Source organism: Faecalicatena faecalis (assembly GCF_012524165.2).
In the GTDB taxonomy this organism is placed as follows: domain Bacteria; phylum Bacillota; class Clostridia; order Lachnospirales; family Lachnospiraceae; genus Faecalicatena_A; species Faecalicatena_A faecalis.
Window position 1 is genome coordinate 1 of record NZ_JABACJ020000014.1, and the last position, 115,343, is coordinate 115,343.

Here is a 115,343-nt window from a genome sequence, read left to right on the forward strand (position 1 = left end):
CAGGGAGGGTCTCTGGAACCCTTTCTTTTTATACTTCATTGACAGTATAATGGTCATTTCAGAGACAATCAAGTGTAGCATAAGATTGCTAATTTATTCGGGCAATAACACTAAGGGTGAAAAACAGCCAGAGCTATTATTTGAAAAACAAGAAAAACCAACAAAAAGTTTTCACTGGGGTATCGTTTATAAAAATGATAATAAAGTAATTGGTGAAATGTGGGTTTATCTTATTGAAAATAATAGGATGGCAAAAGTTGCCTTTCGCCTTTCCCCGGCTTATCAAGGAAATGATTTAATGGCAGAAGCATTGACAGGTGTTGTTCAATTCTGTTTTAAAAACACAGAATTACAACGGTTGTGGAGTGATGTGCATATACTAAATCATGCGTCTTACAAAACCATGGAAAAAGCCGGATTCATGAGAGAGGGACATATTAGACAGGGTAAGATGGTGAATACCTACTGCGATTATTATTTATATGGATTACTGAAAAGTGATATAATGTCTATGCAATAATGTAATAGACTATTGAACACCTTTTTAAGCCGACAGTTTATGTACATCTGTTGGCTTATTTTACTGTAATATTAAATTGGTATATTGTTCGTTTTACCGTCTATTACCATATGGGGAGGTTTATAATGAAATATTTAACAGTAGAAGAATTTGCAGAGAAATGGCATTTATCAGAAAGGCGTATTCAAAAGTTATGTATTGAAAATAGAATAGAGGGCGTTATACGATTTGGTCATTCGTGGGCTATTCCAGAAGATGCAAAAAAACCAGAGGATAAAAGATTTCATTTGAAACTCTTAAAACCCTAAATCTATCAAGAAGTGGCTAAGAACTATCTGCCTTAATGAATTTAGGATTATCATCTATTAAAGTGAAAGGAGGGTTAATATGTATAGGTCAGAAATTCAAGAATTAGAAATGTCTTTAGCCAAAAGAGAAAATTTGCCACTCATAAGAAAGTATGCGCAAGAATTTTACAAAACCCATAGTCTGGAAGACTGCTGGCAGTTTGCCTGTGAATCATGGAAATCCACATATTTTCAGATTCAAGAAATATCCGTATTTCTCTGTGGATATATAGCTCATCAAAGTGCTGCTGCGGTTCTTTTTTTAAAAGACACTGTTTCTCAACATCCAGATTGGAGGGTTCAAGAGGTATTAGCTATGGCATTTGATGCTTATTGCAAGTCAATTGGATATGAAAATTCATTACAGATTATAAATGAATGGATATCCAGTGATAACCATAATAATCGTCGAGCTGTAACAGAGGGATTACGAGTATGGACAAGTAGACCGTTTTTTTCGGAACATCCACAGATTGCGATTTCAATTTTATCAAGTCTGAAAGAGGACAATAGTTTGTATGTTAGGAAATCGGTAGGAAATGCCCTACGAGATATAAGCAAAAAACATAGAGAACTGATTGAACAAGAACTATTTTCTTGGGATTTATCGAATAAAAAAATTCAGCAAGTATATAAATTAGCACATAAATATTTAGATAAACTAGGAGGATGAAAACCTGGGAAACTTTGAGTATGCCATCAATAACGCCCTCATATCTTGTTTCCATACAATAGAGAATAAAAACGATAGGCTGTAAAGGAAATAGATGGTATAATGTTGTAGAAAGAACAAATTAGAATTTTCCGAGATGGAAACATGAATTGGGGGGAGAACTTATAAATATGGTAACCAGAATAGACGAATTTATAAAGAAATTTATGATCACATTGATGGAAGAGGATAATCTGGATGGAAGTGCATTTCAGGAATTATTGAATAATATCAGGGAGAGTTTTCAGTTAGATGTTGTGTATACGCTAGAGAAGATTTCTCTTGAAAGAGAGTTTGTATTTCGATTTATGAGTGTTAGTAAACCAGAATATAATACAGTAGGGCAGGTGATTCAGCTTCCTCCGGACGCATATGAAGATGCGATCCATATGTACGATAATCAGCGTATATGTGGTTATAATGTGCAGGATTCGGAACAGTATGCCATTTCAAATAATGTACTCCATTATGGATATGTCCGATGTAATAATCAGATATATGATGGTTCCATTGGTTTTCAGCAATTCGAAAAGCACATATGGTCTGAAGAGGAAAAAGAGGCGTTAATCAAGCTGGGGCGAGTGTATGGGCTTATTTTCAATAAAGAATTGACAAATGAACTCAATGATAATTTGTTTGAATCTTTGCGTGCGGAAGAGGTGATGAAGTATAGAGCAGAACACGATGCTTTGACTGGCATTCTAAATAGAAGAGGCTTTGATAATGTGACGTATCTTCTTGAAAATGAGCAGTTTCCACTGGCCTTTGCTCTTGTGGATGTGGATTCTTTCAAATCCGTTAATGATACCTATGGACATGAAATCGGAGATAAAATACTATCGAAAACGTCAAAGATTCTTAACAGTTCATTCCGTTCATCGGATATTGTGGCCAGAATCGGAGGAGACGAGTTTGCCATAATATTGAATAATTTAACATATGATAAGAAAGACTTCATAACAAGAAAAATCAAACAGATAAACGATAGATTGAAAAATCCGATTGATAAGCTGCCGCCTGTATCATTATCAGTAGGAGTCGATTTTTCTACACGTGGATATTCAAAGGAACTGTTTCATCATGCGGATTGTGCGTTGTATGAAACAAAAAGAAACGGAAAAAGTGGCTGCAGTTTTTATGAACCACAAATGGATAAACACACTAAATAATGCTATGGTATTCGGGAGTGTCCTACCACCTCATTTCAGCTTTCCAAAGCCATCTGATTACTTCTTATTTAATAGACAAATTTTTTCATAATGTACAAGCATTTTTGCATACTTTGTAAATATAGTGTAGTGAGGTGGTTTCATGGCAAATGAAGCAAAGGTAGTTTGCAAGAATGTTTTTAAGAATAGTGATACGGCGGCTTTGCAAAAAATATTTACTCTGAAATGGATAGAATTGATAAACCAATTTGAAAAAAGTAAGGGGCAGCCTACTCCTGCCAGATGATAGACGAACTATCCTGCAAAATGTTATAATAACATCAGCAGTGATAGTTTGTTTTGTCTTCTCTGAAAAGGAGAACAAAACATGATGAATAAGTCAAGGGTTGCTATATATTGCCGCTTATCAGAAGAAGATAGAAACAAACAATCAGAAACAGACGACAGTAACAGTATTCAAAATCAAAAGTCTATGCTGCTTCAATATACTTTAGAACAAGGGTGGGAAGTCTACAATATTTACAGTGATGATGATTACACTGGTTCTGACCGACGACGACCAGAGTTCAACAAGTTATTGAATGACGCAAAAGACCGTAAATTTGATATTGTCTTATGTAAGACTCAATCCAGATTTACCAGAGAGCTTGAATTGGTGGAAAAATATATCCACGGCCTATTTCCCATCTGGGGTATTCGATTCATTAGTATTGTTGATAATGCAGATACCGCAAATAAAGGGAATAAGAAATCAAGGCAGATTAACGGTCTGGTGAACGAATGGTACTTAGAGGATATGTCGGAGAATATCAAGAGCGTGCTGACAGACCGAAGAAAAAACGGTCACCACATTGGGGCATTTGCTCTCTACGGTTACAAAAAAGACCCAGATATAAAGGGGCACTTGATTATTGATGAAGAAGCTGCACAGGTTGTCAGAGAAGTTTTTACATTGTTTTCACAAGGCTATGGCAAAACTGCCATTGCCCGTATGCTGAATGACCGGGGGATTCCCAATCCAACGGAATACAAGCGGCTTCATGGTTTACGCTGGCGAACACCCAAAGGAAAGAACAGTACCCTATGGAAATATTATGCTATTTCCGATATGCTGGTAAATGAAATTTATATTGGCAATATGGTACAGGGAAAATATGGGAGCGTGTCTTACAAGACAAAACAAAATAAACCACGTCCTAAAAGTGAGTGGTACATTGTTGAGGGTACGCACGAACCGATCATTGACCGTGAATTATGGGATAAGGTGCAAGCGCTGATCGCCCAAAAGGCAAAACCATTTACAGTTGGTACAATCGGATTATTCGCAAAAAAAGCCCGCTGTATGAACTGCGGTTATGTAATGCGTTCTAATAAACAGTCTGATGGCAGACGATATTTAGGATGTTCCAGCCGCCACGTTTCTAAAGACGCTTGTATTGGTTCTTTTATCTCTGTACTTAAGTTGGAACAGGCGGTGATTACAGAAATCAATAAGCTGTCTGCCGAATATCTGGATAAGGATGAACTGGAACAAAGCGTAACCTTTAGCAGTAATGCAAGAGGAAATCAGAAGGCTCTGAAAGAGGAAATTGCTGCATATCAAAGTAAGATTGCAGAATATACCAAAGGTATCCGTGAGTTGTATTTAGATAAGGTTAAGGGTATCTTGTCAGAACAGGACTATTTGGATTTATCCAAAGACTTCTCTATTCAAAAAGAAAGGCTTGAAAAACTGGTGATTGATAAGCAAAAACAGCTTGGCGTTATTGAAAGAAAGATACAAGCTGGCGATAACAGACGTCAGTTAATCGAGCAATACACCAATCTTGAACACTTAAATAGGGAAATCGTTGAAAAGCTGATTGACTATATATTAGTTGGAAAAAAAGACCCTGTTACAAAAGAAGTGCCTATTGAAATACACTGGAATTTCTAGGTTCTTGATAGTCTGGTATATTGGACACCAGATTATCAAGAACATCTTTTAAATACTCATTGTTGTTCTTACACAGTTGCACCATCTGCCGCCATATCTTCATGAAGATCTGTGATCGGATCTCCCTTGGACTGAATGTAGGCTGCGGTCCATGGAGTTCCGCTTGCGGCCTGCGGCCAGAGAGCCAGTGTATGGTCTACATAATACGTTCCGAAAACGGATTTCTCGATTTCTTCCGGCGTCAGGTTTTTCGTAAGCTGATAGACGATGGTACAAACCATTTCCATGTGAGCAAGCTCTTCAGTTCCGATATCTGTCAGGATTCCAGTAACCTCTTTATAAGGCATGGTATATCTCTGGGAAAGATATCTCATGGAAGCTGCGAGTTCCCCATCAGGACCGCCGAACTGTGAGATGATGATCTGTGCGATCTTCGGATTGGTCTGCGTGATTTTTATTGGATGCTGCAATCTTTTTTCATAACACCACATATATTAACATCCTCCTTCCTGCCACGGCCATGGCTCATCGGTCCAATTCCATACATCAGAGCAGGAATAGACAGCAGTATCAACGGTAAGCGGGCCAAAGTTCGCAGCATATTCTTTTAATGCTTCATTTCTCATGCGGCTGAATTCGCGGAAATAAGCAAGGGCTTCTTCATCGCATGGATGGGTGTCAAGGAAAAGTTTGACATCATCTACTGCGAAGCTGACCATATTAATTTTATTCAGCAGATCTTTTTTACAAGGACGTTCACTCATCGATTGCAGCCTCCTTTTCCATAAAATGGTTTGGAAAGGTCTTCAAAAATTGTACCACACTGCAGGGCCTTGCATGGTTCGAATAAATTCTGCCATCTCTGCCACGGAACATAAGCCATAGCCAGTGCGAAGTCTTCCAATGGGTCGAAGTGGCAGCCACAGTTTTTATGTCTGGGCGTTTCACATTCGCAGGGCCGTTCTTCCATGCCTCTGCGGACCTCCATAGATTTTCGATTTTCCATACCTCTGCGCTCCTCCATAGAACTGCGTACTCTTGGATTGCAGTCGTTATTACAAGGTTCTGGTGTGTGACATCCAGATTCCTGACCGCATCTTCCACAGTCATTAACCGGCTTAGGTGCCGGCCGACGGCTGTCAGCCATACGGTTATTACCGGAAGGCATGTTGCGGCAGCTATTATTGTTATTAGCAGGCATGCTGCGGCATGCATTGTTGTCAGCGGCATTACGGCGGTTGTTATTGTTATCAGCTGGGTTACAACAGCCGTCATTCATATTGCCGGGCATATTGCGTCGACCGTTATTGGAATTCATCTGTCTGCCATAACGCATATTGTTTTGATAATTCGCCATTTGCGATATCTCCTTCCATTGACATTTACATTAATATAGTATGGGAGAAAAATAAAAAGGTTCCACTTTACATTTTGGCAAAAGTTATATATAATAGGAGAGGCAAAGGCGGGGTGTGGCTCAGTTTGGTTAGAGCGCACGGCTGGGGGCCGTGAGGTCGCAGGTTCGAATCCTGTCACCCCGATGCAGAGAGGCAGTGCATATGAAGCACTGCTTTTCTTTTGTAAAAGGGTATATCTTATTGGATTGCGAACGGCCAATGAGCACATTTATTGTACATCATAAGCCCAATGAGCATAAATTTGCTTTTTTCTAAAAAAGTTGTTTTTGCATGTAAAAAAAGCTATAATTAAGGGCAAGTTATGTATGACACACCTTTTTACATGTGACTGCCAATGGGGGGAACACTGTAATTTATAAAAGGCGATTGTTAAAGGAGATATCATTTTATGTGTGGATTTGCAGGATTTGTAGGCGAAGTTGAAGATAGAGAACAGGTTTTGGTTAATATGATGAACACGATCGTTCACCGTGGACCGGACAGTGAGGGAAGATATGTAGATGAAGATGCAGCACTGGGATTCAGGCGTTTAAGTATCATTGATCTTTCTTCTGTCGGAGACCAGCCGCTATATAATGAAGATAGAAGCATGGTCCTTGTATTCAATGGAGAGATTTACAATTATCAGGACCTTAGAAAAGAATTAGTTGAGGCAGGACATACATTTGTTTCTAACACAGACTCTGAGACGCTGATTCATGGATTTGAGGAGTGGGGAGAAGGACTGGTAGACCGTCTTCGCGGAATGTATGCCTTTGCGATCTGGGACACAAAAAGGAAAAGACTGTTTGCTGCGAGAGATATCTTTGGAATCAAGCCCTTATATTATGCGCAGATGAACGGAACACTGATGTTTGGTTCAGAGATCAAGTCTTTTATGGAGCATCCGAAATTTGACAAGGTGTTCAATGAGGCTGCCCTGGGAAATTACCTCTCCTTCCAGTTTGTTCCGACCAATGAGACCTTTTTTAAGGGTGTATTCTGTCTGCAGCCGGGACACTATTTTACCTATGAAAATGGAGAGATGAATATATCCAGGTATTTCGAACCACATTTTACCGGAGACAGCAAGAAATCATTTGAAGAAGTGGTGGATGACGTGGAACGCGTGATGAAGGAGTCCGTGGAAAAGCATAAGATCAGTGATGTGGAAGTCGCATCCTATCTGTCAAGCGGTGTGGATTCCAGTTATTTGACTTATTTAGGTCAGGTCGATCACACCTTTACGGTCGGATTTGATGAAGGAAAATATAGTGAGATTCAGGATGCAAAGGAATTTGCTGCGAGTATCAATATGCAGAATGACGCAAAGGTCATCACACCGGAGGAATATTGGGACAAATTGTCAGATATCCAGTATTATATGGATGAGCCAGTTGCAGACCCAGCGGCAATCGCACTTTATTTCCTGAGTGAAGAGGCATCTAAGAAGGTGAAGGTCGTTTTATCAGGAGAAGGTTCGGACGAGTTGTTCGGTGGATACAACATCTATTGTGAACCCCTGGAGCATACAGGCTTCAACAAGATTCCAATGCCTCTGCGCAGAGTGATGGGCAAATTTGCAGAATACTGCCTGCCGCGCGGCATGAAGGGGCGCGGCTTCCTGATGCGCCATGGGAAGACGCTGGAGGAGCGTTACTTTGCAAATGCGACCAATATTTTTACAGAACGTGAGGCTGATAAGATTTTGAAAAAGGGCTGCAAGCCGGGCATACAAAAAGTGACCCGTCCGTTATATGAACGGGTAAAGGGCAAAGATTCTGTCACGAAGATGCAGTATGTCGATCTGCATCTCTGGCTTGTGCATGATATCCTGATGAAGGGCGACAAGATGGGAATGGCGAACTCACTGGAAGTGCGTGTCCCATTTTTGGATAAAAAGGTACTGGAGCTGGCTGAGACGCTTCCATTAGATTATAAAGTCCGTGCACCGAAGACAAAGGTTGCCCTGCGCGGTGCAGCAGAAAAGGTAATCAGAAGTAAGACAGCAGAGAAGAAGAAGCTGGGATTCCCGATACCGATTCGTGTCTGGTTGAAAGAAGAGAAGTATTATCAGATCGTAAAAGAGATGTTTCAGTCAGAAGCAGCAAAGAAGTTTTTCAATACAGAACTGCTCGTGAAGATGCTGGATGATCATAAGAATGGGAAGAATACGAATGAGAAGACAGATAACAGCAGGAAAATATGGACTGTGTACATTTTCCTTGTGTGGTATGATCGGTTCTTTGAGCATGGGAAGCCTGTCCATCCAGCGATGAATGTAAGATAACATCCAGAGGGACATTTACAAAAGGGACAGGAAATAGAACAAAAGCCGCTAAGCGGCCTGGATTTAAGAGCAAGCAGATTACGCATGTCTGCTTAATAGACAGGGGAGATACTATGAGAAGCAGAACAGTGAGGCCGATCCACAGCAAGAGGCAGGAACGGACTGTTTCATCAGATGGAAAGGTGAGGCCGATCAATAGCGCCAGGGGCAATGTCAAAAGCAGTGTCAGACCAAGGCGCAGTACACCGGCTGTGAAGAGCAGAAGCAGGAATATGGACCATACACGGCCCATGAGGGGGATTCCGCCTGCTCCGCAGCCAACAACAGGCAGCAGTCGAAAGAGACGTTCCAAGGCAGGGACGGCATATTTCGACTATGATCTGCTGCTTGTGATTATATTTCTGACATGTTTCGGATTAGTGATGCTGTATAGTACAAGTGCATACAGCGCACAGGCCGATTTTCAGAACGATATGTATTATTTTACAAAGCAGGCGATCATCAGTGTTTTGAGCTTTGGAATCATGTTCATAGTTTCGAAGATTGATTATCATGTTTATGGAGCATTCGCATTTGAATGTTACATATTCGCAATGGTCATGATGGCGTTGGTAAAGACCCCTCTAGGCATTGAAATTTATGGGGCAAGACGCTGGATACAGCTTCCGGGAAATATGACGCTCCAGCCGTCAGAGATTACGAAGATCGCTGTGATTTTATTTATCTCATATGAGATATGCAGAATGGGAAAGCAGATCAATACAAGGGAAGGCATGGTGCGGATCATGGCGTTCGGGCTTGTTGCAGCCGGCGGCGTTATGTTCTTGACGGAGAACCTCAGTACCGCGATCATTGTATTCGCCATAACCTGTATTCTGTTTTTTGTAGCACATCCCAAGACAAAACCATTCCTGGCAATTGCAGGAGCAGCTGCGGTAATCGCAGTCGTGGGTGTCTCAATTATGGCAGCGACGATTACAACGAGTGAGAACTTCCGACTTCGAAGAATCATTACCTGGCTGGACCCGGAGAACCATGCAGATAAGGGCGGTTTTCAGGTTATGCAGGGACTGTACGCAATCGGTTCGGGCGGTTTCTGGGGCAAGGGCCTTGGAAACAGTACCCAGAAACTGGGCGTCATCCCGGAGGTACAGAACGACATGATCCTGACGATCGTCTGTGAAGAACTCGGAGTATTTGGAGCAATCGTGATACTGGTCCTGTTCGGGCTTTTATTATACCGCCTGATGTTCATCGCAAGGAACGCGCCGGATATGTATGGTTCGCTGATTGCGACCGGGATCTTTGCGCATATTGCACTTCAGGTCATCCTAAATATCGCCGTAGTAACGAATCTGATTCCGACGACAGGTATCACATTGCCGTTCATCAGTTATGGAGGAACTTCGATTCTATTTTTGATGACGGAGATGGGAATTGCATTAGGAATATCCAGGAAAATTAAAATAGAAGAAAACTCTTTTCATACGAATTAAAGTGTGTTATATTAGTATGTAGTATTTAAAACTACATATAATAGATGCGGAATGCACTAAGTGTAGTGTAGGAGGATATAGTATGAGTTATAAAGTAATTGTGGACAGCTGTGGAGAATTAACGGAGGAGATGAAGGCAAGCGGACTATTTGAGACTGCATCGCTGAGTATGGAGGTCGACGGTGTACGCATTGTCGATGATGAGACATTTGATCAGGCTGATTTCCTGAAACGTGTTGCGGCAAGTGCAGAGTGCCCGAAGTCATCCTGTCCGTCCCCGGAAGAATATATGGAGAGTTATCATTGTGATGCAGAGCATGTATATGCTGTGACATTATCTGCTGAGTTGAGCGGATCTTACAACAGCGCGGAATTAGGACGTAAGCTTTACGAAGAGGAATATGGAAAGAGGGATATTTATGTTTTCAATTCCTGTTCTGCATCCATCGGTGAGACATTGATCGGACTGAAGATTCAGGAATGTGAAGAAGCAGGTATGAGTTTTCAGGAAGTAGTCGATACTGTGGAAAAATATATTGAATCCCAGCACACTTACTTTGTACTTGAGACTTTAGACACCTTGAAAAAGAACGGAAGATTGACAGGAATCAAAGCACTTGTCGCAAGTGCTTTGAATATCAAGCCAGTCATGGGCGCTAAGCCGGAAGGGATTATCTGTCAACTAGGACAGGCGCGTGGTATGAAGAAGGCATTAATGAAGATGACGGACCATATCATCGATGATTTGGAGAATTCCGAGGAGAAGATTCTGGCGATTTCTCACTGCAACTGCAAAGAGAGGGCTCTTGAAGTCCAGAAGACACTTCTTTCCAAAGCCAAATTCAAGGCCAGCTTCATCATAGATACGGCAGGAATCAGTACCATGTATGCCAATGATGGCGGAATAATAGTTGTGGTATAGAAAACTTTGTGATAAAATGTTCAGTAGAACATCAGAGCACGAAGGAGTTTGAAAAATGAGCCAGGAAAAAGTAGAACGCTATAAACAAGAGAAAGCCAATAGAAAAAAGATCATCAAAAAGCAGCGCATCATGAGTGTTGTACGTAAAACGGTCCTCACCTTAGCAGCGCTTGCATTAGTAGGCTGGCTGGGATTTTCCGCATATAAGACACATGAGTCAAAACAGGAAAGACCAGTAGCAGAGGTCAATTATGATGCAGTAAATAATTACCTGAACAGTTTATCCCAGTAGAACCAGGTAAAGTTCACCTGACAGTGTACAGAAGCCGTATTGGGAGCAGATATGTGAATTTAGATTTGCAATAATAGAAAAGAAAAGAGACAGGGGCAAAGCCGTGATTTCAAATCAAGACTTTGCCCCTGCTTTTTTCAAGCTTTCAAAGAAGAAAACAAGTCCTTTTTGGGTCCGGTTCCCATATCCATATCTAAATCCATAAGAAAAACAAGAGAAAAAAAGAAAAAATCCTAAATTGTCCCCCACTTGCCTCCACAGATTAAAAAAATCCCCCACTCACCCCCACCGCCACCCCTAGGTTATAAAAATTCCCCACCCATCTCCACAATATTTCCAAGTTACAAAAACCTCCCCACTCACCCCCGCCAATTTCCCCCACCGGGGGAAGCGGCGGAACCCGTTGGATGAACCTAGCCGCGGGAAGCGGGGACAGGGGGATTTGGGGGCATCTTGCGCGGTTAGTGGGACTTAGGGGGAAAAGGTGGAAAATCGGGATAAAAAATGTGATACCGAATCACATTTTTTCCTTGACCCTGGGTGCAAAATCATCAGATTTTGGGCACAGTGTCAAGGTTGTCCCGATTTTCCACCTTTTCCCCCTTAGTCCCACTTTCCAACGCAAACCAGCCCCCAAATCCCCCTGTCCCCGCTTCCTGCGGCGCCCCTTCCCACATCCCTCCCACTTCTCCCGCCAGAAATTTTTTTGAAAAAACACTTGAAAATGGGGAAAGGGTGGTTTACAATGGAGGCAAGTGGTAGGAAGTGGTAGATAGTGGCACAAAGTGGGGTGAAAAGTGGAGAACCTCACTAGGAGAAGGGGTTCCGGATGTTATTAGGGGAGTTTAATCACACAATCGATGAAAAAGGCCGACTTATTATCCCAGCCAAGTTACGAGACGATTTGGGAGATAGTTTCGTAATCTGTAATGGCTTGGAGGGCTGTCTCTTTGTGTACTCTATGGACGAATGGAACAAATTCGTTGCTGAACTGGAGACCTTACCACGTATGAATAAAGATGCCAGAATATTCAAGCGTTATTTCTTCGGAAGTGCTTCAGAAGGCAGCTTTGACAAGCAGGGGAGAGTATTGGTACCACCTTCTCTGAGAAAAGCGGCGAATCTGGAAAAAGATGTTGTCCTAGTGGGAGTTCAGGACCGCGTTGAAATCTGGGATAAAGCACTTTGGGAAGAGAGAAGCATGGTCAGCGAAGAGGATCTGGATGCAATTGCCGAACGTATGGAGGCAATTGGAATCAGAATCTAAAAGTGATGGAAGCTTCAATAAGCAGATGGAGGATTTTATGGCATTCAAGCACACATCAGTTTTACTTGAGGAAACTGTAGACGGTCTGGCAGTCAAGCCAGATGGGATTTACGTTGATGCTACACTCGGAGGAGGCGGACATGCCTACGAAGTGTGTAAGCGCTTAAACAGCAAGGGGAGTTTTATAGGAATAGACCAGGACGCTGCCGCAATTGAAGCGGCCAGTGCCCGATTACTCGACTTCGGGGAGAGAGTTACAATAATCAGGAGCAATTATTGTGATATGAAGCCGAGGCTCCATGAGATAGGCATTGACAAGGTCGATGGGATCGTACTTGATCTGGGCGTATCATCTTACCAGTTGGATACGGCAGAACGAGGTTTTTCCTATCGCGCAGATGCCCCGTTGGACATGAGGATGGATCAGAGACAGAAGATGACTGCCAGGGACATTGTCAATGACTATAGTGAAGCGGACCTTTTTCGTGTGATCCGTGATTACGGGGAAGACCGTTTTGCGAAGAATATCGCAAAGCACATCGTAATGGAACGCGAAAAAGGCCCGATTGAAACAACAGGCCAGTTGAACGAAGTGATTTCAAGGGCCATCCCGATGAAGATTCAGAAGACATCGGGGCATCCATCCAAGAGGACATTCCAGGCAATCCGCATCGAACTGAACCATGAGTTAGATGTTCTGAGGGACACCCTGGATACTATGATCGATTTACTGAATCCCGGAGGAAGACTTTGCATTATCACATTCCATTCATTGGAGGACCGGATCGTGAAGAGTTCTTTCAGAAAGAATGAAGATCCATGTATCTGTCCGAAGAATTTTCCGGTATGTGTATGCGGGAACGTTTCGAAGGGAAAAGTAATCACAAAGAAGCCAATCCTTCCAAGCGCGGAAGAGTTGGAACATAACAGCCGTTCGAAGAGCGCAAAGCTTAGAATTTTTGAACGTGCATAAGCAAAAAAGGAGTATACAAGATAAATGATCCGTCGGGAAGGGGAGAGCCCGGCGGAACTAAGTTTTAAGAAAGGGGCAGACGAATGGCTGCAAGAAGACAAGCTTTTGGAAACAGACAATCATACAATAGAAGCAGCTATAGACAGGCATATGTTTATGGGAATACCGTACCAAAGCCGGAAGTTCTGCCAAAGAGAAAATCAGCCGCACAGCCGGAGCGTCCAGTCAGGACAAGCCGACAGGTGCGCAGAAACAGAAAACGTGCAATGAATATGAGTCCTGCATATACGGTGTTTTTAGCCATTGCAGCGGCTTGTGCAGTTTTGATCTGTGTTGCATATCTGAAGCTTCAGTCGGATATGGTGAGCAGGTCAGAAAGTATTTCTGCATTGCAGGAAGAGCTCGCAGATTTAACAGAACAGAATGATACCGCATATAATGCAGCAGAGGATTCTGTGAATCTGGAAGAGATCCGCGACAAGGCGATGAACGAGATGGGAATGGTCTATGCTTCCCAGGGGAACGTGGTGGAGTATGAAAGCCCTACCAGTGACTATGTGAAGCAGTATAATGATATTCCGTCCGATGGAGTTCTGGCCAAATCAAAGGATGCATCTGAGTAAGGACAACGAATATGGCAAAGCGTAAAAAGAAGAACAGATTTGAATTTTTAACTAAAAAATTTCCGAAAAGGATGCAAAAAAAGCTGGTAATGCTATTCATGGCAATTATACTGGCTTTTGTTGTTCTTGTAGGAAGAATCACATATATCAATGCCTCCAAGGGGGAACGCTATACGAAGATCGTGCTTGACCAGCAGGAATATGACAACAGGGTCATTCCTTATAAGCGTGGAGATATTGTGGACCGCAATGGGACAAAGATCGCGATCAGTCAGAGAGTCTATAATGTGATTCTGGATGTGGTCGTTCTGACCTCCGACAAGGATTATATCGATCCGACCATCGAGGTATTGTCCGATGTCTTTGGAATCAAGGAATCGGATGTGAGGGAACGAATCAAGGAGAATCCAAAGAGCAGGTATGAGATTTTGGCAAAAGGGGTATCGTATGAGAAAGCACAAAAGTTCCAGAAGATAGAAAAGAATACCCAAAAGTATCCGAATGTCAAAGGAATCTGGCTGGAGGATGATTATCAAAGGACATATCCTTATAATGAACTGGCCAGTGATGTGATTGGATTTACGGTTTCTGGAAATGAAGGCTCCATTGGAATCGAAAGTGCATATAACAGTATTCTGAACGGAACAGACGGTCGGGAATATGGATATTTTGACGATGCCTCCAATGCGGAGCGTACTGTGAAGCCCCCAAAAAACGGAAATACGGTAGTCACGACCATCGATGTGACATTGCAGAGCATCGTAGAGAAATGCATCAAGGAGTTTAATGATGAGCATGCGGGCGAGGCCAGAGAAGGAGAGCCGGGAAGTAAGAATACAGCAGTCATGATCATGAACCCGAATACGGGTGAGATTCTTGCAGAGGCTTCTTATCCCAATTTCAATCTGAATAAGCCCAGGGATCTGTCAGCTATTTATCCAAAGGAAAAATTAAAAGAGATGACAGACGACGAAAAACTGGAAGCTCTGAATGAGCTGTGGAGGAATTTCTGCGTCAGTGACGCATTTGAACCAGGGTCAACGGCAAAGCCGTTTACTGTGGCGACAGGTCTGGAGACCGGAGCCTTAAAAGGGAATGAGACTTATGTCTGCGGCGGTTATCTGCATGTTGGTGATTATGATATTTCATGCCATTTGAAGTCAGGGCATGGACCCGAGAACATCGAACAGGCGGTTGCGAATTCCTGTAATGTGGCGCTGATGCACATGGTAGAGGCCATAGGTGCGAAAGATTTTAGCCGTTATCAGCATATTTTCGGATTTGGGGAATATACCGGAATTGACCTGCCGGGCGAGGCGTCAACAGCGTCCCTGCTTTATACAGAAGAGCAGTTGAATCCGGCTGAGCTTGCGACGAGCTCCTTTGGTCAGGGCTTCAATGTGACGATGACACAGATGACGGCTGCGTTTTCTTCCTTAATTAACGGAGGAAATTATTATGAGCCGCATGTGGTGAAGCAGATACAGGATGAGAGCGGCAAAGTGGTTGAGACAAAGGATCCGGTCCTCCTTAAGAAAACAATTTCTGCGGAGACATCAACCAAGGTGAAGGAATACATGAAGGCCGTAATGACAAGCGGAACGGGACAGAGTGCCAACGTGGAAGGCTATGATATCGGAGGAAAGACTGGTACAGCAGAAAAGCTTCCCCGTGGAAATGAAAAGTATGTTCTTTCCTTCATCGGTTATGCTCCACAGGAAAATCCAGAGGTGGTAGTTTATGTTGTGATTGACGAGGCAAATGTAGAGGACCAGGGAACCAGCTCCTATGTACTCGATCTTTCTAAGAAGATTATGTCTCAGGCATTCCCATATCTGAATATCACAACGATGGAAGGCTATACGGGAACGACCCAGGGTGCGGTGCCGACTGACCAGCTACAACAGCAGAGCGGCAATGAGGAGAATGGAACAAGCATAGATGATAATTATGATAAACCGGATGGAGCCTATATTGATGAAAATTATAACCCAGACCTTTCGGATTGGGCATCCGAAGATCCGGTAGAGTAGCGTGGATCTGTAAAAATGGAATAACCTTACAAAAGATGTAATATGTTATAAAAACATCTTTTGTAAGGTTTTTTATTTTATGAAGAACAAGACATATAATAAAAGGAAGATACTTGTTGTTTTTTTATGTGCCGCGGCTGTGCTTCTGACGTTGATAGGCAGACTGGTTTATCTGATGATCTTTGATGCGGAGTATTATCAGAAGAAAGCAGAATCCCTGCATGAAAGGGAGCGGGCCATCAAAGCCGCAAGGGGAGAAATCGTGGACAGAAATGGGACAGTGCTGGCTACGAATAAGACGGTCTGCACGATCTCGGTGATCCATAATCAGATCAAGGATCCAGAGCTGGTCATCCAGACACTTACAAAAGAATTGGAGCTGGATGAGGCTATTGTTAGGAAACGGGTGGAGAAGGTTTCCTCCATGGAAAAAGTAAAGACAAATGTCGAAAAGGAAGTGGGAGACCGGATTCGTAATTATAATCTGGCAGGCGTCAAGGTGGACGAGGACTTCAAACGTTATTATCCATATAACGAAATTGCTTCAAAGGTCCTGGGATTTACCGGGGGTGATAATCAAGGAATCATAGGCCTGGAGGTAAAATACGAGGAATACCTCAAAGGAATCAATGGTACGATCCTGACAGTGACGGATGCCAGAGGAATCGAATTAGAGGGCATTGCGGAGGACAGAATCGAGCCTGTGGCAGGAAATACGCTCCAGGTAAGCTTGGACTATAATATCCAGTCCTTCTGCGAGCAGGCAGCATTGAAAGTAATGGAAGAAAAGCAGGCGGACAGTGTCTCGATTTTGCTAATGAATCCCCAGAACGGTGAAATACTGGCAATGGTCAATGTACCGGAATTTAATTTGAACGAACCGTATATACTGAATACAGGAGTAGATTCGGACACGTTGACGGATGAGGAATTGCAGAATCAATTGAATCAGATGTGGAGGAACGGCTGTATCAATGATACGTATGAACCGGGGTCTGTATTTAAGATCATTACGGCCTCCGCCTGCTTGGAGGAAGGCGTCGTTAAGCTGACTGATACTTTTTCCTGTCCGGGTTACCGGGTGGTGGAGGATCGGAAGATCAGGTGTCATAAGGTGGGAGGACACGGTGCAGAGACATTTGTACAAGGAATCCAGAACTCCTGCAACCCGGTATTTATAGACATTGGGCTCAGACTTGGACCGGACCGCTTTTACGAGTATTTTAAGCAGTTTGGATTAATGAGCCTGACTAATGTGGACCTACCCGGAGAGGCCGGGACAATCATGCATAAGAAAGAAGATATTGGAACGGTAGAACTGGCGACCATGTCTTTTGGACAGTCCTTTCAGGTGACGCCGATTCAGATGGCGACGACGGTCAGCTCCCTGATCAATGGAGGAAGGAGAGTGACTCCTCATCTTGGAGTAGGAGTTCTGGATAAAGATGGGAACCAGATTGAGACCTTTCGATATAAGGAGAAGGATGGAATTGTTTCAGAGGATACTTCTGCCACAATGCGGATGCTTTTGGAGAGCGTGGTATCCCAGGGCTCCGGTAAAAACGCTTATATCGAAGGCTATACGATTGGTGGAAAGACAGCGACCTCCCAGACACTTCCACGAAGTGCGAACAGATATATTTCTTCCTTCTTAGGGTTTGCCCCAGCGGAAAATCCACAGATACTGGGGATGGTGCTGATTCACGATCCGCAGGGCGTTTATTATGGAGGAACCATTGCGGCACCTGTTCTTAAGAGTATATATGATAATGTACTTCCCTATCTGGGGATTGAAAAAACGGGGACAGTTTCTGAGAAGAACGAAGAGGGGCAGGAAGAGACGACCGAGTAAAGGGCAGGATTTTTTGTACTGCCCAGTGGAAATGAAGGGATGTATACCAGGTCGCTATCTGGGCAAAACAGGAGAGTTTTGGTTGAAAAACACAGGCTAATGCGGTATACTGAATGAGGTATTCTGCTCGACTGTGCCTTTAAGGCCGCAGAAATGATAAGAATAAGTAAATTTTGCTTAACAAAAGAGATGAAGAGGTGGATGTATGAGTTATCATGTAGTGATTCCGGTATTGATTTCATTTGCGCTTAGTTTGTTGATGGGACCAGTTGTAATACCGTTTCTTAGAAGACTGAAGATGGGACAGACGGAGAGGGAAGACGGCGTACAGTCCCACTTGAAGAAGGCAGGGACCCCGACCATGGGAGGCGTGATCATTCTCGGCAGTGTGGTGATCACTTCCTTATTTTACGTCAAAGACTACCCGAATATTATTCCGGTCTTATTTTTAACAATCGGCTTTGGCCTGATTGGATTTTTGGATGATTATTTAAAAGTAGTCATGAAACGTTCTGATGGACTTTATCCGAAACAGAAGATGGCACTTCAGATTGTCGTCACAGCGATTTTTGCTTACTACATTATTAAGGTGGCAAAGATTCCGATGACCCTTCTGATTCCATTTTCTGGAGGGAAGTACTGGGATATTGGCTGGGTTGCGATTCCGCTTCTGTTTGTTGCAGTAATCGGAACAGTCAATGGCACGAATTTTACAGACGGTCTGGACGGACTGGCATCCAGCGTGACGGTTCTGGTGGCGACCTTCTTTACTGTAGTTGCGATTGGAACGAAGAGCGGTGTAGAGCCGATCACCTGTGCGGTAGTTGGAGCACTGCTTGGTTTCCTTCTATTTAATGTATATCCTGCAAGTGTATTCATGGGAGACACAGGTTCCCTTGCCTTAGGAGGATTCGTAATCGGAACGGCATATATGATGCAGATGCCGTTATATGTAATTATTGTTGGATTGATCTATTTGGTGGAGGTTGCTTCTGTTATGATTCAGGTCACCTATTTCAAGAAAACAGGAGGAAAGCGCTTCTTCAAGATGGCACCGATCCATCATCATTTTGAATTGTGCGGATGGTCTGAGACAAGAGTTGTTGCGGTGTTCTCTATTATAACAGCGATTCTCTGTCTGATTGCACTTATGGGGGTATAGGTTATGGAATTGTTAAATAAAAAAGTTCTTGTATTTGGTTCTGGCATCAGTGGCGTGGCAGCAAGCAGACTGCTGCTGGAAAAAGGAGCAGGAGTGATTCTTTATGATGGGAATACATCCTTAGATGCAGAGAAGATTCGCGGGGAGATTCTCTTGGGAGCACCTTGCGGGGCCGATATGCAGGTGGTATTAGGAGAGCTTCCTGATACGATCCTGGATTCTCTAAGCCTGACCGTGATGAGCCCGGGCGTACCGACAGACCTTCCGGTCGTAGATCGGATGAGAGAAAAGGGAATCCCGATCTGGGGAGAAATTGAACTGGCATACGTATACGGCAAAGGGGATGTCCTGGCAATCACAGGTACGAATGGTAAGACGACCACCACGGCGCTGCTTGGAGAGATCATGAAGAATTATAGGGAAAGCACCTTTGTAGTAGGAAATATTGGGAATCCCTATACCAGCATAGCACTAAAGACAAGAGAGGATTCTGTGATTGTAGCAGAGATGAGCAGTTTCCAGTTGGAGAGCATACATACATTCCGCCCGAGGGTGAGCGCGATGCTGAATATCACGCCGGATCATCTGAACCGTCACCATACAATGGAGGCTTATATCGGGGCAAAGCAGAATATTGCAAAGAATCAGACGGCAGAAGATACCTGTGTCCTGAACTTTGAGGATGAAGTGACCAGGAAATTTGGAGAAAATCTAAGCGCACAGGTTCTATATTTCAGCAGTCAGCGTAAACTAGAGAAAGGTATCTATCTGGAGGATGGCAGGATCATGCTTTCTCTGGAGGGAGAACCAGTTGAAATCTGTCGTATCGATGAACTAAAGCTTTTGGGAACCCACAATCATGAAAATGTGATGGCAGCGGCAGCGATGGCAGCAGCCTATGGTGTTCCGATGGAGATTATCCGCAGGACTGTCATGGAGTTCCAGGGAGTGGAGCATCGCATCGAATTTGTGGCAGAGAAAAATGGTGTCGCTTATTACAACGATTCAAAAGGAACGAATTCAGATGCCGCAATCAAAGGAATCCAGGCGATGAACCGTCCGACCTTACTGATTGGCGGCGGGTACGACAAAGATTCTTCCTATGAAGAGTGGATTGAAGCATTTGAAGGTAAGGTGAAGAAGCTGGTGCTTTTGGGAGCTACCAGAGAGAAGATAGATGAGACGGCCAGAAGACTAGGTTTCACAGACACGGTCCTGGTGGATACATTTGAAGAAGCCGTGGATGTCTGCGTCAAAAATGCAGTGCCGGGCGATGCAGTGCTTTTGTCACCTGCATGTGCAAGCTGGGGCATGTTTAAAAATTATGAAGAACGTGGAGATAAATTCAAAGAACTTGTAAATCAGTTATAAGGAGTGAATTTATATTGGAACGTCCTGAGAAAAAGAAGCGGTATGATTACACACTGCTGATTGTGGTATTACTGCTGGTAATCATCGGCCTGGTCCTTTTGTACAGTACCAGCGCCTATAACGGACGGGTGAAATTTCACGATTCTTTCTATTACCTGAGAAGACAGGGATTTGCAACTGCACTGGGAATTGCGGGGATGTTGATCGTGGCACAGATCGATTACCACAAATGGGTGCCGCTCGCGGCACTCGGTTATCTGACAGCCATCCTGTTATCGGTAGCGGTCATATTTATAGGAGATGAGTACAACGGGTCCAAAAGATGGCTTTCTTTGGGCCCGATTTCTTTTCAACCGTCAGAATTCGCAAAGGTGGCGATCATCCTGTTCTTGGCCTGTCTGGTGACAAAAAATGTGAAGCAGATGGGAAAATTCAGGACTCTGGTGAAAGTCATGATTCCGGTGCTGCCGATTGTGGCACTGGTAGGGGCAAGCAATTTGAGCACAGCGATCATCATCTTAGGTATCGCAGTTGTTCTGATCTTTGTGGCAAGCCCAAAGTATGCCCAGTTCATATGGATGGGGGCGGCAGGAGTCGGTTTTATGGGAATCTTCCTGGCCCTGGAGAGCTATCGATTGGAACGACTTGCGATCTGGCGCAACCCAGAGAAGTTTGAGAAGGGCTATCAGACCCTTCAAGGCTTATATGCGATTGGATCCGGGGGCCTGTTCGGCAGGGGGCTTGGTGAAAGTGTGCAGAAGCTTGGATTTCTTCCAGAAGCACAGAATGACATGATATTTTCCATTATCTGTGAGGAATTGGGACTGGTGGGGGCGAGCCTGATTATTTTGCTTTTCCTGATCCTGATCTGGCGTTTCTTTGTGATTGCCACCCATGCGAAGGATCTTCTGGGAGCTCTGATCGCGGCGGGGGCAATGGCACATATGATGATCCAGGTGATTCTGAATATTGCAGTGGTGACCAACTCGATCCCTAATACGGGGATTACGCTTCCCTTTATCAGTTACGGGGGAACCTCAGTATTATTCCTGCTTTTGGAAATGGGGCTTGTATTGAGTGTTTCGAATCTGATAGAATAAGGAAGGGGAAGATAAATGATGTAAGGAGGACTTTGGATGAGACGCAGTAAAAAGACTGGAAAGCAGAGTCAGAGGCAGCATAAAAGTCAGAGCAGGAATCAGCGCAGGCGTGAAAAGTATGAAGAGTTCGACGATGAAGCATATATAAATGAAGTATTATATAAGGAAGGTTATCGTCCGCCCGAGAGAAAAAAGAAAAAGAGACAGGGAGTATTTCTGGGGCTTCTCACATTTGTTCTGGGAATCGTGATTCTGGTATTCGCCTTTCTGCTTTTATTCCATGTACAAAAGATAGAAGTAAAAGGCAATAAATACTGTACTGATAATGCGGTGATCAACTGGTATCGGGAAGAAAAGTATGCGATGAATTCCGCATATGCGTGGTGGAAGTTCAATCATACAGATGTAGAGCAGCTTCCAGTAGTGGAATCCTCAAAGGTGACTTTAAAGGCGCCGTGGTCTATCAGGATAACGGTGAAGGAAAAAGAGATTACTGGTTACATAGATTACAAGGATCAGTATCTATACTTTGACAAGGATGGAACGGCACTTTTAAAAACCTCAGAGAAACTAGACGGTGCCGCCTACATCGAGGGCATGAATATAGATGAATCTAAGGTGAAGCTGGGGAAGGTCCTTCCGGTATCTGATAAGAAGTTTTTTAAACGAATCGTAGAGATTTCACAGCTCCTTGTGAAATACAAGCTGAATCCAGACCGCGTTACCAGTTCTGGAAGTGAATTGAACCTCTATTTCGGGAAGGTAGAAGTGCTGCTGGGCAAATCTAATTATGAAGAGCGCCTGGCACAGGTATCACCAATCCTTGAGAAGCTGAAAGAAAAATACCCGGATAAAGAAGGAACACTGCATCTGGAGAACTTCGAGGTATCGGACAAGGCAATCCGGTTCGTACCAAAGTCGGCAGAAGATAAGGAGAAGGAAAAGGCAGAGGGAAAGAATGACAAAGATACTTCCCGGGACAGCGAGGGGCAGGAGAATCAAAGCGGTGATCCAGACGGCGGGACGGAAGCATCTGATGGCTCGGACGGCAGTACACAAGATGCGGATGATACAAACGATGCGCAGACCGGAGATAGCCAGGACAGTGGATGGCAGGACGAGCAGAGCGGTATATCAGACAGCGGCAGTCAGGATGACCAGGAGTGGTAAATTGATCAATATAAAATGCGTATGAATTGAATAAAAAAAACAGAAAATAAATAAAAATCTATTGATTATTTACCGAAAAGACTATATTATATACTTATTGAATTATATCGTTCAATCTCAAGGGATGTATAAAATAATATTAATAGGACGACGAAGGAGGAAATACTCTTGTTAGAAATTAAAACCAACGAATCAGAAGCAGCTGCAAGAATTATAGTTATCGGAGTCGGCGGCGGCGGTAATAACGCAGTGAACCGCATGATCGATGAGCAGATTGCAGGTGTAGAATTTATAGCAATCAATACAGATAAACAGGCACTCCAGTTATGTAAAGCACCAACCTTGATGCAGATTGGTGAGAAGCTTACAAAGGGACTTGGTGCCGGAGCACAGCCGGAAGTAGGGGAGAAGGCTGCAGAAGAAAGTTCAGAGGAGATTTCAGCCGCATTAAAGGGTGCCGACATGGTATTCGTTACCTGTGGTATGGGCGGTGGAACCGGAACAGGAGCAACTCCTGTCGTGGCTCGTATTGCCAAAGAACAGGGAGCACTGACTGTAGGCGTTGTCACAAAGCCTTTCCGCTTTGAGTCAAGAACCCGTATGTCCAATGCTCTTGCAGGAATCGATAAATTAAAAGAGAACGTAGATACATTGATTGTCATCCCGAATGACAAGCTTTTGGAGGTCGTTGACAGAAGGACAACCATGCCGGAGGCTTTAAAGAAAGCGGATGAAGTATTACAGCAGGGTATCCAGGGTATCACTGACCTGATCAACGTACCATCTTTGATCAACCTGGACTTCGCAGATATCCAGACCGTTATGAAGGACAAGGGTATCGCCCACATCGGTATCGGTGCAGGACGCGGAGACGACAAGGCATTAGAGGCAGTAAAACAGGCTGTTGCCAGCCCGCTGCTTGAGACTACTATTCAGGGAGCATCCCATGTTATCATCAACATTTCTGGTGATATCACCCTTATGGATGCATCCGATGCAGCAGAATACGTACAGGAACTTGCCGGAGAGAACGCAAACATCATCTTTGGTGCTATGTACGATGACTCCAGATCAGATGAGGCGACAATCACCGTTATCGCTACCGGCTTACATAACGTAGGCGGAAGTTCTTCCAAGTTAAAAGCAAGACTGGAAGGACAGCAGAAGGTAGGCTCTATCCTCCCATCAGGAGATATGGTAAGCGGAAGGACTCAGATCGATCCTGAACAGCGCAGAGCTGCAGCAAGACCAGCAGGAGTTACAAGCAGACCGGCAGGAGGCACAATGCCGACACTCGATCAGCCAAGAACACCTTCAAGCAAAGTAAAAGAACAGTCCATAAAGATCCCGGACTTCTTCAAGAAGTAAGAGTGGAAATGAAAGTTTAAGGGCGAGTTGGGGCGCTGCGGAGGATTCAGCCGGAGTTTACGCTCGGCGGCCGTGTATGTCTTTTCAAAGACTGCCCCGTTTGCCTACGATCCATAAAAGAAAAAGAACGAAAAACAGAGGCACTAGCATATTTGCAGAGAAATCTTGATGATTTCTCCGCAAGTATGCTACAGAATTCCGTCGTTGAACGACGAATTCTGACCTCTGTTTTTCGTTCTTTTTCTTTAACGGATTGTACGGCTCACTCAAAAGTCTTTGAAAAGACATACACGGCCGCCGGTCGTAAACTCCGGCTGAATCCTCCGCAGCTACGCGCAACATACCGGGATGAAATTTATTTCCCGGGCGGCTTACTGGCGGGGAAAGCGTACGAAACTGACAGGGTGGATAGCTGATCATCCAGGAGTTTCCATCCGTCTTCCTCGTCCAAATTCCCCAGAGTGAGCTTTCCGGCCAATTGGAAGGACGCAGCCAGTCTGCAAGACCGCGGAAACCATGGGGAGGGGGCTGCCGTTTCTACAGGCATCTAAGCGAGTTTAGCAGCACTTAATAAGAAACCGCCGGATTTTGCCGATGGAATTTGATTTTCCAAAATCAAATTCCAGGAATGGCTGAGCCGCGTTTGCATCAGGCAAACGGGGTGAATCCATTCCGTGCGGCAAAATTCGGCGGTTTGTTATTTAGTGCTGTTTAATGAACGGTAAGCCTGAAGAAACGGCAGTCCCCTCCCCATGGTTTTCGTGGCCTTGCAGTCTGGCGGACCCCACCCCACCCGCCGCAACCCTCACTCTCATTTTGTCGAAAGAATCTCTGGGTTTCTGTCAGTTTCTGACAAATTTTCAACGGTATTTTATTTATAATGAATCTTGCTTGAGTGCCAAATCGATTTAGTACCAACGAGAAAGAGGGTGGAGCATGTACTATGAATTATACATAGACGTGTTGTTTCTTGTGAATTTTATGATGGATTCCTTATTGCTTCTATCCGTCGATCAAGTGCTGAAATGTCCTACCACACATGGACGCATTTTTCTGGGGGGAGCAGTTGGCTCGGGACTTACGTGTGTTGTCATTGCCATGCCGGTTCCGGGAGTTATAAAACTCATTCTATTCCACACAACAGTCAATACAATCATGATCAAAACAGGATTAAGGGTCAAAGGAAAAAGAGAATTTGGAAAAGCATTTGGTTTATTGTATATCGCATCCTTTCTTTTTGGAGGAATCCTGCAGGCATTGCATCCTTATGTGCGTGTGGGAAGTCTGTATTTTGCGGCAGCCGTTGGATGTTATTATTTCATCCGGGGAATCTGGAAATTCCTCGTTCGGCTCAAGTCATTGCAGGAAAAAATATGCGAGATCACGCTTTATACCAGTGCTGGTGAACGAAAAATAAAAGCGTTAATTGACACTGGGAACGCTCTTGAAGACAATGTGTCAAAAGAGCCGGTTAGTGTTGTAGATAAAGCTCTGGCAAGGTCCATTTTGACAGATGAAGATATGAAGAACGGCTTTCATTACATCCCGTACCGTACTGTTGGAAAAGAGAGCATCATGCCTGTTTTCCGCATCCGAAAAATGTGCATCCATTTGAAAGAAGAGAAGTGGATAGAAAAGCCAGTCATCGGAGTTTGCGAAGAGCACGTTTCAGAACAAGAAGAATATCAGATGATTTTAAATCCTGACCTATTAGGAGGCATATAAAATGGTAGTAAAAGTAGCAGTACCCCAACAGTTCAAACTAAAAGTAATACCAGACATCAGAAGTATTTTCTTTTCCAACCATAAGGAAATACATTATATCGGAGGCTCCGAGGTGCTGCCGGCCCCATTGGAGACAGAGCGGGAGACAGAGGTGATACAACATCTCGGTTCTGAATACGATGAGGAGGCGAAGAAGCTTCTGATTGAACATAATCTAAGATTAGTTGTATACATAGCTAAAAAATTTGACAATACAGGAGTCGGAGTCGAGGATTTGATTTCTATAGGCACGATTGGCTTGATCAAAGCAATCAATACCTTCAATCCGACCAAAAAAATCAAACTTGCTACCTACGCATCCCGCTGTATAGAAAATGAAATTCTTATGTACCTGCGAAGGAACAGCAAGACCAAGATGGAAGTATCTATCGACGAGCCGCTCAATGTAGATTGGGATGGAAACGAGCTCCTCCTGTCTGATATTCTCGGCACAGAAGAGGACACGATATACAAAGATCTGGAAACCGAGGCAGAGCGTAAAGTCCTTATAAAAGCCATTAATAAACTATCCGCACGGGAAAAATTAATCGTAAAAATGCGATTCGGCCTAGACAATCCCGAAGGCGAAGAAAAAACTCAAAAAGAAGTAGCAGATCTGCTGGGAATCTCCCAGTCCTATATCTCCAGACTGGAGAAAAAAATCATGCAGCGTCTAAAACGCGAGATAGTGCGGTATGATTAAAATGAGTGGGAGAGTTGGAGTTGAAGGGGGACGCCTCTGGGAAAGCGGATAGGATGCGCTGCAGGGCGTTTAGGAGAATGGGATAAGCGGCTTCAATAAAAGATCAGGTGAAATGAGGACCAATTTTCGGACTACCAGTCCGAAAATTGAGTGGACCTACAGGCAAAAGTCATCAAGACTTTTGCCGAATGTCCACGGTGTCCGCTATTTCACCTGATCTTTTATTTAGCCGCTTACCCTTTCTCCGCCAGCCCGCAGCGCATCCTATCCGCTTTCCCAGAGGCTGTTTCCATCAAGTCGGCAGAATCATTTTACAGGAGAAGACCGTGGCCGGAAAGAGAAGGGGGATTTTTGCGGGAAGGAAATATCTTCCTTTTCAAGTATTTCCACTGCAAAATACACTTCTCTGCTAGATATTTTTCCTTAAATGTTTTTTCATTTAAGTGCAATTTTTGCCCTTATGATGCGTTCCTCGCAAGGCTGTGAACCGCGAAGCCAGTTCACATCCGCAGCTCTGCCAGAACTTCCCACCGGAAATGTCAGCTTCTGACCTGATGAACGTAGCCGTAGGGGAGGGGGATGCTGTCTTTGGATGCGTGGTTTGCGTCCTACTGCCCCTTCATCAAAATGAGCGGTGAAATGTGGACTTCCTCCAGGACCACAAGTCCTGGGGGAAAGCCGGCCCGCAGAACGAACTCATCAGAGTTCGTTCGAGTGCCGGCGGTGTCCACCATTTCGCAGCTCATTTTGATTAGGGGCAGTTACCCGCAAATAATAGCATCCAAAGACAGCATCCCCCTCCCCTACGGCGGCCCCCTTTTATCACGCCCCCCTCACATCTTACATTTCCCAAAGTTCCTCTGTTAGTTTAGGAGGAAAGATGATACAATGAAAAGAAAAGGGTTGGTGAAGCTTATGAAACTGACGTTTATTGGAGCAGCCCATGAAGTAACGGGAAGTTGTCATCTGCTGCAGGCAGCGGGAAAGAATATCCTGATTGACTGTGGAATGGAGCAGGGACCTGACCTGTACGAGAATCCGGGGCTTCCGATCCCGGAGAAGGATATCGATTATGTGTTTTTGACCCATGCACATATCGATCATTCTGGATTACTTCCGTTGTTGGCGAAGAAAGGATTCAAGGGGGGAATCTTTACGACCTACGCGACAGCGGACCTTTGTAATATTATGCTGCGTGATAGTGCGCATATTCAGGAGTTTGAGGCGGAGTGGCGCAACAGAAAGGGACGTCGTGCCGGGCAGCCGGTATTCGAGCCCATCTATATCATGCAGGACGCCCTGGATGCGATTGAACTTCTTGTTCCATGCCAATATGCGGAGCGTATTAAAATTTGTGAAGGGGTCGAGATTCGCTTTACCGATGTAGGCCACCTCCTCGGCTCGGCCAGTATTGAGGTCTGGGTCACAGAGGATGGCATTTCGAAGAAGATTGTATTTTCCGGTGACGTGGGGAATACGAATCAGCCAATCATAAAAGACCCAAGTTATACGGAGTCGGCCGATTATGTGGTAATAGAGTCCACCTACGGCAATCGGGTCCACTCGACGGAGAAGATTGATTATCTGAAAGATTTTACAAAAGTACTAAAGGAGACATTTGACAGAAAGGGAAATGTTGTCATTCCATCCTTTGCAGTGGGCAGGACACAGGAGATGTTGTACTTTATCCGGGAGATCAAGGAAAAGAACCTGTTAAAAGAATACCCGGATTTTGAGGTCTATCTGGATAGTCCTCTCGCAATCGAGGCCACCAAGGTCTTTTCCAAAAATATGAGGGAATGCTTTGATGAGGATGCACTTGCTTTGGTGAACCAGGGCATTAACCCCCTTGTGTTCCCGGGATTAAAGACCTCCACCACCAGTGAGGATTCCAAGATGATCAACCTGATCGAAAAGCCGAAGGTCATTATTTCGGCATCAGGTATGTGTGATGCAGGACGGATTCGCCATCATTTAAAGCATAACCTGTGGCGGCCGGAATGTACGATTCTGTTTGTCGGATATCAGGCCAATGGAACTCTCGGCCGCCGGCTTTTGGAAGGGGAAAAGAATGTGAAGCTCTTTGGGGAGCCAATCGAGGTCCATGCGAGGATCGAGAGCCTTCACGGCGTCAGCGGACACGCGGATATGAATGGCCTTTTGGATTGGATGAGCGGGTTCAAGACACCTCTTGAGCATGTATTTGTTGTTCACGGTGAAGATCAGGTGACCGAAGAATTTGCAAAGACGATTGAAGAAAAATTTAGCTGTCCGGCCTGGGCACCTTATCCGAATGGCGAGGTAGACCTGGCGAAAAATGAGATTCTAAGTGAAGGCGTGCGGATTCCTGTAAAGGGTAAGAAACCTGCTCAGAAGAAAGCAGACGCAGCATTTGAAAGACTGCTTGCAGCCGGCAGGAGACTTTTGGATGTCATCTACAGGAATGAAGGGATTGCCAATAAGGATAAAGCGAAATTTGAAAACCAGATCAATAATCTGGCAGACAAGTGGGACAGTTGGGATTAAGGTTTACAATGTTCCTGCGTATATGGTAAAACTGGATATGTTAAACTAATATAGAAATCTTCTTTCTCCACATACTAAGTGTGCACAGTTGTGTATGCATTTATGTGAAGAAAGGAGATTTTTTTATGCAGGAGACACATTTGGCAATTGCATCAATCCCGATCCAACAGTGGGGTGCATTATACGATGAGAAAGAAGCATTGTGCACTGGTACAATCTTCCAGGAGTTAAATAAGCCCTTTTTTGCAGCAGAAATTGAAAAAAAGAGTCTGAACAAGGCAAAACCAAAATCAGAAGAACAGAGAAAAAGAGAAGAGATGCTCAGTAAGATTATGGAGGTAAGCTTTGTACTGGATGACCTGACTTTGTATTTAGATACGCACTGCCAGGATAGTCAGGCAATGGATCTGTATCAGAAAAAATCGCAGGAGCGAAAGGATTTGAAACAACAGTTTGCAGCAGCATTTTACCCGCTGACACGGGACTGCATCATGGATTGTAAAAAGGACAAGGCTTTTTGCTGGCAGGAAGGCCCAATGCCCTGGGAAGGAGCGTGTGTATAAATGTGGACTTATGAAAAGAGATTACAGTTTCCAGTAAAAATTACAAAGACCTGTCCGAAGACAGCACAGATGATCATCAGTCAGTATGGAGGACCGGATGGCGAATTGTCTGCATCCATGCGGTATCTGTCCCAGCGTTATACCATGCCTGTAAAACAGGTCGGTGGACTTTTGACTGATATCGGTACTGAAGAACTGGCGCATATGGAAATTATCTGTGCCATGGTCTATCAGTTGACAAAACATCTGACGATCGAGGAGGCTAAGGAAGCAGGGTTCGATGCGTATTATGTCGACCATACAACAGCTTTATGGCCTCAGGCAGCCTCAGCACTGCCTTTTACGTCCATCGAATTTCAGTCCAAGGGTGATGCCATCACAGACCTTACAGAAGATCTCGCGGCAGAGCAGAAAGCACGTACCGTGTATGATAACCTGTTAAGGATGATTCCTGATGCAGAAGTAAGAGAACCGCTGAAATTCCTCCGCGCTAGAGAAATCGTGCATTTCCAGAGATTTGGGGAGGCATTGGAGAAGACAAAGGAAAAACTGGATTCCAAGAATTTCTATTATTTCAACCCTGAATTTGATAAAGGGATGATGAAGACAGAGCTTTAAGGACTTCAGAACGTAGAAAATGAAAGATGGTGTCATGTCTGAATTATCTTAGACATGGCATCATTTTTATGTAAAAAGTAGATTCCATTTTTAGCCGGGGCGATTTGTCCTTGTCAAGGACTAAAACTTTTTTAAATTTTCCTCCCTTGAGAATAACTGACAGATGAATTGAGAATCATTTTATTAGATTAAAAATTTCGTCCAGGAGGATTCTGAATATGGCTCTGAATAAAGTAGAATTATGTGGTGTGAATACAGCAAAGCTTCCGCTCTTAAAAGAGGAGGAGAAGGAGGCATTGTTTGTAAGGATTAAACAGGGAGATGAGGAAGCACGTGAGCAGTATATCAAGGGAAATTTAAGACTGGTCTTAAGTGTGATCAAGCGGTTTTCAAGCAGCAATGAGAATGCAGATGATCTGTTTCAAATCGGTTGTGTGGGACTGATGAAGGCAGTGGACCACTTTGATCCTGAACGGGCAGTCAAATTTTCCACATATGCAGTGCCAATGATCATTGGTGAAATCAGACGGTATTTACGGGACAATAATTCTATCCGTGTCAGCCGATCCCTGAGGGATACGGCGTATAAGGCCATTTACGCCAAAGAAGGTTACATGAAAAAACATCTGAAAGAGCCTACCGTCCAGGAAATTGCGGAAGAAATCGGAATCTCCAAAGAAGACATCGTCTTTGCTCTGGATGCGATCCAGATGCCCATGAGCCTTCATGAGCCAGTATACAGCGATGGCGGTGACACCCTTTACGTGATGGATCAGGTCAGCGATAAAAAGAATAAAGAGGAGAACTGGGTAGAAGAGCTTTCACTGGAAGCCGCCATGGAACGCCTGAATGAGAGGGAACGCTATATTATCACACTTCGCTTCTTTGAAGGAAAGACCCAGATGGAGGTCGCTGAGGAAATCAAAATCTCCCAGGCCCAGGTAAGCCGTCTGGAAAAAAATGCCTTAAAAGTCATGAAACAATACCTCCTTGGATAAAACAAAAATTCCTCCGATCGTGGCCTTATCGACCGCCTGAATGCACTCTATTTGATTCATCATAAGTTCACTCATAAATTTTCTTTTTTATGGTTGAAATTTCCATGACTTCATACTATGATATTCCTAGTACATGGCAGACGTAATCATCAGGAGATTCTGCCATGCACCAGGGCTGATTGGAAGGGACGATAGAAGGAAAGTTTTCCGATGTCCTCCGGCGGCTGAGAAATGAACCTGCCTGGCAGGTGTGTAGAGAATGGAGAGGAATCATGTATAAAGCCTGCATTTTTGATTTAGACGGAACATTAACAGATACGTTGGATTCTTTGACCTTTTCTGTGAACGAGACCATGAAAGAGATGGGCCTTCTTGAAATTACGAGAGAGCAGTGCCGCATGTTCGTGGGGAATGGGTCTAAGGTATTGCTTGAAAAGGCTTTACAGGCATCTGGAAAGGATGCAGCAGGACGTCTTGAGGAGGCACTTCTGAGATATGAACGCATATTCCGCACAGGATGCACATATCATGTAGTACCATATGACGGGATTACAGAGCTGCTCGCAGAACTTAAGGCCGCGGGGATCAAGACCGCTGTGCTTTCGAATAAGCCGGACAGCAATGCGCGCAGTGTGGTAGAAGAAATCTTCGGGACGGATATGTTTGCCTGGGTACAGGGACAGAAAGAGGACGTACCGAGAAAGCCGGACCCTGCAGCAGCAATTGAGATTGCAAAGAGGTTAGATGCATTGCCGTCAGAGACCATATATATTGGAGATTCCGAGGTGGATATCGCCACAGGGACGGCCGCAAAGATGAAGACCATCGGGGTCTCCTGGGGCTTCCGAACGAAGGAAGCACTAAAGGAGGCAGGAGCCGGTCTGATCATAGATTCTCCGAAGGAGATCATGGAATTTATCAAGAATAGGGAGGTGGAAAGTCATGAATGAATACGATGAGGAGTGTCTACTTACGTTTTTGCAGAAACAGTCCCAGCTTTTCGATGAACCAGTGGCTGAGACAATCGAGGAGGCAGAAGCCTTCCTGGAAGACTGCATGGCGGTCGTTGTAGATTCCATTGGGGAAGTCAGAGAGTATTTTGAAGAGAATGGAATCGATGTAGATGCAATGTCTGAAGAAGAACTGGAGGATGCTTCAGAAGTTTTTGCATTGCCGAATGGTCAGTATCTGATCGTGGAAGGATAAACACACATACAAAAGCCGCAGCATCATTTCACTGCGGCTTTTTCTATGGCTTCTTTTATAGCGTCCAGGATGATCTGGGAGGTATATGGGGTATCATCGGATAGGCTGATATCCTCAAGAGACTGTTTGTCGTATACCTGGTCAGCAATGTCCTCGATCGCGGGTTGAATGAGCGGGAACATGGTAGTCATCGCTTCATCCAGGTTGGAGAACCGGATGGAATTAATGTGGGACTCATCCACGGACACCTCAACCTCCAGGTTTGTGTTGTTCAGAGTCAGTGTAGATGTATAAACTCCCGGAGTGTACTGCTTTTTCGTATCTGCACTTTTATCTTTTCCTCCGGGACGGAACATGACTACTAAAAGAATGATAAGCAGTATGCCCAGTGCCGCGAAAACAGCGGTATAAATGATTTCTTTCATATGCAGAACGATGATTTTTGTTTTGGAACCCATGAAAAAGACCTCCCATGTTCGTCATTTTTGCTTTTGGATAATGAAACAGATGTTGATCTGCCCATTTCTCTTTTTATAAGTGTATGACGGGAACCTGAAAAATATTCGCGGCTTTTACGTGACAAACTAAGGTCTATCCTGTAAAATGGATTGAGATGTGGATATGCCTTCTTGGAATAGAGCGTTCAAGAAGTATGAAATGTAGAGGTGAAGGGAATGTATATTATTGCAGGATTAGGAAATCCGGATAAACAATATGAAGGTACAAGGCACAATGTTGGTTTTGAAGTCATTGATGCCATTGCGGACCAATATAATATATCAGTGGACACAAGAAAGCACCGTGCACTGATTGGTAAAGGAGTCATAGGCGGCCAGAAGGTCATTCTGGCGAAGCCGATGACTTATATGAATTTAAGCGGTGAGAGTATCATCAGCCTGGTGGATTATTACAAGGTCGACATCGAGCAGGAGCTGATTATCATTTATGATGACGTCAGCCTGGGAGTCGGACAGCTTCGTATCCGTGCAAAGGGAAGCGCCGGAGGACATAACGGGATCAAGAGTATTATCGCACATCTGGGCAGTCAGGTCTTCCCACGTATTAAGGTGGGGGTCGGTGAGAAGCCGCCAAGGTATGACCTGGCAGATTATGTTCTCGGACATTTTACAAAGGCGGAGCATGAGCTGATGGAGGAGGGATACCGCAATGCGGTACATGCCGTAGAGATGATGACCGCAGGCGAGATCCAGGCGGCCATGAATGAATATAATCGGAAAAAGAAGGAAGAGTAGTGAATATGCAGGCTTTTTTAGCGCCGCTTGCCGAGCTGGCGGAGTATAAGGAGATATTCGGCAGACGTTTGAAGGAGAAAGGAATATTGCAGATCGCAGGCTGTGTCAATTCCCAGAAGACACACCTGATGTATGCACTCGGCGATGGTTGTTATTATAAGATCATCGCCTTTTCCAGTGATGAAAAGGCAAAAAAAGCATATGAGGAGTACCGTTTTCTGGACAAAGAGGTCTATCTTTATCCGGCAAAGGACCTGCTGTTTTATCATGCAGATATCAAAGGAAAATATCTGGTAAAGCAGCGCATGGAGGTCGTCCGTGCAATCATTGAGGCCGGGGAGGATACAGGAATCACGGTCATTACGACGGTCGATGCATTTTTGGATGGGATGCCCAAACTCGAGGAGATCCAGGAAAAGAGAGTCCATATATCAGCAGACGGTGCGGTGGATTTTACAAAGCTTCAGGAAAAGCTTTCTGCCATGGGATATGAAAGAGAAGTGGAAGTGGATGCCCCGGGACAGTTCGCCGTGCGCGGAGGGATTCTGGATGTGTTTCCGCTGACAGAGGAACAGCCTGTCCGTATCGAATTGTGGGGGGATGAGGTGGACTCTATCCGTACCTTCGATGTGGAGAATCAGCGCTCCATCGAGAACCTGGAAGAGGTGACGATCTATCCGGCGGCAGAGCTGCAGGAAAAGAGCGGGGAGTGCGTTTCTTTCCTGGATTATTTTCCGGCGGATAAAAGCCTTCTTTTCCTGGATGAGCCGATACGACTGATCGAACGGCTTGATGAGGTGGAGGAGGAATTCTTAAGCAGCCAGAAAAACAGAGAAGAGGCCGGCTTTGAAGATGGGGAAGATGAATTGGAGGTCTTTTCAATAAAGACATTGATTGAAAAGATGAATCAGTACCATGGAATCGGTCTGACGACTCTGGAGTCGAAGTGCGGGCATTTTCACGTGAGGGAGACGTACAGTCTTCAGACAAAGGGCGTCAATCCTTACAATAATAGCTTTGAAATGCTCACAAGGGATCTAAAGAGACTCAAGCGCAATGGCTATCGCGTCATCCTGCTCTCCGGCTCCCGGACGCGTGCGAGGCGTCTGGCAGAGGATTTAAGAGATTATGATCTGAGCAGCTTTTACAGTGAGGACATGGACCGGGAAGTGCAGCCGGGGGAAATCATGGTTGCCTACGGTCATGTGGAAGAGGGCTATGAATATCCGATGCTGAAATTCATGGTCATCTCGGAGACGGATATTTTCGGGAAGCAGAAAAAGAAGAAACGCCGCAAGGTCTATGAGGGACAGAAAATCCAAAATTTCTCCGAATTGAAGGTCGGGGATTATGTGGTCCATGAGAATCACGGTCTTGGTATTTATCAGGGAATCGAGAAGATCGAAGTCGATAAAGTCACAAAGGACTACATGAAGATTTCTTATGCGGGCGGCGGGACACTCTACATTCTGGCAACACAGTTGGATCTGATTCAGAAGTATGCGGGCGCAGATGCGAAGAAGCCGAAGCTGAATAAGCTCGGGACCAGCCAGTGGGCCAAGACGAAGAGTCAGGTGCGCGGGGCGGTCCGCGAGGTGGCAAAGGATCTTGTGGAGCTGTATGCGACCAGGCAGCAGGCGGAAGGGTATGTCTACGAACCAGATACGGTGTGGCAGAAGGAGTTTGAGGAGATGTTCCCATTCGAGGAGACTGAGGATCAGCTCCAGGCAATCGCGGACACGAAGCGTGACATGGAGAGTAAGAAGATCATGGATCGTCTGATCTGCGGGGATGTTGGTTATGGAAAGACGGAGATCGCGATCCGGGCTGCATTTAAGGCCGTGCAGGAAGGAAAGCAGGTGGTCTACCTCGTACCCACGACTATTTTGGCACAGCAGCATTATAATACGTTCATGCAGCGGATGAAGGATTTCCCTGTGCGTGTCGATCTGCTCTGCCGTTTCCGTTCCTCCACACAGCAGAAAAAGACAGTGGAGGACCTGAAAAAAGGATTGGTGGATATCGTGGTCGGGACGCACAGAGTCCTGTCCAAGGATGTCCAGTTCAAAGATCTGGGACTTCTGATCATCGATGAGGAGCAGCGTTTCGGCGTGACCCATAAAGAGAAGATTAAAAAGCTGAAGGAAAATATCGATGTCCTGACGCTGACGGCGACCCCGATTCCAAGGACTCTGCATATGAGCCTGATCGGTATCCGCGATATGAGCGTGCTGGAGGAAGCTCCCATGGACCGTATGCCGATTCAGACTTATGTCATGGAATATAATGATGAGATGGTGCGGGAAGCGATTGAGCGGGAGCTTTCCAGAGATGGACAGGTGTATTATGTCTATAACCGGGTCAGCGATATTGCGGATGTGGCCGGAAGGATACAGAAACTGGTGCCGGATGCCGTGGTCTCCTTTGCCCATGGACAGATGAACGAGCGGGAACTGGAAAATATCATGTATGATTTCATCAATGGGGATATTGACGTCCTGGTGTCAACGACGATCATCGAGACCGGGCTGGATATTTCCAATGTAAATACTATGATTATCCATGATGCTGACCGGCTCGGGCTGTCACAGCTTTACCAGCTTCGGGGAAGAGTCGGACGTTCCAACCGTATGGCATATGCATTTCTCTTATACAGAAGGGATAAGATGTTAAAAGAGGTGGCGGAGAAACGGCTGGCGGCAATCCGCGAATTTACCGATTTAGGCTCCGGCTTCAAGATTGCCATGCGGGATCTGGAAATCCGTGGCGCGGGCAACCTTTTGGGCGCGGAACAGCACGGACACATGGAGGCCGTGGGATATGATCTGTACTGTAAGATGCTCAATGAGGCTGTCAAGCAGTTAAAGGGTGAGATCGAGGAAGAGCTGTATGCAACTACGATTGACCTGAATATCGATGCCTACATCCCAGAATCCTATATTCCGAACGAATATCAGAAGCTGGATGTTTATAAGAGGATTGCCAGTATTGAAAATGAAGAAGAGATGGATGACATGATCGAGGAGCTGATCGACCGTTTCGGAGACATTCCAAGAAAGGTGCAGCAGTTATTGAATATTGCAGGCTTAAAGGCGCTTGCCCATTCTGCATATGTAACAGCGGTAGAGCAGAAGGGAGACGCATATCAGTTCACCATGTATGAGAAGGCAAAAGTACAGCCGCAGAAGATACCGGGACTTTTGAAAGCCTACAATGGCAGTCTTATATTCAAGGCGGATACGCCGCCATATTTCCTTTATCAAAAGAAGGGACGCAGTGGAAAGTCAAAGGATGAGGATGTTCTGGAATTAGTGAAAAAGGTGTTAAATGATATAAAAGGCTTGTTAGAATAGCAAAAAAAGGCTATAATAATGAAGTTAAAATGTACGTAGGAGGATGTTATGGGACAGTTCAGAAAAAAAATGATCATCGTGGCAGCGGCAGGCGCCCTTGCAGTTTCATCCCTGGCGGGCTGCAGCCGTTCAATGGATAATGATGCAGTCGTTGCAGAGGTCGGTAAGGATAAGATCACACTGGGAGTTGCGAATTTTTATGCCAGAATGCAGCAGGCACAGTACGAGACCTACTATGCAGGCATGATGGGAATGACCGGCGAGGATATGTGGAAGCAGGAGATCGAGGATGGGAAGACCTATGAGGACAGCACGAAGGAGAGCATATTAGAAGCTCTCGAGAACCTCTATCTTTTGGAACAGCATGCCACAGATTATAAAGTAGAACTGACTGATGATGATAAAAAGGCGATCAACAAGGCCGCCAATTCTTTTGTGGAGAACAACACATTAGAGGATAAGGAAGCCGTGTCCGGTTACGAGAAGAATGTTAAGAAGTTCCTGGAGCTTGTCACCATCCAGAGCAAGATGGACCAGCCGATGAAGGAAGGGGTCGACGAGAACGTTTCCGACGAAGAGGCTGCACAAAAGAGTATGCAGTATGTATTTTTCTCATATAATAAGACCGATGAAGAGGGGAATTCCACTGCACTGTCAGATGATGAAAAGGCAGCCTTAAAAGAGACGGCACAGGCGTTAGATGACAGCCTTAAGGCAAGCGAGACCAAGGACATCGAGGCCGCTGCAAAAGAAGCAGGTCAGGAGGTCCAGACGGCGACATTTGATTCCGAATCCACCTCACCAAATGCGGATCTGGTAAAAGCTGCAGATGCATTGGAGAATGAAGGGGATGTCACCGATCTTGTAGAGACAGATTCTGGAATTTATGTAGCAAAGGTCACAAGCTTCTTAGACCGGGAAGCTACTGATGCAAAGAAGGAATCCATTGTTCAGCAGAGAAAGCAGGAGCAGTATGATTCCCTTCTGAAAAAATGGAGAAAAGATACCGAAATCAAAGAGCATAAAAAAGTCTGGAAGAAAATAGATTTCAACAAACAGGGCGTGACCATAAAGCAGAGTGAGCCAGCCGGAGACAAATAAAGATTCGGGGCAACTGTAACGGCCCAGGTACTTTAAGTCAGTGCATTTGATTTCGTGCTTGCAATTCCTCCCTTTTGGTGATAGAATACATTCAGTCCGTGAGGGAGTAGTTGGCGTAATGGATACGTGGTAAGTCAACATACTGACTGAAAAGTCTGGCTTATCTTAATTAATGAGACTCATGTACAGTTTATTTGCTGTACATGCGTCTTTTTTTGTACCCTCTATTTGGAAGATATTTCATATAGAGCAGGTATGCATATTGCAGTAAATAGGCCCAGACGTATTGGTATTGTTTTAGATATAAAATCAGATTACTAAAGAGAAAAAGATGGCACAGGAGGAAATAAAAATGGGATTTATAGAATTGTTTTTACTGGCAGTGGGATTGTCGATGGATGCCTTTGCGGTATCCGTCTGTAAGGGCCTGGCGATGCGCAGGATTACGATCCAAAAAGCATCTATCGTAGGGTTGTGGTTCGGTGGGTTTCAGGCATTGATGCCGCTGGTGGGATATTTTCTGGGCGTCCAGTTCCAGGACAAGATTACGGCGATCGACCACTGGATCGCATTTATCCTGCTTGGAATCATCGGGATCAACATGGTCCGAGAGGCTCTATCGGGCGACTGTGAGAATACCAGCGATTCGCTGGATGTAAAGACCATGTTCGTCCTCGCTGTTGCAACCAGTATCGATGCCCTTGCAGTGGGAATCACATTCGCCTTTCTTCAGGTGGAGATCATCCCGGCGGTCTCATTTATCGGAGTGACTACATTCATTCTTTCCGCAGCAGGAGTGAAGATCGGCAATGTCTTTGGGACGAAGTATAAGGCAAAGGCAGAACTGGCTGGAGGGGTGATCCTGATTTTATTAGGAATCAAGATCTTATTGGAGCACTTGGGGATTTTCTAAAGCTTAAATGCCCCCAGTTCTTCCCGGGCTACATACAAAGTCCGGTCTTCCCGGGTACGCAGGGTCCATTTGACCAAGGTCAATTTCCTGTTCTGGAGCTCCATACAGGTAATGCATCTTGGATGCACACAGCTTCCCGTATTAAAATACGGAGAGTCCGTGCTTCCGATCATAGGCCGGTGCGTGTGTCCTGTCACAAGGAATTTCTGTTCCTGCACCGCCCATTCTGTCAGGCGTGATTCTGTCTTTTTCTTTCTTGTATAATTTTTGGCTGTGCTGGTCGGGTCAGAAAAGCCGATTGCTTCAAGTGGTTTCCATACATACCGTACAAGGAACTTTGCAACGGGAGCCAGCGTACTGTTCAAAAAATCGGCCTGATGTCCGTGAGTCAGATATAAATCATTTCCCAATTCCATATCTTTCAAAATTAATCCCTGTAGATAACAATACTTGGGAAACAGGGGAGTCTCTGCTTCCTGGCCGCTCAGATGGTAGGTGGAGCAGTGCTTCTGACAGTAAGAACAGTGCTGCTTGCTGTGGTCATGGTTGCCATAAAGCAGATACAGGCGGTTTTTTTCCTGAAATTTGGTCATCAGCCAGAAGACATCGCTGTGAATGTCAATGATCTGGGAGAGCGAACGGTTTTCCCACAATTCATCTCCATCACCCAATTCTACATAGGAAAACTCCTTTTCGTAATAATAATTCAAGGCAGCAAAATACAAATTTTGGTTTTTAAGAAAGTTATCGTTATGGTTGCCGCACCCGCGGTGGCAGTCACTGATGAGCACAAAGCGGGAACTGCTGTAAAAGGGAACCTGGGGAGCCTCTCCGAAGGCTCTGGTGATTCGTTCATACCAGCTCATAGTTTGCACCTCCCATGCTTTTGAAACTTCCGTAGAACAAGGGTCTTTCGAAAAATGAACGGGTGTATTTCATGCAGGTAGAGCAGACGGTCCACCGTGGTGAAAAAAGGACTCGTCGTCCATAAGAATAGTTCGCATAAAGTACTGTTTCGAAGAAGCATATACTTTTTTTGCAGAGGATCAGAAGGTGTGAGCAGTGCTGCTTTGGGCCGGGTAAAATAGAATTGGACGGCAGAAGAGGAGACGAGTATTTCACTGCTCTTATAACCAAGTCCGTGGAGGGCGCGGGTGAAGGCACGGCACATATCAGGTTCCGGGAAGGTCAGAGTCACCTCCAGAATCAAATCTTCCGGCGGTGCGGCAATTCCCATGACAAAACCGGCGTTCCACCAGTGTTTTTGTGAAAGAGTAAAAAAAGGACAATCCGGGCCAATCAGCCGTAGTTTGGATGGAATCATTTCCTTAGAGGAGACGGCCGTGAAAATGGTCTGGGGACGCAGTGCAGGGGGAACGATCGAGTCCGCGTGGTAAAATCCGGCCTCTGCTCCGGTATTGATTCCATACTGTCCTTTACGGAATTCAATCAGCCATGTTTTTCCCTGATAATTAAAATAGACTGGTTCACAGTCTAATACCATATGCAGGGACAAAGCCGATAAGTCGTAGAACTCCCCATACCCGAATTCCTTCTGCCAGGTGTCAACAGGAGCTGTGAAAATATCCTGGACGAATTGATAGGTGAATCCATATGGCTTTGCCAGTTCATTCAGCAAGTCACATTTTTTACGATAGGAGAGTTGACTGATCCTTTGGACTGCCTGCTTTTTTCTGTGGTAATTCAGTAAATATAAGACAAATATTAATACAATAGGGATAGGAATGAAGTAGTACATGCTCAAGATCCTGCAGCTGTTCTTACTATATTATATGCGTGGATGAAAAAAATGGGTCTTGAAAAATAAAAGGAATCCCATTATAATATCGAAGTTATGTTTTTGAGCATGAGACCGTGCTGTGAGCATGGTGAAAATAAGGGGACAGATGTAAGTGAAAAAGGAGAGAGGATAAAAATTATGGGATATGATTATGGTAAGATATGGGTCGCAGGAGCATCAGGCCGTGTTGGGACGATGATACACAACATGTTGGATATGCGCGACGTGGAGCTTTTCGAGACAGATATCGAAGAATTGGACATCACAAATGCAAATGAGGTGAATCTGTTCGGGCTGCGCAACCGTCCCAATACGATCATCAATTGTGCAGGTCTGACGGATGTGAGGGCCTGCGAGGAAAATATGGAGTTAGCCTACAAGGTCAATGCCCTGGGGGCCAGAAACTTAAGTGCAGTCGCACGAAAGATTGATGCAAGAATCATTCAGATTTCAACGGATGATATTTTCTGGGACAAAAAGGAGAATCGCTTCCATGAGTTTGATACTCCTAATCCAAGGACCGTATATGGAAAATCTAAATTGGCAGGGGAGAATTTTGTGAAGGAGCTTGCGCCAAAGCATCTGATCATCCGCAGCTCCTGGGTCTATGGAAAAGAAGGAGATAACTTTGTAAACTCCATTATTAAGAAAGCAAAGAGCGGTCAGAAAATCGAGGCGGCAGTCGATGATTATGCTTGCCCGACCAGTGCAAAGGAGCTCTCCAGGGTCATTCTGCGCCTGATTCAGGCAGAGCAGGAGGGCATCTATCATGCAGTCTGTGAAGGATATTGCAGCCGTTATATGCTGGCCCAGGAAATCGTAAGGCTGATAGGCAGGGAAGATGCGGAGCTGGTTCCGGTGAAAATGGGAGAGGTGCATCCATCTCTGGATGGACCGGAGTATACCATCTTGGATAATATGATGCTTCGGATGTGCGAGATACAGGCACCGGTATCTTGGCAGGAGGCATTGGCTGAATATATTGCGGATTGTTTCCCGGAAAATAGTGACATCAACAGGAATGAAAGAAAAGGAAGGGGAATGTAGATGAAAGAAAAGAAGAGGATAAAACCAGGACTTACGACATTGATTTTTATCAGCCTCCTGCTTGGGGCATTGACAGGAGTCATCCTGCATTATTGGGTCCCACAGGGATATGTGAGAGATACCGTGATCATCAATGGAATTTTCTATGTAGTTGGAAATGGATTTTTAAGAGCGATGCAGATGCTGGTCGTACCCCTCGTATTCTGTTCATTGATCTGCGGGAGCATGGCGATCGGAGATACGAAGACATTGGGCAAGGTCGGGGTAAAGACCATTGGATTTTATCTGTTTACCACTGCGGCAGCGATTACTCTGGCACTAGGGATCGGTAATCTGATCAATCCGGGAGTGGGATTGGATATCAGCAGCATCGAGACTGCTAAGACAGCGGCAGCAGAGCCGACAAGCTTTGCAGATACCATTCTGGATATTATCCCGAAGAATCCGATACAAGGATTGGCTGAGAGTAATATGCTGCAGATTATTTTCTTTGCAATTTTTATCGGAATCCTCTTGGCAAAGAGAGGGGAGAGGGCTGCTGCTGTCTCTCAGTTCTTTGCGGAATTTAATGATCTGATGATGGATATGACGATGGCAGTCATGAAAGCGGCGCCTTTTGGTGTGTTCTGTCTGATTGCGAAGACCTTCGCAGGGATTGGATTCGATGCATTTCTGCCGATGCTCAAATATATGGCAGCCGTCTTTTTGGCATTATTCCTTCAGGGATTTGGAGTATATCAGATTCTTTTAAAACTGTTTACGGGATTGAATCCGGTCAAGTTCATCAAGAAATTCCTGCCAGTCATGGGATTTGCATTTTCCACGGCGACCTCCAACGCTACGATTCCGCTCTCGATTGAGACTCTGGATAAGAAAATGGGAGTGTCCAGGAAAATCTCTTCCTTTACGATTCCACTGGGGGCGACTGTCAATATGGACGGAACTTCCATCATGCAGGGAGTTGCGGTCGTATTCGTATCTCAGGCCTTTGGGATTCATCTGACCCCGGCAGATTATATTACGGTGATCGCTACCGCGACTCTGGCGTCCATCGGGACAGCCGGCGTGCCAAGTGTAGGTCTGATCACTTTGTCCATGGTGTTCAACTCCGTTGGGCTTCCTGTGGAGGGAATCGCTCTGATCATGGGAATCGATAGAATTCTGGATATGACAAGGACTGCGGTCAATATCACAGGAGATGCGGTGTGTACCACGATTGTGGCACATCAGAATCAATCCCTCAACCGGGAGATATTTAACCGGATGGATTAAAAGAAAAACAGTACAAAAAAAGAAGCAGGGTACAAACTGAAAAGGTGTGCTCCTAAGGAAGTGCCTGTCAGGATGGTCCTGCTTCTTTTTATATTTTATTAAAAAGGATTAAATATACTCTAGTTTCTCGAAGTACTGCATCAGGATATTCGCGCAGTTCTCCACGCCCAGCTCTGTGGTATCTAATATCATGTGGTAATCGTTCACATCTCCCCAGGTCTTCCCGGTATGTTCATAATAATATTCAGAGCGCTCTTTATCCGTGCGTTCCACCTTCTCCTTTGCGTCCTCATAGGAAAGGTCTTCCAGCCCCATGATGCGGTGGATACGGTCTTCCTTATCTGCACAGACGAAGATATTCAGGACATTCAGCTTGTCCTTCAAAATATCGGATGCACAGCGGCCGAGGATGATGCATGGCTGGCTCGCAAGCTCACGAATGGCTTCCGCCTCGGTTTCATACAGGTGGTCGTCGATCTGCTGCTCGATGTATGCCTTATCGTATACGGGAATCTCAAGCCTTTCGGAAAGTTCCTTTGCAATCACGCTTGCGCCTGTACCAAAACGGCGACTCATTGTAATCACTAATTTCATATGAATTCCTCCTTCGTGTGTGCCTTAAGTTTAATAGTAGTAAATCGTGTGTTTTTTATTATAGCACCGATGGAAGGAAAAGTGTATGAAATATTTCAGAAATCAATACTTTGATAAGTTTTAAAATTAAATGCGACAAGAGGTATTAAAGCCTCTGCCGCATTTATTTTTTTACGGTAGATTGAAGTAAAAAGCATAGTGCGGTAGAGCTTAAAAAACTCTATCGCACTATTTTTTTATCCAAAAATCAGAAAGGAGCGGGAGAAATGGCACGCAAGTACAAGAGATTGAGCTATGAGGACAGAAAGACCATAGAGGAAATGTGCCGGAATGGAAAGAAAGCTGACGAGATAGCAGCAGCTATGGACGTGCATAGAGCCACGATTTACCACGAGTTGCAAAGGGGTGGCGCTGGCGGTGGCAATAGGCAGCAGTACAGCGCAGATATGGCACAGAGGGCGATTTAATCAGAGAGAACGAAAGAAAGGTAGAAAATATGGAAGGATACATAAAAGCAAGAGATTACAAAATACTGATTTATGACAAAGAGGACAGAGAAAGCTATAACGCAGCAATAAAGGCACTGACAGAGGCGAAAAAAATGAGCGGGTGGGACAGAGTGCAGGGCGTAACTATTCTGAAAGATTGCAGAATACCAGACCTTTACCACGGGGACGACTTAGCAATAATCATGGAAAGAGATAACGGAAAAGGCGAATACAGCATAAAAATTATGAGTTAATGGCGGCAGCCGCCGCCAGCAAGCGCCCTTAATTCAGTGGGAGAATACCGCAGCCGGATATAGCGGGGGCGCTGGTTCAATTCCAGCAGGGCGTTTTAGGTAGCAGTTTGGCGAGCTGCACCAGAGGGCAGCAGGCGAATAGCTGCATCTGGATACCGTGAAAAAATAGCAGCGGGTATACCAGCTATAAAGTATGCAGTCGTTCAACAGGTTTTAAGCAGCTTTTTAATGTGAAAAGCGCCCACACGGTAAATTACGCCAGAATAGGGAGCGGTAGCAATGAAAATGCCGAGAGCGCCGCCGAAAGAAAGAGAGGCATAGGGAATGGAGAACATAGCACGTATACAGATAGTAGAGCCGCAGCCGGAGAGACGAACTGCGGTAGCAGCAGCGTATAGAAGAGGGTACGCAGATGCGCTGGAAGATATGCGACAGAGGCAGAGGGAGAAAAAACGCCGCCGACAGTATTTTATCATGCAGAAATTGAACGGCGTAGCATTACTGGCATTTACAGCGTTGGCAATCTACATATTAGAGGAAGACGCTACAATAGCAGTTTTTACAGTGCCGTTAGGATTGTATATGATTTTCAGCCGAGAGATGTGCATAGTGAATAGGTATTACTGGGAGACAAAAGAAAGGAATAAAAGAAATGATAAAAATTTTAGAGCTGTTCGGGGGGATAGGTAGCCCACGTTGCGCCCTGCGCAATATAGGCATACCAGTAAAAGCTATTGATTACGTGGAGATAGACGAAAAGGCGGTACGTTCTTACAACGCTATGTTTTCTGACGAATTGGAATATAAGACACAGAGCGTAGTAGGGTGGAACTTAAAACCAGATATTTTAATACATGGTAGCCCGTGCCAAGATTTCAGCATAGCAGGACATCAAGGAAAAGCGACGGCAGAGGCAGGGCGTATAAACCGTGGAAAGGGAGCAGATAAGGGCAGCGGGACACGTTCAAGCCTTATGTGGGAAACGATACATATTATCGAGCAAATGGGGGAATGGAAACCAAAATACGTTATCTGGGAAAATGTAAAAAATGTATTAAGCCGTTATATGCGTGTAAATTTTAATCGGTATTTATCGGAAATGGAGCGATTGGGATACAGCAATAATTTTGAAGTGCTGGACGCAAGAGAGTTTGGACTACCACAAGCACGGGAAAGAGTTTTTACAGTATCAGTGCTGGGAAATGAAAAATTTTCTTTTGACGATTTAATTAAAACACCTATGAGGAATATAAACGATTTTCTGTTATCAGATGCGCCACAAGTGTACGACGTGACACAGCCAAGCGTTTTAGAGGCAATAGGGAAAAAAGGAATACGGCGGGCGACGGTAATAGAGGACTACGCATTTACAATTACAGCAAGGCAAGACAGAACACCAGCGCAAGTAATAGATATGGGGAATGGGCGCTATAGGTATCTGACAGAGTTAGAGTGCTGGCGGTTGCAGGGTTATACAGATGCAGATTTTAACGCAGCGGCAGCAGTGCATAAGCGGGTAGGGCGCTATACAATGCCTCTTTATAAGCAGGCTGGCAATAGCATACCTGTACCGATATTTGAAAGTCTGTTTAGAAAAATGATACTGCATGAAACGGCAGGAAGTGAGGCAGGAAGTGGCTATTTATAGAGAAGTAAGTACAGAGGTTTTTTGCGATATATGCGGCGAAAGGGTTATAGGCTGGCATAGCACAAGAAATGGAGTAAGTAAAGTTTGGGCGGCATATTTTGCGAGGCAAGAGGGTTGCACAACAGGAAAAAAGATTGTTTGCAAACAGTGCCGGATAAAGCAACGTATGGAGAAATGCAGCTTACAAAAGAAATGCGGAACTGCCGGAAAAGATGGGAGCGGCGCTTGTTTAGGCTTTAGCAGTGAGTGGGACGACGAGCCTATAGAGCAATGCAAACGCTGCATTGCGTGTGCCTCTTTTGACTGGGACGAAGAAAAGCAGAGACTAAGCATAGACGGAAGAAAGAGAGGGAAAGCATGAGGAAGAAACATAGACGAGAAAATAGAGTGCTTAAGTTGCTGATATGGATAGCTGCGGCAGTAGCCGGAGTAACAGCTACTGCATTATTTGTACTGCTTACCAGCCAAGAACCACAGCAGGGGCATAAGAACGACGATAACAGGCAGCAGGCAGAGCCTCTGGTAATTGAAGTGCCGGAGCAGGCGACAGAGGGCAGCATAAGAGTATTTGATTATGACGGCTGCTGTATTTACGCATATTACGGAAAAATCGAGATAAGGAACGACGGCAGGGACGGTAAAGAGATTGATATAGTTTGTGCTGGATACTTAGAGGGATATGAAGAACACAAAGAGCCGGACGAAACCGGGGAAAGAGAGGCAGAGAATGAGTAACGTATACATACGCAGCCAGAACAGAGAAAAGCTGTATGCTTTCGGCATTTGCTTTAATTGCTTGCAGTACGAAGAAAAACATGACTGCAAAAGAGGGAAAGAGGCAGCAGTACACCACACTATTTGCATTTCTGACGGTTGCTTAGAGGAAATTGCAGAGTATGAGAGCAAAGAGCGCTGCATAGAGGTGCTGGACGAGATAGAAAAAGTATGTAGCAGCTATTTGTACGCAGAGGGCAGTAGGGGACTTATAAGAGGTAGCACGCCTATGCAGCCTATGGCAACGGTTATACCAAGAGTATACCAGATGCCGGAAAAGTAAAGGGTTGCACATGGACGAATATAGAGAGGCAGTAAAAGAGTTTTACCGAGTATACAGACCGCTACAGAAAAAGCATAACTTGCGTATGCACAGCAGATTTAGCATATATGACGACGGGTTTATAGAAATCTGGGAGTATACCGGGGAGCAGCGGGGGAAATGCGTATGCAAGGTAAAAGAAGAAAAAGACGTAGAGTGCTATAAAAGAGCGACAGAGGCACTGCAAAGCTATGGAAGAGAAAGAGAGGGCGTAAGGCATGAGCAAAGGGCAGGATAAAAAGGAAATTATGCCGAACTTTTTAAAAGACCTTAACACGGAAATTTTAGAGCAGCTGACAGCGGGCAGCAGTGAAAAGAACGTAGTAGGACTGGCAGGAGACGTAAAGGAGCTGAAAGCGGTAGAGGATATATGCGGGCTGCGGTTTAAGGGCTATCTGGGGTTGATTGAAGTAGAAAGACCGAGCGGGATAACGGACACGCTGGTAGTAGCGTTTGCGTGGAATACGCCGCATAAATCGACGCAGGGCGTAGAGTTTGACGTATTGCGAGAGTATCCGGCAGGCAGCAGGCTTTTACTCTATGGGAAGATGCAGACACTTAAAGAATTTTCGACAGGGCGGCAGCTGGTTTTTGTACTGGCTGATTTTGTGGCATTAAGTCCAAAGGCAGAACAACAGAACGACATAGTATTAGTGGGCGAGATTGTATATAAGCCTACATACAGAGAGACACCGAGAGGAAAGCGCATTTCTGACATTTTTGTAAAAGTAAAAAATCAGCTTACGAAGTGCAGCAGCCTTATACCGTGCATCTGCTGGAATGAGACAGCGGACGAGGTAGCAAACTGGCTGCCGGGGGATACAGTAAAGCTGCTGGGGAGATTGCAGAGTAGGGAATACGAAAAACTGATAGAGGAAATTTACGCAGACGGCGTGGTAGCGGAGAGAGTGACAGAGACACGTACAGCCTACGAGGTATCAGTACACACAATAAAAAAGGAAGAGGTAAAAAATGAGTGTTGAGAATATCGGGAAAGGTTATGTAAAAATCTGCGTGAGTGAGGAAGAGTTAGAGGATAGCATAGCAGGGCTTAGCCAGCTAAAGCCTATTCTGCAAGCGCAGGTAATAAAAGGAAACGGGAAAGACAGACAGCAGGGGCTTTTTGATGCGGCAGAGCTGGGGAAACATTTTGACACAGCTATAGACGCAATGACAATGCTTTTAGCTGGCTTTAAAGAAGAAAGTGAGGTACAGAATGAAGAGTAAAACAATTTTAGGAGCAGACGGCACAACGAAAATGCGAGAAATTACAGTAGGGATACATGGAAAAGGCGGCGAGGCAGGCATAAAGGCAGTGCAGCGGCTTGCAGGCATGGTAAGTAGTTTAAAGCAGTGCCAAACGCCGCAGGAAGTATACGACAGATATTTACAGATTACGGGATACTGTAAATGCTGCATTGATTGCGACTTTATGGACGAAAAGGGAGCAGACGAGCTTATGTGCTTAGCTGCGTATCTGGCAGGAAATGAGCAGGCGAGGGCAGAGGCACAGCAGAAAGTGGGTAAAAAGGTATGATGAAAGTATATGTATGCAGCCCGTATAGGGCAGGAGACAGCGCAGAACTGGACAGAAACATAGAATATGCGCAGGCACTTACAAGGCAGGCGCTTAAGGCGGGTTTAGCACCGATTACACCACATTTATATATGACACAGTGCTTAGACGAGAGAAAGCCGCAGGAACGGGCGCAAGGACTGACAGCAGGCTTAGCGTTGCTGAAAGGCTGCGATTTTGTGATTGTAGGCGGCAAGTATGGTATCAGCGAGGGTATGTGCAGGGAGATAGAAACGGCAGACAGGCTGGGTATTGCCGTAGTGAACGCAGAGAGGCTGGAAGAGGTAAGAAAACAGATAGACAAGCTGCGGGAGCAGGCGGCAAATGATTACGCCAAAATGAACAGCTGCAAATTTTGCAAAGGAAGCCGCTTACATAGCTGCACTGGGTACAGCTGCAAAGAGCCGTACCAAAGAGCCTACGATTACGCAATGAGCGAATTAGCCGCAGGCTGCAAGGTGGTAAAAATTGAATAAAAAGGAAAAGCCCCTACGGTACGGGAATACCATAGGGGCTAAGCTATACAGCTTTTAAACCTACAAATATTATAAGCGAAGTATGGCAGAAAAGCAAGGAAAAACCACGGGCAGCAAGCCCGTTTTACCACTTGATAAAAGTATTAACTATCCGACAGATATAGAGAAAAAGGGGTAAGGGTATGCCATACGTTGAGAGGATAACCAGAGCAGGAAAAACGATAGAGGTAGAAAGATATTTTACCAGCAGATATAAAAAGCCGGGGATAAAGAGAGGGGATAAAGTTAAGCCAACAAAGGAGCAGCAGGCAAAGGTAAACACCAGACAAGCGGAAAGAAAATTAAGAATACTGATGAACGCTAATTTTGGTTATGGGGATTACCATTTAGAGCTTGACTATATCCGAAAGAAAGGGCAGCCGGATAGAACAAAAGAGCAGATGCGCAAAGACATAGATGTATTTTTAAGGGAGTGCCGGAAAGAGTACAAAAAGGCAGGGTTAGAGCTTAAGTACATACACGTTATGGAGATAGGGGAGAGAGGCGCAAGGCATCATCATTTAGTGATAAATAAAATTGACACAGAGATTTTGCAGCGCTGCTGGTATAAGGCATACGAGGGGCATAACCGCATAAAGGTTTTTCCTCTGGACGACAGCGGCAACTATGCAAAACTGGCAAGCTATTTTATCAAGTACACAGATAAGCACAGAAAAGACGAGGACGGGGCATTGCAGGGTAAGCGTTGGAATTGCAGCAAGAACCTTGTAAGACCAGAGCCGGAAATAAGGGTAATTACAGATAGACAATGGTTTAAGGCAGAGCCGAGGGAGATAAAAGGCTATTACGTGGACAAGGACAGCGTAAGCAAAGGCGTACACAGCCCGGATTATTACGGGTATGGGTATTTCAGATATACGTTAGTCAAATTAGAGGAGAGGGGGGGATAAGATGCAGATAATAAAAGGATTGCTGATTGCGGCAGCACTTATAGTAATGGTTTTTCTACTGCTTGTAGCATTGCTGCTGCTTGCGTTTGGGATAGCAGCAGACGTAATGAGGCGGCAGGACGAGTGGACAGACAACGGGAGCAGAAAGGAGAAAACGGAAAATGATAGAGAGGCTTAAATACTGGCTATTCCAGAGAGGGAAAGACTGCTACCATTGCTGCCTACGGTGCGAATATTTTGATATTTGCCGTTGGGACGTGATGACGGGAAAGACAGCGGAGCAGGAGCAGACAGTAGAACTGCTGGCAGTAGAGGCGGCAAGAAAGAACGGAAACACGGGGCTGCTGTATCGAATTTACAAATATGTGGAGTTTAAGAAAGGGGAAAGGCGAAAGCATGAAAAATTTTAGGCTTGACGACGAAAGCGGGCATCAAGAGGCACTGTTTAGCTGGGCTGGGTACAACATGGAGCGTATGCCGGAACTGGAATATATGCACCACGTACCAAACGGCGGCAAGCGTGACAGAGCGACAGCGGTAGCACTTAAGAGGCAGGGGGTAAAGGCGGGAGTGCCGGATATTGTTTTACCAGCTGCAAGGGCGGGGTATCACGGGCTTTACATTGAGCTTAAAGCTGGAAAGAATACCACGACGGAAAATCAGCGCCGCTGGTTAGAATATCTGCGGCAGCAGGGATATTATACAGCGGTATGTTATGGCTGGCAGAAAGCGGCAGAGCTGATAGAACGCTATTTATTACATACAGAGGAACTGACACAGGAGCAGAAAACTATTACATTGCGCTAAGAGGCGGGCGCAGGAAGTGAGGGCAAGAATGAAAACAATAAGCATTTTGAACTTAAAGGGCGGCGTAGCAAAGACCTTTACAGCGGTAAATATGGCATACGAGCTGTACCGCAGAGGGTTTAAGGTGCTGCTGATTGATAACGACAAGCAGGGAAATGCAAGCAGGGCGTATGGAAGATATGACACAGAGAGCGTAGCGCCGATAACAAAGCTGCTTAGTGGAGAATGGCAGAGAGCAGGGGAAATTATACAACATACAGAGTATGAGGGAATAGACATTATAGCCGCTAATCTGTCACTTTTCGGGGCTGCATGGAATTTGACGAGGGAAGAGAATGAAAACCAAATAGAGAGATATAAAAGGCTGACAGAGAGAACGGCAGGGGTAAGCAATTACTACGATTACTGCATAATAGATAACCCGCCAGACATAGGGCTTAACGTGGTAAATGCGCTGGCAATCACGGACGAGGTTATAGTACCCGTGAAGATTGACGAGGACGCATTAGAGGGGCTGGACATTGTGGCAGAGCAGATAGAGGACGCAAAAGTGTTTAATGAGCGGTTGCATCTAGGCGGCGTGCTGGTAACGTCCTACCAGAATACGGACGGAGAGGCAGCGGGCGTAGAATGGCTGGCACAGAATGGAAAGTATAAAATACTGGGCGTTATTAGATATTCCAAGAAAGTAGCGGAAAGCTCATTTATGCGAAAGCCGATTTATGAATATAGCCCGTGCTGCGGAGCGGCGCAGGGATACAAGAAATTTATCACAGAGTATACGGGGAAAGCGAGGTAAAGAAAATGGCAAAGGCAAAGTTTGGCTTAAATGATATTTTAAACGCAAAGAGCAGAGCTGCGGCAGCAGGCAGGGTAGAAGATTACGAAGAGATTTATTTAAGCCCTTATGAGGTTAAGGCTGCGCCGGAGAACACGCACCAGAGTTTAGAGAACATAGAAGAATTGGCAGACAGCTTTTTGCACGTAGGACAGGAGCAGCCTACGGTACTTGCAAGAGTAAACGGCGAGTTTCGGATAGTGGACGGGCATAGAAGAAACGCTGCAAATATTATGAATTTGGAGCGGGGGCATAAGGAGTATGAGAGAGTAAAGTACCGTTACAAGGATATGACAGAGGCAATGTATGAGCTGTCATTACTGGCAGGGAACGGATACACGCAGCCTCTTACAGCTTACGAAAAGACCAGATTAGTAGAGCGAACAAAATCGGCGCTTATCCGGGCAAAAGAAGAGGACGGATTAGAGATTAAAGGCAAGATGCGGGACTTAGTGGCAGCTATGCTGAATGAGAGCAGCACAAACATAGCAAGAATGGAGAGCATCAACAAAAACGCCACGCCGGAGATTAAAGAACAGCTGAAAAATGGGAACATGGGTATTACGGCTGCTTATGAGGCATCAAAGCTGCCAGAGGACGAACAGAGGGAAATTGCGGAGCAGGCAGCAGACGGCAACGTGAGGGCAAAAGAGATAGCGGCAAAGGTAGCAGAGAAGAAAGCGGGGGACGACTACGAGACACCGCACCCAGAAAGTATTACATCATTGTGTTATTCATGCCAGCGCTATAAGGATTGCAACGTAAAGACCGGGACTTGTGAGAAGTGCGACCAGTATATAAACAAGGCAGAGGCAGAAAAGACAGACGAGCAGAGGTATAACGAAGAGCAGGACAGAATAGACCGAGAGACAAAAAAGAAATTGCAGGAGAAAGCGGACACAGAAAAAATGGAGCATCTGCCAAGCGACACAAAAGCAAAGAAGTATATTAGAGTTTCAAAGCAGACGTTTAAAGGCGTATGCGCAGGGGTGCTACCGTATCTGCTTTTAAAGTATGAGAAGTACAGTGCCGGGGAGATTGCAGTTATACAAGAATTTGAAGAGGGCAGAGCCACTGGAAACACGAAAGAGATTTATATATCCTGCGTGGACACAGAGGAAACGCACACAGCTATTGCAGAGGGGTACTGCGTTCTGGGAATTTGTGAAAAGGAGATAGCAGTAGAAAAAGGCTGGCTTAGCGAAGTGTCCGAAACGGACACCGAGGGGCAAATTTCGAGACAAATGAGCATTGACGATTATAAAACAGAGTGAGGGTAAAGCATGAAATACAGACAGTGGAAAAAGAATTATAAAAAACGGTACGGGGTAAACCCGCCAGCAAGTAATTACTGGAAGAATGGAGCGCCGAAAAGATGTAAAAACCCAGATTGCAAAAACTGCCCGTTTCCACCATGCAAGAAAGGAGCAAAAGATAATGAGTAATATTTTACTTGCAATTATTGTATTGCTGCTGGTAAGCATCTGGCAGCAGCTTAAAGAGATTAACGAAAGGGGAAAAGGGCATGAATAACGTATCACTTTCTGGAAGATTGACGAAAAACCCAGAGCTTAGATATGGCGGGCAGGAAAACAGCACCGCTATTGCACGCTTTACACTGGCAGTAGACGACGGACGGGAAACAGATTTTATAAATATCAAATGCTTTGGGCGCACTGCGGAATGGGTAGACAAATGGCTAAGCAAAGGAAATAAGGCAGAGGTAACAGGAAAGATTAAAACGGGCAGTTACGATAGCCAGAGAACGGGACAGAAAGTATATTACACAGAGGTAGTGGCAAATAACGTAGGCTTTGGGGAAACAAAGGCAGAGGCAGAGGCGAGAGCGGCAGCAGGGCAGCAGACAGATTATAACGACGGCTTTATGAATATTCCAGACGGCGTAGACGACGAGCTGCCGTTTAATTAAAAGTGAAAGGCAGGCAATTTAGATGCAGGAAAAAGAGGTAGAAATAAAAGGGCTGGCTACAGAGATTAAGCCAGAGAATGAAGAAACAGCAGGAGCGCCGGAGGGGGAGCAGTGGGTAGCATTGCCTACGGCTGATTTTGAGCAAATGATACAGAAAGCAGCACGGGCAGCAGTAGCGGAATACAAAAAGCAGGAAGAGAAAGACAGAAAGCAGAATAAGTATCATAACACCTTTATGCTGATGAAATGTTATCGGGACGCAGCTTTTCACATTGAGAACGCAATAAGCGACGGGGAGCAGCTGGAACTTGCAGGAATGACAGACGAGCAGCAGCGTACATACTTAGAGAGCATCAGACGCAGCCGCTTTAAAACTCTGATTATGACGGCACATATCGACAAGGCGGTAGAAGAGATAGAACGCAGGAGAAAGGCGGCAGATAGAGAGGTAGAGTATAAGGCGTTTGAAATGTACTTTATGCAGGGCATGGACTATGCAAAGATTGCAGAGGAACTGGACACGGGAAACAGCACACCAAGACGCTGGATAACAGCTATCATAAACGAGTTGTCGGTATTATTGTGGGGAATGGACGAGGACAAGATAAGATAGCAGGGAAAAGGAAGTATGACAAAAGAATGAAAAAAACATGAAATTTACATGGAAAAACAAAAGAGATATAATGGTAGCATGGAAAGAGTAGGCGAGAGCTTAACCGCAGAGGCGGCAGCAGTAACCTACTCTTTTTTGTTTTCATTCTTTAGCCTCCACCCAGCGCATGAAACTTAGGGCGCTGGGATACTAAAAGAAAGAGAGGGGACAGCGTGAAAGAATGGGCTAAGAGTTTTTATTTATCAGCAGCGTGGGAGAATACAAGAGCTGCTTACTTAATGTCACAAGACTTTATTTGTGAGAGATGCGGAGAGCCTGCAAAGATAGTACATCATAAGCGCTGGCTTAACCGTGACAATATCAATGACACAGACATAACGCTTAACTGGGATAACTTAGAGGCGTTATGCCAAGACTGCCACAACAAGGAGCATCATAAAAGCGCGCCGAGGCTGCGTTATAGATTTGATGCAGACGGCGGTATAATCCCCCCTATGCAGAAAAGAAATTAAAGGGGGACAGATACCGAGGGGGATACCCTAAAATTACCCTACGGGCGTGCGCACGGGTGGTGTAGGGGGTGTGGTGCGGCGCAGGAATGGAAAGCGGGGTAAAGGAATGGCAACAAAGAAAGAGAAAACCAAAGAACAGAGGATAAAGACCGAAAAGACCAGACTTAAGGGAATTTTCAAGGACTTAGACGAAAACAAAAGAAAATTAGTAACGCCGCTGATAGAAAAGGCTGCATTTATGAGCATTGAGCTGGACGACTTGCAGGCGAAACTTGAAAAAGACGGCTGGACGAGTGAGTACCAGAACGGGCAGAACCAGTGGGGAACAAAGAAAAGCCCAGAGGCAGAAACCTACATAGCGCTTAGTAAGAACTATGCAGCAGTGATTAAGCAGCTTACGGAATTAGTACCAGCTGCGAAACGAAAGACAAGCAGGCTGGCGGCTTTGCGGGAAGAGTAAGCAATATTGCCGCCTTATCGAAATTATATCTATGAGTACCACGCAAAGATTACAAGCGGCGAAATCATAGCGGGAAAATGGATAAAGAAAATATACGAAATCATTATAAACGGGCTGCAAAAGCAGGAGTATTTTTTTAATGCAAAGGCTGCGAATAAGGCTATACGGTTCATAGAGAACTTTTGCCACCACAGCAAGGGGCGTAATGATTTAATCAAGTTGGAGCTATGGCAGAAAGCCATAGTTTCTGTTATTTTTGGCATACAGGACGCAGAAAAAATACGTATTTTCCGTGAAATTTTTATTGTAATTGGCAGAAAAAATGGAAAAAGTTTATTTGCATCTGCGATTATTGCATACATGGCGTACTTAGAGCCGGAGTACGGACAAGAAATATACTGCTTAGCTCCAAAATTAGACCAAGCAGCGCTGGTGTATGACGGATTTTATCAAATGGTACAGGCAGAGGACGAGTTAGCGGAGCTGGCAAAGAAACGGCGCAGCGATATTTATATTGCGGAGAGCAACACGGTAATAAAACCGATTGCTTTTAATGCCAAGAAGTCAGACGGATTTAACCCGCAGCTTGTGGTATGTGATGAAATGGCAGCATGGAGCGGGGACGCTGGACTAAAGCAGTATGAGGTTATGAAATCCGCTTTAGGCGCACGTACTCAACCTATGATATTGAGCATAAGCACTGCCGGATATATCAACGACAGTATTTATGATGAACTAATGAAACGTAGCACAAGTTTCTTGAAAGGAAACAGCAAAGAGCGCAGGCTATTACCATTCCTTTACATGATTGATGATGTGGAGAAGTGGAACGACATAGACGAACTGAAAAAGGCTAACCCTAACATGGGTGTATCCGTAAAAGAAAGTTTCTTTATGGACGAGATAGCCGTAGCAGAGGGCAGCTTAAGTAAAAAAGCAGAGTTCCTTACAAAGTATTGCAATATCAAGCAGAACAGCTCTATTGCATGGCTGGAATATCAGACAGTAGAGAACGCCGGAGTAGAAAAGACCTTAGAGGACTTTAGGGACTGCTACGCAGTGGGCGGTATTGACTTAAGCCAGACAACGGACTTAACGGCAGCCAGTGTGGTTATTCAGAAAGACGGCACACTGTATGCGTTTACGCAGTTCTTTATGCCACGGGGCAGGCTGGAATACTTACAGGCTACGGACGGCGTGCCGTATGACATATTTGTTAAAAAGGGGCTGATAACCTTAAGCGGCGAGAATTATGTAGACTACCACGACGTTTACGGCTGGTTTACTATGCTACTGGAAGATTACGGAATACGACCTTTAAAAATCGGCTACGACAGATACAGCGCCCAGTACCTTATTACCGATATGGCAAATTATGGTTTTCACATGGACGACGTTTACCAAGGCGAAAACCTTACACCAGTTATACGGGAGTTTGAGGGCATCATAAAAGACGGCGATTTTAAGATTGCCGACAACAATTTACTAAAGACACATTTCTTAAATGTTGCGCTTAAGCACAACATGGAAACAAGAAAATTCAGACCTATAAAAATCGAGCAGCGGGCGCATATCGACGGCTTTGTATCTGTCATAGATGCAATGACCGTGCGGCAGAAATACTGGGAAGAGTGCGGCGAGCTGCTTAAAAATGCCGCATAGAAAGGAGTGTAAACGGCATGAAATTTTTAGACTATCTTTTTCATGGCAAAGAATTAAAAGCCATAGGTAATTATTTCAAAATGCTGAACGGATACAGCCCGACGTTTACCAGCTTTAGCGGCGGCGTGTATGAAATGGATTTAACCAGAACGGCTATAAATAATTTTGCCACACATTGCAGCAAGCTAAAGCCGGAGATAGAGGGCAGCGCCCTTAAGTCGCTGGAAAAGACATTGCAGCATAAACCCAACTACTTCATGGATACAACAAAATTTATAAAGCGTCTGGCAACGTATGTAGCGGTGGAACACACCGCTTTTATTATACCTATCGAGGATGAATACGGGCGCTTGTGTGGCTGGTATCCGCTGCGGGCTGAACGCTGCGAGGTGGTAGAGAGTGAGGGGCAGTTATATTTACGGTATCTGTTTGCAAATGGCAGCTATGGAGCTATTGAGTTTGAGCGTGTAGGCATTATGACAGACTTTGAATATAAAGACGACCTTTTCGGAGAGGACAACAGCACGCTTGCACCAACTATGCAGCTGATACATACGCAGAATGAGGGAATTATAAACGCTGTAAAAAATTCTGCAAATATCCGTTTTCTGGCAAAGGTGGCAAATATGCTGAAACCAGAGGATATAAAGAAAGAGCGGAAACGCTTTACAGAGGATAACTTAAGCGCCGACAACGATAGCGGCATGATTATTTATGATAACAAGTTTAGTGAGCTGAAACAGGTAGAAAGCAAACCATATACACCAAACGCATTGCAGATGCAGCACATACAGGAAAATGTATGTACGCATTTTGGTACAAATATGGATATTCTGCAAAATAAATTTGATGAAAATACGTGGAACGCTTACTACGAGGGGAAAATAGAACCGTTTGCAATACAGCTATCGCTTGTTATGACAAATATGAGCTTTACAGAGAGAGAAAGAGCCTGCGGCAATGCTATTTTCTTTTCTGCAAACCGCCTACAATACGCCAGCAACGCCACAAAGTTAAGCGTAAGTACACAGCTTTTCGACCGTGCGCTACTGAACAGAAACGGCGTAATGGATATATGGAACATGGCACACGTTGAGGACGGGGAAAAGTATTATATCCGAAAGGAATATACAGAGGTAAGCGAGCTGCACAAAGGAAGTGAGCAGTCAGTTATCATACAGCAAGTACCGCAGCAGACAGAACCAGCAGCAGGAGAAGAGCCGCAGAACGGACAGGAAGAGAAAGAGGGTGTAAATAATGCCAGTTAAGAAAGAGCGGGAATATAGAACGCTGGTAGCGCCTCTGGCTGCGCAGAGTTCCGGCGAAAAGCGTTTACAGTCGGAGTGCTACGTAGAGGGCTACGCTACTACATTTAATGCGCCATACCTTTTATATGAGTTTGAGGACGGCACAAAGATTTACGAAAGAATAGACGCACACGCATTAGACAGCGCAGACATGAGCGACGTTATCATGCAGTACGACCATGAAGGCAGAGTATTTGCCAGACAGTCAAATAATACGCTGATTTTAGAGCCGGACGTAAAGGGGCTTTTTGTGGCAGCAGACTTAAGCCGGACAGACTTAGCCCGTGGGCTGTATCAGGACATAAGCGCAGGAATGATTACTAAAATGTCATGGGCGTTTACAGTGGCAGAGGAAAGTTACGACAGAGAAACACATACAAGAACAATTTTGAAAATCAAAAAGGTTTATGATGTATCAGCCGTGAGCATTCCGGCAAATAACGATACTGAAATAAGCGCCCGTGCTTTTGCGAGTAGGAGTTACGAGCGAGAGCGGCAGGAGTTGCTTAAGAGGCGGGCAGCAATACTAAAGATTAAGGCGAGCTTATAAAAACCAAAAACAAAAAAGGAGAACACAGACTATGAGATTAAAGGAAATTGAGGCAAGATTAGCCGAAATCAAAGAAGAGCTTAACACCAGAGCGGCAGAGCTTACAGACGAGGAAATTACAAAACTGGAAACAGAGGTAACAGACTTGCAGGAAGAGCGCACCGCTTTACTGGCAGCGGCAGAGAAACGCAAAAAGCTGCTTGAAAGAATTGCAGCAGGAGAGCCGACAGGTGGAGCGGGAGCAGATACCACGCTGCTTAGAAATTTCAAGGGAGCAGGCGGCGCAGGAGCAGGAGAACCAGAGGACAAATACGACACTATGGCATACAGAAAAGCGTTTATGAATTATGTATGCAGAGGCGTTGCTATTCCGGCAGAGTACAGAGCAGCTGAAACCACCACCACAGCAGACAGTGGCGCTGTAATTCCGACAACTATTATGAATGAAATCATTCAGAAACTGGAAAGCTACGGCAGCATTTATGCAAAGGTGCGCAAGATTAACGTACAGGGCGGCGTTTCCATTCCGATTGCAGACTTAAAGCCTACTGCGCACTGGATTACAGAGGAAAAGAGCAGCGACGACCAGAAAGCATCTGCTAAAAATTCCGTAACATTCAATTATTACGGTTTGGAGTGCAAAATTTCCCAGAGCATTTTAGCGAATGTAGTAACGCTGAAAATGTTTACTGATTTGTTTGTACCTATGGCAACAGAGGCAATGGTAAAGGCTATTGAAATTGCTATTTTCAACGGTACAGGCGAGGGGCAGCCGCTGGGCGTTCTGAAAGACAGCAGGGTAACAGCTGTAATTACTCTGACACCGGAAGAGTACGCAAGCTGGAACGGCTGGCACAAGGTAAAAGGAAAAATGAAAAAGGCGTACAGAAACGGCAGTTTTGTTATGAACCAGTCCACTTTTGATACTGGCATTGACGGTATGGAAGATAAGAACGGGCAGCCTATCGGACGCACAAACTACGGCGTAAACGGAGAGGAAACATACCGTTTCATGGGTAAGAACGTAGAAACAGTAGAGGACGACGTTTTACCGAGCTGGGACGACGCAAACGAGGGCGACGTAATCGCAGTATTTATGAATTTCTCCGATTACGTTATCAATACCAACATGGAAATGCAGGTAGTGAAGTGGACAGACCACGACAACAACAAGATTAAGAATAAGTGCTTAATGGTTGTGGACGGCAAAGTAGCTGACGCTGCGGGCATTATCTTAGTTAAAAAGGGCGTAACAGCAGTGTAAGAAAGCGAGGCAGGCAATGAAAGGACATTTAGACGTAAAGCAGTTGGAAAGCTATAATAAAGCAGATTTGCAGGAACTGGCAAAGCAGCTGGGCGTAGATGCAGAGGGAACAAAGAAAGAAATTGCTGCACGCTGCGCAGCCGTCGAGGTAGACATACCAGACGACAGCGAGCTTACGGAAGAGGATAAAAAAGTAGCAGCCGAGGCAGCGGCAGAGGCGGCAGCCAAAGCCGAAGAGGAAAAGGCAGCGGCAGAGGCGGCAGCCAAAGCCGAAGAGGAAAAGGCAGCGGCAGAGGCGGCAGCCAAAGCCGAAGAGGAAAAGGCAGCGGCAGAGGCAGTAGCCAAAGCCGAGGAAGAAAAGAAAGCAGCAGGGCTGGTAAAAGTGAAAGCAAAGCGCCGTTTTCTTGACAAGGAATTAAACCAGATTAAGGATACGGGGGATATTTACACAGTAAGCAGAGAGCGTGCAGCAGTTCTGGAAGAGGCAGGCGTAGCAGTAGTAATGACAGAGTAAGAAAGAGGGTGCAGGCTATGGCAGCAGATACCACAACATTAACCGAGAAGATGCGGGCGGCGCTGCGTATAAGCAGCACCAGTGAGAAAATCACAGAGGAAATAAACGACTGTATAGCCGCCTGCAAAATGGATTTGCAGGACGTAGGCGTAAAGAAACTGGATGAAACAGACGCACTGATTATTAGGGCAATTACCTTATACTGCAAGGCAGAGTTTGGCTATTCTGATAAATCAGAGCAGTTTTGGAAGTCTTACGAGTGCTTGAAAACTCATTTAAGCCTATCCAGTGAATACACAGGCGGCGAAACGCCGGACAGTACAGACGACGAGGTAAACGAGGAAGATATCAAGAACTTATTCGGATAGGAGAAACAGACAGAATGGCGATTAAAAGAGTAACTTATAATACGCTGTCTTATCTGGTAGCGGAAATTAAAGACCGCTACGCAGAGAAAAGCGCCATAGGAGCGCTGGGGGGGCTTGATAAGGTAGCGGTAGAAAATCTGGCAGACGATTTGAAAAAACTTATAAACGGCAAGGCAAATGCAGCCACCACGCTTGCGGGTTACGGCATCACAGACGGAATGACAGCAACGGAGATAGCAAGCGCTATTTCCACGGCGATTGCTGGAACAGACCACTTAAGCCGTGTAATGGTAGACAGTACGGCAGATATTAACGTAGCGGCAGACGGTGCAGAAAAGAAAATCTACATGGTAAAGAATACCGACGGAGAGGCAGGAAACCTTTACAGTGAGTACATGGTAATTGACGGAAAGCTGGAAAAGGTAGGCGACTGGAAAGTAGACTTAAGCAGCTATGCCAAGACCACAGAAGTAACGGCAGCCATTGCAAATGCGCTGACAGCATACGCCAAGACCGCAGACGTTACTAAGGCAATCAATGCAGCAGTAGCGGGACTTATCCAGCTGGACGACTTAAGCGTAGCGTCTACGGGGGCAGGCAATGTAGTAACGGGGCTTGCGTATGACAACAAGACAGGAAAATTTACAGTAACCAAAGGACTTACTGCACTTACAGAGGCAGACTTTACAGAGATTACGCAGCAGGAAGTAAAAGCCATGTTTGCGTAAGTGAGGTGCTGGTATGAGGTGGTTTAGCCTTGCCAGCTTAAAGGCGCTGGTATCAGAGATAACAGCCAGAGAAAACAGCAATATGCAGGCTGTAAATGATACGTTTTCAGAAGTCTACGACAATATGGAAACGCTGGACGGGCGCATAGATGCTTTAGAGCATAAAACCGACGCTGCATATCTGGGTAACTGTTATTGCGGTAGCGTCTATTTGGGCTATGTGTCCGAAACGGACACCTAAAGGAGTGGTAAAAAATGGACTGGATAGACGAGATAACGCTAATAAGCGAGGTAAGCGGAGAAAACAGGGTAAATAAAAACGGCTTTGCAGTAAAGCCGGAAGAAAGCGCCCGCACTGTATTCTGTAATAAAAAATCAGTAGGGTACAGCGAATATTTTAAGAGCCAGCAGACAGGAAAGCTGGTAGAGGCAAAGTACGAGGTACATAAGGCAGATTATGGCGGCGAGGACGTAGTAGAAGTAAACGGGCGGCGCTATTTTGTGCTTAAGACCTACGACACAGGGACAGACACCATAGAGCTTACGCTTACAGATTTACGCCACAGAAACGAGGTGTAAGCATGGGAGAATTTAATACAGTTGGGCTGGAAGATATTATAGACGCTTTCGGCAGGAGAGAAACCGCCACGGTTGAGGCAGTACCGAAAATGCTTAAGGCTGGCGCAGATGTGCTGATAGAGGCACAGAAAGCAGAGGCACAGGCAATGGGACTGAACGAAACGGGCGGTTTTATCAATTCCATAAAAGCCACGGACGTAAAGGGCGACGATACGGAGAAATACGTAGAGATATACCCGCAGGGACGGGCAGGGCATGGAAACGACAGGAAAGGCGATAAAAGCAAAGTGCGCTATGCAACAATCGGCTTTGTGGCAGAATACGGGACAAGCAGCCAACAGGCACGCCCGTATATGACAACTGCAAACGCCAAGGCGCACGAAAAGGTAGTAGAGGCGCAGCGCAGTATATGGGAGAGTGAAACGGGCAAATGAGCATACAGGAGATTTTAGAAAGTGCAGGGCTACCAGCCCAGAGGGGCGTATACACTGGACGGGATAAGCCGGACGCATACTATACATTTTTGCGGCTGCTGGGTACGCCTGCGGTAAATGCAGACGACGAAGAGAAAGAACGCAGGGAAATGTATAGAGTTACGCTTTTCCATAAGGGCGATTTTGAGGCGCAGCTTGATAAGACAAAAGAGGTATTGAAAGCAGCAGGCGTTTATATCAACAGCATAGATGCAGAAAGCTACGAAACAGAAACGGGGTACTGGTTAGTGCCTATCACAGTCGAGATTTTGAAAGAGGAGTGATTAAACAATGACACTGGGACTGAAAGATTTATATTATGCCGTATGCACAGAGGCAGACGGCGTAGAAAGTTACGGAACGCCTAAGAAAATGGCAGAGGCTATGACCGCCGATTTATCCGTAAAGACCGCAGACGGCAGTTTATATGCAGACGATACGTTAAGCGAGAGCGTCACGGAGTTTGCAAGCGGCACGCTTAAGTTGGGAATTAAAGACCTTACGCCGGAAGTGCTGGCAGAGCTGCTGGGGCAGGAAGTGGACGAGAACAGCGTAGTATGGGCTGGAAAAGAGGACGAGCCGCCGTATGTTGCTGTAGGGTTCAGAGCAAAGAAAACGGGCGGCAAATACCGCTACGTATGGCTGCTTAAGGCAAAATTCAAAGTGCCGTCTGAAAAGTACGAAACTAAGGGCGAGAGCATTAAGTTTAATACGCCGGATATTGAGGCAGATTTTACAGCCAGAAAGAAAGATAACCGCTGGAAAGCAGACTTTGTGGGAACAGAGGACAGCAAGGCGGCTAAGACATGGTTTACAGCCGTACCCGAACCGGGAGCGGCAATGCAGACAATATAAGAGAAAGGAGAGAGGCGCAGCGCAGGCTGCGCCTTAATTTATAGCATGAGCGCAATTAAAGACGGACGCATGCCCGTAGAACTGAACGGCAAAACCTATTATTTACTGTTTTCCCTTAATGCACTGGACGAGATGCAGGACAGATTTGGGGGATATGACAAGCTGGACAAGGCTTTTGACCAGAGTAACCCGACTATGATTAAAGATTTACGCTGGTTGCTTACCCTCATTATCAACGAGGGCATGGAAGAGGGAGAAACACCGCTTACAGAGCAGCAGGTAGGTAAGTTAATTCATATCGGCAATCTGCCGCAAATTAAAGACGCTATTTTCTCTGCTTTTGTATATTCCACAAACGGCGGGGAAGAGAAAGAGGCAGCAGACGGAGAGGCAGACACAACAGCAGAGGGAAACAGAGTAGCCGTGCAGGACGAATAGACACCGCACGGCTGCTTTATATAGCAATGGCTATGCTGCATTACACGGAAAGCGAGGCGTGGAAAAAGACACCTTACCAGATTATTAAGCTATTCGGCTATCACAAGGAGTATAACCCGCACATTTTCGGACAGGAAAGCAGCAGCGCACCAGCACAGGCAGCAGAGGGTATGGACGACATAGACATAGCGTTAGGGGGCTTGTAAATCATGGCTGATAAAACAGACAATATTAAAACCAAACTTAGTTTTGACGGCGAGGCACAGTATAAAGCAGCCTGCAAAGAGATTAACAGCACCCTTAAGCTGCTTAACTCTGAAATGAAACTTGTAACGGCAGAGTATAAGAGCAATGCGAGCAGTGCAGAGGCGCTGAAAGCCAAGCAGGAAGTATTACGCAAAACTTACGACGAACAAAAGAAAAAGGTAGAGGAAACGGAAAAAGCCCTTGCAAAGTGCAAAGAGGCTACAGGAGAGAACAGCGAGGCGAGTAAAAAGCTGGAAACGCAGCTTAATTACCAGAAAACAGCCCTTGCGAATACAGAAACAGAGTTAGGAAAGACCACTACAGAGCTGGACAAGGCAGAAAAAGCCGCAGACGGAATGGGAAACGAGGTAGAGGACAGCGGAAAACAGGCGAAAGAGGCAACAAGCAAATTCAGCGGCTTTACAGAGGTTGTAAAAAAGGTTGCGACAGCAACGGCAGCAGCGGTGGCGGCAATCGGCACGGCAGCCGTAGCAGCAGGCAAGGCACTTTACGATATGGCGAGTGATACGGCATCTGCGGGCGACCAGATAGACAAGGAAAGCCAGAAAATGCAGATAAGCGCAAGCCTATACCAGCAGTTAAGCTATGCTTGCGAAAGGAGCGGCAGCAGCGTAAGCGACTTAACCAAAGGCGTTAAGAATATTACTACAGAGCTGGGGAAAACAGCAGAGGGAGCGAAAGGTGCAGGGGCGAGTTTTGAGGCTATCGGTGTATCGCTGAAAAATACAGACGGAAGTATAAAAAGCACGGAGCAGGTGCTTTTAGAGAGCATAGACGCACTGGCGGGCATGGAAGATGAAACACAGCGAAATGCAGCCGCACAGGATATTTTTGGAAAAAGTGCAGCCGAGCTTTTACCGTTGCTTAATTCTGGCGCAGACGGAATTAAGCAGCTTATGGACGAAACAGAAGAATACGGCATGATAATGTCGGACGAGGCAGTAGCAGCAAGCGCAGCGTTTGAGGACAGCTTAAGCCGCTTGCAATGGACGTTTAGCGGCGTAAAGAACAGTATCACTGGCGAAATGCTGCCGTCTATCACAATGATTATGGACGGGCTAAGCGACCTTATGGCGGGACAGGACGACGCAGGCGAGAAGATAAAGCAGGGCGTTACTGGAATAATCAGCAATATTTCACAAATGATACCGCAGATATTGGAAGTGATAACGAATATAGCGGGGGCAGTGCTGGAAAGCGCACCCTCTATTATGCAGGCACTGGCGCAGGGCATTATAACGGCGCTGCCTACGTTATTGCCGACCATAACAAACGTAGTAACCAGCATTGCAACTATGCTGATACAGTTACTGCCGCAGATTTTAGAGGCGGGTATGCAGATACTCATAAGCCTTGCGCAAGGTATCGCACAGGCGCTGCCTACATTGCTGCCGACAATCGTAACGGTGGTTACGAATATTGTAACCATGCTGATAGAAAATATACCGCTGCTGATTACAGCAGCCTTACAGCTTATTACAGGGCTGGCACAGGGGCTGGTAGCAGCGTTGCCCGTACTGATTGAGGCACTGCCGGAAATCATAACGGCTATCATAAATGCGCTGATTGAGGGCATACCGCTTATTATCGAAAGTGCGGGCGATATTATAGTTGCGCTGATTGACGGCATCATAGATGCAATACCGCTTTTAATCGCAGCCATGCCGCAGATTATCGTAGCCATTGTAACAGGACTAATTACAGGGCTGCCTAAGATTTTGACGGCAGCAGGCAAGCTGGTAACGACAATCATAAACAAGATAAAAGAGCTGCCTACTCTGATACTGCAGGCAATCGCTGCGGGCGTTGAGAAAATAGCAGAGTGGGGCGCAAATATGCAGGAAAAAGGCGACACGGTTATAACAGATTTTGTAACGAAAGTTATAGATATTGTTAAGGAGCTGCCGCAGAAAATCTGGAACAGTATAGTAAGCGCAGTTACCAGAGTGGCTACATGGGGTGCAAATATGCAGATCAAAGCCAAAGAAGTAATGAACACCATGCTTACGAACATTGTAACGATTGTGAAAGAAACGCCTGCTAAAATCTGGAACAGCATAGTAGGAGCAGTTACCAGAGTGGCTACGTGGGGCGCAAATATGCTTACGAAAGCCAAAGAGGTAATGAACACAATGGTAACAGGCATTGTTACTATCGTGAAAGAAGTACCGCAGAAAATCTGGAACAGCATAGTAGGAGCAGTTACCAGAGTGGCTACGTGGGGCGCAAATATGCTTACGAAAGCCAAAGAGGTAATGAACACAATGGTAACAGGCATTGTTACTATCGTGAAAGAAGTACCGCAGAAAATCTGGAACAGCATAGTAGGAGCAGTTACCAAAGTGGCTACGTGGGGTACAAATATGCTTACGAAAGCCAAAGAGGTAATGAACACAATGGTAACAGGCATTGTTACTATCGTAAAGGAAATACCAGAGAAGATATACAACAGCATTTCTGGCGCAATTTCCAAAGTGGCTACATGGGGTACAGAAGTAAAGAACAAAGCCGTAGAGGGCATGAAAAATGTAATTACTGGCATAACCGACGTATTTAAGGATATTGGTAGTACGTTCGCTGGGTTCGGTAAGAACATGGTAGAGGGCATCTGGAACGGCATACATGGAGCTACGCAGTGGATAAAGGACAAAATAAGCGGCTGGGTAGGTAATGTTACCGACTTCCTTAAGGGATTATTTGGAATTAACAGCCCGTCTAAGCTGATGCGTGACGAAATCGGCGTATATCTGGCGCAGGGTATCGGCGTTGGCTTTTCTGATGAAATCGGCGGCGTTAAGAAAATGATTGAGGACAGCGTACCGCAGGAGTTCGACGTAGGCGCAAAGGTAAATGTAGGCAAAGAGTTTACATACGATTATGACGACAAAAAGCCAAAGCCGAGAGGTGGCGGCAGTGCAGCAGGCGGCGTAGTCGTCAATCAGTATATTTATGCGAATACTACGGACTACGCAAAGCAGCAGAAAGAGGCAGCCCGACAGTTCAGAATGATAGCAAGGACGGTGTAACACATGGAAAATGAAAAACTGACTTACATAAATTCAAGGGGCGAGCGGTTAGAGCTGGGAGTAGACAGCGTATACCATTGCAACATAAGTAAAGACGTAGAGGGTATTTCCGGCGTTACGAGCGTCATTTACAGCACAAACAGTATGGGACAGCACGGCGACACTTACGTAGGGCAGCGTATCGAGGCAAGGGACATAGACGTAGTGGGGCATATCAACACACGGGACAAGGCGCAGGCATTGGAACTGCGCCGCCGTATGCTTAAGATATTCAACCCAGAGCTTAGCGCTACGCTGGTGTATGAGTATGGCGGCTTTAAGCGTGTGATTGATTGCAGGGCGTATGGAGAGCCTAAGATACTAAAGAAAGAGGTACTTTATGAGTTTGATTTACAAATAGAGTGCCTTAACCCGTTCTGGCGGGAAGAGGAAGAAACAAAAGAGGATATAGCAAGCTGGGTGGCTGCGTGGCATTTTCCTTGCGTTATCGAAAAGGACAGCACAAAGAGCATGATATACGGATACCGGGCAGAAAGCGTAATAGTGGACTGCTACAACGAGGGCGACGTATCAACAGGAATGAGGATAAGGTTTACAGCACTGGGGACAGTTTCAAACCCGATACTGCTTAATGTGGATACCGAGGAATTTATACAGATTAACGCCACCATGAAAACGGGCGACGTGATAGAGATTAACACGAAGTACGGCAGCAAGGGCGCTAAGCTGATAAGGGACGGCGTAGAAACCGACTATTTCCGCTACATTGATGTAGACAGTACATTTATGCAGCTTGCCATAGGCGACAATATGTTTAGGTATGATGCAGCCAGCGGGGTAAATTCTCTGGAAGTATCCATATTCTACAGCAAGGAATTTTTAGGAGTGTGACGGTATGGAGCTTAGAGTATTCGATAAGACGGTGCAGCCGCTGGGAGCTATAGACGAGCTGGCAAGCCTACTATGGCATACAAAGTATTTTGACGTAGGAACTTTTAGCCTGCTTGCGCCGATTACGGACAATAACAGCCGTTTGCTGGTAGAGGGCAATTTAATAACCAAGCACGACGGGAAAAAGGAAGTAAAGACCGCTGACGGCGGCGTATGGCGCAGGGCAGCGCAGATAACCTACGTACACATTACCAAAGACGAGAACGGCTTAGAGCAGTTAGAGGCACAGGGCTATATGCTTAGCTGGTGGCTTAATAAGCGCTGCATTTATCCGCAGATTGTGGCAACAGGTACAAACCAGTACCTTATAAACCTTATGGTAAAAAACAACTGCGGCAGCGCAGCAGGAACAAAGCGACGTTTTCCATTGTTTACATTTCTGGCGCAGGAAACCATAGACGGCGTGGCGGTTGAATATGCAAACGAGGTATACGCACAACTGGGGCAGGAAGTAAAGGCAAGGGCGCAGGCTGGAAAGCTGGGCTATGACATTCTGCTTAACGAAAGAGAGGGACTGTTTGGCTTTTATCTGTATAAGGGCAATGACCTTACAGCCACAAATACCGAGGGTAACACGCCCTGCATATTTTCAAGAGATTTTGATAATGTCAATGAGCAGGAATATACAGCCAGTATAGAGAACTGCGGCAACTTTATTTATGTGCAGGGAGCAGCTGACGACGACGGCAGCCAGCCAGTAACCACAGTGGACGGCGAGGGCGCAACGGGGCTGGATTTGGTAGAGGTATTCTGCGACGCTACGGACATTGCCAGAAAGTACCAGCAAGGGGAAACAGAGGTAACAATACCGCTGAATACCTATATTGCAATGCTGAAAACGAGAGGCAGCGCAGAGCTGGAAAACTACGGCAAGAACATAAATTTTGTAAGTACCATAAATACAAATTCAAACTTGAAATTTAAGGCTGATTTTGATTTAGGCGACCGTATTACTTGCAAAGAAACCAAGTGGGGCATACAGATAGATGCACGTATTACAGAAGTAACAGAAACATACCAGAAAGGCGAGGAAACCATAGAGGCGACTTTTGGCGACAGCCTGCCGACGCTGGTAGACCAGATTAGGAAAGTGAGGTAGCAGAAATGGCAAACAGCTTACCGTTTAATGCCGTGGCAGTAGACGGAGAGTACGACAGGGTATATAAAGCCGAGGATTGGGCGTGGTACTTTGCTACTTTCATTGCAAACGGCATTTTTCCAAAGCCGAGCGACGGGCTACAGGTGGTAGCTTACAGCGGCATGGAAATAAGAGTAAATGCAGGCTATGCCTTTATAAACGGCTACGCCTTTAGAAATCCTGCAACGCTTAGCGTAACACTGGATACGGCAGAGGGAGCGCTTAACAGGGTGGACAGGGTAGTAGTTCGCTGGGATTTGCCGCAAAGAGATATGTATATTGCGGTGCTGAAAGGCACACCGTCTGCAAAGCCGACAGCAACGGCAGTAACCCGCACTACGGAAATATGGGAGCTTGCACTTGCAGATATTTACGTAGGCAAGGGCGTAACAAGGATACAGACGCAGAATATCACAGACCAGCGGTTTAATAGCGCAGTCTGTGGCATTGTGACGGGAACGGTGGAAGAGATAGACGCAAGCGTGCTTACAAAGCAGTTTACGGACTTTTTCAACACCTACAGCGCAGCCGTGCTGGACGAGTTCAGCGCATATAAGCAGAGTATGGAAAAGTACCTTACAGAGATTGCGGGCGTATATGACAGCTACGTAAGCAAGACAGAGGGTTTATTTGCGCAGTATGAGAGCCAGTTTAACGAAAGATACAGCAGTTTTGAAAGTACACTTGATAACTGGGACAATGAGCTTTTAAGCGCCTATACAGACTTTATGGCAAAAATTAAGCTATTCCAGTCGGACGCTGAAAACGAATTTAACACATGGTTTGAGAGCATCAAGGACAAGCTGGGCGGGGACATAGCAGGCAGCCTGCAACTGCAAATTGAAGAGCTGGCAGCAGCCATGCAGGAAGTGAAAGAGCAGGCAGAGGCAGGCACGAAAGAAACCAAAGAGGCAATAGCAGCGCTGGACGAGCGGCTTAAGAGGGTAGAAAGCGGCTGGGGCATTGACTATAAGCATGACGCTGTACTGGGATTGTGCTACATGGGTGCAGCATATATGAGCCAGCATTACGAAAGAACAGAAGAAACGGCAGTATTAGGGGCTACCTACGTGGGTAATTCCTATCTTGCAAATACATTTTAGAAAGGTGGCAGACTATGAAAGGGTTTCCAAAGGTATTAAAGACAAAAGAGGACTATTACAACTGCCTTGCTATGGTAGCAAGCGGAGAACTGGCAGCAGCAGACTTGCTGGCAAAAATCGAGAGCGCAGAGAACCAGCGCTATATTGAGTGCGGCGTAGCAGCTGTAGAGGAAGAGAAAAAGGCGGTTACGGTATATTACTGCGACGAGGCAGCAGTAGGCATGAAGTTTGTAGCGGGCAGCGTATCCGGCACGGTGCAGGGAGTAACACATATCCAGACTGACGAGGCAGCGGCAGCAGGAGAGGCAGGAAACGACAGAACAGCCCTCACGCTTTCCAAAGCAGTAAAAGCGGGCTGCACGGTAATTGCGCTGGAACGCACAGACACCGTGGCAGGAATGACAACAGACGACATTGCAGCACTGAAAGGAGTATTAAAGCAGTATGAGTAGATTATTAGTGGACGACGTTACAAAGACAGACGCAAGGGCGCTTTTGAATGTAAATAAAATGGCTACAATCAGCGATATTGTAGCACCGAGCAACGAGTACATTTATGCCAGCGGAGCAAATGAGCTGACCGTAGTAGAGGGCTGCGTAATTGCCGTGGGTGGCGCTGGAATTTTCAAGACAGCAAATACCATTCTTACGGCTGCTAATCTGGACGCAGGCAGCGCTTTTGCGGTAGGTAAGGACTATTACGTATATATCTGCGACAGCAGAATTGACAGCGCAGACGAGAAATACGTAATTTCCCTTAACTCTACATACCCGACAGGCTGGAACGCTACAAACAGCCGTAAAATCGGCGGCTTTCATTATGGACGCTGCCGCAAGGTGGACAGAAATTTACAGCCGCTTAATGGCAGCAGTGTTATTTTTGGCACTGGCTGGGAAAGTGCAGTAAGCAACGGCATTGTACCACGTTCTGTATGGACACTGGGACACCGCCCGAAATGCAGCCCAGAGGGTATGGTATATTTAGGCGGCGGCACATGGGTAGATATTTACCTTAATTCTGACGACGGAGCAAAGGGCTTAAAATCAGAGTACGGCTGCGCACCTATGACGGGTACAGAAAGCATGAACTGGTACAACTTTGTAGAACGTCTGGCAAAGAGCGGTAAGCGCCTGCCGAACTATGCGGAGTTTTGCGCTTATGCTTTTGGCAGCCCTGCCGGACTGGATAACGCAAATACAAACGCATGGAGCGCCACCAGCAATACAGGCAGAGGCGTAACGGGCAGCGTAGTAAATGCCGTTTCTTCCGTGGGCGTTGTAGATGCCGTGGGGCGTGTATGGGAATGGCTGGACGAGCTTATTACAAGAGCGGAACACGCAACAAATGCAGACTACCACGCAAGCGTAGCGTGGGGCTGGGACAAGAAAAGCCCATTGAATACAGGCGAGAAGTCTTACGACGTTGGTAACATTTACCAGTATTACGCATATTCTCTGGCGGCGCTGGTAGCGGGCGGCGACTGGAACAGTGGGGCGAATTGCGGCGCTCGTGCCGTGCGTTGCAACGGTTACCCGTGGCTTGTCGATACGGGCGTTGGCGCTCGTGGGGCGTGTGACTCTCTGTAGACGGCGGGCGAAAGCCCAGCCGGATAAACGGGGGTAAGGCATGGACATACAGACAAAAACAGATATTATACACCAGAAAATATACGATTTTCTGCTATATATTTACCCTCTGCTTACGAAGTACCCAAAGTATGAGAAATTCAGTTTACAGACGGCGACCAGAAACGCAATTCTTGAAATGCTGCAAGAGGTTATAAAGTGGGATAAGACGGCGACGAAAAGCCACTTATACACGGTAGATACGGCATTGCAGGAAAGTAAAGAATTGCTGCGGCTGGCGCATGATTTGGAATATAGCGCCATGAACGCACGGCACTACGGCGAGAGCTGCCGCAAGCTGAAAGAAATAGGCGTTATGCTGGGCGAAATGATAGAAGAGGTAAAGACCAGAAAATAGCAGGATATGGGGCAGCTGCTTACTTACAGCCTCTGGCGGCGCTGATAGCGGGCGGCAACTGGAACAATGGGGCGAATTGCGGCGCTCGTGCCGTGAATTGCAACAATTACCCGTGGAATGTCAATACGAACATTGGCGCTCGTGGGGCGTGTGACTTAGTGAGAACATTACAGGCACAGAGTTCTACGGAATACTGGCAAGGACTTAGAAAGGGATAAGACCGAGTGTTTAATATCCTATAGTCAGAGCGGCTGTCCCGCCGTGAGGCAAAGAGAAAAAATACGGCTGCTGGTTAGTAGCTACGGCGAAAGGCAGGAGCTTAATACTTGAAGAGAGTAGGATACATTACCGATAAGGACGGGCGGCACATTACGCTTTTAGAGGCTATGGGCGACTACGGAAACGTACAGAAAGCATATAACAAAGCCAGAAAGTGTAAGCGCCACAGAAAAGACGTACTGATTTTTACGAAAGATAAAGAGGAAAATTTAGACAAGGTGCGGGAAGATATTCTAAACCTTGCCTATGAGCCGAGCGAATACCATTACTTTAAGGTGTACGAACCGAAAGAGCGGCAGATAATGGCACTGCCGTTCTATGACAGGGTGGTACAGCACGCCATAAACAACGTGTTAGAGCCTATATTTGATAAGCGGTTTATATCGCAGTCTTACGCCTGCCGGAAAGATAAAGGTATGCACGCTGCCTCTGATACGCTGCAACGCTGGCTATATGATTGGGACAAGTACCATAAAGACCAGCCGCTATATGCAATCAAAGCAGACATACACCACTACTTCCAGAGCATCACACACGAGATACTTAAGGCAGAGATAAGAAAAGTCATTAAGGACAAGAAAGCGCTTGTACTGATAGACCGGATAATAGACCATAACGGGCAGATGCCAGACGGCATAGGGATACCAGTAGGAAACCTTACAAGCCAGCTGTTTGCTAATATTTATCTCAATAAGTTAGACCAGTACATAAAGCACACGCTGGGCGTTAATGAGTTTGAAAGGTATATGGACGACTTTATAATACTTAACCCAGATAAGGAAAAACTGCGGTACTGGCTGGCAGAGATTGAAAGATTTTTAAGAGACGAACTGCGGTTAGAGCTGAACCCTAAGACGACGATTTTAGCCGCAAAGAATGGCATAGATTTTGTTGGATACAAACACCGTGCAACACATAGGAAAGTAAGACCAGACAGCGTTAAGCGCATCAAGAAAACTATTAAGAAGTACGAAAGAGGAAAGATTACAAAAGAGCAGTTACAAAAGAGTATACAGAGCTGGACGGGACACGCAGGACACGCCGACAGCTATAATTTACAAAAGAAAATAATCATGCTGGCGCAGGCAGCGGAAAAGAAAGGGGGCAGCATTTCATAAATGGCAGGAAACGCCTTACTAAAGACGCTGGAAGAACAGCAGAAAACTATACAGCAGCAAAGTGCGCTGATTGTGGAACTGGTAGAGACGCTGGAACAATGGGAGCAGACGGCGGGCTATGATGCAAGAGAACTGAAAGAAAGGGCAGCAAGGTTGTGGGTAAATGGTGGAGAAACCGAGACAGAATACGGGTAAGCGGAAATGAGGCGCTGGTAGTAGAGCTGGAACGGATTAGAGACGAGGACGACAGACAGAACAAAAGAATTGCAGTTATTGAAGAGGATACAAAAGCGATACATAAGCTGACTGCATCTATCGAAAAGTTAGTGATACAGATGCAGGATATGCTATCAGAACAGAAAGAACAGGGCGAGCGTATCAGACGATTAGAGGAAGAACCGGGGAACGCATGGAACGAAGTAAAGAAAAAAGCCATTAATACCGTTGTAGGGTCGGTGGTTGGTGCGTTGGCAACGGGGCTTATCTACATGATAGCCCAGAATATGTAAAGAAAGGACAAAGTATTATGAAAAAAATTGATTGGGTAAGAAAGTTGACAAGTAGAAAATTATGGACGGCGGTAGCGTCGTTTGTTTCCATGATGATTGTAGCGACTGGCGGCGCAGAAAATACCGCAACGCAGGTAACAGCGTTGATTATGGCGGGAGCGTCTGTAGTGGCTTATATCATTGGCGAGGGGCTTACAGACAGCGCAAACATTGGACTGGAAGAGGGAGAAGTAACCGAAGAGTAAGACAGAGCAGCACGGAGCGCTTGCGGGAAACCGCAGGCGCTTATTTTCGTTCAGAAAGGGCAGAAAGAGTATGAAGAAAATAAACAGACTGATAAGCGGATACAATCATAATCCGGGAAGTATTTCACGCATTAAATACATTGTAATTCATTACGTAGGCGCATTGGGCGGCGCAAAGGAAAATTGCCAGTATTATGCTGGGGGAAACCGTAACGCCTCTGCGCATTATTTTGTAGGGTTTGACGGGGAAATATGGCAGAGCGTAGAGGACGCTAATATAGCGTGGCACTGCGGGGCAAGCAGCTATAAGCATGGGGAGTGCAGAAACGCTAACAGTATCGGTATTGAGCTTTGCGTAAGAAAGAGAAATACAGCCAGCATGGGGGCAACAGATAAAGACTGGTATTTTGAGGACGCAACGGTAGAGGCTGCGGCAGAACTGACACGATATTTAATGGATAAGTACAATGTGCCTGCGTCTCATGTTATCCGGCATTATGACGTTACGGGTAAGATTTGCCCGAACCCGTATGTATATAATACAACAGCACATACATGGGACGAGTTTAAGAAGAAAATCAGCGGAGCGGTAGCGCCTGCCATTAAAAAGCTGTACCGTGTGCGCAAGAGCTGGAAAGATGCAGCAAGCCAGCTGGGAGCGTTTGAAGAACTGGAAAACGCAAAGAAAGCGTGCAAAGTTGGGTATACCGTCTACGATTGGAACGGCAAAGCGGTATATCCGAAAACGAGCGAAAGCAAGCCGGATACTGGGAACGTACAAGAAAAAGAAATATGGGACTTTTTCACGAAAAAAGGGTTAAATGCCTATGCGGTGGCTGGCTTAATGGGAAATCTGTTTGCGGAAAGTGGGCTTAATCCATGTAATTTACAGAATACCTATAATAATAAGCTGGGAATGGGAGACGAAGAGTATACAAAAGCTGTAGACGCTGGCAGTTACGGAAATTTTGTAAATGATAGTGCAGGCTATGGGCTGGCGCAGTGGACTTTTTACACCAGAAAGCAGGCACTTTTTGATTATGCGAAAGCTGCGGGCGTGTCTATTGGAAACCTTGCTATGCAGCTTGCCTTTTTGTGGGAAGAATTGCAGGGGTACAAGTCTGTTATGGATACTCTGAAAAATGCAACGTCTGTACGTGCTGCGTCTGATGCGGTGCTTACTGGGTACGAAAAGCCAGCAGACCAGAGCGAAAACGTAAAGAAACAGCGGGCAGGATATGGCGACGGATACTATAGAAAATACGCAGGGGGAGCGGTAGCGCCTGCCATTAAAAAGCTGTACCGTGTGCGCAAGAGCTGGAAAGATGCAACAAGCCAGCTGGGAGCGTTTGAAGAACTGGAAAACGCAAAGAACGCCTGCAAAGAGGGGTATACAGTCTATGACTGGGACGGAAAGGCGGTATACAGTAAGCAGACAACAAAGAAACTGCCGTATAAAGTGCAGATTGACGTAGACGACCTTAGAATAAGAACGGGAGCGGGCACAGGTTACGCAGTAACGGGAGAATATACGGGCAGAGGTGTATTTACGATTGTGGAAGAAAAGGCAGGAAAGGGAAGTACGGCAGGCTGGGGAAAGCTGAAAAGCGGCGCTGGCTGGGTAAGTCTTGATTACTGCACAAAGCTGGTATAAGTGTTTGGGCGTGTCGGTTTATGTGCGGCACGCCCTTATTTTTTTACATATTTTCTTTGAAAAGCGTTGACAATATACCAAAGCTGGTATATAATTAAAACATGGAAAGGAGAAAAGAACAAATAAACGCAAAGCGTTAGAAAGGAGAAACGGCGCAATGGGTAAGAAAAAGAAACATAAGAAAAAGCCTATCAAGTGGCAAGATTTGGCAGTCAATGCACTAATAGACTTAATCGTAGGAACGATACTTATTATAATAGATAAGCTATTAAATTGAGTATCCGGTGGGCGAAAGCCCACCACCTACTTAAAATATATCATAAACCCAAAGCCGAGTAAAGAGCATGATTTTGAAGTTAGGCATATTTTTAGTAGCCGTAGGGCTGGTAAAGCTACTGGTAGCGCTGGCAATGAGAGCGAAAGAGAAAAGAGGTAAAGAATGATAGGCGAAAATATAAGAGCAGCAAGAAAGGCAGCAGGCGTTTCACAGAAAGAACTTGCGGAACGCCTGCAAGTACATCAAAAGGATATTAGCCGCTGGGAGAACGGGGCGCACGTACCAACAGTAGAAATGCTGGTAAAAATTTGTAGAGAGCTTAACGCATCTGCTGACAAAATTTTAGAATTGGGAGATTGTAGCAATGTACAGAAATGGAACGAAAGAAAATTTGATAGAGATATTGCAAACAATTAGAGACAGAGTAATAGTTACTGGAAGTTACGCATATGGAACACAAACAGAATATAGCGATATTGATTTATACGTGAAAGAAAAGCCAGAGGAATTAGTGGATTGCGAGGCAGAATATGTAGAGGATACTTATGTAAGAGAATTGATAAGATATTTTGAAAGCATGGGGTACAAATGGAGCAGTTGCATGATAGAAAGTTTTGAAGTGGACGACACTTATATACCGCTGGAATTTTCGGCACTTTACAGCATAGAGGGGCAAACATACGAAATAGAAATACTGGGAGTAAAGATGCAAGCGGCAAAAAGCACGCACACAAGCGAAAAATATTTGAATGGACAAAAAAGAAACAGGTAAGAGAAAGGGGTTTACTATGGCAAAGAAACAAATTATTTTATTGGGAGTAGCCGCATTATTTGCAGTAAGTGGAGTAGTTGCGCTGCCGTCCGGGAATGTCACGGGCGGGGTAGGCTGTCTGGTAATTGCCGCAGTATGCGCATTTGCGGGAGCGAAAGGAAAAGCAGGGCAGCAGGCAGATAAAAAAACAGTGTCACACGTTGCGCCTGCATCTGCAAATGAGCGGATAGCAGAGACGATACGCACAAAATTAGTGGGTGTTACTTATGACAATGAGGACGGAGAAAACAGACAAGACATTTTAAGCAGCATGACGGGAGACGAAGAGGTAGAGGTAGAAAAATATATCTTTAATGGAGAGCCTGCCGCATATGTGAAATGTGGTAATAAGGTGCTGGGAAACCTTGCAGCAGAGCTGGCAAAGGATTTGGCAGAAAAATACCCAGATGCCCGGTACACCGCAGAAATACTGGAAATTTCTGGGGGGGGGGGTACATACGTTCGGGTGCAATATTGAGTTAGATGTTATTGTAGAAGAACGACAAAAAGAACAGCAGCCAGCAGGAGAAACAATAGTATACGTAGACCAAAGCAGCAAGAAGTACCATAGTAAGCCTACTTGCTCTGGCATGAAAAATGCAAAGGGCATACCACTAAGCCAAGCGAAAAAGAAATATACAGCTTGTAAGAAATGCTGCAAATGGGGATAAGAGCGTAAGCCGCAGACTTGTAAAAGAGTTTGCGGCTTTTCGTCGTATATAGAACAAAAGAGAGGTAGAGAAAATGGCAAAGGGCTTTAAGCATCTGACAAAGGCGGATAGGATAAAAATAGAGGCGTTATTAAAGGCAGGACACAGCATAAAGGAAATTGCAGACCTACTGCACGTACACCGCAGCACGATATACAGAGAAGTAAAGCGGGGGATATTTACGGCGCTCAATTCAGACCTTACGACAGAGGAACGCTATAGCCCAGATATTGCCGACGATAAGTATAGAGAAAATTTGAAAAGTAAGGGCGGGGTACTTAAAATAGGGAATGACATAAAACTTGCGAATTACATAGAGGACAAAATAATAAATGAAGATTATAGCCCAGCAGCGGTACTGGGAGAAATTAAGGCGCAGGGAAAAGAGGGGGAATTTAAAACAACGATATGCGTAACCACTCTTTACAGCTATATTGATAAGGGGATATTTTTAAGGCTGACAAATAAAAATCTGCCAGTGAAGAAAAATAAAAAGCGGAAATATAACAAAGTGGATAAGCAACAGACCAGAGCGGCAGCAGGCACAAGCATTGAAAAGCGCCCGGACGAGGTGGAAGAGCGTAAGGAGTTTGGACATTGGGAAATGGACAGCGTAATAGGTAAACGTGGAAAATCAAAAAATAGTCTGCTTGTACTGACGGAAAGAAAGACCAGAGCGGAAATTATTTTTAAGCTGCCAGAACACACGGCAGCAGAGGTAGTAAGCGCAGTAGACAGATTAGAGAGAAAATGGGGAGAACTATTTAAGCAAGTATTTAAGACGATAACAGTAGACAACGGCAGCGAGTTTGCATATTGCGAGGAATTGGAGCGCTCTATATTGAAAGAGGGCGAACAACGGACAAAGCTATATTATTGCCACCCGTATAGCAGTTGGGAACGTGGGACAAATGAGGTTACAAATAAACTGGTGCGCCGGAAGATACCAAAAGGGGAAAACTTTGACAGCAAGACTGACGAAGAGATACAGAATATAGAAAACTGGATAAACAACTATCCACGCCGGATACATAAATATAGGACAGCAGGGGAATTATTCACGGAAGAGGTAAGAAAAATAGGATAGAAAAAAATTTAAAAAAGTGTCGCATTTAATATTGACATTTTTAAGAAATCAATACTTTATGAGAAATAACGGTTGTATGGGAAGGGAAGAGTCGTTATAATAATTCTATACTTTAAACTCATCAGGAAAGCAGCGAAGCGGATTTAGAATATCCGCTTTGACGTTTTGAAGCCGGGAAGAAAGGAGGGAGCATTATGAAGCGTAAGTGTTTTAAACTGTCAGCATGTCTATTACTGGCTCTCATCAAGCTCCTTTGTTCGTTCGGCACTGGCCGGGAGAAGCTTTTATCTGCATACGATCAGGCACCTATCCACGCCTGTGGAGACACTGTGGAGAACCAAAGCCTGGATTCTTCCGCCCGGCACATTGCAGGGATTCCAGATAGTGCCCTGTCTCCAGAGTCAGGGGACACAGCGTTGATAAAAACAGGCAGTCTTAAGGAGGAGTCCGCAGAGTCTGTTGTATTTTTGCTCGGTATTTTTGTGGTTGTTGAAATCTTCCATTTTCTTTTGGACGGCAGGCCATGGGCCGCTGTCTGTTCTATCTGCATGCGATTCGTGGAACGTACCATGCGTCAGATTCAGATTCTCCAATTATTCGATGGAAAAAGGAAAGGGTTCTCTCATTCTTAGCAAAGTAATCATAGAAGAGGAGGACTCATTTTGAAAGTAAATAAAAGAAATATATGGATTGTGCTGTGTGTGATAGCAGTATTTCTTTATGCTGCCATTTTTGGACTGGGCAGCGGCTTGAAGGGAGCCATGGATATGCGGTTCGGAATCGATATCCGCGGCGGAGTAGAGGCAGTTTTTGAGCCGGATGGGGTGAAAGGTACGCCCTCGGCGCAGGATATGGAGTCGGCCAGGATTGTCATTGAGAACAGGCTGGATGCACAGAATATCCTGGACCGTGAGGTGACGGTCGACAAGGATCATGGAGATATCATCGTCAGATTTCCATGGAAATCCGATGAAAAGGAGTTTAACCCGGAGGCAGCAATCGCGGAACTTGGTGAGACGGCCAGACTGACCTTTCAAGATGCCAAGGGAAAGGTTCTCGTAGAAGGGCAGCATATCAAGGACAGCCAGGTCGTACGGAACAAACAGACCAATGCCTATGAGGTTTCTCTTGAGTTCGATAAAACCGGGGCAAAAGAATTTTATGAGGCAACGAAAGAACTGACCGGGCAGCCCATGGGAATCTATATGGATGATGAGCAGATTTCTAATCCCGTCGTACAGGGGCCCATTCAGGGGGGCGAGGCGGTCATCAATGGGATGAAGTCTCAGGAGGATGCAAAGGCACTCTCAGACAAGATCAATGCCGGGGCGCTGCCGTTTTCTTTAAAGACAACAAATTATAATACAATCAGCCCGACACTGGGGAGTGGGGCGCTAAAGGCTATGGTCATGGCAGCAGGAACCGCATTTGCCCTGGTGTGCCTTTTTATGATTTTTTACTACCGTCTGCCGGGATTTATTGCCTGTCTGGCTCTGATTTTCCAGATGAGCCTGCAAGTGCTGGCTTTGTCAGTTCCACAGTACACCTTGACTCTTCCCGGAATTGCAGGTCTGATCCTGTCGCTGGGGATGGCCGTGGATGCGAATGTCATCATCAGTGAACGGATAGGAGAAGAGCTGCAGCACGGGACCAGCCTGAAATCTGCGGTGAGGCGGGGATACAAAAATGCCTTTTCCTCTGTGCTGGACGGGAATATAACGACAGCGGCAGTTGCAGTGATTTTGATGATTTTTGGTTCGGGAACGATGTTAAGCTTTGGATATACTCTTCTGACAGGTGTTCTGATCAACCTTTTAGCAGGGGTATGGCTGTCAAGAGTGATGCTGAGTTCCATCATTCTCTATCCAAGATTCCAGAATCCGAAGTTGTTCTATGTGAAAAAAGTCCGTAAGACCATCGACTTCCTCGGGAAAAGAAAAATCATCTTTCTCTTTACCGCTGTGGTCCTGACAACTGGTACCATCATAAGCGCCGTGCGCGGCGTGACTCTGGATACCCAGTTTACCGGAGGGGTCATCTTAAAATATACTTGTGAGGGCTCTCCAGATACAGAAAAGACTGCCGCCGCTGTGGAACGGGCCATACGAAGGCCGGTAAGTGCCCAGGCAGGAGAGGATTTTGTATCCGGTCAGAAAAAGTTGGTTCTGAATCTGGGCGGCAATCAGGGGATGACGCCGAAAGAACAGGAGAAGGTACTGAAAACAATCCGGGCAACGGATGCAAAACAGAATTACCAATCTTCCGAGTCCTATGCAGTGGAACCTTATATCGGGGCAAGGGCATTGAAGAATTCAGCTCTGGCGATTGTACTGGCGGCTTTATTTATCGTCGTTTATATCAAGTTCCGCTTTTCCGCCTTGTCGGGCCTGTCAGCGGGCGTTTCTGGAGTAATTGCGCTGATTCATGACGTATTTATTGTATTTCTCGTATTCGGAGTATGCAAGATTCCGCTGAATGATGCATTCGTGTCAGTTACCCTGACGATCATTGGCTACTCGATCAATGATACTATCGTCTTATATGACAGAATCAGGGAACATATGAGAGAACATTCGAAGGAAGGAATCGTGCCGCTGGTGAACATAAGTATCACAGAGACTCTCGGAAGGTCCATTAATACCGCATTCACGACGGTGTTGTGCGTTGCCATCGTACTGATTTTTGCAGTGGTCTATAACATAGAGTCCATCAAAATATTTGCACTTCCTATGCTGGTCGGAATGATCAGCGGCTGTTATTCCTCCATTTGTATCGCAAGTGCTGTATGGGTGACCTGGAAAAATAGGAAAAAATAGAATGCCCTTAGGTTCCTTAAATTTTCTTAAAGAAAAATTCCTTATGTTGCGAAAATTGTTGAAAAATGATATTATGTCTTGGTATGTATACAATGACAGCAATGATACGAATTGATAGAATAAAGAAATGGAAGGGGCAGAACCAATGGGCCAAAAAAACATGAGTGATAGTGAGCAAGAAGCGTATAGGAGGGAACAGGCCGCAAAGCGCCGCAGGATGGAAGCCAGACAGGGCGCAGGCGGTGAGCCAGCAAAGCCAGGAACATCTGGAAAACGCAGGCCAAAACCTGGAGCCGGGGAAAGTAATGGGGGAGCAAAGCGCGTGAACAAAGGTGGAGCAAAGAGAGGTCCTGACAGGGGCGGCTTGGACGCAGCAAAGGGAGGTTCCGGCAGAGGCTCAGCCAAAGCAAATCCGGGCAGACCTGGAACATCCAAAGGGAATCCGAACAGGCCAGGCGGCAAGGCAAATTCAGGCAGACCGTCAGGCGGCGGACCAAAGAATGGCCCGAAAGGCGGACCAAAGAGCGGACCGAACAGAAATGCAGGCACCAGGAATGCAAAGGGAAGAAAAAATGCGTCTAATAAAGTGAGCAAACAGGTCGGAATCATTTTATGCGGAATCCAATTCGCGGTGACGCTCGTATTCATTGCAGCACTGTTCATCCTGAATATGCTGCCAATGAAATATCTGGGAATCATTATCGGGGTATTGGCTTTCTTATGGATCATTCCGCTGGTGAGCCAGTTGATCTCTAAGAAAAAGGCGATTGCCGGAAAAGTACTGAGCGTATTGATGTCCATCGTGCTGGTGTTCGGTTCTTATTATATCTTTAAGACGAACGGAACGGTCAAGGCGATCAGCGGTGGAGATAAGAAGGTAGATAAGATGGTGGTCGCTGTTTTATCCAGTGATCCGGCAGAGACCATCGATGATGCGAAGAAGTATAATTTTGGTGTCCAGTATGCCTTAAAGGGTGACGATATGAGAGCCACTATTGAAGAAATCAATAGTGAGACGGGAAGAGATATTGCTACCGTAGAGTATAAGAGCCTGAACGAACAGGCAGAGGCACTGCATGACGGGGATGTCAGCGCAATCATTTACAATGATGCTTACACCTTGATTCTGGAAGAGTCCTTTGAGGGATTCAGCGACAGCATCAAGATTATTTACTCCCATGAGATCACAAGCAAGCTGGTCAATAAGGCGGCAGATGTCAAGGTCGATGACGACTGCTTTACCGTATACATCAGTGGTATCGACGTATTCGGAGCCATTGAGACGAACAGCCGAAGCGATGTGAATATGATCGCGGTCGTGAATCCAACGACACATCAGATCCTGCTTGTTACGACACCACGTGATTTCTATGTAGAAATCCCTGGAATATCAGGCGGGCAAAAGGATAAACTAACTCATGCAGGTATTTATGGAGTGGATGCTTCTATGGCCACATTGTCATCACTGTATGATACAGAGATTGATTTTTATGCAAGGGTGAACTTCACATCTCTGATTGAGATGGTAGATGCACTGGGCGGGGTTGATGTGGATTCAGAGCAATCCTTCACCACCAGTGATGATTCCGGGCTGGTCATGAATGTAGCACAGGGCATGAACCACTTCAACGGAAAACAGGCATTGGCATTCTCGCGTGAGAGATATAACGTGGATGGCGGCGATTTCCAGAGAGGAAGGAACCAGCAGGCTGTCATCACGGCGATGATCAAGAAGGCAATCTCACCTGCGATCCTCACAGGGGCGAACGGCCTGTTGAGCAGTGTGAGCGGAAATGTGGATACGAATATGTCCCAGGAACAGATTCAGGAATTGATCAAGAGCCAGCTTGCAGAAGGGGCAGCATGGAATATCAAGTCCATGTCCGCCGAAGGAACGGGCGATGAGCAGGAATGCTACTCCTCACCAGGTAATATGTTATATGTAACACAGCCGGATATGAATTCTATTACGGCCATCAAACAGGCAATCGACGCTGTTGAGAAGGGCGAGACTCTTCCTGATTCCGTAGTTGCCGAATAAATCTGATGATACAGAGGAAGAAGATATGATGAAATTAATAAAAAAGTGGGACTTATCAATCATTTATAAAATATGTTTAGTGCTGCTCGATATTGCGTTTATAAATATCAGCTCCTTTTTGGCACTGTGGGTCCGCTTTAACATGCATATCTCAGAGATACCAATTGAATATTACACATCTGTCTGGGATGTGGCCATTGCAAATACGATCGTTACTGTCGGGATCTTCGCGGTCTTCCGGCTCTATACGAGCCTGTGGCGGTTCGCGAGCATTAAGGAGCTGGTCTACATCATAGAGGCATGTGCAATATCCGTGCTGTTTAATATTTTAGCTTATTTTTTGACTTACAAGATCATCTACAGAAGCTATTTCCTGCTTTATGCGACAGCTCTGTTTCTGCTGACCTGCGTAAGCAGGTTCTCCTACCGGCTGATGCGTCTTTTGTACCGTGGAAATATTCACGGACGCCATGTGCGCAATACCATGATCATTGGTGCCGGGGAGGCCTGCAACGTCGTCATGAAGGAATTGGAGCTGAGCACAGAGCTGGATGCGAAGATCTGCTGTGTGATCGACGATAATCCAAGAAAACATGGGACTTATATCCATGGAGTGAAGGTCGTTGGCGGTAGAAATGAGATTTTAAAGTATGCAGAAAAATATGGAATCAACGAAGTCATTATTGCAATCCCAAGTGCGGACAAAAGAGAGCGTCAGAAGATATTGGAGATTTGTCAGAAGATACCGGGCTGTGAGCTTAAGATTCTCCCGGGGGTCTACCAGTTGGTAAATGGAGAGGTCAGTGTATCCAAACTGCGCAATGTGGAGATCGAGGATCTCCTTGGCAGAGACCCAATTCAGATCACCACAGAGAAGATCGGGCGTTATGTGTCTGATAAGGTCGTATTGATCACAGGCGGCGGTGGAAGCATCGGAAGTGAGCTGTGCCGACAGATTGCAGCGAACGGAGTGAAGCAGCTGATTATCTTTGATATATATGAGAATAATGCTTATGATATCCAGCAGGAATTAAAGTCCAAATACCCAAATCTGGATCTGGTCGTCTTAATTGGTTCCGTGCGCAATGGACGTAAGGTCAACAGCGTATTCGAGAAGTACCGTCCAGATATTGTCTATCATGCGGCTGCACACAAGCATGTGCCGCTGATGGAGGACAGCCCGAATGAGGCGGTCAAGAACAATGTATTCGGAACTTATAAAGTCGCACTGGCATCGGACCGTTACGGGGTAGAGAAGTTTGTTCTGATCTCCACGGACAAGGCAGTCAATCCTACGAATATCATGGGAGCGACGAAGAGAATGTGCGAGATGATCATCCAGGTATTCAACAATCGTTCCAGGACAGAATATGTTGCTGTCCGGTTCGGAAATGTGCTGGGAAGCAACGGAAGCGTTATTCCGCTGTTCAAGAGACAGATTGAAGAAGGCGGTCCAGTGACAGTGACGCACCCGGAGATCATCCGTTACTTTATGACCATCCCCGAAGCTGTATCACTTGTTCTGCAGGCAGGAGCCAGTGCCAAGGGCGGGGAAATCTTCGTGCTGGATATGGGGCAGCCGGTAAAAATCGTAGATCTTGCAAAGAACCTGATTCGTCTTTCCGGCTATACCCTGGGGGTCGATATTGAGATTAAATATACCGGATTACGTCCGGGGGAAAAATTATATGAAGAGCTTTTGATGGCGGAGGAAGGCCTTGAGAACACGGAAAATGATAAGATTCATATTGGTAAGCCGATTGAGTTCGACGAGGAAGAGTTTTTGAGGGACCTGGAGGATCTGTACAGAGAAGCGTATGCGGAAACAGATCAGATGAAGCGGATCGTTCACAAGATCGTGCCGACCTATCATCTGCGTGAGGCGGATATTATCCGTGACCAGCAGATTCAGGCTGGATGGAAGAAGGAATTTACAGATACAAGCTCCAATCTGCCGAGTGCATTCCTGAACAGAAGCGTGGCAGATAACGAGGTAGAAAAAAGTTCATAGTATCAGAGAGGAAAGAGGACAGGAGACGATGAAAGTACCATTTTCACCACCGGATATTACAGAGGAGGAAATCGCAGAGGTTGCAAAAACCCTTCGGAGCGGATGGATCACAACAGGTCCGCGGACAAAAGAATTTGAGCGTCAGATCGCGCAGTTTGTTGGGACAGGACGGGCAGTCTGCCTGAATTCAGCAACGGCTTGTCTGGAGCAGACGCTCAGAGTCATGGGAATCGGGCCAGGAGATGAGGTCATCACGACAGCATATACGTATACGGCTACATGCAGTTGTATCTGCCATGTGGGAGCAACTCCAGTACTTGTGGATACGCTGCCCGGGTCCTTTGATATGGATCCGCAGAAGGTGCGCGAAGCTGTGACGGAACGCACCAAGGCAGTGATCTGTGTGGACCTGGCCGGTATCATATATGATCGGTATGATGAAATTTTTCAGATCGCTGAAGAGAAAAGAGAACTGTTCCATCCGGCCAATGAACGCCAGGAAGCACTGGGCAGGATTCTGGTCATGGCGGATGCAGCACATGCATTCGGGGCGGAACGGGAAGGCAGAAGATGTGGTCAAATCGCAGATTTCACTTGTTTTTCTTTTCATGCAGTCAAGAACCTGACGACTGCCGAGGGAGGCGCGGTTACCTGGTCCCATGCAGTTACGGATGTGGGAATTGACAGCGAAGAGCTGTATCGCGAGTATATGCTTTTATCCCTGCATGGCCAGTCCAAGGATGCTTTGGCAAAGACACAGGCAGGAGCATGGGAATATGATATTGTGGCACCATATTATAAATGCAATATGACAGATATCATGGCGGCGATCGGTCTGGTCCAGCTCAAACGGTATCCAGAAATTCTGCGGCGCAGAGAGGCATTGATCCGGCAGTATGACGCTGCCTTAGAAGGCTGCCCGGTCGAGGTGCTTAACCACTATGGGGAGTCGCATAGGTCCAGTGGACATCTATATCTAGTACGTGTGCTTGACAAAACGCGTGAAGAATGTAACAATATGATTACAAAAATGGCGGAGGCGGGGATTGCGACAAATGTCCATTATAAGCCTCTCCCGATGCTGAGCGCATACAAGAATATGGGCTTTGACATCCAGGATTTTCCGAATGCCTATGCGCAGTTTGCAAATGAGATCACACTGCCGCTGCATACATGTCTGACAGATGAGCAGGTTCGGTTTGTGGCAGATACATTGATTATGGAGATGGGATAGGAGACAGAGACAATGATACCACATTGGGAACAGTTGCCGGCGTCCATGCGCAATGGACATGTAAGGCCCTATTATGAAAAGCTGAGAAAGAAGGAATCCAGCCTGCGTTTAAAACGCGCGATGGATTTTTTACTTGCGCTCATTTTGACTATTGTTCTGTCCCCAATCATGGCAGGACTCGCTTTGTGGATAAAACTGGATAGCAGAGGTCCTGTCTTTTACAGGCAGGAAAGAATTACGCGATATGGGAAACCATATCGTATTTTCAAGTTCAGGACTATGGTCACTGGCGCTGACAAAAAGGGCCCGCTTGTTACGAAGAAACAGGACGACAGAATCACAAAAGCTGGCAGCTTCCTGCGTAAATGCAGGCTGGATGAGCTGCCGCAGCTTTTTAATGTATTGAACGGAGACATGTCTTTTGTCGGTACAAGACCCGAGGTGAAGAAATATGTGGATCACTATTCAGAAGAGATGATGGCGACACTGCTTCTTCCGGCGGGAATTACATCCAGGACCAGTATTCTGTTCAAGGATGAAGATGAATGGGTAGAAAAGTACCAGAAGGAGACCGGAAAATCAGTAGATGAAGTATATGTGGAGCATATCCTTCCGATGAAAATGAAGTACAACCTCCAATATTTGAAGAATTTCAGTTTTTGGGGAGACTTAAAAATCATGATAGATACGGCATTCGCTGTAATAAGGTGAGAAAACAGGGTGACAACATGAAAAAAATTGCAGTTATTACAATGGGAGTCAGGCTGAATGGAGAGCAGGGATATACAAGATTCCGTTATCTCTGTGATTTTCTGACAGAGGCGGGATATCAGGTAGACCTTATCACGACTACATTTCAGCATTGGGAAAAGAAACAGCGGGATATTGAGCAGATTCAAAAAGAGGACTATCAGTTCGGGATCAAGTTCATCTATGAGCCGGGCTACAAGAAGAATGTGGATTTAAGAAGAATCCGCAGTCATAGGATCGCAGCGGAGAATCTGACGGCACTGCTGGAAAAGGAAGGGGATTACGATCTTTTGTATGCGGAGATTCCACCGAATGATGTGGCTCTTGCGGCCGCAGAATATGCGCAGAAAAAGGGCATTCCATTCGTGGCGGATGTCAATGACCTGTGGCCGGAAGCGATGCGTATGGTTTTGGATATTCCGGTAGTCAGTCCGATTCTCTTCTATCCGCTTCAAAGAGATGCGGAGAAGGTATATTCTTTGGTGTCCGGTGTGATCGGAACCTCCGATGAATATCGGGACAGACCTTTTCAGCATCAGAACAGGAACGTGCCCAAGGCGACTGTATACGTGGGGAATGAAATTTCTGTGTTTGACCAGGGGGCCGAAGAGAATGACGCCATCGTGGTAAAGGCGGATCATCAGTTCTGGGTGTCTTATGCCGGGACGATCGGTACAAGCTACGATATCAAGACACTGGTCTTAGCTGGAGAAGAGCTGGCAAAGAGAGGATATCAGGATATACGCATCAAAATCCTGGGCGGAGGTCCAATGAAGGAAGAACTGGAGACACTTGCCAATGAGCGGCAGATCTACAATGTCGAATTTGTTGGATATGCACCTTACGATAAAATGGCAGCCTATCTTAAAAAATCCGATATTCTGGTCAATTCCTTTGTGAGAAAGGCTCCGCAGAGTATTGTGACAAAAATCGGAGACTATCTGGCGGCAGGAAAGGCAATGATCAATACCTGTATGAGTCCAGAGTTCCGTAACAAAGTGGAACAGGACGGCTTTGGAGTGAATATCGAGCCGGAGGATGTAGGAATCCTCGCAGATGCCATTGAAGATTTATACAATCATGAAGAGACAAGACTTGAGATGGGGAGAAGGGCGAGACAGATTGCGAAAGAGCAGTTCGACCGTCCGAAGTCTTATCAAAAGATTGAAGAACTGATCAGAGGACTGATCGAAAAATAGAAATACAATGAGGTACATCTATGGATAAAGCAGAGAAAAGGAACCCTTTTTTCACCGTTGTCATGCCGGCATATGGGGTGGAAAAGTATATAGACAGAGCGATTTCAAGTATACGAAAGCAGACCTTCGAGGATTGGGAGATCATCGTCGTGGATGACTGTACGAAGGATAGAAGTGGAGAAATCGCAGAGAGATATGCTGCAGAGGATTCCAGAATCCGAGTGCTGCATCATGAAAAGAACCAGGGATTAAGCCCAGCCCGCAACACAGGGACAAGGGCTGCGTCCGGAAAGTATATTTGGTATATGGACCCGGATGATTATGTGGATGCAGACCTGTTAGAGCAGGTATATCATTCCATAGAGCGCAGTCCGGCGCAGGTGGTGCTGTTCGGGCATGTGGAGGAATACTACGATAAAAAGGGCAGACTTACGTATACGCACTCTATCTGCCCCAAGGAGCATTATTTTAAGAGTGCCGAGGAATTCCGCCCACATATCATAGAGCTGGAACAAGAGACCTTGTATGGCTATGCATGGAATAAGTTTTATCTGTTGGATTATATCAGGGAGTTAAAGCTTGATTTTGAGCGTATCAGGCTGATTGAGGATATCACCTTCAATGTGAAATATTTTATGGATATCGAATCCTTGAATATCCTGCCAATCACACCTTACCATTATGGAAAGCGTATGGAGGCAAACCTGACAAATAAATTCGTACCGGATTATTTTGTCTTGCATAAGCAGAGGATCGATATGTTATTCGATCAGTTCTCCTATTGGGGAATCTGTACAGAGGAAATCAGAAGCGTACTGGGAAGCTTATATGCCCGTTATATTTTATCTGCATTAGAGCGGAACTGCGACAAGCGTTCCGAAATGACACATGCACAGCGTTACAAGTGGTGCAGATCTGTGTTCGCGGATGGGCTGTTCAATGAGTTGATACCAGTAGCGAGAGCAAAGGAAAGTTTGTCACTTCGTATTGCTTTAGTATTATTTAGGTGGAAGAGGGCAATCCTTTGTTTGATTATGGGGCGGGGGATCTATGTAATTCGTAAATTTCTGCCAATGGTTTATTCAAAGATTAAATCAGGGAGGTAGTGGATTCAAGAAAAGAAATAAGGGGTATTATGACAGAAAACAAAAAATTTAAACAGGCGTTATTTATTTTCAAGATTTGTTACCTGGTGTATTTGCTGCTTGCATTCAACGCGTTTATCAATGGAATGGCTTGGATGAATGTGGCATCCTATGTTATCACGGCCGCAGGGCTTTTGTTGGTGCTGGGAATGGTGTTTCAGTATAAACGTTACAAATCCGCCTATAATCTGTGGTTTTTGGCGGCATTTATTTTAAGCTATGTCATCAGTGCTGCACTGCATCTGTCATTTGGAGTGTCAGGCAATTTAAAGGGGCTGATCTGGCTGGTGCTGCCGATTCTCCTCGGTTACATTTCTGCGTTTGATATGTCAGGGGATGAAATCCGAAGAGAGTTAAAGTGGTTATCTGGTATTTATATCGTTTACTGTACAATCGCCAACCTTGTCAGTCTGACGATGGTATGCTGGGGGAGAAGATTTGACTATACAGACGGAACCGGGAAGATACATTCTATTGGTTACCGCTGGAACCGCCTGTGGGGGATTTATGACGATCCGAACCATGGAGCTACAATCTCGATCATTGCAATGTTCCTGCTGATCTATCTCTTTAGCAGGACGAAAAAGCTTTGGAAAAGGATTCTGGCTGTCCTGTGTTTTTTGATAAATTACCTGTATCTGGTCCTGTCAAATTCCAGGACTGGCATTGTGACGCTTACGGCAGGGGTTATCTTTGCTGGAATGGTGTATGCCTGGATTGAAAAAAAGAGCGGCCGGCATGTAAAGCGTCTTATCCTAAAATTGGTCTGTGTAATTTTTGCCGCAGGTATTTTGTGCGTGGGGACATATGCTTTAAATGAGGCATACCAGCCCTTGGATAAAAAGATTGTAAAGCTGATGAACATCAAGAAAACAACAAAACCTGTCAATAAGGCAAATCGGAAAAAGGATCTACAAAAAGATTACAGTAATGGGCGGTTCGAAATCTGGAAAAATGGACTGCAGATTGTAGAGAAATCTCCGATTGTCGGGATTGGATACCGAAATATCGCCGGATATTCCGAAGAAAATTTTTCAGAAGGGTATCTGGTGAAGAATGCGTCTGGTGTTCAGTATGATTCCATGCACAACCTGGAACTGGATGTTCTGGTCAGCCAGGGAATCCTGGGGGGAGTGCTGTTCTTGATTTTGCTTGGAAATACCTGCGTCATCTTGTTTAAAAGGGTGTATCAGGTTCCTGGTGGAGATGTTGCAGAAACGATTTTCTCTGTGTCTGCTGCGGGAGCACTGTTTGTGGCAGGGATATTTTTATCCTTTATATTTTATGTGAATGCACCTCAGAATCTGTGTTTCTGGTTGTTTTTAGGATACGCGATGAGGTTTTGCCAGTTAGGAGAAAAAGAAGAGGTATGAAACGGATATTAGCCGGATTTATTATGGACGGCAAAGCGGGAGGAGTCGATAAGTATTTGCTGAATTTTCTGGATGCAGTGAAGAATCAGGACGTACAGATAGACTTCTTGACTGATGAAGTACATGAAGAACTGAAAACATATTTAGCACAATATCATTGTAATCTGTACCCAATCGCCAGCCTGAGGCATCCAGTCAGACAGTTTCGACAGGTATGTGCCGTATTGCAACAGAAACATTACGATATGATATACTTGAATGTCTCAACAGCCATCGACTGTATTGCTGCGTTCGCGGCGAAAAAGATGAGAGTGAAGGAACGGGCGATTCACAGCCATTCCAGTGGGAATGACTGCGAAAGCACGGCCCAGCGTCTGGTCTATGATGTGGTGCACCGAATCTGCAAGATGTTTTTTTATAGAGCCGGCACCAGATTTTATGGCTGTTCCGTCAAGGCAGGGGAGTGGATCTTTCCGAAAAAGATTGTGCAGTCTGAAAAGTTCGAAGTAATCTATAACGCAGTGGATCGGAATCGTTTCCAGTACAAGGAGGAGATTCGAAGGCAGGTAAGAAAAGAACTGGGGATTACGGATGAGCAGCTTGTGATCGGGCATATCGGTAATTTCTGTTATGCCAAGAATTATCCGTTTTTGATAGATTTGTTTTCTGATATCCATGAGAAAGAAAAGGATAGTGTCTTCCTTCTTACGGGTACAGGTGTTGAACTGGAAGAAGTCCGGGAAATGGTAAAAAAGAGAGGGCTTACAGATTGTATTCGGTTTCTTGGATGGAGAAAAGATGCAGACAGGCTGTATCAGGCTATGGATCTGTTCGTGCTCCCATCCAGATTCGAGGGGCTTCCGATTGTTGGGGTGGAGGCACAGTGTGCAAAGCTTGCCTGTGTGCTCAGTGACACAATTACCCGGGAAGCTAAGATACAGGACCATTGTCATTTCCTGCCTCTGGCAGACGGCACAGAGAAGTGGGCCGGTTTCATCCTGCAGCACAGCAGATATGACAGAATGAAGGTAGCATTGACGGCGGAAGCAGCAAATTATGATCTGGACAGGCAGAAAGAGCAGTTAAGGAGGATTGTATGCCACTAGTCACTGTAATTGTAGCAGCATATAATGTGGAACGTTATATAGAAAAATGTATTGAAAGCCTGAGAAATCAGACTTGGAAGGAATTAGAACTTTTATTGATCGATGATGGGTCAACAGATAAAAGCGGAGAAATCTGTGACCATTTTGCAAATGTAGATTCCAGAGTCAGAGTCATACATAAGAAAAACGGTGGGGTTGCGGATGTGAGAAATCTTGGCGTGGCAGAAGCAAGGGGGACCTATCTGATGTTCGTGGATGGTGATGACTATGTGGAGCCTGAATTCGTCGAATATGCAGCCAATGCCGCTATGAGGAACCGAGCAGATATAGTAATCCTGGATTTTGAGGAAGTTGAGGAGAGCACAGGCCGGGTAGATAGATGGAGCATGAATGTAGAGCGGGATACTCCGATCAATGTGGGGCAGGTTCCCAAAATGCTGATTACCACCCCATGTCCATGGAATAAGCTGTACCGGACCAAGTTCTGGCGCGAAACAGAACTTCAATATCCCTTGGGAAGGAATTATGAGGATCTGACGGTGGTTCCGATGCTGCTGGCAAAAGCAGAGCGTATCATCTATTTGGACAGCAAGCCTTTGTACCATTATATTCTTCATGAGGGCTCCATCATGCGGAGCAAGAATTTCCAGAAAAGCTTTGAGGACAGGAAGGCGGCGATAGAGGATATCGTGTCCTATTTTAAGGAACAAGGGATCTATAATTTCTTTTCAAGCGAATTGGAGTATCTGGCGTTTGAACATGCATTTTTTGTTCCGACAAAAGAGGTCCTGCTGTATGACCCGAAAAGCCCCTATTTGGAGCAGTTTCGGGAATATGTGAAGGGGATTTATCCAAATGCGTCTAAAAATCCCTATATAGGGGAATGTTTATCAATAAAAGATAAGATCATGCTGTGGCTGATTCAGCGGAGATGGTATGGTGTTACGATTCTGCTCTCTAAGATTCGCAAACAGACCGATATCGTACGTCACAGATAAATGGGTGTAACGGTACACAAGAAAGGATTGTAAGATTAATATGGGAAAAATATTATCAATTGTCATTCCGTCATATAATGTGGAAAAATATCTGGAACAGACGCTGGAGTCTTTTATAGAAGAGAGTATCCTGGATGCGATTGAGGTACTTATCGTGGATGACGGTTCAAAGGACAGCACGGCCGAGATTGGAAAACGTTTTGAAGAAAAATATCCGGGTTCTTTCCGTGTGATTTCGAAAGAAAACGGTGGACATGGTTCCACGATCAACAGAGGAATTGAGGAATGCACCGGGAAATATTTTAAAGTAGTGGATGGCGATGACTGGGTAAATACAGAGGATTTTAAGATTTTGATAGAAAAGCTGGAATCCTGCGAAGCAGATTATGTGGTTACAAATTACTATGAAGTCAATGACCAGACCGGAGAAAAAACGAAGAAAGAATACAAAGATCTGCTCAACGAAAGCAGGGAGGGACACTGGGATTTCAAGGAGATTGCAGGACGGGTTCAGCCATCCATGCATGCCTTGATTTTTAAAAGCAGTATCCTGAAAGAAAATCATATCCGTCTGGATGAGCATAGCTTTTATGTAGATGTAGAATACATTCTGTATCCGCTGCCTTATGTGAAGACTGTAGCATATTATGATCTGTTTATCTATATGTACCGTCTGGCGCAGGCAACACAGAGCGTGAGCATGCAAGGGTTTCAGAAGCATATCCAGAACCATATGGATGTGATCTGCCACCTGACAGAGTTTTACGGCAGATATGAAAAGGACAGCCAGGCTGAGCCGGAGAAGCTTTCCTTTATCTCCAAACGGATTGCACAGATGATTGGAGATCAGGTGACGATTTTCATGAGCTATCCAGTGGAGGATGATTCTGTCAAGGCAATGTTCATAGAATTCGACAAAAAGATTCAGGACACCAACAGAGTAATATATGAGAAATCAGGTGAAGAGAGCGGGACATTAAAGCTCTTGCGCCGATTAAATTTCGTGGGTTACAGAAAAATTATGGCGATGGGGAAAAAACGGAACGGGATGGAGGAAAAGTAATGGCTCTGAAGGTAAATTCGGTGAAGTTTAACTTCATTATGAATTTTATATTGACGGCGTCTTCTATCATCTTCCCGTTGATTACCTTCCCGTATATATCCAGGACACTATTGGCAGCCGGAAGCGGGGCGGTATCGTCTGCAGCATCTGTGCTGTCATATTTTGCGATGTTCGCTTCTCTGGGCATTCCTACTTACGGAATCCGTGCATGTGCAAGGGTAAGGGATGACCGGGAGGAACTATCCAGGACCGTACAGGAATTGATGATTGTCAATACCGTGACTACGGTATTGACTTATGCGGTATTTTTAGTCCTGCTGGCTGTTGTCCCGAAGTTCGCGGCGGAAAAAGAACTTCTCATGATTAACAGTGTGTCTCTAATTTTGAATGTAATCGGTGTATCCTGGCTCTACAGCGCGTTGGAAGAGTACGGATATATTGCAAGCAGGACGCTGATTTTTAAAGTGATTTCCATCATATTCATGTTTCTGATGGTAAAAAGCCCGGATGATTATATCATTTATGGAGCAATTAGCGTGTTTGCAGGAAGCGGTTCTTATGTCCTGAACTTCCTGCGCTTGCGCAGATATGTCGATTTTAAGAAGACACAGCAGTATCATTTTAAGGAGCACTTAAAGCCGATCATGATTTTTTTTGCAACATCTGCAGGAATCAGCGTCTACACGAATCTGGATACGGTCATGCTGTGGATGATGAAGACAAATGTAGATGTGGGATATTACAGTGCGGGAATTAAGGTAAAAACTGTTCTGTCCACCCTGATTACTTCTTTAGGAACGGTTCTTCTTCCCAGATTGTCTTATTATGCGGAGAAGGGAAATAAGGACGAATTTTACAAGATTATTGCAAAGGCCTGCAATTTTGTTGTATTATTGGGCGCGGGTGTGACGGTCTACTTCTGGATGTATGCGAAGGAATCCATTCTTTTATTGGCCGGAGCAGATTTTTACGGAGCAATCGCCCCGATGAAATATCTGATGCCTACAGTGCTTTTGATCGGGCTTTCGAATGTGACGGGAATCCAGGTGCTTACCCCTACCGGGCGTGAGTCAAAGGTTCTGTATTCCATCCTGGCTGGAGCGGTGACGGACTTTGTATTAAATCTGGTCCTTATTCCGTATATTGCAGCGGATGGCGCGGCAATCGCAACAACAGTAGCAGAACTTGTCGTCCTGCTGGTGCAGTGCATTTACCTGAAAGATACCCTTCCAAAGATTGTCAAGGATATCAGTATCAGGAAAGTATTCGTGGCATTGATCCTTGCAATGGCCGGAGGAGGACTGATACGTTGGCTGGATATTAAGAGTCTGTTTTTGAATCTGCTTATTTCGGCAGTGGTGTTCTTCGGAATCTATGGAGGAATGCTCATGCTGCAGAAAGAAAGCTTTGTGTGTGGGACACTGGAAAACAGTATTCAGATGATTAGGAATAAACTGAACAGGAGATAGGAAATGGAAGAGCAGATGGAAAAGTCTTGAAATAATTACATTTTTTATCGTCAAAGTATGATGTCGAAAGAAGTAGAAATATATAAGGGCATATGTTATAATTTGAAGTGGTATATTGTTGATACAAATAAAGAATTTAAATGGATGTTATTATGGTCAAATAGGAAAAATTGAAAATTTTACATAGGTGAATTTATAAATATAAATTGAGGCATTTGGATTTGGGAGGGGCTTTAATGCAGAGCTTAAAAGATTGGCTAAAGCATAGGAATAAAATTGAAAACAATATTTTGGAAAATGAAAAAATAATAGAGAATGCATACCTCTTTTTGTTTGGAATTTTTATGCTCTATTATGATTCATATACGACAATGTTTAATAATCAGTGGCCAGACAAGTTTTTGCTGTATTTAGAATTAACTCTTGGAGTTGTGGTGTTTTATAAATTTGCAGTATTAGAATGTGCAGAAGCCAAAGAAGCTATATTCATTGCAGTTATCTTAGCTTTTTTTATTGTAGTAAGAGTCAACACAGGTTATGGACAACTATTGGATACTGCGTTACTTATCGTAGGTGCATATAAAATAAACTATAAGAAAATTTTAAAAGTATATTTGGGAGTAAGTGTACCGATTATAATCTGGACTATGATTGCGGCCCGGTTAGAATTAGTCACAAATCTTATATACAATCAGGAAGGAAGAATAAGAGAGTCTTTTGGGTTTGTCTATCCAACAGATTTTGCTGCGCATGTTTTTTTTGTTGTTGTTGCATGGGTCTTATTGAGACAAGTTAAATGCAGTTTATTTGAATTGGGCGGAATGATTATATTAGTAGTATTCCTTGCTGCTAACTGTGATTCACGAAATAGTGAGTTAGGAATATTACTTATTGTTGGCGGAGTTATTTATCTGAAGGTAATGGATTATATTGCTGTTAAAAAGAATAAGAAATATTATCCTTCAAAATTAATAAAGTGGGTATGTTTAGGTTCTCCAATTATATTTGCACCAGTAATGATATTGTTATGTCGTTTTTATAATCCTAATAATCAGATTATGTCTTTTTTAAATAAGGTGACGACGGAAAGACTAAAATTGGGAAAAAGGACTTTTGATAATTATGACATACAGATTTTAGGACAATATGTAGATATGGTAGGAAATGGAGGATCAACGGAAAAACCGGCATATTATACTTTTATAGACTGTTCATATATTAACATTTTGATGAGATATGGTCTGCTTATTTTTATAGTGGTATTATTAATTTTAGAAATTATTATGTTAAAAAACAGAAGTAATCTCTATATATTGGGGTTGATAGTGGTAATATGTTTGCATTCTGTTATGGAGCATCATCTTTTCGAATTTTATTACAATGTGTTTATCATTTTGCCATTTGCATCCTTTCAGAGCGTAGAAAATTTTAAAAATAAAAAGATAAACAGAGAGGAAAGAAAAATTTGTGATGAGACGTTAAGGATGTAGATATATCACAAAGATATTAATAAAAATTTATAGAAAATATAAAGAATAAATACAAGGGGGATAAAAATGCCTATTCAAGTAACACAATCGTCAATGCCAAAATTTGAGGAATATATAGAGGAAATAAAACCGATATTTGAAAGCCGATGTTTGACTAACATGGGAGTCGTGTATAAAAGATTTCAGCATCAGCTGATAGATTATTTGGGAGTTCCTTATTTGTCACTTTTTGTTAACGGGCATATGGCTTTAGAAATGGCAATTCAAGCTTTAGATTTGAACAAAGCAGGGGGAGAAGTTATAACTACACCATTTACATTTGTATCTACTACTCATGCGATAGTTAGAAATGGGTTAAAGCCAGTATTTTGTGATATTAAATCAGATGACTATACAATTGATCCAAAGAAAATAGAAAATTTAATCACTGAAAATACAGTAGCAATTATACCGGTTCATGTTTATGGTAGCATATGTGATGTAGAAGCAATAGAACAAATAGCAAGAAAGTACAATTTAAAAGTTATTTATGACGCAGCCCATGCATTTGGTGTTACTTATAGAAATATTGGAGTTGGAAACTTTGGAGATGCAACCATGTTCTCTTTTCATGCGACAAAATGTTTTCATAGTATCGAAGGTGGGGCAATTTCATTTCAAGATGAGTCTTATAGAAGAAAACTCCATTGTTTGAAAAATTTTGGAATTGAAGGCCCAGAGGATGTGACGGATATAGGTGCAAATGCTAAATTGGATGAGTTTAGAGCCGCAATGGGAATCTGCAATTTGCGACATATTGATGAATGCTTTGAAAAAAGGGAAGCAGTATATAAACGATATTATGAGAGACTAAAAGATAGAAGCGGGTTGAAACTGCTTGAGATACAGCCTAATGTTAAGCCAAATTATGCATATTTTCCAGTGTGCTTCGATAAGGAACTTTTTGGAAAAGGGAGAGATGAGGTTCAAATATATCTTAGAAAAAATGGGATAAATACTAGGAAATATTTCTTCCCAGCTGTAAATGAAATGCAGTGTTACAAGGAAGAGTATAAAGAAATGCATACACCTATTGCTCATAAGGTTTCTTTAGAAGTATTGGCTCTTCCGATGTATGAAGATTTAGCATTTGAAGATGTGGATAGAATATGTGATTTAATTTTAGACTAAATACTTAAAAATGGAGAGTGATTATGAAAAAGTTATTATTATTAGGTGGTTCAAGATATATTATTCCTGTAATAAAGGCAGCACATAAATTAGGAATTTATGTAATAACCTGTGATTATCTTCCTGATAATATTGGTCATCAATATGCTGATGAATATCATAACGTGAGCATTATTGATAAAGATGCTGTCTTGAAATTAGCATATGAGCTGAATATAGATGGCATTATGTCGTTTGCCACAGACCCTGGTGTTATCGTAGCAGCTTATGTAGCAGAGAAATTAGGTTTATCTTTTTGTCCTTATGATTCTGTAGAAATTCTACAGAATAAAGATTTGTTTCGTGAGTTTTTAAGGAAGAATGGTTTTAATGTACCACAATCAGTAGGAGGTGAAAATAAAGATCAAGTCATAGATAAGATTGGTACATTTAGATTTCCTGTGATTGTAAAACCGGTAGATTCAGCGGGAAGTAAAGGTGTTACAAAGGTTGAGGATATCTTAAATTTAGATGAAGCAATAAATCATGCAAAAAGTTATTCAAAAACGGGACGATTTATTGTTGAGGAATTTATAGAGCAAGAGGGGCATTCTTCTGATTCAGACTGTTTTTCTATAGATAATCAGTTAGTATGTGCCAGTTTTTCATGTCAGTATTTTGATGGGAGGGCAAAAAATCCTTATACTCCTGCTGCATATAGTTGGCCATCAGATATGCCATCTTGTAAGATTGAAGAATTGAGAGCTGAAATAGATCGATTAATTAAGCTATTAAATTTAAAAACGGCTATATATAATGTGGAGACTAGAGTAGGAAAAAATGGTAATGCTTACATTATGGAGGTTTCACCACGAGGAGGAGGAAATAGGCTGGCAGAAATAGTGAAATTGGCAAGTGGTGAAGATATGATATTAAATAGTGTAAAAGCGGCAGTAGGATTACCTCTAGATAAACTAAAAAATCCCGTATATGATGGTGCTTGGGCGGAATATATATTGCATGGTGATAAGGATGGTTTGTTTAGCCATTTAGAAATAGATCCATTGTTTGAAGAAAAATATGTCGTGGAGAAAGATTTGTGGGTGAAACCTGGAGATATAATACATGCCTTTACTGGTGCTAATGAAACAATAGGAACATTAGTAATGAAGTTTGAAAGTCAAATAGAGTTGTCTGAAAAATTAGCAGATATAAGAAAGTATGTAAAAGTAATAGTTAAATAGTTTATAGTAACAAGATTATACTAATGAATACAGTATGGAGATATAAGAAATGGGGAAAACAGAACTTACAAAAATTATGCGTTGGAAAATCGCAGATTCACTGGCAAAAGATAGACTGGAAAAAGTTAATTTAGAATGTAAAGAGGTGCATCCGCGTACAACGATATATTCTAAATATATAAAAAGAATGTTTGATATACTACTATCTGCTATTGCATTGATTATAACGCTCCCTATTAATCTTATATTAGGAATAGTTACTTTTTTTGATGTGGGAAATCCTATTTTTTTTAGACAAGAACGAATTGGGAAAGATGGGAAAATATTTGAGATAATTAAGTTTCGTAATATGAAGAATACAACGGATGAGAGGGGGGAACTGCTTTCTCCCGAGAAAAGAGTTACGAAATTTGGACATTTTGTTAGAAAAACTTCCTTGGATGAGTTGTTAAATTTTTGGAGTGTTTTTAAGGGAGATATGAGTCTGATTGGTCCTCGTCCATTAGTGCCAGAGTATTATGATAGATATAATAAAAGACATAAAATGCGTTTTGCGGTTCGTCCAGGCTTGGAGTGTCCTCCAAGGGAAAAATGTGATCATGAATGGACTTGGCAGGAGCAGTTTGAAAATGATGTTTGGTATGTGGAAAATATAAGTTTTTTGACAGATTGTAAGATGGTGATTCGGCTATTTCAGTATGCTTTAAATCGTAAAAATGCAAGTATACGAGCAAGTGGTGGACGTGGGACTTTTATGGGATATGATCTAAATGGAAGAGCAATTAATATGGAAGAGATTCCACAAGAATATATAGATGCCTGTTTAGATGAAAGTAAGTGCAGATGATAATACGAGGAAGGTTAATAAGGTTATGGTAGAAATAGGTGGATATATTGAATTTGAACATTATTTATTACCTATGTTACATGAAAAAGCCGTGGCACTTAACTGTGGCAGAAATTGTTTAGCATATTTAATTGAAGCTAAAAAAATCAAAAAAATATCACTGCCATATTTTTTATGTGATTCGGTTATAAAACTTTGCAAATCTTATGGGATTGAGATTCATTATTATCATGTTAATGAAAGCTTTTTACCAGAGAATATTTTATTAGATGATGATGAATGGCTGTATGTTGTTAATTATTATGGACAAGTATCGTCATCACAAATTTTGGCACTACAGAAACAGTTTTTAAGGATTATTGTAGATAATGCACAGGCATATTTTGATATGCCTGTAGAGGGAATTGATACTTTATATACATGTCGTAAGTTTTTTGGGGTGCCGGATGGTGCTTTTTTATATACCGATTCCTTGTTAGAGCGAGGGATTGAACAAGATGAATCCTTCGAACGGATGCACTTTCTGTTAGGGAGATATGAAAGAAAAGCTTCAGAATTTTACGATGAATATGTTAACAATAATGTTCTATTTGAATCAGAGCCAATAAAAAAAATGTCAAAATTAACACAGAATCTTTTACATAGTTTTGACTATAATCGAATTAAGAAAATCAGAACGGATAATTATGCTTATGTTTCAGATAAACTAGGTAACAGGAATCTCTTAAATCCAAAAAAAGTTGAAGGGGCATTTGCTTATCCATTAATGCTTGAAAACGGTGCAAGTATTAAGAAGAAATTGATTGAAAAGAAGATATATATTCCCACACTATGGCCAAATGTTTTAGAAACTTTAGATGCATCTTCCTTGGAGTATAAACTGGCGGAACAAATTATTCCTATTCCGTGCGACCAAAGATATGGAGAGGAAGAATTGGAATATGTATGTACGTTGATTAAAGGATTAGAAAAGTAGTAAATATGAAGGAGTCTGTATTTAGAATGGATAATATATTGAAGGGCAAAAAGCTATTAGTTTTGGGAGGAGCACAGCTTTCGTGTGAAATCATAAAAAAGGCACAGGAACTAGGGGTTTATGTTGTTGTAACAGATTATAATGAAATTGAAGATTCACCAGGAAAAAGAATAGCCGATCAATCATTTATGGTAAGTACAACAGATGTTGATGCTGTTGTGAAACTGATTGAAGAGGAAAACATTGATGGGGTCATCGTAGGATTTGTTGATATGCTATTGCCATATTATGCAGAAATTTGCAGAAGAACGGGACTACCTTCATATGGAACAAAAGAACAGTTTGACATTTTTATAAATAAAGATAAATATAAGGCATTATGTAGAAAATTTCATGTTCCTACAGTTGATGAGTATGCTGTTGACTTAGAAAATTTTGAAGAAAGTACAAGTGAAATAAAATATCCTGTTCTTGTAAAACCAGCAGATAGTAGTGGAGCCAGAGGAATTACAATATGTTATTCAAAAGAAGAACTGCGAGAAGCATATCAAAAAGCAAGTCAATTTTCTAGTTCTGGGAAAATATTAGTGGAAAGATATCTATTAGGAAAAGAGGCGACAGTTTTTTGGCTTTTTGATGACGGAAAATATTATTTGACAGCTTTGGGAAATAGGCATATGAAAAATAGTCAAGAAGGGGTTATTCCGTTGCCTGTAGGATATACATTTCCTTCTAATATTTTATCTAAGTATCAGAAAGATATAGAGGAAAATGTAAAACAAATGTTATCTTTTGTAGGCATCAAGAATGGAATGATGTTCATGCAGTGCAAAATTGAAAATGACGAATGTATAGTTTATGATATTGGATATCGTCTAACGGGTTCTTTGGAATATAAGATTTTACAAAAAGTATGTGGATATGATCCGTTGGAAATGATGATTCGTTTTGCTTTGACTGGAAAAATGTGTGAACAAGATGTGGCTAATAAGATAAATCCGCATTTTAATAGATATGGTTTTAATTTATCTTTTTTAGCTAAACCGGGCAAAATTAAAAAAATTTTGGGAATGAAAGAATTATTAGAAATTCCTCAGGTGATAGATGCCGTAATAGCACATGATGCAGGAGAAGAGATTACAGAAGAGATGAAAGGATTATTAGCACAAATAACATTAAGGGTTTTAGGGACGGCTGATAATTTGGAATCTTTAAAGAATTTGATTGAGTTGATTGAAAAGCATGTAAATATTTTATCTGATCAGGATGAAAATTTGTTGCTTCCTGGGTTAGAGTTTGAAGATATTCTAAAAGATATAGAAATCTTATAGTGTATTATTTATAGATGGAGGGATAGCAGGATGAGAATAGCAATAACGGGAGCAGGAGGGTTTTTAGGACAAGAGCTATTGCGGCAATTATTGTGGGATAAGAGTAATTATATATTTGCAATTACTTCACAGACGGCTAAATTGGAGAGAAAATATGCACAAGAACATCAAGTGGTAGTATGTCCTAAGGACATATTATTTCAAAATGCTAATTCCGTAGGGCACATAGATGTGCTGATTAACTGTGCTTATCCAAGGAATATCAATGGAGATCAACTTGAGGATGGGCTAGAATATATCATAAGTGTTTTACAATCTGCAGTACGATTAAATGTAAGTGCTGTCATTAATATTTCTTCTCAAAGCCTATATGATCAGAATAGGAAAATACCAGCTACAGAGTCATGTCCGGTTTGTCTGGAATCTATCTATGCCCTTGGTAAATATTCGGTTGAATTATTAGTTAAAGTTATCTGCGAAAATGTTCCACACACTAATATTAGATTAGCGAGTCTAATAGGTCCAGGATTTGATCAGCGTGTTACTAATAAATTAGTGGTGAAAGCTTTTGAAACTGGGAAACTATGTATTGCAGATGGAAACCAACGTTTTGGATTTTTAGATGTTGAAGAGGCGGCAAAAGGTATTATTGGATTATTAAAAATTCCATTCGAAACATGGAAAGGTATTTATAATTTGGGCAGCGAGAATGCATACTCTTTACATGATATTGCAAATGTCATAGCAGATGTTATGGAAAAATATTATGGAAAAAAGATAGAAATAGATACTGCTGTGGCGGAATCGGAATTAAACACGACTTTAGATTCAGCACTAATCATGCGTGATACAGGATATTCGCCCAGAATGACATTAGAAGAAAGTATTTTAAAAATTGTTCAAGCTTATAAACAGTAAAAAGATTTTTGCGGTTTAGAGGATTGATTTAGGAAGTGAAAGGGATAGATAAGAAATGAAAAAAGTTAAAATATGCCATTTTATTCTGGGATTTCATAATGGTGGAGTTGAAAAAGTAATCGAAAATTATTTTTCAAATATGGATCGAACAAAATTTGAATTACATATTGTAACTCATATACCGCCAGATTTAAAGAAGCAAAAAGTATTCGAAAATATGGGGTTTATTATACATAGATTAAGTTATGTACAAGGGCACAAAATAAGTAAAAGAAACCTTTTAGAGTATACTGAGTTATTTAGAAACTATAAATTTGATGTTGTACATAATCACTTTCCAGAAAATTTATTACCATTATTTTTTGCTAGAAACTACAAAATTAAAGTACGCATTTTACATTCCCATGGTGATTATGATAATGCCTTTGCAAAGAAAAGTAAGCTAGTTAAACAGATATATGGAATAGGGCTAAAATTTAATACTATGAATGCAACGCATTATTTTGCTTGTGGTAAAAGAGCAGCGGAAACAGTTTTTGGAAAGAAAAACTTATTAAAAGGGAAAGTTACAATTGTAAATAATGCAATTGATATAGATCGTTTTAAGTATAATATGGAACAAAGATTAAAAATGCGGGAAGAGTTATTATTAGGGGATAGTTTTACATTAGGTCATGTTGGCCGTTATGAGGATGTGAAGCAGAAAAACCAAAAATTAGTTTTGGAAATATTTAAAGAAGTATTAAAAGATATTCCAGATGCTAAATTAATTATGTTGGGAGATGGAGAAGAACACGAAAAGATAGTGAAACTATCAGAAAAAATGGGGATAAAAGAAAATATTATATTTACAGGTGCTGTTCCTAATGTGCCAGATTATCTTTTGGCCATGGATGTATTTGTTTTTCCTTCCAAATTTGAGGGATTTAGTGTAGCGACAACAGAAGCGCAATGTTCAGGTCTGCCAGGGGTTATGTCTGATACCATTTCAGAGATGGATATATTGGGAATGTTTGATGCCTTATCTTTGAATCAGTCGGTGTCCGAGTGGGCAGCGGCTGTAATTTCTAAACGTGAGTTTACTCGCAGAGATCAGTCGGAGGTAATCAGAGAAAAGGGATATGATATTAAATTAGAAGCTAAAAAATTAGAGGAATTTTATTGTAAATGTGTGTAAGGTATAATGGAGGGAAATAAATGAATTTTTATTGCATGGCAATTCATAAACACAACCAGGCAACCGCAGGAGTTAAAGCTCCTGATGATGTATCTGAAATCGCTCATAATTTGGGAGCACAGGAGGTTGTATTTACACCCTCTAAATCATATAAAAATGTTAATATTACTCGTTTTTTTGCATTCTTTGTAGGATTAAAGAATTGGTGGAATTTGATGTCCTCTATACAAAAAGACTCTTGGGTATTGCTGCAACATCCAAATGAGAATATTTTAGTGGCTAATAGATTTATTGATATATGCAAAAGAAGAAAAGGAACAAAATTTATTATTTTAATACATGATTTAGAATCATTAAGAAAAAGTAGTGGCTTAGAGGATGGGAAGTGTTTAGAGGGACGTAGTTATTTAGCAGATGAAGTATTGCTTAAGAAAGCGGATTTTATTATTTGCCATAATAAAACAATGAAGCAATATCTTGTTGATAGAGGGTTTGAAGAAGAGAGGTTAATTCCATTGCAAATTTTTGACTATCTGCACACTTCATTCTTGCCTGAAAAAAGAATAAGAACTAAATCAGTAGTGGTTGCTGGTAATTTAGTAAGGCATAAATGCGAGTATTTATATAGACTTATAGAAAAAAAAGATTTAGATTTCAACTTGAATTTATTTGGACCTAATTTCGACGGAGCTATAGAGAATGCAAATGTGAAATATTATGGACAGTGCTCGCCGGATGAGTTGCCTGAAAAGCTGGAGGGAGCATTTGGTTTAGTATGGGATGGCATAGAAGTAGAAGGATGTCGAGGCAACATGGGGGAATATATTAAATATAATAATCCACATAAATGTAGTTTGTTTCTGGCCTCAAATATGCCCGTAATCATTTGGCGAGAGGCAGCTTTGGCTGAATTTATACAAAGTAAGGGGCTGGGAATTGTAGTAGATAGTTTACTTGATATTGGTGATATAATCGAAAAGATTAGTGACGAAGAGTATAATGAAATGCTTGAGAATGTTAAACGGGTCGGAGACAAAATCAGAAGCGGTTATTATTTATCGTATGCGTTAAATGCAATATTCGATCATGCAATAGTAAAAGGAGATAATATATAGTTTTGAAAACAAAATCTTTGAAGTTAAATTTTATTATGAATGCCATGCTTACAATGTCTTCTTTTATTTTTCCACTAATCACATTTCCTTATATATCACGTATTCTTTTACCAGAAGGAACAGGTAAGGTTGCTTTAGCAACATCCTTAATATCATATTTTGCAATGTTTGCACAATTAGGAATTCCTACTTATGGAATACGCGCATGTGCAAAGATTCGCGACAACAAGGAAGAACTGAGTCGGACGGTCCAAGAATTGTTTATTATTAATCTTATAACAAGTGCTACTACTTATGTTGCATTCATAATAACGCTAGTAAGCGTAGATAAGATATGGCTTGAAAAAGAATTGTATATTATTACCAGTTTAAGCATTGTCTTCAATACAATAGGGATGGAATGGCTATATAAGGCGTTGGAACAGTATACTTATATTACGGTTCGTTCCATACTTTTCAAATTCATTGCATTAATTGCAATGTTTATTTTAGTAAAAGAGCAGAAAGATTACATTATTTATGGAGCAATATCTATTTTCGCAGCATCAGCATCAGGCCTTTTAAATTTTATAAATATACGTAAATACATTATTTGGAAACCGCTAGGAAAATATAAAATAAAAAGACATTTAAAGGCAGTTTTTGTCTTTTTTGCAATGTCTTGCGCTACAACAATTTATACTAATTTGGATACTATAATGTTAGGGTTTATGACTAACAATACAGAAGTAGGTTACTATAATGCAGCTGTTAAAATAAAAATTATTTTGGTGAGTATTGTAACTTCCTTAGGAGCGGTATTGTTGCCAAGAGCTTCATATTATATTGAACATAAGATGCTTGACAAGTTTTGGGAAATAAGTAGTAAGGCACTAAATTTCGTGTGTGTATGCGCTACACCGTTGATGGTCTATTTTATTTTATTTGCAAGGAATGGAATCTTTTTTTTGTCAGGTGCATCATATGAGGGATCTGTAATTCCTATGCAATTTATTATGCCAACTCTTCTATTTATAGGGCTTACTAATATTTTGGGAATTCAAATTCTTATCCCTTTAGGGAAGGAAAAGATTGTTTTATATTCAGAGATAGCGGGAGCTGTGGTTGATTTGATATTAAATGCAGTTTTAATTCCGACGCTTGCTTCTACGGGGGCGGCTATTGGTACATTGGTTGCAGAGGCTGTAGTTTTTATAGTTCAGTATATTTCTTTACATAATGAAGTAAGTGATATTTTTAGAGGCATACGATACTTAGAAATTTTTATTGCTATTTGTTTAGGTAGCTTAGGATGTATATGGGTTAAAAATTTACATTTTGGAGATTTTATTACATTAGTAATTTCTTCTGTTTGTTTTTTTATTGTATATATGTTGGTTTTAGTTATTTGTAAGGAACCCTTATTAAATGAATTAAAAAGATAAGTGTGATGTTTACTTTTATTAAAGAGAATAACTATTTTATGTATTACATTTAAGCAATTTATTAATTGATTGAAAAATAGTGTAAGTGTTAGAAAGTATGGTGCGACGTGAAAGATAAGGGTAGGGTAAAATATTTTGATATTGCCAAAGGCATTGCTATGATATATATAGTGATGGGGCATTTAGGCATTGGGAGAATCAATTCTTTTGTTTTTACATTTCATGTACCGATTTTCTTTTTAATTAGTGGATATTTTTTGAATGATAAGCAATCTGTCTATGAGTATACAAAAAGAAAAGGGAAACAATTAATAATACCATATATAATTACCTGTATTTTTATTGTTGTCGGAACGACCATTAAAGGAATTATACAAACAAATAGTTTAGAGAATGTTGTTCAGAACATAAAAATTTGGACAATAGCTAGTATATATGGAAGTGGGACTATAGAATATACTTCTCCGTTTTATATGAAACAGATAGGTGCTACATGGTTTTTACTAGCATTATTCTTTGCTTTAGTTATTGTAAGATATTTGATAACAGATAAATATGCTTTTTGTTGGATTATTATAATTGCTTATTTCGGATATAAAATGACGGATGTTATTTGGCTGCCGTTTAGTATCCAGGCAGGGATGACAGCTTCACTGTTTGTATACATCGGATGGCTGGCTAAAAAGAATAGGCTATTTGAAAGAAAAATTTCTTTCCCGGTTTTAAGCGGTATGACTTGCATTTGGTTATATTGTATTATTTTTGGTGGACAACTTTATTTGGTTAGAAACTATTTTGGGAATGGTCTTTTAGATATTATAGGCGCATTATGTGGAAGTTATTTAGTAATACTATTTGCACAAGAAGTAGAAAAAAATACAAATTGGATTTCATTATTATTAGAGTTTTATGGGAAAAATACTTTATTGATGTTATGTTGTCATGCATTTGAACTGAAAGTAATATCCTGGGAATGGGTATGGAGGATTTTTGGAGATTGGTTAAAATTACAAAACTTCGCTATTGTTTGCATACTTATAATTATGAAATTACTATTCTGTACATTGGGGATATATTTGATTAAATATGTTCAGAAAGTTTTTACTTCAATTAAACTAAAAAAAAGTCAAGATAAGCAGATGACAAATCTTTTCGTAAATAAAAGTGTGGAATCTGAAAGCGCCCAATATTGGGAGGTCGCAAAGGGAATCACAATTATATTGATGATTCTAGGGCATGTTAGCATTCCAGAATATTTAAGAAGGATCATATACTCGTTTCATATACCATTATTTATTATTACAAGTGGGTATTTCATAAAATCATATGATATAAAAAGGACATTTACAAGATCCATAAAATCGTTACTTTATCCATATTGTGTAACATGTGTTATTTCTGCTGTTATTTTTGCGGTCATAGGAAACCATGGGAATTTTTATATGCCGTTTTTCGTTCATAAAATGAAGGCAATGTTAGGTGGTATGAGTAAAATATCTACTAAATTCCAAGACTTTGATTCTGTCTGTGTAGTGTGGTTTCTATGTAGTTTATTTATAACTAGAAATTTATATGTTGCTTTAATGAATGTAATAGGTAAATATTCTAAGACGATTATAATAGGGATGGCAGTATTAATTGCATTATTAGGCTATACACTTGGACAGTATTATGCATTTTTACCGTGGAGTTTCGATGTGGCATTAGTAACTGTGCCATTTATAATGTTTGGAGATTGGTTAAGAAAAAAGCAGGTTGTGGACAAGAATTATTTTTGGACGTTAATTTTGCCAGGAGCTATTTGGATTTATTTTTTAAAAATGGGTATACACATAGAATTGACAACGAGATATTATCCTTGCGGAATTTTTTCATTTATAGAAGCAATTGCAGGAAGTTTGGTTGTTATTAGTGTTTCTAAAATGTTAACCAAATGGGAAAAAGTAGCAAAGGTAATGTCTTGGCTGGGAAAAAATAGCATGTTGATTTTGGGTATTCATTGCTTAGAATTATTATATATGAATTGGAATGAATGGGTATTTGAATATCTTCCATTTACAATGAATTGGTTTAGAATTTTTGTCATTAAGAGCATCATAATCATACTTACAGCTGTTATAGTCAGTATAATAAAGACGTGGCTGAGTAGAGGTCTTCAAATTATAAGGATAAAGGCAATAGGCTAGTTTTAAAAGTGCGAAATATCCATATTTTTTTCGTAAGATAGGTGACATTATTAAGGAAACTCATATAAAAAACGGGAAATTATATAAGACCTCTGAACAACCTAATACATTAAAATGATTACACAGGAGTACCCCCCACCAATGAAGAAGCAATCCCCCCTTTTTATTCTTATCATCATATCCGCCTTCCTCTGTCTTTTCTACGAAAAGGGCTACACCTATGCCGTAGACAAGCAGCTCCCCCAGGAGCTGAACTGGACAGAGGCCGAAGGCGATTCCGGTTATATCTTAAATGATTTTGATGCCCGCCTGACCCGCGGGGATTACAATCTTACCTTCGAATACGGACCTGTTCCTGCAAAGAAAAGCACCTTCCAGCTTTTGGACACCAACCGCAATGACGGAAGCAACAACTTGGGTGTTCTGATCGCCGAAGGTGTCATTGACCCTAATGAATCATCCATTACGATTCCTTTTCATTTAGAAGAGGACAGTTATGCCTTACAGTTACGTTTTTCAGATCAGGTTCCTCTGCAGACATGGAAAGTTGAGCTAGTCCGTGATTATTATACAGATGGTATCTTTCTTTTCATCCTGCTGGCAGTTTTTATTTACCTGTTCTACTGGAAATTAGATTGGAAGAAGCCGCAGTATACGATTCTTCTGACAGGTGCAGCAATTCTGATCACACTGCCTTTTGTGGGGAATTTGTTAATGGATGGCCATGATATTTCTTTCCATTTATCCCGTATCAAAGGAATAGCAGAGTCTTTAGCATTGGGCCAGTTTCCGGTACGCATGAATGTAAATATCAATCAGGGTTATGGATTCGTAAGTGAGATTCTTTATCCGAACCTATTTGTATATATTCCGGGAATCCTGTATGCGCTGGGAGTTTCCTTGATTACTGCATATAAGATTTGGATTTTGCTGATTAATATTGCAACGGCTTTAGTAGGTTATTATAGCTTCAAAGGGTTGTTCAAATCCCAGAAGCTAGGGGCAATATGTGCCTTTTTCTATTTGGTCAATCCGTATCGGCTGAATAATATCTTTCTTCGTGCTTCCATCGGAGAAGTCCTGGCAGAGATTTTCCTTCCGCTGCTCGTCTATGCAATGGCCGAAATGGTGTATGGAAATTCAAAGAGATGGTGGCTGCTTGCCATATCTGCGGTTGGAATTTTGCAGAGCCATATCCTGACGCTGGAAATGTGCATCATGTTCGGACTGTTTTTCTGTGTCTTGAACTGGAGGCGCTTATGCTCCAAAGATGGTGCGTGCAGGATCTTGAACTGCATGAAAGCTGCGGGGGTATCTGTACTTCTAAATCTATGGTTCTTAGTTCCGTTTTTGGATCAGTTTACGAAGGGATATACGATTGTTGAAGAAGTAAATGATGTTGCGACAAATTGTGTTTTTTTATTCCAGATGTTCTTAAGCCACTTTAAAGTCGCAGGAGTGAATGTGGTGAACGGGATCTATGAAGAAATGCCGATTACAATGGGCAGTGTTGTACTTTTCGGGAGCATCCTGTTTTTGTATTATGGATTTGGAAAAAAGAGTCTGGATCCGGCAATGCAGAAGATTGGAAATACGTGTCTTATCATGGGGGCTGCCAGTTGTCTGATGGCGACGGAATATTTTCCGTGGAGTTTCCTGCAGAAATACTGCTGGCCGGTATACAAATTTTTATCAAAGCTGCAGTTCCCTTGGAGAATGCTGGGATTTGCGAGCCTGTTTTTGAGTATCGTGACGACTATTGCAGTCTATGCGCTCTATCAGGATGGCAGAAATATCCTGGCAGGAGCAATTCTCATTTTCAGCGGCGTGTTGATGCTGGAATGTATGGACGGATATATGACGGATGGGACGCCTTTAATCAACAGCAGAAATCAGGATGTGGAGCTGATGTCTTATAATGATTATTATCGCCTGGATCTGTATATAGGAGATATTTGGCGGTTGAAAGATTATGGAGAACGAGTGGTTTCCAATCAGAATATTTCAATCACTGATTTCAGAAAGCAAGGAGTCGATGTAAGGTTTCATTTTAAGAACCAGCAGCAAGGAGCAGGGCGGGAAAAGATTGTCAAATTACAAATGCCGTTGTATAATTATGAACTGCATAGGGCTTATATCAACGGGGAAGAAGTGAAGACTGAGACAGGGAAGTACGGCCTTATGAATTTGACGGTTCCAAAGGGTGTATCTGCCGGGGACGTGGAAGTGGTCTACGTGGGCAGAAAATTATATCAAGCGGCAGATCTGGCGAGTTTAGGTTGTGCCGTGATACTGGGCATATATGTGGTCTTGAGAAAGCGGAGGCCGCAGATTCCCATGAAAAGAAGGATAGTAGAATGACAAAGGAAAAAATATCTCTTGTAATTCCGTGTTACAATGAGGAAGATGTATTACCATATTTTTATCAGGCGTTTTGCAAAGAGGCAGAAGAACTGCCGGATTATGATCTGGAGGCAGTCTTTGTAAATGATGGTTCTGCGGATCGTACGCTTGAGTTGATCAAAGAATACGCAGAGAAGGATGAAAGAATCAAGTTTATCTCTTTTTCACGTAATTTCGGTAAGGAAGCGGCGATTTATGCCGGATTCGAGAAATCAGACGGAGATTACGTGGCAGTGATGGATGCAGATCTACAGGACCCACCGGAGCTGCTTCCGCAGATGCTGCATGCGATTAAGGAAGAAGGATATGATTCTGCGGCGACCAGGCGTGTGACGAGAAAGGGGGAGCCTCCGATTCGCTCCTTTTTCGCCAGATGTTTCTATAAGCTGATGAATCGAATCTCAACGACAGAGATTATGGATGGAGCCAGAGATTATCGGCTGATGACCAGGCAGTTTAAAGAGGCTATCATGCAGATGAAGGAGTATAACCGGTTCTCAAAAGGAATCTTTGGCTGGGTCGGTTTTCAGACGAAGTGGATCGAGTTCGAGAATGTGGAGCGTAAGGCCGGGGAGACCAAGTGGTCCTTTTGGAAGCTGTTAAAATACAGCATTGAAGGAATCATTGGCTTTTCTGTTGCACCACTTGCAATCGCATCTGTGTTGGGAATTACCGTATGTATTGCAGCGTTTATATTTTTGGTCATTATTTTGATCAGGACATTGTGCTTTGGTGATCCGGTTGCAGGATGGCCGTCCATGACCTGTATTATTTTGATGATGGGCGGAATCCAATTGTTCTGCATGGGAATACTGGGAATGTATCTGTCAAAGACATACCTGGAGGCCAAGGATCGTCCCATTTATATCTGTAAAGAGACAAATATAGAGTAAATGAACCAGTCACTGCAAAGGTAAGACTATGGCAGGATGAAATGGCGGGAGGAGCATGAAAAGAGTAAAGGCATTTTTTAAGGAAAACGAAGGATTGGCAGCAATCCTTTTTGCAATCATGGGTTCAAATATTTTGTTCTTCAACCAAAAGGGCTGGCTCATGAACCCGGTTTATATAGCAGGGGCAGCCATTGTATTTTATGCAGGAATACGGTACGCCTGGACACAACGGAAGTGCTTTTTACAGGCACGTATCTGGAAGGGAAGCCTTATACTTGGGCTTTTGTTTTCTGCCATGGTGGTCGTTGGATCTAAAATTACGGCAGAAAATGTAGTGTTTGAAGCATTTCATATTGCGGATCTTTTCTCTTTTCTTTTTTATTTGGTAGTCGGGTGTCTGTTATTTTTTGACCTTTACCTGTTAAGTGAGGATAAAAAAATAACAGGATTTATCAAACCGATAGAAGAGAAGAAGGAAAAGAGTGGGAAGAAGAACTGGTTGATTTACAGTATCATTCTAATACTTGCCTGGATTCCGGTTTTCATTACCTACTACCCGGGAATTATGCCGGAGGATGCCTCTGTCTCTGTGGCGATATCGATGGGATCGCTTCCTTGGGACAACCATTTTCCGGTATTTTATACTCTGATCGTAGGCAAATTGATTTATATCGGGGATTGTCTGCTGCATGATGTGAATCTGGGAATCGCACTGTATTCTGTGCTGCAGATGGTGATTATGGCGGGCGGCCTGGGATATCTTTTGTACTGGCTTGAGAAAAAAGGAATTCGAAAAGGGGTTCTCTACCTGGGACTGGCTTATTTTGCGGCGGCGCCGATGTTTGGAAATTATGCGATTGTTATGTGGAAGGATCCATGGTTCAGTGAACTTTTGATTCTGCTGGCAATCTTTTTATATGAGCATACAGTGGAGGACCGCATGTCCTTTTTGAAAGGGAGGAATCTGTTTTATTACGCGGTTCTTATCGTGCTGATGTGTCTGATGAGAAATAATGGGATCTATATCGCGGTATTAATTACCTTATATCTGCTCATTGTTTACCGGAAGGAGTTAAAAAAGGTCCTGCCTGTTCTTGTAGGCAGTATTTTTGTAGTCTGGTTCATCACAGGTCCTGTATACAAGCATGTGTTCTCTGCGGAAAATGTGTTTGTGGAATCCATTGGCATTCCGCTTCAGCAGATGGCAAGGACTGTGGTCATGGGCGGCGAGATGGACCAGGAGGACAGGGAATTTATGGATCACCTGCTCCCGCTGGAAAAATATCAGGAATACTACAGCCCGAATCTGGTGGATTATATCAAGTGGGCGCCGGAATTTGACACCCCGTATCTGGATGCCCATAAGAAGGAATTTTTCAAGACTTGGTGGTCCATGCTATTAAAAAATTTCGACCTCTATGTGGAACAGTATCTGATGGGAACTTACGGTTACTGGCATATCGGCGGTGACACCAACTATGAGCTGGTGAAGGTTGAGGTAACGGGAAATGACTGGGGAATGTACCAGAGCAGCCCCTTTGAGACGATTTTGGGCTATCCAATGAAGGAGACGCTGAATGGAAAGTACGACTATATCGCATCGGGCCTGCTGGTGTGGGCAGTTCTGGTCAATGTGGTGCTTTGCTGGATGAAAAAGAGAGGCAATTATATCATTCCACTTCTGGGGATGGTTGGAAACTGGCTGACGCTGATGGTGGCGACACCGAC

The 115,343-nt window shown here is 43.8% G+C and carries 120 protein-coding genes, 2 tRNA genes and 1 pseudogene (1 of these 123 running past the window's edge); 116 read left to right on the top strand and 7 right to left on the bottom strand.

The features are described from left to right. From HGO97_RS14130 to HGO97_RS14155, 6 genes are all read left to right on the top strand, one after another. A partial coding sequence (locus HGO97_RS14130; RefSeq protein ID WP_216242889.1) for a GNAT family N-acetyltransferase occupies window positions 1–520 on the top strand: 520 nt, incomplete at its 5' end. Between the two features lie 125 nt (window positions 521–645). Continuing rightward, window positions 646–828: a helix-turn-helix domain-containing protein gene (locus HGO97_RS14135; protein ID WP_216242891.1), complete on the top strand. Its 183-nt coding sequence runs from the start codon at window positions 646–648 to the stop codon at window positions 826–828. Between the two features lie 79 nt (window positions 829–907). Next, a complete protein-coding gene (locus HGO97_RS14140; protein ID WP_216242893.1) occupies window positions 908–1,540 on the top strand; it encodes a DNA alkylation repair protein in 633 nt (210 codons plus the stop codon). Window positions 1,541–1,758: 218 nt separating this feature from the next. Then, entirely contained in the window at window positions 1,759–2,748 is a 990-nt protein-coding gene (locus HGO97_RS14145) for a GGDEF domain-containing protein (protein ID WP_216242895.1), read from the top strand. Between the two features lie 142 nt (window positions 2,749–2,890). Continuing rightward, window positions 2,891–3,034, top strand: coding sequence for a hypothetical protein (locus HGO97_RS14150; protein WP_216242896.1), 144 nt, complete (start codon window positions 2,891–2,893; stop codon window positions 3,032–3,034). 81 nt (window positions 3,035–3,115) lie between these two features. Continuing rightward, window positions 3,116–4,684, top strand: a complete 1,569-nt coding sequence (locus HGO97_RS14155) for a recombinase family protein (RefSeq protein WP_216242905.1) — start codon at window positions 3,116–3,118, stop codon at window positions 4,682–4,684. An 83-nt stretch (window positions 4,685–4,767) separates the two neighbouring features. Here the strand turns inward: HGO97_RS14155 and HGO97_RS14160 are convergent. The 3 genes and pseudogenes from HGO97_RS14160 to HGO97_RS23800 all read right to left on the bottom strand — a co-directional run. After that, a pseudogene (locus tag HGO97_RS14160) lies at window positions 4,768–5,175 on the bottom strand (manganese catalase family protein); the annotation flags it as partial. A 3-nt stretch (window positions 5,176–5,178) separates the two neighbouring features. Then, window positions 5,179–5,448: a spore coat protein CotJB gene (locus HGO97_RS14165; RefSeq protein WP_216242907.1), complete on the bottom strand. Its 270-nt coding sequence runs from the start codon at window positions 5,446–5,448 to the stop codon at window positions 5,179–5,181. Next, on the bottom strand, window positions 5,445–6,041 hold the full coding sequence (locus tag HGO97_RS23800; RefSeq protein WP_246597456.1) for a spore coat associated protein CotJA: 597 nt from the start codon (window positions 6,039–6,041) through the stop codon (window positions 5,445–5,447). The genes HGO97_RS14165 and HGO97_RS23800 overlap by 4 nt, the downstream gene beginning before the upstream one ends. Window positions 6,042–6,150: 109 nt before the next feature. Between HGO97_RS23800 and HGO97_RS14175 the strand changes: the two genes are divergently transcribed. The 23 genes from HGO97_RS14175 (at window position 6,151) to HGO97_RS14290 (ending at window position 32,378) form a co-directional block, all read left to right on the top strand. Continuing rightward, window positions 6,151–6,225 (top strand) — tRNA-Pro (locus tag HGO97_RS14175). Between the two features lie 265 nt (window positions 6,226–6,490). After that, window positions 6,491–8,371, top strand: a complete 1,881-nt coding sequence (gene asnB / locus HGO97_RS14180) for an asparagine synthase (glutamine-hydrolyzing) (protein ID WP_216242909.1) — start codon at window positions 6,491–6,493, stop codon at window positions 8,369–8,371. A 290-nt stretch (window positions 8,372–8,661) separates the two neighbouring features. Further along, window positions 8,662–9,867, top strand: a complete 1,206-nt coding sequence (locus HGO97_RS14185; RefSeq protein WP_288862097.1) for an FtsW/RodA/SpoVE family cell cycle protein — start codon at window positions 8,662–8,664, stop codon at window positions 9,865–9,867. A gap of 82 nt (window positions 9,868–9,949) precedes the next feature. Then, window positions 9,950–10,789, top strand: coding sequence for a DegV family protein (locus tag HGO97_RS14190; protein WP_216242911.1), 840 nt, complete (start codon window positions 9,950–9,952; stop codon window positions 10,787–10,789). Between the two features lie 55 nt (window positions 10,790–10,844). Beyond that, entirely contained in the window at window positions 10,845–11,081 is a 237-nt protein-coding gene (locus HGO97_RS14195; protein ID WP_216242913.1) for a hypothetical protein, read from the top strand. An 829-nt stretch (window positions 11,082–11,910) separates the two neighbouring features. Beyond that, on the top strand, window positions 11,911–12,348 hold the full coding sequence (gene mraZ / locus HGO97_RS14200) for a division/cell wall cluster transcriptional repressor MraZ (protein ID WP_216242915.1): 438 nt from the start codon (window positions 11,911–11,913) through the stop codon (window positions 12,346–12,348). Window positions 12,349–12,385: 37 nt separating this feature from the next. After that, window positions 12,386–13,321 (top strand): 16S rRNA (cytosine(1402)-N(4))-methyltransferase RsmH, encoded by a 936-nt coding sequence (gene rsmH, locus HGO97_RS14205; RefSeq protein ID WP_216243105.1) that lies wholly within the window; start codon window positions 12,386–12,388, stop codon window positions 13,319–13,321. 83 nt (window positions 13,322–13,404) lie between these two features. Continuing rightward, window positions 13,405–13,944: a hypothetical protein gene (locus HGO97_RS14210; protein ID WP_216242916.1), complete on the top strand. Its 540-nt coding sequence runs from the start codon at window positions 13,405–13,407 to the stop codon at window positions 13,942–13,944. Window positions 13,945–13,955: 11 nt separating this feature from the next. After that, window positions 13,956–15,977: a peptidoglycan D,D-transpeptidase FtsI family protein gene (locus HGO97_RS14215; protein ID WP_216242917.1), complete on the top strand. Its 2,022-nt coding sequence runs from the start codon at window positions 13,956–13,958 to the stop codon at window positions 15,975–15,977. 79 nt (window positions 15,978–16,056) lie between these two features. Next, a complete protein-coding gene (locus HGO97_RS14220; protein ID WP_216242919.1) occupies window positions 16,057–17,829 on the top strand; it encodes a peptidoglycan D,D-transpeptidase FtsI family protein in 1,773 nt (590 codons plus the stop codon). Between the two features lie 205 nt (window positions 17,830–18,034). Further along, the gene (gene mraY / locus HGO97_RS14225) at window positions 18,035–18,991 is read left to right on the top strand and encodes a phospho-N-acetylmuramoyl-pentapeptide-transferase (protein ID WP_216242921.1); all 957 of its coding nucleotides are present in this window, start codon (window positions 18,035–18,037) and stop codon (window positions 18,989–18,991) included. Window positions 18,992–18,994: 3 nt separating this feature from the next. Then, window positions 18,995–20,362, top strand: coding sequence for a UDP-N-acetylmuramoyl-L-alanine--D-glutamate ligase (gene murD, locus HGO97_RS14230; protein ID WP_216242931.1), 1,368 nt, complete (start codon window positions 18,995–18,997; stop codon window positions 20,360–20,362). A gap of 14 nt (window positions 20,363–20,376) precedes the next feature. Continuing rightward, window positions 20,377–21,462, top strand: a complete 1,086-nt coding sequence (locus HGO97_RS14235; protein ID WP_216242933.1) for an FtsW/RodA/SpoVE family cell cycle protein — start codon at window positions 20,377–20,379, stop codon at window positions 21,460–21,462. A 36-nt stretch (window positions 21,463–21,498) separates the two neighbouring features. Continuing rightward, window positions 21,499–22,632 carry a cell division protein FtsQ/DivIB gene (locus HGO97_RS14240; protein ID WP_216242935.1) on the top strand — a complete coding sequence of 378 codons (1,134 nt, stop codon included), beginning with the start codon at window positions 21,499–21,501 and terminating at the stop codon, window positions 22,630–22,632. A 168-nt stretch (window positions 22,633–22,800) separates the two neighbouring features. Further along, a complete protein-coding gene (ftsZ, locus tag HGO97_RS14245) occupies window positions 22,801–24,000 on the top strand; it encodes a cell division protein FtsZ (protein ID WP_216242938.1) in 1,200 nt (399 codons plus the stop codon). A 936-nt stretch (window positions 24,001–24,936) separates the two neighbouring features. Next, window positions 24,937–25,725 (top strand): sigma-E processing peptidase SpoIIGA, encoded by a 789-nt coding sequence (locus tag HGO97_RS14250; RefSeq protein WP_216242940.1) that lies wholly within the window; start codon window positions 24,937–24,939, stop codon window positions 25,723–25,725. Window position 25,726: 1 nt separating this feature from the next. Then, window positions 25,727–26,467, top strand: coding sequence for an RNA polymerase sporulation sigma factor SigE (gene sigE, locus HGO97_RS14255; RefSeq protein WP_216242942.1), 741 nt, complete (start codon window positions 25,727–25,729; stop codon window positions 26,465–26,467). A gap of 915 nt (window positions 26,468–27,382) precedes the next feature. Next, a complete protein-coding gene (locus HGO97_RS14260; protein ID WP_216243107.1) occupies window positions 27,383–28,993 on the top strand; it encodes an MBL fold metallo-hydrolase RNA specificity domain-containing protein in 1,611 nt (536 codons plus the stop codon). A gap of 125 nt (window positions 28,994–29,118) precedes the next feature. Next, on the top strand, window positions 29,119–29,556 hold the full coding sequence (locus HGO97_RS23805; protein ID WP_246597458.1) for a spore coat protein CotJB: 438 nt from the start codon (window positions 29,119–29,121) through the stop codon (window positions 29,554–29,556). Further along, window positions 29,557–30,174 (top strand): manganese catalase family protein, encoded by a 618-nt coding sequence (locus HGO97_RS14275; protein ID WP_216242944.1) that lies wholly within the window; start codon window positions 29,557–29,559, stop codon window positions 30,172–30,174. Window positions 30,175–30,392: 218 nt separating this feature from the next. After that, on the top strand, window positions 30,393–31,172 hold the full coding sequence (gene sigG / locus HGO97_RS14280; RefSeq protein ID WP_216242946.1) for an RNA polymerase sporulation sigma factor SigG: 780 nt from the start codon (window positions 30,393–30,395) through the stop codon (window positions 31,170–31,172). A gap of 272 nt (window positions 31,173–31,444) precedes the next feature. Then, window positions 31,445–32,122, top strand: coding sequence for an HAD family hydrolase (locus HGO97_RS14285; RefSeq protein WP_216242948.1), 678 nt, complete (start codon window positions 31,445–31,447; stop codon window positions 32,120–32,122). Next, window positions 32,115–32,378, top strand: a complete 264-nt coding sequence (locus HGO97_RS14290; protein ID WP_216242950.1) for a glyoxalase — start codon at window positions 32,115–32,117, stop codon at window positions 32,376–32,378. Before HGO97_RS14285 ends, HGO97_RS14290 begins: the two co-directional genes overlap by 8 nt. 23 nt (window positions 32,379–32,401) lie before the next feature. Here the strand turns inward: HGO97_RS14290 and HGO97_RS14295 are convergent, their stop codons facing one another. Continuing rightward, the gene (locus HGO97_RS14295) at window positions 32,402–32,836 is read right to left on the bottom strand and encodes a hypothetical protein (protein ID WP_216242952.1); all 435 of its coding nucleotides are present in this window, start codon (window positions 32,834–32,836) and stop codon (window positions 32,402–32,404) included. A gap of 216 nt (window positions 32,837–33,052) precedes the next feature. On the opposite strand from HGO97_RS14295, the gene pth reads away from it, so the two are divergent. From pth to HGO97_RS14315, 4 genes are all read left to right on the top strand, one after another. Next, window positions 33,053–33,631 (top strand): aminoacyl-tRNA hydrolase, encoded by a 579-nt coding sequence (gene pth, locus HGO97_RS14300; RefSeq protein ID WP_216242954.1) that lies wholly within the window; start codon window positions 33,053–33,055, stop codon window positions 33,629–33,631. Window positions 33,632–33,636: 5 nt separating this feature from the next. Beyond that, window positions 33,637–36,984, top strand: a complete 3,348-nt coding sequence (gene mfd / locus HGO97_RS14305; protein WP_216242956.1) for a transcription-repair coupling factor — start codon at window positions 33,637–33,639, stop codon at window positions 36,982–36,984. Between the two features lie 48 nt (window positions 36,985–37,032). Beyond that, complete coding sequence (locus tag HGO97_RS14310; protein ID WP_216242959.1) at window positions 37,033–38,085, top strand: peptidyl-prolyl cis-trans isomerase; 1,053 nt, start codon at window positions 37,033–37,035, stop codon at window positions 38,083–38,085. A gap of 352 nt (window positions 38,086–38,437) precedes the next feature. Continuing rightward, a complete protein-coding gene (locus HGO97_RS14315) occupies window positions 38,438–38,998 on the top strand; it encodes a manganese efflux pump MntP (RefSeq protein ID WP_216242961.1) in 561 nt (186 codons plus the stop codon). Here HGO97_RS14315 and HGO97_RS14320 read toward each other — a convergent pair. Both HGO97_RS14320 and HGO97_RS14325 read right to left on the bottom strand, forming a co-directional pair. Continuing rightward, on the bottom strand, window positions 38,995–39,864 hold the full coding sequence (locus tag HGO97_RS14320) for a metallophosphoesterase (RefSeq protein ID WP_216242963.1): 870 nt from the start codon (window positions 39,862–39,864) through the stop codon (window positions 38,995–38,997). The genes HGO97_RS14315 and HGO97_RS14320 overlap by 4 nt on opposite strands. Beyond that, window positions 39,861–40,757, bottom strand: a complete 897-nt coding sequence (locus HGO97_RS14325) for a DUF4474 domain-containing protein (protein ID WP_216242965.1) — start codon at window positions 40,755–40,757, stop codon at window positions 39,861–39,863. Before HGO97_RS14325 ends, HGO97_RS14320 begins: the two co-directional genes overlap by 4 nt. Window positions 40,758–40,937: 180 nt before the next feature. On the opposite strand from HGO97_RS14325, the gene rfbD reads away from it, so the two are divergent. Both rfbD and HGO97_RS14335 read left to right on the top strand, forming a co-directional pair. Continuing rightward, window positions 40,938–41,846, top strand: coding sequence for a dTDP-4-dehydrorhamnose reductase (rfbD, locus tag HGO97_RS14330; protein WP_216242967.1), 909 nt, complete (start codon window positions 40,938–40,940; stop codon window positions 41,844–41,846). Beyond that, window positions 41,847–43,118, top strand: coding sequence for a dicarboxylate/amino acid:cation symporter (locus tag HGO97_RS14335; protein WP_216242969.1), 1,272 nt, complete (start codon window positions 41,847–41,849; stop codon window positions 43,116–43,118). It abuts the gene before it with no gap. A 108-nt stretch (window positions 43,119–43,226) separates the two neighbouring features. On the opposite strand, the gene HGO97_RS14340 is transcribed toward HGO97_RS14335, so the two are convergent. After that, window positions 43,227–43,712, bottom strand: coding sequence for a cytidylate kinase-like family protein (locus HGO97_RS14340; RefSeq protein WP_216242970.1), 486 nt, complete (start codon window positions 43,710–43,712; stop codon window positions 43,227–43,229). Window positions 43,713–43,978: 266 nt separating this feature from the next. Between HGO97_RS14340 and HGO97_RS14345 the strand changes: the two genes are divergently transcribed. From HGO97_RS14345 to HGO97_RS14750, 81 genes are all read left to right on the top strand, one after another. Beyond that, window positions 43,979–44,179: a helix-turn-helix domain-containing protein gene (locus HGO97_RS14345; protein WP_139009306.1), complete on the top strand. Its 201-nt coding sequence runs from the start codon at window positions 43,979–43,981 to the stop codon at window positions 44,177–44,179. A gap of 29 nt (window positions 44,180–44,208) precedes the next feature. Beyond that, complete coding sequence (locus tag HGO97_RS14350; RefSeq protein WP_216242972.1) at window positions 44,209–44,454, top strand: hypothetical protein; 246 nt, start codon at window positions 44,209–44,211, stop codon at window positions 44,452–44,454. A gap of 22 nt (window positions 44,455–44,476) precedes the next feature. Beyond that, a tRNA-OTHER gene (locus HGO97_RS14355) sits at window positions 44,477–44,549 on the top strand. A 229-nt stretch (window positions 44,550–44,778) separates the two neighbouring features. After that, on the top strand, window positions 44,779–45,144 hold the full coding sequence (locus tag HGO97_RS14360) for a hypothetical protein (protein ID WP_246597459.1): 366 nt from the start codon (window positions 44,779–44,781) through the stop codon (window positions 45,142–45,144). Continuing rightward, window positions 45,107–46,102, top strand: coding sequence for a DNA cytosine methyltransferase (locus tag HGO97_RS14365; protein ID WP_216242974.1), 996 nt, complete (start codon window positions 45,107–45,109; stop codon window positions 46,100–46,102). Before HGO97_RS14360 ends, HGO97_RS14365 begins: the two co-directional genes overlap by 38 nt. Before the next feature lie 166 nt (window positions 46,103–46,268). Further along, complete coding sequence (locus tag HGO97_RS23810; RefSeq protein ID WP_246597460.1) at window positions 46,269–46,463, top strand: hypothetical protein; 195 nt, start codon at window positions 46,269–46,271, stop codon at window positions 46,461–46,463. A 26-nt stretch (window positions 46,464–46,489) separates the two neighbouring features. Then, window positions 46,490–46,837, top strand: coding sequence for a hypothetical protein (locus HGO97_RS14375; protein WP_330654264.1), 348 nt, complete (start codon window positions 46,490–46,492; stop codon window positions 46,835–46,837). Then, window positions 46,830–47,159 carry a long-chain fatty acid--CoA ligase gene (locus tag HGO97_RS14380; RefSeq protein WP_216242978.1) on the top strand — a complete coding sequence of 110 codons (330 nt, stop codon included), beginning with the start codon at window positions 46,830–46,832 and terminating at the stop codon, window positions 47,157–47,159. The genes HGO97_RS14375 and HGO97_RS14380 overlap by 8 nt, the downstream gene beginning before the upstream one ends. 85 nt (window positions 47,160–47,244) lie before the next feature. Further along, window positions 47,245–47,436: a hypothetical protein gene (locus tag HGO97_RS14385; RefSeq protein ID WP_216242980.1), complete on the top strand. Its 192-nt coding sequence runs from the start codon at window positions 47,245–47,247 to the stop codon at window positions 47,434–47,436. Continuing rightward, window positions 47,417–48,181: a single-stranded DNA-binding protein gene (locus HGO97_RS14390; protein ID WP_216242982.1), complete on the top strand. Its 765-nt coding sequence runs from the start codon at window positions 47,417–47,419 to the stop codon at window positions 48,179–48,181. The genes HGO97_RS14385 and HGO97_RS14390 overlap by 20 nt, the downstream gene beginning before the upstream one ends. Continuing rightward, entirely contained in the window at window positions 48,171–48,425 is a 255-nt protein-coding gene (locus HGO97_RS14395; RefSeq protein WP_216242985.1) for a toxin PIN, read from the top strand. The genes HGO97_RS14390 and HGO97_RS14395 overlap by 11 nt, the downstream gene beginning before the upstream one ends. Then, window positions 48,415–48,735 carry a hypothetical protein gene (locus tag HGO97_RS14400; RefSeq protein ID WP_216242987.1) on the top strand — a complete coding sequence of 107 codons (321 nt, stop codon included), beginning with the start codon at window positions 48,415–48,417 and terminating at the stop codon, window positions 48,733–48,735. The genes HGO97_RS14395 and HGO97_RS14400 overlap by 11 nt, the downstream gene beginning before the upstream one ends. Beyond that, window positions 48,732–49,250 (top strand): DUF7768 domain-containing protein, encoded by a 519-nt coding sequence (locus HGO97_RS14405; protein WP_216242989.1) that lies wholly within the window; start codon window positions 48,732–48,734, stop codon window positions 49,248–49,250. The genes HGO97_RS14400 and HGO97_RS14405 overlap by 4 nt, the downstream gene beginning before the upstream one ends. 182 nt (window positions 49,251–49,432) lie before the next feature. After that, window positions 49,433–50,200, top strand: coding sequence for a rolling circle replication-associated protein (locus tag HGO97_RS14410; RefSeq protein WP_216242993.1), 768 nt, complete (start codon window positions 49,433–49,435; stop codon window positions 50,198–50,200). A gap of 1 nt (window position 50,201) precedes the next feature. Further along, window positions 50,202–50,378, top strand: a complete 177-nt coding sequence (locus tag HGO97_RS14415) for an N-acetylmuramoyl-L-alanine amidase (protein ID WP_216242994.1) — start codon at window positions 50,202–50,204, stop codon at window positions 50,376–50,378. Further along, on the top strand, window positions 50,362–50,610 hold the full coding sequence (locus HGO97_RS14420; RefSeq protein WP_216242996.1) for a hypothetical protein: 249 nt from the start codon (window positions 50,362–50,364) through the stop codon (window positions 50,608–50,610). The genes HGO97_RS14415 and HGO97_RS14420 overlap by 17 nt, the downstream gene beginning before the upstream one ends. Further along, window positions 50,597–51,007 (top strand): VRR-NUC domain-containing protein, encoded by a 411-nt coding sequence (locus tag HGO97_RS14425; protein WP_216242998.1) that lies wholly within the window; start codon window positions 50,597–50,599, stop codon window positions 51,005–51,007. Before HGO97_RS14420 ends, HGO97_RS14425 begins: the two co-directional genes overlap by 14 nt. A gap of 28 nt (window positions 51,008–51,035) precedes the next feature. After that, window positions 51,036–51,806, top strand: a complete 771-nt coding sequence (locus HGO97_RS14430; protein ID WP_216243000.1) for a ParA family protein — start codon at window positions 51,036–51,038, stop codon at window positions 51,804–51,806. A gap of 5 nt (window positions 51,807–51,811) precedes the next feature. Continuing rightward, complete coding sequence (locus HGO97_RS14435) at window positions 51,812–53,119, top strand: ParB/RepB/Spo0J family partition protein (RefSeq protein ID WP_216243008.1); 1,308 nt, start codon at window positions 51,812–51,814, stop codon at window positions 53,117–53,119. A 9-nt stretch (window positions 53,120–53,128) separates the two neighbouring features. Beyond that, on the top strand, window positions 53,129–53,290 hold the full coding sequence (locus HGO97_RS14440; RefSeq protein WP_216243010.1) for a hypothetical protein: 162 nt from the start codon (window positions 53,129–53,131) through the stop codon (window positions 53,288–53,290). Window positions 53,291–53,370: 80 nt separating this feature from the next. Further along, a complete protein-coding gene (locus tag HGO97_RS14445; RefSeq protein ID WP_216243013.1) occupies window positions 53,371–53,775 on the top strand; it encodes a single-stranded DNA-binding protein in 405 nt (134 codons plus the stop codon). Between the two features lie 22 nt (window positions 53,776–53,797). Beyond that, the gene (locus HGO97_RS14450; RefSeq protein ID WP_246597461.1) at window positions 53,798–54,388 is read left to right on the top strand and encodes a hypothetical protein; all 591 of its coding nucleotides are present in this window, start codon (window positions 53,798–53,800) and stop codon (window positions 54,386–54,388) included. Between the two features lie 212 nt (window positions 54,389–54,600). After that, a complete protein-coding gene (locus tag HGO97_RS14455) occupies window positions 54,601–54,900 on the top strand; it encodes an HNH endonuclease (RefSeq protein WP_168866526.1) in 300 nt (99 codons plus the stop codon). A 106-nt stretch (window positions 54,901–55,006) separates the two neighbouring features. Next, on the top strand, window positions 55,007–55,360 hold the full coding sequence (locus HGO97_RS14460; RefSeq protein ID WP_174805388.1) for a hypothetical protein: 354 nt from the start codon (window positions 55,007–55,009) through the stop codon (window positions 55,358–55,360). Window positions 55,361–55,366: 6 nt separating this feature from the next. Then, complete coding sequence (locus HGO97_RS14465) at window positions 55,367–57,022, top strand: terminase large subunit (protein WP_002591266.1); 1,656 nt, start codon at window positions 55,367–55,369, stop codon at window positions 57,020–57,022. 17 nt (window positions 57,023–57,039) lie between these two features. Beyond that, window positions 57,040–58,290, top strand: a complete 1,251-nt coding sequence (locus HGO97_RS14470; protein ID WP_055056149.1) for a phage portal protein — start codon at window positions 57,040–57,042, stop codon at window positions 58,288–58,290. Continuing rightward, a complete protein-coding gene (locus HGO97_RS14475; protein ID WP_003023355.1) occupies window positions 58,280–58,879 on the top strand; it encodes an HK97 family phage prohead protease in 600 nt (199 codons plus the stop codon). Before HGO97_RS14470 ends, HGO97_RS14475 begins: the two co-directional genes overlap by 11 nt. 31 nt (window positions 58,880–58,910) lie before the next feature. Beyond that, complete coding sequence (locus tag HGO97_RS14480) at window positions 58,911–60,143, top strand: phage major capsid protein (protein WP_216243014.1); 1,233 nt, start codon at window positions 58,911–58,913, stop codon at window positions 60,141–60,143. A 16-nt stretch (window positions 60,144–60,159) separates the two neighbouring features. Further along, window positions 60,160–60,657 (top strand): hypothetical protein, encoded by a 498-nt coding sequence (locus tag HGO97_RS14485; protein WP_216243015.1) that lies wholly within the window; start codon window positions 60,160–60,162, stop codon window positions 60,655–60,657. A 17-nt stretch (window positions 60,658–60,674) separates the two neighbouring features. After that, window positions 60,675–61,025, top strand: a complete 351-nt coding sequence (locus HGO97_RS14490; protein ID WP_003023345.1) for a phage head-tail connector protein — start codon at window positions 60,675–60,677, stop codon at window positions 61,023–61,025. A gap of 14 nt (window positions 61,026–61,039) precedes the next feature. Continuing rightward, window positions 61,040–61,753 carry a hypothetical protein gene (locus tag HGO97_RS14495; RefSeq protein WP_216243016.1) on the top strand — a complete coding sequence of 238 codons (714 nt, stop codon included), beginning with the start codon at window positions 61,040–61,042 and terminating at the stop codon, window positions 61,751–61,753. A gap of 13 nt (window positions 61,754–61,766) precedes the next feature. After that, on the top strand, window positions 61,767–61,994 hold the full coding sequence (locus HGO97_RS14500; RefSeq protein ID WP_003023341.1) for a hypothetical protein: 228 nt from the start codon (window positions 61,767–61,769) through the stop codon (window positions 61,992–61,994). A 14-nt stretch (window positions 61,995–62,008) separates the two neighbouring features. Next, window positions 62,009–62,332 (top strand): hypothetical protein, encoded by a 324-nt coding sequence (locus tag HGO97_RS14505; RefSeq protein ID WP_009297820.1) that lies wholly within the window; start codon window positions 62,009–62,011, stop codon window positions 62,330–62,332. A 2-nt stretch (window positions 62,333–62,334) separates the two neighbouring features. Next, on the top strand, window positions 62,335–62,766 hold the full coding sequence (locus HGO97_RS14510; RefSeq protein WP_129879512.1) for an HK97-gp10 family putative phage morphogenesis protein: 432 nt from the start codon (window positions 62,335–62,337) through the stop codon (window positions 62,764–62,766). Continuing rightward, the gene (locus HGO97_RS14515; RefSeq protein WP_002591274.1) at window positions 62,763–63,089 is read left to right on the top strand and encodes a hypothetical protein; all 327 of its coding nucleotides are present in this window, start codon (window positions 62,763–62,765) and stop codon (window positions 63,087–63,089) included. The genes HGO97_RS14510 and HGO97_RS14515 overlap by 4 nt, the downstream gene beginning before the upstream one ends. Before the next feature lie 7 nt (window positions 63,090–63,096). Continuing rightward, window positions 63,097–63,660, top strand: coding sequence for a major tail protein (locus HGO97_RS14520; protein WP_129879514.1), 564 nt, complete (start codon window positions 63,097–63,099; stop codon window positions 63,658–63,660). A gap of 45 nt (window positions 63,661–63,705) precedes the next feature. Then, window positions 63,706–64,098, top strand: a complete 393-nt coding sequence (locus HGO97_RS14525; RefSeq protein ID WP_129879516.1) for a hypothetical protein — start codon at window positions 63,706–63,708, stop codon at window positions 64,096–64,098. A gap of 26 nt (window positions 64,099–64,124) precedes the next feature. After that, entirely contained in the window at window positions 64,125–64,304 is a 180-nt protein-coding gene (locus HGO97_RS14530; RefSeq protein WP_118019565.1) for a hypothetical protein, read from the top strand. A 3-nt stretch (window positions 64,305–64,307) separates the two neighbouring features. After that, window positions 64,308–67,391, top strand: coding sequence for a PblA (locus HGO97_RS14535; RefSeq protein WP_216243017.1), 3,084 nt, complete (start codon window positions 64,308–64,310; stop codon window positions 67,389–67,391). Window positions 67,392–67,394: 3 nt separating this feature from the next. Then, window positions 67,395–68,282: a phage tail family protein gene (locus HGO97_RS14540; protein WP_003023324.1), complete on the top strand. Its 888-nt coding sequence runs from the start codon at window positions 67,395–67,397 to the stop codon at window positions 68,280–68,282. A 4-nt stretch (window positions 68,283–68,286) separates the two neighbouring features. Continuing rightward, window positions 68,287–69,441 carry a siphovirus ReqiPepy6 Gp37-like family protein gene (locus HGO97_RS14545; protein WP_129879522.1) on the top strand — a complete coding sequence of 385 codons (1,155 nt, stop codon included), beginning with the start codon at window positions 68,287–68,289 and terminating at the stop codon, window positions 69,439–69,441. Window positions 69,442–69,446: 5 nt separating this feature from the next. Beyond that, entirely contained in the window at window positions 69,447–70,583 is a 1,137-nt protein-coding gene (locus HGO97_RS14550) for a hypothetical protein (RefSeq protein WP_003023320.1), read from the top strand. A gap of 14 nt (window positions 70,584–70,597) precedes the next feature. Next, window positions 70,598–71,035 (top strand): hypothetical protein, encoded by a 438-nt coding sequence (locus tag HGO97_RS14555; RefSeq protein ID WP_003023317.1) that lies wholly within the window; start codon window positions 70,598–70,600, stop codon window positions 71,033–71,035. Next, window positions 71,028–72,170, top strand: a complete 1,143-nt coding sequence (locus HGO97_RS14560) for a phage major tropism determinant (protein ID WP_216243018.1) — start codon at window positions 71,028–71,030, stop codon at window positions 72,168–72,170. The genes HGO97_RS14555 and HGO97_RS14560 overlap by 8 nt, the downstream gene beginning before the upstream one ends. 40 nt (window positions 72,171–72,210) lie before the next feature. Beyond that, window positions 72,211–72,567, top strand: coding sequence for a diversity-generating retroelement protein Avd (gene avd / locus HGO97_RS14565; protein ID WP_216243019.1), 357 nt, complete (start codon window positions 72,211–72,213; stop codon window positions 72,565–72,567). 326 nt (window positions 72,568–72,893) lie between these two features. Continuing rightward, window positions 72,894–73,964 (top strand): reverse transcriptase domain-containing protein, encoded by a 1,071-nt coding sequence (locus HGO97_RS14570; protein ID WP_216243020.1) that lies wholly within the window; start codon window positions 72,894–72,896, stop codon window positions 73,962–73,964. Continuing rightward, window positions 73,965–74,159 carry a hypothetical protein gene (locus HGO97_RS14575; protein WP_216243021.1) on the top strand — a complete coding sequence of 65 codons (195 nt, stop codon included), beginning with the start codon at window positions 73,965–73,967 and terminating at the stop codon, window positions 74,157–74,159. After that, window positions 74,120–74,473 (top strand): hypothetical protein, encoded by a 354-nt coding sequence (locus HGO97_RS14580; RefSeq protein ID WP_216243022.1) that lies wholly within the window; start codon window positions 74,120–74,122, stop codon window positions 74,471–74,473. The genes HGO97_RS14575 and HGO97_RS14580 overlap by 40 nt, the downstream gene beginning before the upstream one ends. Window positions 74,474–74,490: 17 nt before the next feature. Next, window positions 74,491–74,718, top strand: a complete 228-nt coding sequence (locus tag HGO97_RS14585) for a hypothetical protein (RefSeq protein ID WP_173724502.1) — start codon at window positions 74,491–74,493, stop codon at window positions 74,716–74,718. Window positions 74,719–74,788: 70 nt separating this feature from the next. Beyond that, window positions 74,789–76,372, top strand: coding sequence for a phage tail tip lysozyme (locus HGO97_RS14595; RefSeq protein WP_246597462.1), 1,584 nt, complete (start codon window positions 74,789–74,791; stop codon window positions 76,370–76,372). A 439-nt stretch (window positions 76,373–76,811) separates the two neighbouring features. Further along, complete coding sequence (locus tag HGO97_RS14600) at window positions 76,812–77,066, top strand: helix-turn-helix domain-containing protein (protein ID WP_216243023.1); 255 nt, start codon at window positions 76,812–76,814, stop codon at window positions 77,064–77,066. Continuing rightward, window positions 77,014–77,421 carry a nucleotidyltransferase domain-containing protein gene (locus tag HGO97_RS14605; protein ID WP_216243025.1) on the top strand — a complete coding sequence of 136 codons (408 nt, stop codon included), beginning with the start codon at window positions 77,014–77,016 and terminating at the stop codon, window positions 77,419–77,421. The genes HGO97_RS14600 and HGO97_RS14605 overlap by 53 nt, the downstream gene beginning before the upstream one ends. A 16-nt stretch (window positions 77,422–77,437) precedes the next feature. Continuing rightward, window positions 77,438–77,938, top strand: a complete 501-nt coding sequence (locus HGO97_RS14610) for a hypothetical protein (RefSeq protein ID WP_216243027.1) — start codon at window positions 77,438–77,440, stop codon at window positions 77,936–77,938. Window positions 77,939–78,204: 266 nt separating this feature from the next. After that, window positions 78,205–79,257, top strand: a complete 1,053-nt coding sequence (locus tag HGO97_RS14615; protein ID WP_216243029.1) for an IS30 family transposase — start codon at window positions 78,205–78,207, stop codon at window positions 79,255–79,257. A 194-nt stretch (window positions 79,258–79,451) separates the two neighbouring features. Next, window positions 79,452–79,889 (top strand): hypothetical protein, encoded by a 438-nt coding sequence (locus tag HGO97_RS14620; RefSeq protein WP_216243032.1) that lies wholly within the window; start codon window positions 79,452–79,454, stop codon window positions 79,887–79,889. A 30-nt stretch (window positions 79,890–79,919) separates the two neighbouring features. After that, window positions 79,920–82,073: a protein translocase subunit SecD gene (gene secD / locus HGO97_RS14625; protein WP_216243034.1), complete on the top strand. Its 2,154-nt coding sequence runs from the start codon at window positions 79,920–79,922 to the stop codon at window positions 82,071–82,073. A gap of 145 nt (window positions 82,074–82,218) precedes the next feature. Continuing rightward, complete coding sequence (locus HGO97_RS14630; RefSeq protein WP_246597463.1) at window positions 82,219–84,114, top strand: LCP family glycopolymer transferase; 1,896 nt, start codon at window positions 82,219–82,221, stop codon at window positions 84,112–84,114. A gap of 25 nt (window positions 84,115–84,139) precedes the next feature. Then, a complete protein-coding gene (locus tag HGO97_RS14635) occupies window positions 84,140–86,125 on the top strand; it encodes a polysaccharide biosynthesis protein (RefSeq protein ID WP_216243037.1) in 1,986 nt (661 codons plus the stop codon). Between the two features lie 28 nt (window positions 86,126–86,153). Beyond that, on the top strand, window positions 86,154–87,359 hold the full coding sequence (locus HGO97_RS14640; RefSeq protein WP_216243039.1) for a DegT/DnrJ/EryC1/StrS family aminotransferase: 1,206 nt from the start codon (window positions 86,154–86,156) through the stop codon (window positions 87,357–87,359). A gap of 12 nt (window positions 87,360–87,371) precedes the next feature. Then, complete coding sequence (locus HGO97_RS14645) at window positions 87,372–88,070, top strand: sugar transferase (RefSeq protein ID WP_168866533.1); 699 nt, start codon at window positions 87,372–87,374, stop codon at window positions 88,068–88,070. Between the two features lie 17 nt (window positions 88,071–88,087). Further along, on the top strand, window positions 88,088–89,308 hold the full coding sequence (locus HGO97_RS14650; RefSeq protein ID WP_168866532.1) for a glycosyltransferase family 4 protein: 1,221 nt from the start codon (window positions 88,088–88,090) through the stop codon (window positions 89,306–89,308). Between the two features lie 20 nt (window positions 89,309–89,328). Then, a complete protein-coding gene (locus tag HGO97_RS14655) occupies window positions 89,329–90,414 on the top strand; it encodes a glycosyltransferase family 2 protein (protein WP_216243041.1) in 1,086 nt (361 codons plus the stop codon). Window positions 90,415–90,443: 29 nt separating this feature from the next. After that, the gene (locus tag HGO97_RS14660; protein WP_216243043.1) at window positions 90,444–91,826 is read left to right on the top strand and encodes an oligosaccharide repeat unit polymerase; all 1,383 of its coding nucleotides are present in this window, start codon (window positions 90,444–90,446) and stop codon (window positions 91,824–91,826) included. Next, a complete protein-coding gene (locus tag HGO97_RS14665; protein WP_216243045.1) occupies window positions 91,823–92,932 on the top strand; it encodes a glycosyltransferase in 1,110 nt (369 codons plus the stop codon). The genes HGO97_RS14660 and HGO97_RS14665 overlap by 4 nt, the downstream gene beginning before the upstream one ends. Then, window positions 92,923–93,930, top strand: a complete 1,008-nt coding sequence (locus HGO97_RS14670) for a glycosyltransferase family 2 protein (RefSeq protein WP_216243047.1) — start codon at window positions 92,923–92,925, stop codon at window positions 93,928–93,930. The genes HGO97_RS14665 and HGO97_RS14670 overlap by 10 nt, the downstream gene beginning before the upstream one ends. A gap of 40 nt (window positions 93,931–93,970) precedes the next feature. Continuing rightward, window positions 93,971–94,993 (top strand): glycosyltransferase family 2 protein, encoded by a 1,023-nt coding sequence (locus tag HGO97_RS14675; RefSeq protein WP_216243054.1) that lies wholly within the window; start codon window positions 93,971–93,973, stop codon window positions 94,991–94,993. After that, window positions 94,993–96,462 (top strand): flippase, encoded by a 1,470-nt coding sequence (locus HGO97_RS14680; RefSeq protein ID WP_246597464.1) that lies wholly within the window; start codon window positions 94,993–94,995, stop codon window positions 96,460–96,462. Before HGO97_RS14675 ends, HGO97_RS14680 begins: the two co-directional genes overlap by 1 nt. 236 nt (window positions 96,463–96,698) lie before the next feature. Further along, window positions 96,699–97,952, top strand: coding sequence for a hypothetical protein (locus tag HGO97_RS14685; protein WP_216243057.1), 1,254 nt, complete (start codon window positions 96,699–96,701; stop codon window positions 97,950–97,952). A 66-nt stretch (window positions 97,953–98,018) separates the two neighbouring features. Continuing rightward, window positions 98,019–99,122 carry a DegT/DnrJ/EryC1/StrS family aminotransferase gene (locus tag HGO97_RS14690; RefSeq protein WP_216243059.1) on the top strand — a complete coding sequence of 368 codons (1,104 nt, stop codon included), beginning with the start codon at window positions 98,019–98,021 and terminating at the stop codon, window positions 99,120–99,122. A 23-nt stretch (window positions 99,123–99,145) separates the two neighbouring features. Continuing rightward, on the top strand, window positions 99,146–100,345 hold the full coding sequence (locus tag HGO97_RS14695) for an ATP-grasp domain-containing protein (RefSeq protein WP_216243061.1): 1,200 nt from the start codon (window positions 99,146–99,148) through the stop codon (window positions 100,343–100,345). Window positions 100,346–100,394: 49 nt separating this feature from the next. Continuing rightward, complete coding sequence (locus HGO97_RS14700) at window positions 100,395–101,192, top strand: sugar transferase (protein WP_216243063.1); 798 nt, start codon at window positions 100,395–100,397, stop codon at window positions 101,190–101,192. After that, window positions 101,173–102,168, top strand: coding sequence for a hypothetical protein (locus tag HGO97_RS14705; RefSeq protein ID WP_246597465.1), 996 nt, complete (start codon window positions 101,173–101,175; stop codon window positions 102,166–102,168). Before HGO97_RS14700 ends, HGO97_RS14705 begins: the two co-directional genes overlap by 20 nt. Before the next feature lie 26 nt (window positions 102,169–102,194). Beyond that, on the top strand, window positions 102,195–103,499 hold the full coding sequence (locus HGO97_RS14710) for an ATP-binding protein (RefSeq protein WP_216243065.1): 1,305 nt from the start codon (window positions 102,195–102,197) through the stop codon (window positions 103,497–103,499). 30 nt (window positions 103,500–103,529) lie between these two features. Further along, window positions 103,530–104,417 carry an NAD-dependent epimerase/dehydratase family protein gene (locus tag HGO97_RS14715; protein WP_216243067.1) on the top strand — a complete coding sequence of 296 codons (888 nt, stop codon included), beginning with the start codon at window positions 103,530–103,532 and terminating at the stop codon, window positions 104,415–104,417. Between the two features lie 55 nt (window positions 104,418–104,472). Further along, entirely contained in the window at window positions 104,473–105,594 is a 1,122-nt protein-coding gene (locus HGO97_RS14720) for a glycosyltransferase (RefSeq protein WP_216243069.1), read from the top strand. 35 nt (window positions 105,595–105,629) lie between these two features. Next, entirely contained in the window at window positions 105,630–106,709 is a 1,080-nt protein-coding gene (locus tag HGO97_RS14725; protein ID WP_216243071.1) for a hypothetical protein, read from the top strand. Between the two features lie 35 nt (window positions 106,710–106,744). Continuing rightward, entirely contained in the window at window positions 106,745–108,133 is a 1,389-nt protein-coding gene (locus HGO97_RS14730; protein WP_216243124.1) for a flippase, read from the top strand. A 107-nt stretch (window positions 108,134–108,240) separates the two neighbouring features. Continuing rightward, the gene (locus HGO97_RS24245) at window positions 108,241–110,319 is read left to right on the top strand and encodes an acyltransferase family protein (RefSeq protein ID WP_216243074.1); all 2,079 of its coding nucleotides are present in this window, start codon (window positions 108,241–108,243) and stop codon (window positions 110,317–110,319) included. Between the two features lie 141 nt (window positions 110,320–110,460). Beyond that, the gene (locus HGO97_RS14740) at window positions 110,461–112,680 is read left to right on the top strand and encodes a hypothetical protein (protein ID WP_216243076.1); all 2,220 of its coding nucleotides are present in this window, start codon (window positions 110,461–110,463) and stop codon (window positions 112,678–112,680) included. Further along, on the top strand, window positions 112,677–113,615 hold the full coding sequence (locus tag HGO97_RS14745; protein WP_216243078.1) for a glycosyltransferase family 2 protein: 939 nt from the start codon (window positions 112,677–112,679) through the stop codon (window positions 113,613–113,615). Before HGO97_RS14740 ends, HGO97_RS14745 begins: the two co-directional genes overlap by 4 nt. Before the next feature lie 55 nt (window positions 113,616–113,670). After that, window positions 113,671–115,343 carry the 5' portion of a DUF6020 family protein gene (locus HGO97_RS14750; RefSeq protein WP_216243080.1) on the top strand. Its footprint extends 103 nt past the window's final position, so 1,673 of the gene's 1,776 nt are visible here — the first part of the coding sequence; its start codon is at window positions 113,671–113,673; its stop codon lies off the right edge, out of view.

Excerpts from the sequence above, each read along its gene's own strand:
- HGO97_RS14135 (WP_216242891.1), top strand. The coding sequence starts at position 646 with ATGAAATATTTAACAGTAGAAGAATTTGCAGAGAAATGGCATTTATCA.
- HGO97_RS14140 (WP_216242893.1), top strand. The coding sequence starts at position 908 with ATGTATAGGTCAGAAATTCAAGAATTAGAAATGTCTTTAGCCAAAAGA.
- HGO97_RS14145 (WP_216242895.1), top strand. The coding sequence starts at position 1,759 with ATGGAAGAGGATAATCTGGATGGAAGTGCATTTCAGGAATTATTGAAT.
- HGO97_RS14150 (WP_216242896.1), top strand. The coding sequence starts at position 2,891 with ATGGCAAATGAAGCAAAGGTAGTTTGCAAGAATGTTTTTAAGAATAGT.
- HGO97_RS14155 (WP_216242905.1), top strand. The coding sequence starts at position 3,116 with ATGATGAATAAGTCAAGGGTTGCTATATATTGCCGCTTATCAGAAGAA.
- HGO97_RS14165 (WP_216242907.1), bottom strand. The coding sequence starts at position 5,448 with ATGAGTGAACGTCCTTGTAAAAAAGATCTGCTGAATAAAATTAATATG.
- HGO97_RS23800 (WP_246597456.1), bottom strand. The coding sequence starts at position 6,041 with ATGGCGAATTATCAAAACAATATGCGTTATGGCAGACAGATGAATTCC.
- asnB (WP_216242909.1), top strand. The coding sequence starts at position 6,491 with ATGTGTGGATTTGCAGGATTTGTAGGCGAAGTTGAAGATAGAGAACAG.
- HGO97_RS14185 (WP_288862097.1), top strand. The coding sequence starts at position 8,662 with ATGAGGGGGATTCCGCCTGCTCCGCAGCCAACAACAGGCAGCAGTCGA.
- HGO97_RS14190 (WP_216242911.1), top strand. The coding sequence starts at position 9,950 with ATGAGTTATAAAGTAATTGTGGACAGCTGTGGAGAATTAACGGAGGAG.
- HGO97_RS14195 (WP_216242913.1), top strand. The coding sequence starts at position 10,845 with ATGAGCCAGGAAAAAGTAGAACGCTATAAACAAGAGAAAGCCAATAGA.
- mraZ (WP_216242915.1), top strand. The coding sequence starts at position 11,911 with ATGTTATTAGGGGAGTTTAATCACACAATCGATGAAAAAGGCCGACTT.
- rsmH (WP_216243105.1), top strand. The coding sequence starts at position 12,386 with ATGGCATTCAAGCACACATCAGTTTTACTTGAGGAAACTGTAGACGGT.
- HGO97_RS14210 (WP_216242916.1), top strand. The coding sequence starts at position 13,405 with ATGGCTGCAAGAAGACAAGCTTTTGGAAACAGACAATCATACAATAGA.
- HGO97_RS14215 (WP_216242917.1), top strand. The coding sequence starts at position 13,956 with ATGGCAAAGCGTAAAAAGAAGAACAGATTTGAATTTTTAACTAAAAAA.
- HGO97_RS14220 (WP_216242919.1), top strand. The coding sequence starts at position 16,057 with ATGAAGAACAAGACATATAATAAAAGGAAGATACTTGTTGTTTTTTTA.
- mraY (WP_216242921.1), top strand. The coding sequence starts at position 18,035 with ATGAGTTATCATGTAGTGATTCCGGTATTGATTTCATTTGCGCTTAGT.
- murD (WP_216242931.1), top strand. The coding sequence starts at position 18,995 with ATGGAATTGTTAAATAAAAAAGTTCTTGTATTTGGTTCTGGCATCAGT.
- HGO97_RS14240 (WP_216242935.1), top strand. The coding sequence starts at position 21,499 with ATGAGACGCAGTAAAAAGACTGGAAAGCAGAGTCAGAGGCAGCATAAA.
- HGO97_RS14250 (WP_216242940.1), top strand. The coding sequence starts at position 24,937 with ATGTACTATGAATTATACATAGACGTGTTGTTTCTTGTGAATTTTATG.
- sigE (WP_216242942.1), top strand. The coding sequence starts at position 25,727 with ATGGTAGTAAAAGTAGCAGTACCCCAACAGTTCAAACTAAAAGTAATA.
- HGO97_RS14260 (WP_216243107.1), top strand. The coding sequence starts at position 27,383 with ATGAAACTGACGTTTATTGGAGCAGCCCATGAAGTAACGGGAAGTTGT.
- HGO97_RS23805 (WP_246597458.1), top strand. The coding sequence starts at position 29,119 with ATGCAGGAGACACATTTGGCAATTGCATCAATCCCGATCCAACAGTGG.
- HGO97_RS14275 (WP_216242944.1), top strand. The coding sequence starts at position 29,557 with ATGTGGACTTATGAAAAGAGATTACAGTTTCCAGTAAAAATTACAAAG.
- sigG (WP_216242946.1), top strand. The coding sequence starts at position 30,393 with ATGGCTCTGAATAAAGTAGAATTATGTGGTGTGAATACAGCAAAGCTT.
- HGO97_RS14285 (WP_216242948.1), top strand. The coding sequence starts at position 31,445 with ATGTATAAAGCCTGCATTTTTGATTTAGACGGAACATTAACAGATACG.
- HGO97_RS14290 (WP_216242950.1), top strand. The coding sequence starts at position 32,115 with ATGAATGAATACGATGAGGAGTGTCTACTTACGTTTTTGCAGAAACAG.
- HGO97_RS14295 (WP_216242952.1), bottom strand. The coding sequence starts at position 32,836 with ATGGGTTCCAAAACAAAAATCATCGTTCTGCATATGAAAGAAATCATT.
- pth (WP_216242954.1), top strand. The coding sequence starts at position 33,053 with ATGTATATTATTGCAGGATTAGGAAATCCGGATAAACAATATGAAGGT.
- mfd (WP_216242956.1), top strand. The coding sequence starts at position 33,637 with ATGCAGGCTTTTTTAGCGCCGCTTGCCGAGCTGGCGGAGTATAAGGAG.
- HGO97_RS14310 (WP_216242959.1), top strand. The coding sequence starts at position 37,033 with ATGGGACAGTTCAGAAAAAAAATGATCATCGTGGCAGCGGCAGGCGCC.
- HGO97_RS14315 (WP_216242961.1), top strand. The coding sequence starts at position 38,438 with ATGGGATTTATAGAATTGTTTTTACTGGCAGTGGGATTGTCGATGGAT.
- HGO97_RS14320 (WP_216242963.1), bottom strand. The coding sequence starts at position 39,864 with ATGAGCTGGTATGAACGAATCACCAGAGCCTTCGGAGAGGCTCCCCAG.
- HGO97_RS14325 (WP_216242965.1), bottom strand. The coding sequence starts at position 40,757 with ATGTACTACTTCATTCCTATCCCTATTGTATTAATATTTGTCTTATAT.
- rfbD (WP_216242967.1), top strand. The coding sequence starts at position 40,938 with ATGGGATATGATTATGGTAAGATATGGGTCGCAGGAGCATCAGGCCGT.
- HGO97_RS14335 (WP_216242969.1), top strand. The coding sequence starts at position 41,847 with ATGAAAGAAAAGAAGAGGATAAAACCAGGACTTACGACATTGATTTTT.
- HGO97_RS14340 (WP_216242970.1), bottom strand. The coding sequence starts at position 43,712 with ATGAAATTAGTGATTACAATGAGTCGCCGTTTTGGTACAGGCGCAAGC.
- HGO97_RS14345 (WP_139009306.1), top strand. The coding sequence starts at position 43,979 with ATGGCACGCAAGTACAAGAGATTGAGCTATGAGGACAGAAAGACCATA.
- HGO97_RS14350 (WP_216242972.1), top strand. The coding sequence starts at position 44,209 with ATGGAAGGATACATAAAAGCAAGAGATTACAAAATACTGATTTATGAC.
- HGO97_RS14360 (WP_246597459.1), top strand. The coding sequence starts at position 44,779 with ATGGAGAACATAGCACGTATACAGATAGTAGAGCCGCAGCCGGAGAGA.
- HGO97_RS14365 (WP_216242974.1), top strand. The coding sequence starts at position 45,107 with ATGATAAAAATTTTAGAGCTGTTCGGGGGGATAGGTAGCCCACGTTGC.
- HGO97_RS23810 (WP_246597460.1), top strand. The coding sequence starts at position 46,269 with ATGGAGAAATGCAGCTTACAAAAGAAATGCGGAACTGCCGGAAAAGAT.
- HGO97_RS14380 (WP_216242978.1), top strand. The coding sequence starts at position 46,830 with ATGAGTAACGTATACATACGCAGCCAGAACAGAGAAAAGCTGTATGCT.
- HGO97_RS14385 (WP_216242980.1), top strand. The coding sequence starts at position 47,245 with ATGCACAGCAGATTTAGCATATATGACGACGGGTTTATAGAAATCTGG.
- HGO97_RS14390 (WP_216242982.1), top strand. The coding sequence starts at position 47,417 with ATGAGCAAAGGGCAGGATAAAAAGGAAATTATGCCGAACTTTTTAAAA.
- HGO97_RS14395 (WP_216242985.1), top strand. The coding sequence starts at position 48,171 with ATGAGTGTTGAGAATATCGGGAAAGGTTATGTAAAAATCTGCGTGAGT.
- HGO97_RS14400 (WP_216242987.1), top strand. The coding sequence starts at position 48,415 with ATGAAGAGTAAAACAATTTTAGGAGCAGACGGCACAACGAAAATGCGA.
- HGO97_RS14405 (WP_216242989.1), top strand. The coding sequence starts at position 48,732 with ATGATGAAAGTATATGTATGCAGCCCGTATAGGGCAGGAGACAGCGCA.
- HGO97_RS14410 (WP_216242993.1), top strand. The coding sequence starts at position 49,433 with ATGCCATACGTTGAGAGGATAACCAGAGCAGGAAAAACGATAGAGGTA.
- HGO97_RS14415 (WP_216242994.1), top strand. The coding sequence starts at position 50,202 with ATGCAGATAATAAAAGGATTGCTGATTGCGGCAGCACTTATAGTAATG.
- HGO97_RS14420 (WP_216242996.1), top strand. The coding sequence starts at position 50,362 with ATGATAGAGAGGCTTAAATACTGGCTATTCCAGAGAGGGAAAGACTGC.
- HGO97_RS14425 (WP_216242998.1), top strand. The coding sequence starts at position 50,597 with ATGAAAAATTTTAGGCTTGACGACGAAAGCGGGCATCAAGAGGCACTG.
- HGO97_RS14430 (WP_216243000.1), top strand. The coding sequence starts at position 51,036 with ATGAAAACAATAAGCATTTTGAACTTAAAGGGCGGCGTAGCAAAGACC.
- HGO97_RS14435 (WP_216243008.1), top strand. The coding sequence starts at position 51,812 with ATGGCAAAGGCAAAGTTTGGCTTAAATGATATTTTAAACGCAAAGAGC.
- HGO97_RS14440 (WP_216243010.1), top strand. The coding sequence starts at position 53,129 with ATGAAATACAGACAGTGGAAAAAGAATTATAAAAAACGGTACGGGGTA.
- HGO97_RS14445 (WP_216243013.1), top strand. The coding sequence starts at position 53,371 with ATGAATAACGTATCACTTTCTGGAAGATTGACGAAAAACCCAGAGCTT.
- HGO97_RS14450 (WP_246597461.1), top strand. The coding sequence starts at position 53,798 with ATGCAGGAAAAAGAGGTAGAAATAAAAGGGCTGGCTACAGAGATTAAG.
- HGO97_RS14460 (WP_174805388.1), top strand. The coding sequence starts at position 55,007 with ATGGCAACAAAGAAAGAGAAAACCAAAGAACAGAGGATAAAGACCGAA.
- HGO97_RS14470 (WP_055056149.1), top strand. The coding sequence starts at position 57,040 with ATGAAATTTTTAGACTATCTTTTTCATGGCAAAGAATTAAAAGCCATA.
- HGO97_RS14475 (WP_003023355.1), top strand. The coding sequence starts at position 58,280 with ATGCCAGTTAAGAAAGAGCGGGAATATAGAACGCTGGTAGCGCCTCTG.
- HGO97_RS14480 (WP_216243014.1), top strand. The coding sequence starts at position 58,911 with ATGAGATTAAAGGAAATTGAGGCAAGATTAGCCGAAATCAAAGAAGAG.
- HGO97_RS14485 (WP_216243015.1), top strand. The coding sequence starts at position 60,160 with ATGAAAGGACATTTAGACGTAAAGCAGTTGGAAAGCTATAATAAAGCA.
- HGO97_RS14490 (WP_003023345.1), top strand. The coding sequence starts at position 60,675 with ATGGCAGCAGATACCACAACATTAACCGAGAAGATGCGGGCGGCGCTG.
- HGO97_RS14495 (WP_216243016.1), top strand. The coding sequence starts at position 61,040 with ATGGCGATTAAAAGAGTAACTTATAATACGCTGTCTTATCTGGTAGCG.
- HGO97_RS14500 (WP_003023341.1), top strand. The coding sequence starts at position 61,767 with ATGAGGTGGTTTAGCCTTGCCAGCTTAAAGGCGCTGGTATCAGAGATA.
- HGO97_RS14505 (WP_009297820.1), top strand. The coding sequence starts at position 62,009 with ATGGACTGGATAGACGAGATAACGCTAATAAGCGAGGTAAGCGGAGAA.
- HGO97_RS14510 (WP_129879512.1), top strand. The coding sequence starts at position 62,335 with ATGGGAGAATTTAATACAGTTGGGCTGGAAGATATTATAGACGCTTTC.
- HGO97_RS14515 (WP_002591274.1), top strand. The coding sequence starts at position 62,763 with ATGAGCATACAGGAGATTTTAGAAAGTGCAGGGCTACCAGCCCAGAGG.
- HGO97_RS14520 (WP_129879514.1), top strand. The coding sequence starts at position 63,097 with ATGACACTGGGACTGAAAGATTTATATTATGCCGTATGCACAGAGGCA.
- HGO97_RS14525 (WP_129879516.1), top strand. The coding sequence starts at position 63,706 with ATGAGCGCAATTAAAGACGGACGCATGCCCGTAGAACTGAACGGCAAA.
- HGO97_RS14530 (WP_118019565.1), top strand. The coding sequence starts at position 64,125 with ATGGCTATGCTGCATTACACGGAAAGCGAGGCGTGGAAAAAGACACCT.
- HGO97_RS14535 (WP_216243017.1), top strand. The coding sequence starts at position 64,308 with ATGGCTGATAAAACAGACAATATTAAAACCAAACTTAGTTTTGACGGC.
- HGO97_RS14540 (WP_003023324.1), top strand. The coding sequence starts at position 67,395 with ATGGAAAATGAAAAACTGACTTACATAAATTCAAGGGGCGAGCGGTTA.
- HGO97_RS14545 (WP_129879522.1), top strand. The coding sequence starts at position 68,287 with ATGGAGCTTAGAGTATTCGATAAGACGGTGCAGCCGCTGGGAGCTATA.
- HGO97_RS14550 (WP_003023320.1), top strand. The coding sequence starts at position 69,447 with ATGGCAAACAGCTTACCGTTTAATGCCGTGGCAGTAGACGGAGAGTAC.
- HGO97_RS14555 (WP_003023317.1), top strand. The coding sequence starts at position 70,598 with ATGAAAGGGTTTCCAAAGGTATTAAAGACAAAAGAGGACTATTACAAC.
- HGO97_RS14560 (WP_216243018.1), top strand. The coding sequence starts at position 71,028 with ATGAGTAGATTATTAGTGGACGACGTTACAAAGACAGACGCAAGGGCG.
- avd (WP_216243019.1), top strand. The coding sequence starts at position 72,211 with ATGGACATACAGACAAAAACAGATATTATACACCAGAAAATATACGAT.
- HGO97_RS14575 (WP_216243021.1), top strand. The coding sequence starts at position 73,965 with ATGGCAGGAAACGCCTTACTAAAGACGCTGGAAGAACAGCAGAAAACT.
- HGO97_RS14585 (WP_173724502.1), top strand. The coding sequence starts at position 74,491 with ATGAAAAAAATTGATTGGGTAAGAAAGTTGACAAGTAGAAAATTATGG.
- HGO97_RS14595 (WP_246597462.1), top strand. The coding sequence starts at position 74,789 with ATGAAGAAAATAAACAGACTGATAAGCGGATACAATCATAATCCGGGA.
- HGO97_RS14600 (WP_216243023.1), top strand. The coding sequence starts at position 76,812 with ATGATAGGCGAAAATATAAGAGCAGCAAGAAAGGCAGCAGGCGTTTCA.
- HGO97_RS14605 (WP_216243025.1), top strand. The coding sequence starts at position 77,014 with ATGTACAGAAATGGAACGAAAGAAAATTTGATAGAGATATTGCAAACA.
- HGO97_RS14610 (WP_216243027.1), top strand. The coding sequence starts at position 77,438 with ATGGCAAAGAAACAAATTATTTTATTGGGAGTAGCCGCATTATTTGCA.
- HGO97_RS14615 (WP_216243029.1), top strand. The coding sequence starts at position 78,205 with ATGGCAAAGGGCTTTAAGCATCTGACAAAGGCGGATAGGATAAAAATA.
- HGO97_RS14620 (WP_216243032.1), top strand. The coding sequence starts at position 79,452 with ATGAAGCGTAAGTGTTTTAAACTGTCAGCATGTCTATTACTGGCTCTC.
- HGO97_RS14630 (WP_246597463.1), top strand. The coding sequence starts at position 82,219 with ATGGGCCAAAAAAACATGAGTGATAGTGAGCAAGAAGCGTATAGGAGG.
- HGO97_RS14635 (WP_216243037.1), top strand. The coding sequence starts at position 84,140 with ATGATGAAATTAATAAAAAAGTGGGACTTATCAATCATTTATAAAATA.
- HGO97_RS14640 (WP_216243039.1), top strand. The coding sequence starts at position 86,154 with ATGAAAGTACCATTTTCACCACCGGATATTACAGAGGAGGAAATCGCA.
- HGO97_RS14645 (WP_168866533.1), top strand. The coding sequence starts at position 87,372 with ATGATACCACATTGGGAACAGTTGCCGGCGTCCATGCGCAATGGACAT.
- HGO97_RS14650 (WP_168866532.1), top strand. The coding sequence starts at position 88,088 with ATGAAAAAAATTGCAGTTATTACAATGGGAGTCAGGCTGAATGGAGAG.
- HGO97_RS14655 (WP_216243041.1), top strand. The coding sequence starts at position 89,329 with ATGGATAAAGCAGAGAAAAGGAACCCTTTTTTCACCGTTGTCATGCCG.
- HGO97_RS14660 (WP_216243043.1), top strand. The coding sequence starts at position 90,444 with ATGACAGAAAACAAAAAATTTAAACAGGCGTTATTTATTTTCAAGATT.
- HGO97_RS14665 (WP_216243045.1), top strand. The coding sequence starts at position 91,823 with ATGAAACGGATATTAGCCGGATTTATTATGGACGGCAAAGCGGGAGGA.
- HGO97_RS14670 (WP_216243047.1), top strand. The coding sequence starts at position 92,923 with ATGCCACTAGTCACTGTAATTGTAGCAGCATATAATGTGGAACGTTAT.
- HGO97_RS14675 (WP_216243054.1), top strand. The coding sequence starts at position 93,971 with ATGGGAAAAATATTATCAATTGTCATTCCGTCATATAATGTGGAAAAA.
- HGO97_RS14680 (WP_246597464.1), top strand. The coding sequence starts at position 94,993 with ATGGCTCTGAAGGTAAATTCGGTGAAGTTTAACTTCATTATGAATTTT.
- HGO97_RS14685 (WP_216243057.1), top strand. The coding sequence starts at position 96,699 with ATGCAGAGCTTAAAAGATTGGCTAAAGCATAGGAATAAAATTGAAAAC.
- HGO97_RS14690 (WP_216243059.1), top strand. The coding sequence starts at position 98,019 with ATGCCTATTCAAGTAACACAATCGTCAATGCCAAAATTTGAGGAATAT.
- HGO97_RS14695 (WP_216243061.1), top strand. The coding sequence starts at position 99,146 with ATGAAAAAGTTATTATTATTAGGTGGTTCAAGATATATTATTCCTGTA.
- HGO97_RS14700 (WP_216243063.1), top strand. The coding sequence starts at position 100,395 with ATGGGGAAAACAGAACTTACAAAAATTATGCGTTGGAAAATCGCAGAT.
- HGO97_RS14705 (WP_246597465.1), top strand. The coding sequence starts at position 101,173 with ATGAAAGTAAGTGCAGATGATAATACGAGGAAGGTTAATAAGGTTATG.
- HGO97_RS14710 (WP_216243065.1), top strand. The coding sequence starts at position 102,195 with ATGGATAATATATTGAAGGGCAAAAAGCTATTAGTTTTGGGAGGAGCA.
- HGO97_RS14715 (WP_216243067.1), top strand. The coding sequence starts at position 103,530 with ATGAGAATAGCAATAACGGGAGCAGGAGGGTTTTTAGGACAAGAGCTA.
- HGO97_RS14720 (WP_216243069.1), top strand. The coding sequence starts at position 104,473 with ATGAAAAAAGTTAAAATATGCCATTTTATTCTGGGATTTCATAATGGT.
- HGO97_RS14725 (WP_216243071.1), top strand. The coding sequence starts at position 105,630 with ATGGCAATTCATAAACACAACCAGGCAACCGCAGGAGTTAAAGCTCCT.
- HGO97_RS14730 (WP_216243124.1), top strand. The coding sequence starts at position 106,745 with ATGAATGCCATGCTTACAATGTCTTCTTTTATTTTTCCACTAATCACA.
- HGO97_RS14740 (WP_216243076.1), top strand. The coding sequence starts at position 110,461 with ATGAAGAAGCAATCCCCCCTTTTTATTCTTATCATCATATCCGCCTTC.
- HGO97_RS14745 (WP_216243078.1), top strand. The coding sequence starts at position 112,677 with ATGACAAAGGAAAAAATATCTCTTGTAATTCCGTGTTACAATGAGGAA.